The sequence below is a fragment of the Humibacillus xanthopallidus genome, assembly GCF_006717145.1.
GTDB lineage: Bacteria > Actinomycetota > Actinomycetes > Actinomycetales > Dermatophilaceae > Humibacillus > Humibacillus xanthopallidus.
Map to the genome: position 1 here is coordinate 1,491,740 of NZ_VFQF01000002.1, position 104,497 is coordinate 1,596,236.

88 protein-coding genes, 1 tRNA gene and 1 pseudogene are annotated in these 104,497 nt (G+C 72.3%); 56 read left to right on the forward strand and 34 right to left on the reverse strand.

The annotated features are described in order from the left end of the window. Nucleotides 1-75: 75 nt before the first annotated feature. From FHX52_RS17585 to FHX52_RS17595, 3 genes are all read left to right on the forward strand, one after another. Nucleotides 76-1,122 carry an NAD(P)-dependent alcohol dehydrogenase gene (locus tag FHX52_RS17585; protein WP_141823563.1) on the forward strand — a complete coding sequence of 349 codons (1,047 nt, stop codon included), beginning with the start codon at nt 76-78 and terminating at the stop codon, nt 1,120-1,122. Nucleotides 1,123-1,196: 74 nt separating this feature from the next. Further along, on the forward strand, nt 1,197-1,919 hold the full coding sequence (locus FHX52_RS17590) for an HAD family hydrolase (protein ID WP_141823564.1): 723 nt from the start codon (nt 1,197-1,199) through the stop codon (nt 1,917-1,919). Beyond that, the gene (locus FHX52_RS17595) at nt 1,919-4,426 is read left to right on the forward strand and encodes a glycoside hydrolase family 65 protein (protein WP_141823782.1); all 2,508 of its coding nucleotides are present in this window, start codon (nt 1,919-1,921) and stop codon (nt 4,424-4,426) included. The genes FHX52_RS17590 and FHX52_RS17595 overlap by 1 nt, the downstream gene beginning before the upstream one ends. On the opposite strand, the gene FHX52_RS17600 is transcribed toward FHX52_RS17595, so the two are convergent. The 4 genes from FHX52_RS17600 to FHX52_RS17615 all read right to left on the reverse strand — a co-directional run bounded on the left by FHX52_RS17600 (nt 4,415) and on the right by FHX52_RS17615 (nt 9,350). Then, nucleotides 4,415-4,960 carry a pyridoxamine 5'-phosphate oxidase family protein gene (locus FHX52_RS17600; protein WP_141823565.1) on the reverse strand — a complete coding sequence of 182 codons (546 nt, stop codon included), beginning with the start codon at nt 4,958-4,960 and terminating at the stop codon, nt 4,415-4,417. The genes FHX52_RS17595 and FHX52_RS17600 overlap by 12 nt on opposite strands. A 49-nt stretch (nt 4,961-5,009) precedes the next feature. Next, the gene (gene glmS / locus FHX52_RS17605) at nt 5,010-6,830 is read right to left on the reverse strand and encodes a glutamine--fructose-6-phosphate transaminase (isomerizing) (protein WP_141823566.1); all 1,821 of its coding nucleotides are present in this window, start codon (nt 6,828-6,830) and stop codon (nt 5,010-5,012) included. Nucleotides 6,831-6,876: 46 nt separating this feature from the next. Next, nucleotides 6,877-7,137 (reverse strand): hypothetical protein, encoded by a 261-nt coding sequence (locus tag FHX52_RS17610; protein WP_141823567.1) that lies wholly within the window; start codon nt 7,135-7,137, stop codon nt 6,877-6,879. Between the two features lie 323 nt (nt 7,138-7,460). After that, a complete protein-coding gene (locus tag FHX52_RS17615) occupies nt 7,461-9,350 on the reverse strand; it encodes a DEAD/DEAH box helicase (RefSeq protein ID WP_141823568.1) in 1,890 nt (629 codons plus the stop codon). A 249-nt stretch (nt 9,351-9,599) separates the two neighbouring features. Here FHX52_RS17615 and FHX52_RS17620 point away from each other — a divergent pair, with 249 nt between their 5' ends. Next, a complete protein-coding gene (locus FHX52_RS17620; RefSeq protein ID WP_141823569.1) occupies nt 9,600-10,304 on the forward strand; it encodes a ferritin-like fold-containing protein in 705 nt (234 codons plus the stop codon). A 112-nt stretch (nt 10,305-10,416) separates the two neighbouring features. Here the strand turns inward: FHX52_RS17620 and FHX52_RS17625 are convergent, their stop codons facing one another. The 4 genes from FHX52_RS17625 to FHX52_RS17640 all read right to left on the reverse strand — a co-directional run bounded on the left by FHX52_RS17625 (nt 10,417) and on the right by FHX52_RS17640 (nt 12,240). Then, nucleotides 10,417-10,686 (reverse strand): GlsB/YeaQ/YmgE family stress response membrane protein, encoded by a 270-nt coding sequence (locus tag FHX52_RS17625; RefSeq protein ID WP_141823570.1) that lies wholly within the window; start codon nt 10,684-10,686, stop codon nt 10,417-10,419. A gap of 134 nt (nt 10,687-10,820) precedes the next feature. Continuing rightward, complete coding sequence (locus FHX52_RS17630; RefSeq protein WP_141823571.1) at nt 10,821-11,096, reverse strand: GlsB/YeaQ/YmgE family stress response membrane protein; 276 nt, start codon at nt 11,094-11,096, stop codon at nt 10,821-10,823. 203 nt (nt 11,097-11,299) lie between these two features. Further along, entirely contained in the window at nt 11,300-11,521 is a 222-nt protein-coding gene (locus tag FHX52_RS17635) for a DUF3107 domain-containing protein (protein WP_141823572.1), read from the reverse strand. Nucleotides 11,522-11,577: 56 nt separating this feature from the next. Continuing rightward, nucleotides 11,578-12,240: a TetR/AcrR family transcriptional regulator gene (locus FHX52_RS17640; protein ID WP_141823573.1), complete on the reverse strand. Its 663-nt coding sequence runs from the start codon at nt 12,238-12,240 to the stop codon at nt 11,578-11,580. A gap of 85 nt (nt 12,241-12,325) precedes the next feature. On the opposite strand from FHX52_RS17640, the gene moeB reads away from it, so the two are divergent. The 3 genes from moeB to FHX52_RS23965 all read left to right on the forward strand — a co-directional run bounded on the left by moeB (nt 12,326) and on the right by FHX52_RS23965 (nt 15,903). Then, nucleotides 12,326-13,504: a molybdopterin-synthase adenylyltransferase MoeB gene (moeB, locus tag FHX52_RS17645; protein ID WP_141823574.1), complete on the forward strand. Its 1,179-nt coding sequence runs from the start codon at nt 12,326-12,328 to the stop codon at nt 13,502-13,504. A gap of 66 nt (nt 13,505-13,570) precedes the next feature. After that, nucleotides 13,571-14,287 carry an MGMT family protein gene (locus FHX52_RS17650; RefSeq protein ID WP_141823575.1) on the forward strand — a complete coding sequence of 239 codons (717 nt, stop codon included), beginning with the start codon at nt 13,571-13,573 and terminating at the stop codon, nt 14,285-14,287. Nucleotides 14,288-14,451: 164 nt separating this feature from the next. Next, nucleotides 14,452-15,903, forward strand: coding sequence for a glycosyltransferase family protein (locus FHX52_RS23965; protein ID WP_185747346.1), 1,452 nt, complete (start codon nt 14,452-14,454; stop codon nt 15,901-15,903). A gap of 90 nt (nt 15,904-15,993) precedes the next feature. Here the strand turns inward: FHX52_RS23965 and FHX52_RS17660 are convergent, their stop codons facing one another. After that, entirely contained in the window at nt 15,994-17,769 is a 1,776-nt protein-coding gene (locus FHX52_RS17660; protein WP_141823576.1) for a glycosyltransferase family 61 protein, read from the reverse strand. After that, nucleotides 17,766-18,518 (reverse strand): class I SAM-dependent methyltransferase, encoded by a 753-nt coding sequence (locus FHX52_RS17665; RefSeq protein ID WP_141823577.1) that lies wholly within the window; start codon nt 18,516-18,518, stop codon nt 17,766-17,768. The genes FHX52_RS17660 and FHX52_RS17665 overlap by 4 nt, the downstream gene beginning before the upstream one ends. 173 nt (nt 18,519-18,691) lie before the next feature. Here FHX52_RS17665 and FHX52_RS17670 point away from each other — a divergent pair, with 173 nt between their 5' ends. The 4 genes from FHX52_RS17670 (at nt 18,692) to FHX52_RS17685 (ending at nt 28,341) form a co-directional block, all read left to right on the forward strand. Beyond that, nucleotides 18,692-19,120: a Fur family transcriptional regulator gene (locus FHX52_RS17670; protein WP_141823578.1), complete on the forward strand. Its 429-nt coding sequence runs from the start codon at nt 18,692-18,694 to the stop codon at nt 19,118-19,120. An 80-nt stretch (nt 19,121-19,200) separates the two neighbouring features. Next, nucleotides 19,201-21,384, forward strand: coding sequence for a catalase/peroxidase HPI (gene katG, locus FHX52_RS17675; protein WP_221630658.1), 2,184 nt, complete (start codon nt 19,201-19,203; stop codon nt 21,382-21,384). 226 nt (nt 21,385-21,610) lie between these two features. Then, nucleotides 21,611-24,868 (forward strand): ATP-dependent helicase, encoded by a 3,258-nt coding sequence (locus FHX52_RS17680; RefSeq protein ID WP_141823579.1) that lies wholly within the window; start codon nt 21,611-21,613, stop codon nt 24,866-24,868. Beyond that, complete coding sequence (locus FHX52_RS17685) at nt 24,865-28,341, forward strand: ATP-dependent helicase (RefSeq protein ID WP_141823580.1); 3,477 nt, start codon at nt 24,865-24,867, stop codon at nt 28,339-28,341. Before FHX52_RS17680 ends, FHX52_RS17685 begins: the two co-directional genes overlap by 4 nt. A 357-nt stretch (nt 28,342-28,698) precedes the next feature. Here the strand turns inward: FHX52_RS17685 and FHX52_RS17690 are convergent, their stop codons facing one another. After that, complete coding sequence (locus FHX52_RS17690) at nt 28,699-30,144, reverse strand: phosphotransferase (protein ID WP_141823581.1); 1,446 nt, start codon at nt 30,142-30,144, stop codon at nt 28,699-28,701. Between the two features lie 85 nt (nt 30,145-30,229). Here FHX52_RS17690 and nudC point away from each other — a divergent pair, with 85 nt between their 5' ends. Continuing rightward, on the forward strand, nt 30,230-31,249 hold the full coding sequence (gene nudC, locus FHX52_RS17695; protein ID WP_342777964.1) for an NAD(+) diphosphatase: 1,020 nt from the start codon (nt 30,230-30,232) through the stop codon (nt 31,247-31,249). A gap of 62 nt (nt 31,250-31,311) precedes the next feature. Here nudC and FHX52_RS17700 read toward each other — a convergent pair whose 3' ends face one another. Then, nucleotides 31,312-31,536, reverse strand: coding sequence for a mycoredoxin (locus FHX52_RS17700; protein WP_246070184.1), 225 nt, complete (start codon nt 31,534-31,536; stop codon nt 31,312-31,314). Nucleotides 31,537-31,700: 164 nt separating this feature from the next. On the opposite strand from FHX52_RS17700, the gene ppk2 reads away from it, so the two are divergent. From ppk2 to FHX52_RS17725, 6 genes are all read left to right on the forward strand, one after another. Then, nucleotides 31,701-32,540 (forward strand): polyphosphate kinase 2, encoded by an 840-nt coding sequence (ppk2, locus tag FHX52_RS17705; RefSeq protein ID WP_246070105.1) that lies wholly within the window; start codon nt 31,701-31,703, stop codon nt 32,538-32,540. Nucleotides 32,541-32,563: 23 nt separating this feature from the next. Beyond that, complete coding sequence (locus FHX52_RS17710) at nt 32,564-34,687, forward strand: ATP-dependent DNA helicase UvrD2 (RefSeq protein WP_281288031.1); 2,124 nt, start codon at nt 32,564-32,566, stop codon at nt 34,685-34,687. Nucleotides 34,688-34,827: 140 nt separating this feature from the next. Then, nucleotides 34,828-35,088, forward strand: a complete 261-nt coding sequence (locus tag FHX52_RS17715) for a hypothetical protein (protein WP_141823584.1) — start codon at nt 34,828-34,830, stop codon at nt 35,086-35,088. Nucleotides 35,089-35,362: 274 nt separating this feature from the next. Continuing rightward, nucleotides 35,363-35,650 (forward strand): WhiB family transcriptional regulator, encoded by a 288-nt coding sequence (locus tag FHX52_RS17720; RefSeq protein WP_141823585.1) that lies wholly within the window; start codon nt 35,363-35,365, stop codon nt 35,648-35,650. A 74-nt stretch (nt 35,651-35,724) separates the two neighbouring features. Continuing rightward, nucleotides 35,725-35,859, forward strand: a complete 135-nt coding sequence (locus FHX52_RS24595) for a hypothetical protein (RefSeq protein WP_281288021.1) — start codon at nt 35,725-35,727, stop codon at nt 35,857-35,859. 157 nt (nt 35,860-36,016) lie between these two features. After that, nucleotides 36,017-36,235, forward strand: a complete 219-nt coding sequence (locus FHX52_RS17725; protein WP_141823586.1) for a hypothetical protein — start codon at nt 36,017-36,019, stop codon at nt 36,233-36,235. Between the two features lie 154 nt (nt 36,236-36,389). Here FHX52_RS17725 and FHX52_RS17730 read toward each other — a convergent pair whose 3' ends face one another. From FHX52_RS17730 to FHX52_RS17740, 3 genes are all read right to left on the reverse strand, one after another. Then, nucleotides 36,390-37,727, reverse strand: a complete 1,338-nt coding sequence (locus FHX52_RS17730; protein WP_141823587.1) for an ABC1 kinase family protein — start codon at nt 37,725-37,727, stop codon at nt 36,390-36,392. Between the two features lie 38 nt (nt 37,728-37,765). Further along, entirely contained in the window at nt 37,766-38,842 is a 1,077-nt protein-coding gene (locus FHX52_RS17735) for a hypothetical protein (RefSeq protein ID WP_141823588.1), read from the reverse strand. A gap of 163 nt (nt 38,843-39,005) precedes the next feature. After that, nucleotides 39,006-39,167 (reverse strand): DUF5679 domain-containing protein, encoded by a 162-nt coding sequence (locus FHX52_RS17740; protein ID WP_141823589.1) that lies wholly within the window; start codon nt 39,165-39,167, stop codon nt 39,006-39,008. 181 nt (nt 39,168-39,348) lie between these two features. On the opposite strand from FHX52_RS17740, the gene FHX52_RS17745 reads away from it, so the two are divergent. Continuing rightward, entirely contained in the window at nt 39,349-39,900 is a 552-nt protein-coding gene (locus tag FHX52_RS17745) for a M48 metallopeptidase family protein (protein WP_141823590.1), read from the forward strand. Here the strand turns inward: FHX52_RS17745 and FHX52_RS17750 are convergent. Both FHX52_RS17750 and FHX52_RS17755 read right to left on the reverse strand, forming a co-directional pair. After that, the gene (locus FHX52_RS17750; RefSeq protein WP_141823591.1) at nt 39,887-40,450 is read right to left on the reverse strand and encodes an NUDIX hydrolase; all 564 of its coding nucleotides are present in this window, start codon (nt 40,448-40,450) and stop codon (nt 39,887-39,889) included. The two genes, FHX52_RS17745 and FHX52_RS17750, sit on opposite strands and share 14 nt — an antisense overlap. Then, nucleotides 40,447-42,288 carry a zinc-dependent metalloprotease gene (locus FHX52_RS17755; RefSeq protein ID WP_141823592.1) on the reverse strand — a complete coding sequence of 614 codons (1,842 nt, stop codon included), beginning with the start codon at nt 42,286-42,288 and terminating at the stop codon, nt 40,447-40,449. The genes FHX52_RS17750 and FHX52_RS17755 overlap by 4 nt, the downstream gene beginning before the upstream one ends. Before the next feature lie 145 nt (nt 42,289-42,433). Here FHX52_RS17755 and FHX52_RS17760 point away from each other — a divergent pair, with 145 nt between their 5' ends. Both FHX52_RS17760 and FHX52_RS17765 read left to right on the forward strand, forming a co-directional pair. Further along, entirely contained in the window at nt 42,434-42,886 is a 453-nt protein-coding gene (locus FHX52_RS17760) for a molybdenum cofactor biosynthesis protein MoaE (protein WP_141823593.1), read from the forward strand. Next, entirely contained in the window at nt 42,883-44,025 is a 1,143-nt protein-coding gene (locus FHX52_RS17765) for a YlbL family protein (RefSeq protein ID WP_246070107.1), read from the forward strand. The genes FHX52_RS17760 and FHX52_RS17765 overlap by 4 nt, the downstream gene beginning before the upstream one ends. A gap of 25 nt (nt 44,026-44,050) precedes the next feature. On the opposite strand, the gene FHX52_RS17770 is transcribed toward FHX52_RS17765, so the two are convergent. After that, entirely contained in the window at nt 44,051-44,590 is a 540-nt protein-coding gene (locus FHX52_RS17770; protein ID WP_185747369.1) for a PPA1309 family protein, read from the reverse strand. Nucleotides 44,591-44,780: 190 nt separating this feature from the next. On the opposite strand from FHX52_RS17770, the gene FHX52_RS17775 reads away from it, so the two are divergent. After that, nucleotides 44,781-47,828 (forward strand): UPF0182 family membrane protein, encoded by a 3,048-nt coding sequence (locus tag FHX52_RS17775; protein ID WP_141823595.1) that lies wholly within the window; start codon nt 44,781-44,783, stop codon nt 47,826-47,828. A gap of 141 nt (nt 47,829-47,969) precedes the next feature. Further along, nucleotides 47,970-48,046, forward strand: a tRNA-Met gene (locus FHX52_RS17780). 143 nt (nt 48,047-48,189) lie between these two features. Here FHX52_RS17780 and FHX52_RS17785 read toward each other — a convergent pair. Next, nucleotides 48,190-50,559 (reverse strand): molybdopterin-containing oxidoreductase family protein, encoded by a 2,370-nt coding sequence (locus tag FHX52_RS17785; protein ID WP_141823596.1) that lies wholly within the window; start codon nt 50,557-50,559, stop codon nt 48,190-48,192. 160 nt (nt 50,560-50,719) lie between these two features. Here FHX52_RS17785 and FHX52_RS17790 point away from each other — a divergent pair, with 160 nt between their 5' ends. Next, on the forward strand, nt 50,720-50,998 hold the full coding sequence (locus tag FHX52_RS17790) for a GlsB/YeaQ/YmgE family stress response membrane protein (protein WP_141823597.1): 279 nt from the start codon (nt 50,720-50,722) through the stop codon (nt 50,996-50,998). Nucleotides 50,999-51,064: 66 nt separating this feature from the next. On the opposite strand, the gene FHX52_RS17795 is transcribed toward FHX52_RS17790, so the two are convergent. After that, nucleotides 51,065-51,595, reverse strand: a complete 531-nt coding sequence (locus tag FHX52_RS17795) for a MarR family winged helix-turn-helix transcriptional regulator (protein WP_141823598.1) — start codon at nt 51,593-51,595, stop codon at nt 51,065-51,067. Between the two features lie 81 nt (nt 51,596-51,676). Here FHX52_RS17795 and FHX52_RS17800 point away from each other — a divergent pair, with 81 nt between their 5' ends. Then, nucleotides 51,677-51,865, forward strand: a complete 189-nt coding sequence (locus FHX52_RS17800) for a hypothetical protein (RefSeq protein ID WP_141823599.1) — start codon at nt 51,677-51,679, stop codon at nt 51,863-51,865. A gap of 8 nt (nt 51,866-51,873) precedes the next feature. On the opposite strand, the gene FHX52_RS17805 is transcribed toward FHX52_RS17800, so the two are convergent. Then, entirely contained in the window at nt 51,874-53,607 is a 1,734-nt protein-coding gene (locus tag FHX52_RS17805) for an aminotransferase class V-fold PLP-dependent enzyme (protein ID WP_141823600.1), read from the reverse strand. A 113-nt stretch (nt 53,608-53,720) separates the two neighbouring features. Between FHX52_RS17805 and FHX52_RS17810 the strand changes: the two genes are divergently transcribed. Together FHX52_RS17810 and FHX52_RS17815 are read left to right on the forward strand one after the other, a co-directional pair. Continuing rightward, on the forward strand, nt 53,721-55,022 hold the full coding sequence (locus FHX52_RS17810) for a M16 family metallopeptidase (protein WP_141823601.1): 1,302 nt from the start codon (nt 53,721-53,723) through the stop codon (nt 55,020-55,022). Next, nucleotides 55,019-56,416 carry a M16 family metallopeptidase gene (locus FHX52_RS17815; protein WP_141823602.1) on the forward strand — a complete coding sequence of 466 codons (1,398 nt, stop codon included), beginning with the start codon at nt 55,019-55,021 and terminating at the stop codon, nt 56,414-56,416. The genes FHX52_RS17810 and FHX52_RS17815 overlap by 4 nt, the downstream gene beginning before the upstream one ends. A gap of 323 nt (nt 56,417-56,739) precedes the next feature. Here the strand turns inward: FHX52_RS17815 and FHX52_RS17820 are convergent, their stop codons facing one another. From FHX52_RS17820 to FHX52_RS17840, 5 genes are read right to left on the reverse strand one after another with little or no spacing between them, the layout of a single operon-like run. Then, a complete protein-coding gene (locus FHX52_RS17820) occupies nt 56,740-57,282 on the reverse strand; it encodes a GNAT family N-acetyltransferase (RefSeq protein ID WP_246070109.1) in 543 nt (180 codons plus the stop codon). Further along, the gene (gene hisN / locus FHX52_RS17825; protein WP_141823603.1) at nt 57,279-58,064 is read right to left on the reverse strand and encodes a histidinol-phosphatase; all 786 of its coding nucleotides are present in this window, start codon (nt 58,062-58,064) and stop codon (nt 57,279-57,281) included. The genes FHX52_RS17820 and hisN overlap by 4 nt, the downstream gene beginning before the upstream one ends. Before the next feature lie 34 nt (nt 58,065-58,098). Further along, nucleotides 58,099-59,139 carry a ribosome small subunit-dependent GTPase A gene (rsgA, locus tag FHX52_RS17830; RefSeq protein WP_141823604.1) on the reverse strand — a complete coding sequence of 347 codons (1,041 nt, stop codon included), beginning with the start codon at nt 59,137-59,139 and terminating at the stop codon, nt 58,099-58,101. Further along, nucleotides 59,136-60,506: a 3-phosphoshikimate 1-carboxyvinyltransferase gene (gene aroA / locus FHX52_RS17835; RefSeq protein WP_141823605.1), complete on the reverse strand. Its 1,371-nt coding sequence runs from the start codon at nt 60,504-60,506 to the stop codon at nt 59,136-59,138. Before aroA ends, rsgA begins: the two co-directional genes overlap by 4 nt. Before the next feature lies 1 nt (nt 60,507). Next, a complete protein-coding gene (locus tag FHX52_RS17840) occupies nt 60,508-61,038 on the reverse strand; it encodes a DoxX family protein (protein ID WP_141823606.1) in 531 nt (176 codons plus the stop codon). Nucleotides 61,039-61,280: 242 nt separating this feature from the next. Here FHX52_RS17840 and FHX52_RS17845 point away from each other — a divergent pair, with 242 nt between their 5' ends. The 4 genes from FHX52_RS17845 to rsrA all read left to right on the forward strand — a co-directional run bounded on the left by FHX52_RS17845 (nt 61,281) and on the right by rsrA (nt 63,896). Continuing rightward, entirely contained in the window at nt 61,281-62,132 is an 852-nt protein-coding gene (locus tag FHX52_RS17845) for an SOS response-associated peptidase (protein WP_141823607.1), read from the forward strand. Next, complete coding sequence (locus tag FHX52_RS17850; RefSeq protein WP_141823608.1) at nt 62,129-62,767, forward strand: alpha/beta hydrolase family protein; 639 nt, start codon at nt 62,129-62,131, stop codon at nt 62,765-62,767. The genes FHX52_RS17845 and FHX52_RS17850 overlap by 4 nt, the downstream gene beginning before the upstream one ends. A gap of 125 nt (nt 62,768-62,892) precedes the next feature. Next, on the forward strand, nt 62,893-63,609 hold the full coding sequence (locus FHX52_RS17855; RefSeq protein WP_185747347.1) for a sigma-70 family RNA polymerase sigma factor: 717 nt from the start codon (nt 62,893-62,895) through the stop codon (nt 63,607-63,609). Continuing rightward, entirely contained in the window at nt 63,606-63,896 is a 291-nt protein-coding gene (rsrA, locus tag FHX52_RS17860; RefSeq protein WP_141823610.1) for a mycothiol system anti-sigma-R factor, read from the forward strand. Before FHX52_RS17855 ends, rsrA begins: the two co-directional genes overlap by 4 nt. A 146-nt stretch (nt 63,897-64,042) precedes the next feature. Here the strand turns inward: rsrA and FHX52_RS24775 are convergent, their stop codons facing one another. Beyond that, complete coding sequence (locus FHX52_RS24775; RefSeq protein ID WP_369791897.1) at nt 64,043-64,117, reverse strand: 50S ribosomal protein bL37; 75 nt, start codon at nt 64,115-64,117, stop codon at nt 64,043-64,045. A 443-nt stretch (nt 64,118-64,560) separates the two neighbouring features. Between FHX52_RS24775 and FHX52_RS17865 the strand changes: the two genes are divergently transcribed. The 3 genes from FHX52_RS17865 (at nt 64,561) to FHX52_RS17875 (ending at nt 68,609) form a co-directional block, all read left to right on the forward strand. Further along, nucleotides 64,561-65,898 (forward strand): HD-GYP domain-containing protein, encoded by a 1,338-nt coding sequence (locus tag FHX52_RS17865; RefSeq protein ID WP_141823611.1) that lies wholly within the window; start codon nt 64,561-64,563, stop codon nt 65,896-65,898. Then, entirely contained in the window at nt 65,895-67,196 is a 1,302-nt protein-coding gene (locus tag FHX52_RS17870) for an HD-GYP domain-containing protein (protein WP_141823612.1), read from the forward strand. Before FHX52_RS17865 ends, FHX52_RS17870 begins: the two co-directional genes overlap by 4 nt. Before the next feature lie 237 nt (nt 67,197-67,433). Then, nucleotides 67,434-68,609 (forward strand): NAD(P)-dependent malic enzyme, encoded by a 1,176-nt coding sequence (locus FHX52_RS17875; protein ID WP_141823613.1) that lies wholly within the window; start codon nt 67,434-67,436, stop codon nt 68,607-68,609. Nucleotides 68,610-68,650: 41 nt separating this feature from the next. Here FHX52_RS17875 and FHX52_RS17880 read toward each other — a convergent pair whose 3' ends face one another. From FHX52_RS17880 to FHX52_RS17890, 3 genes are read right to left on the reverse strand one after another with little or no spacing between them, the layout of a single operon-like run. Continuing rightward, the gene (locus FHX52_RS17880) at nt 68,651-69,274 is read right to left on the reverse strand and encodes a CbiQ family ECF transporter T component (protein ID WP_141823614.1); all 624 of its coding nucleotides are present in this window, start codon (nt 69,272-69,274) and stop codon (nt 68,651-68,653) included. After that, nucleotides 69,271-70,017 (reverse strand): energy-coupling factor ABC transporter ATP-binding protein, encoded by a 747-nt coding sequence (locus tag FHX52_RS17885; protein WP_141823615.1) that lies wholly within the window; start codon nt 70,015-70,017, stop codon nt 69,271-69,273. Before FHX52_RS17885 ends, FHX52_RS17880 begins: the two co-directional genes overlap by 4 nt. Continuing rightward, the gene (locus FHX52_RS17890; protein WP_141823616.1) at nt 70,017-70,754 is read right to left on the reverse strand and encodes a biotin transporter BioY; all 738 of its coding nucleotides are present in this window, start codon (nt 70,752-70,754) and stop codon (nt 70,017-70,019) included. Before FHX52_RS17890 ends, FHX52_RS17885 begins: the two co-directional genes overlap by 1 nt. A gap of 75 nt (nt 70,755-70,829) precedes the next feature. On the opposite strand from FHX52_RS17890, the gene FHX52_RS17895 reads away from it, so the two are divergent. Continuing rightward, a complete protein-coding gene (locus tag FHX52_RS17895; protein WP_141823617.1) occupies nt 70,830-71,801 on the forward strand; it encodes a zinc-binding dehydrogenase in 972 nt (323 codons plus the stop codon). Here FHX52_RS17895 and FHX52_RS17900 read toward each other — a convergent pair. Both FHX52_RS17900 and cofD read right to left on the reverse strand, forming a co-directional pair. After that, complete coding sequence (locus FHX52_RS17900; protein ID WP_141823618.1) at nt 71,788-72,858, reverse strand: coenzyme F420-0:L-glutamate ligase; 1,071 nt, start codon at nt 72,856-72,858, stop codon at nt 71,788-71,790. The two genes, FHX52_RS17895 and FHX52_RS17900, sit on opposite strands and share 14 nt — an antisense overlap. After that, entirely contained in the window at nt 72,855-73,874 is a 1,020-nt protein-coding gene (gene cofD, locus FHX52_RS17905; protein WP_141823619.1) for a 2-phospho-L-lactate transferase, read from the reverse strand. Before cofD ends, FHX52_RS17900 begins: the two co-directional genes overlap by 4 nt. 246 nt (nt 73,875-74,120) lie before the next feature. Here cofD and FHX52_RS17910 point away from each other — a divergent pair, with 246 nt between their 5' ends. The 3 genes from FHX52_RS17910 to FHX52_RS17920 are packed head-to-tail and all read left to right on the forward strand — an operon-like array spanning nt 74,121 to nt 79,190. After that, on the forward strand, nt 74,121-74,387 hold the full coding sequence (locus FHX52_RS17910) for a WhiB family transcriptional regulator (RefSeq protein ID WP_141823620.1): 267 nt from the start codon (nt 74,121-74,123) through the stop codon (nt 74,385-74,387). 46 nt (nt 74,388-74,433) lie between these two features. Next, on the forward strand, nt 74,434-77,709 hold the full coding sequence (locus tag FHX52_RS17915) for a glycosyltransferase family 2 protein (RefSeq protein ID WP_141823621.1): 3,276 nt from the start codon (nt 74,434-74,436) through the stop codon (nt 77,707-77,709). Further along, complete coding sequence (locus FHX52_RS17920) at nt 77,706-79,190, forward strand: DUF5719 family protein (RefSeq protein ID WP_141823622.1); 1,485 nt, start codon at nt 77,706-77,708, stop codon at nt 79,188-79,190. Before FHX52_RS17915 ends, FHX52_RS17920 begins: the two co-directional genes overlap by 4 nt. A gap of 4 nt (nt 79,191-79,194) precedes the next feature. On the opposite strand, the gene FHX52_RS17925 is transcribed toward FHX52_RS17920, so the two are convergent. Further along, nucleotides 79,195-79,530, reverse strand: coding sequence for a metallopeptidase family protein (locus tag FHX52_RS17925; RefSeq protein WP_311769394.1), 336 nt, complete (start codon nt 79,528-79,530; stop codon nt 79,195-79,197). 179 nt (nt 79,531-79,709) lie between these two features. Between FHX52_RS17925 and FHX52_RS17930 the strand changes: the two genes are divergently transcribed. From FHX52_RS17930 to FHX52_RS18005, 16 genes are all read left to right on the forward strand, one after another. Then, nucleotides 79,710-80,144 (forward strand): DUF3499 domain-containing protein, encoded by a 435-nt coding sequence (locus FHX52_RS17930; RefSeq protein WP_246070111.1) that lies wholly within the window; start codon nt 79,710-79,712, stop codon nt 80,142-80,144. A gap of 38 nt (nt 80,145-80,182) precedes the next feature. Beyond that, a complete protein-coding gene (locus tag FHX52_RS17935; RefSeq protein ID WP_246070113.1) occupies nt 80,183-81,655 on the forward strand; it encodes a phosphomannomutase/phosphoglucomutase in 1,473 nt (490 codons plus the stop codon). Next, entirely contained in the window at nt 81,652-81,861 is a 210-nt protein-coding gene (locus tag FHX52_RS17940; RefSeq protein WP_141823626.1) for a Trm112 family protein, read from the forward strand. Before FHX52_RS17935 ends, FHX52_RS17940 begins: the two co-directional genes overlap by 4 nt. A 12-nt stretch (nt 81,862-81,873) precedes the next feature. After that, nucleotides 81,874-83,013: an SIS domain-containing protein gene (locus tag FHX52_RS17945; protein ID WP_141823627.1), complete on the forward strand. Its 1,140-nt coding sequence runs from the start codon at nt 81,874-81,876 to the stop codon at nt 83,011-83,013. A gap of 49 nt (nt 83,014-83,062) precedes the next feature. Beyond that, nucleotides 83,063-84,517 carry a mycothione reductase gene (locus FHX52_RS17950; RefSeq protein ID WP_141823628.1) on the forward strand — a complete coding sequence of 485 codons (1,455 nt, stop codon included), beginning with the start codon at nt 83,063-83,065 and terminating at the stop codon, nt 84,515-84,517. Between the two features lie 31 nt (nt 84,518-84,548). Then, on the forward strand, nt 84,549-85,490 hold the full coding sequence (locus FHX52_RS17955) for a DUF808 domain-containing protein (protein ID WP_141823629.1): 942 nt from the start codon (nt 84,549-84,551) through the stop codon (nt 85,488-85,490). 427 nt (nt 85,491-85,917) lie between these two features. Continuing rightward, nucleotides 85,918-86,862 (forward strand): hypothetical protein, encoded by a 945-nt coding sequence (locus FHX52_RS17960; protein WP_141823630.1) that lies wholly within the window; start codon nt 85,918-85,920, stop codon nt 86,860-86,862. A 390-nt stretch (nt 86,863-87,252) separates the two neighbouring features. Next, nucleotides 87,253-88,689, forward strand: coding sequence for an adenosylhomocysteinase (ahcY, locus tag FHX52_RS17965; protein WP_141823631.1), 1,437 nt, complete (start codon nt 87,253-87,255; stop codon nt 88,687-88,689). Between the two features lie 206 nt (nt 88,690-88,895). Then, nucleotides 88,896-89,453, forward strand: a complete 558-nt coding sequence (locus tag FHX52_RS17970) for an RAD23 family protein (protein ID WP_246070115.1) — start codon at nt 88,896-88,898, stop codon at nt 89,451-89,453. Between the two features lie 127 nt (nt 89,454-89,580). Further along, on the forward strand, nt 89,581-90,258 hold the full coding sequence (mtrA, locus tag FHX52_RS17975) for an MtrAB system response regulator MtrA (protein WP_141823632.1): 678 nt from the start codon (nt 89,581-89,583) through the stop codon (nt 90,256-90,258). A 1-nt stretch (nt 90,259) separates the two neighbouring features. Next, nucleotides 90,260-92,089: an MtrAB system histidine kinase MtrB gene (gene mtrB / locus FHX52_RS17980; RefSeq protein ID WP_246070122.1), complete on the forward strand. Its 1,830-nt coding sequence runs from the start codon at nt 90,260-90,262 to the stop codon at nt 92,087-92,089. Then, nucleotides 92,086-93,906, forward strand: coding sequence for an LpqB family beta-propeller domain-containing protein (locus FHX52_RS17985; RefSeq protein ID WP_141823633.1), 1,821 nt, complete (start codon nt 92,086-92,088; stop codon nt 93,904-93,906). Before mtrB ends, FHX52_RS17985 begins: the two co-directional genes overlap by 4 nt. Before the next feature lie 260 nt (nt 93,907-94,166). Further along, nucleotides 94,167-94,874, forward strand: coding sequence for a ComF family protein (locus FHX52_RS17990; protein WP_141818837.1), 708 nt, complete (start codon nt 94,167-94,169; stop codon nt 94,872-94,874). A gap of 254 nt (nt 94,875-95,128) precedes the next feature. Further along, on the forward strand, nt 95,129-95,818 hold the full coding sequence (gene hpf, locus FHX52_RS17995; protein ID WP_246069534.1) for a ribosome hibernation-promoting factor, HPF/YfiA family: 690 nt from the start codon (nt 95,129-95,131) through the stop codon (nt 95,816-95,818). Nucleotides 95,819-95,909: 91 nt separating this feature from the next. Then, nucleotides 95,910-96,596 (forward strand): response regulator, encoded by a 687-nt coding sequence (locus FHX52_RS18000; protein ID WP_141818835.1) that lies wholly within the window; start codon nt 95,910-95,912, stop codon nt 96,594-96,596. A 17-nt stretch (nt 96,597-96,613) separates the two neighbouring features. Further along, the gene (locus tag FHX52_RS18005) at nt 96,614-97,819 is read left to right on the forward strand and encodes a winged helix-turn-helix domain-containing protein (RefSeq protein WP_221630379.1); all 1,206 of its coding nucleotides are present in this window, start codon (nt 96,614-96,616) and stop codon (nt 97,817-97,819) included. A 91-nt stretch (nt 97,820-97,910) separates the two neighbouring features. Here the strand turns inward: FHX52_RS18005 and FHX52_RS18010 are convergent, their stop codons facing one another. Then, nucleotides 97,911-101,411 carry a DUF11 domain-containing protein gene (locus FHX52_RS18010; RefSeq protein ID WP_141818839.1) on the reverse strand — a complete coding sequence of 1,167 codons (3,501 nt, stop codon included), beginning with the start codon at nt 101,409-101,411 and terminating at the stop codon, nt 97,911-97,913. 27 nt (nt 101,412-101,438) lie between these two features. On the opposite strand from FHX52_RS18010, the gene FHX52_RS23970 reads away from it, so the two are divergent. Next, nucleotides 101,439-101,609, forward strand: coding sequence for a hypothetical protein (locus FHX52_RS23970; RefSeq protein ID WP_185747013.1), 171 nt, complete (start codon nt 101,439-101,441; stop codon nt 101,607-101,609). Nucleotides 101,610-101,866: 257 nt separating this feature from the next. Continuing rightward, a pseudogene (gene secA, locus FHX52_RS18015) lies at nt 101,867-104,497 on the forward strand (preprotein translocase subunit SecA); the annotation flags it as partial.

The following is a 104,497-nucleotide window of genomic DNA, read 5'->3' on the forward strand; positions in this document are numbered from 1 at the left end:
ACCTGAGAGTGCCTGCACGACACCGGCACGACACGCAAACCACTGCGGCACGACCCCCTGCCTGAAGGAGACCCCGTGATCACCACGCCTGCCCTCGTCGCCCCGAGCGCCGGAGCCCGCTTCGAGGCCCGCACCGTCGAGCACCGCGACCTGCGCGACGACGACGTGCTCATCGACATCAAGTTCGCCGGCATCTGCCACAGCGACATCCACCAGGTCCGTGAGGAGTGGGGGAGCGCCACCTTCCCGATGGTCCCCGGCCACGAGATCGCCGGCATCGTCTCGGCCGTCGGCGACGGCGTGACGAGGTACAAGGTCGGCGACCGCGTCGGCGTCGGCTGCATGGTCGACTCGTGCGGCGAGTGCGAGTTCTGCAAGGACGGCGAGGAGCAGTTCTGCGCCAAGGGCGCCGTCATGACCTACAACGGCAAGGGCTACGACGGCGAGCCGACCAAGGGTGGCTACGCCCAGCAGGTCGTCGTCTCGGAGCGCTTCGCGGTCGGCATCCCCGACGGCATCGAGCTCGACGTCGCGGCGCCGCTGCTCTGCGCGGGCATCACGGTGTGGTCGCCCCTCAAGCGCTGGGGCGCGGGGCCTGGCAAGAAGGTCGCCGTCATCGGCTTCGGCGGGCTCGGCCACATGGCCGTCAAGCTCGCCTCCGCGCTCGGTGCCGAGGTCAGCGTGCTCTCGCGCACCGACGCGAAGAAGGACGACGGCACCGCTCTCGGCGCGACGCACTACTACGCCACCGGCGAGGAGGGCGTGCTCGCCGGCCTCAAGGGCACGTTCGACATCATCATCAACACCGTGAGCGCCGACCTGCCGATGCAGACCTACATCGGTCTGCTGCGTCCGCTCGGTGTCATCGCCAACGTCGGACTCCCTTCTGGCAACTACGATTTCGCCCCCGGCGTCGTCATCGGGCGCAGCCGCGTCGTGGCCGGCTCCAACATCGGCGGCATCCCCGCGACCGCCGAGATGCTCGAGTTCTGTGCGGCCCACGGCATCGGCGCGACCATCGAGACCATCTCGGCCGACGAGGTCGACGCGGCCTACGACCGTGTCGTCGCAGGCGACGTGCGCTACCGCTTCGTCATCGACACGAGCACCATCGCCGTCTGAGGGCCGTATGCCGTCCGCCCGCCAAGGGTGGACGGCGTGCCACGCGCAGGTGCTCGGGGCCCTAGGCTCGCCCTGTGCAGTGGGATGACTACGACGCGGCCCTCTTCGACCTCGACGGGGTGCTGACACCGACGGCCGAGGTGCACATGCGCGCCTGGGACCGGATGTTCAACGAGTTCCTCGCCGAACGGCCGGCCGGTGAGTCCGTCGCGCCCTACACGGCCGCCGACTACTTCGCCCACGTCGACGGCAAACCCCGTTTCGACGGGGTGCGCACGTTCCTCGCCTCTCGCGGCATCGAGCTGCCCGAGGGGTCGACGGACGACGCTCCCGACGCCGAGACCGTCGGCGGGCTCGGCAACCGCAAGAACGCCGTGTTCGCCGCGATCCTCCACGACGAGGGCGTCGAGCCCTATCCGGCGTCGGTGCGGCTGCTCGACCACCTCGCGGCCAGGGGCACGGCCGTGGCCGTCGTCTCCTCGTCACGCAACGCGCCCGTCGTGCTCGAAGCCGCCGGCCTCGCCGACCGCTTCGAGGTCGTCGTCGACGGGGAGGTCGCGGCCCGCGAGGGCCTCGAGGGCAAGCCGTCGCCCGCCACCTACCTGCACGCCGCGGGGCTGCTCGGGGTCACGGCCACACGCAGCGTCGTCCTCGAGGACGCGCTCTCCGGTGTCGCCTCGGGCCGCGCCGGAGACTTCGGGCTCGTCGTCGGAGTTGACCGCGGGGCCGGGCGCGAGGCCCTGCTCGGCGGTGGGGCCGACGTCGTCGTCGCCGAGCTCGACGAGCTCATCCCATGATGCGCCACGAGCTGCAGGGCAGCCCGGACCCCATCGACCGCACCCGCTTCCCCGTCGACGAGTGGGCCTGGACCGAGAAGTGGTACTCCACCGAGGACCTCGGGCTCACCGAGACCGTCTTCGCCGTCGGCAACGGCTACCTCGGCATGCGCGGCAACGTCGAGGAGGGCCGCGACGTCCACGCGCACGGCACCTTCATCAACGGCTTCCACGAGACGTGGCAGATCCGCCATGCCGAGGAGGCCTTCGGCTTCGCCCAGACCGGGCAGACGATCGTCAACGCCCCCGACGTCAAGACCATCAAGGTCTACGTCGACGACGAGCCGCTCATGCTCTCTCTCGCCGACCTGCAGGACTACGAGCGCACCCTCGACTTCCGCGACGGGGTGCTGCGGCGCAGCCTCGTCTGGCGCACCCCTTCGGGCAAGCGGGTGCTCATCGAGTCGACCCGCATGGTCTCCTTCGAGCAGCGCCACCTCGCGATCATGACCTTCGACGTGACGCTGCTCGACGCCGATGCCCCTGTCGCGATCTCCTCGCAGATCCTCAACCGGCAGGACGGCACCGACGACTACCACGTGTCGACCTCAGCCCGGGGCTTCGACCCCCGCAAGGCCTCGCGGCTGGTTGAGCGCGTGCTCGACCCGCAGAGCCACTGGGCGAGCGACCGCCGCACCGTCCTCAGCTATCGCTGCGTCAACTCCGGCATGACCCTCGCCGTCGGCGTCGACCACGAGATCTCGACCGACTGCGACTTCGAGGAGCTGAGCCACGCCGAAGACGACCTCGGCAAGAAGATCTACCGGGTCAAGGGCCGCAAGGGCCACGCGATCCGTCTCACGAAGGTCGCGGCATACCACACGTCGCGCGGCGTGCCCACGCGCGAGCTCGTCGACCGCGCCCGACGCACCCTCGACCGCGTGCGTGACAGCGGCATCGCGGAGTGCTTCGACGAGCAGCGGCGCTGGCTCGACCGCTTCTGGGCCGACTCCGACGTGCAGGTCGAGGGTCACCCGGCGATCCAGCAGGCGGTGCGCTGGAACCTCTTCCAGCTCGCACAGGCCTCGGGCCGCATCGAGCAGGTCGGCATCCCCGCCAAGGGCGTCAGCGGCTCGGGCTACGAGGGCCACTACTTCTGGGACACCGAGACCTACGTCCTGCCCTTCCTCAGCTACACGTCGCCGTCCGTCGCCCGCGGTGCGCTCCGCTTCCGCTACCTCATGCTGCCGGCGGCCCGCCGCCGCGCGGCCGAGCTGTCCAACACCGGCGCGCTCTACCCGTGGCGCACGATCAACGGCGAGGAGGCCTCGGCCTACTACGCGGCCGGCACGGCGCAGTACCACATCAACGCCGACATCTCCTTCGCCCTCTGCAAGTACGTGCAGGCCTCCGGTGACGACGACTTCATGATGCGCGAGGGCATCGACATCCTCGTCGAGACGGCCCGGATGTGGAGCGACCTCGGCTTCTGGCTGGGGCGGGGGGAGTCGCGGCGCTTCCACCTGCACGGTGTCACCGGGCCCGACGAGTACACGACGGTCGTCAACAACAACCTCTTCACCAACGTCATGGCGAGCGACAACCTCCGCCAGGCGGCGCGCTGGGCCCGGCGGCTCGCGCACGAGTTCCCCGAGGCCTACGAGCGCCTCGCGGCCCGCCTCGACCTCGACGACGACGAGATCGACGACTGGGCGGACTGCTCCGAGGGGATGTACATCCCCTACGACGTGGGGCTGCAGGTGCACCCGCAGGACCAGCACTTCCTCGAGCGGGAGGTGTGGGACCTCGCGGCGACACCCAGCTCGAAGCGACCGCTGCTCCTGCACTACCACCCGCTGGTGATCTACCGCTTCCAGGTGCTCAAGCAGGCCGACGTGGTCGCGGCCCTCTTCCTCCAGGGCCAGATGTTCTCGCGCGAGCAGAAGCGCGCCGACTTCGAGTACTACGACCCGCTGACGACGGGTGACTCGACGCTGTCGTCAGTCGTGCAGTCGATCGTCGCGGCCGAGGTGGGCTATCGCGACCTCGCCATCGAGTACTTCCACTCCGGCCTCTACGTCGACCTCGCGGACCTTCACGGCAACGCCGCCGACGGGGTCCACGTCGCCTCGACGGGCGGCGTCTGGAACGCCCTCGTCTACGGCTTCGGCGGCATGCGTGACCACAACGGCACCCTGACCTTCGACCCGCGGCTGCCGGCCGGCTGGCCACGGCTGACCTTCCGGCTCCAGGTGCGCGGGAGCCGGCTGCTCGTCGAGGTCGAGAACCAGCGCATCACCTTCACGCTGCGTGACGGGGAGGCGACCGAGGTCTCGGTGCGGGGGCAGCAGGTGACGGTCTCGGAGCAGGGGCCGACCGTCGTCGAGCTCGACGACCAGGGCCCGGTCATCCTCGGGAGGCTCGGCAGCCTGCCGCTCGTCGGCTCGAGCAACGAGCACGAGATGGTCTACACCGCGGGCGTGCCCGACCCCGACCGCGAGCGCCGTCGACGCAGCTCACGCGCCTAGCGCCGGCAGCCCGTCGATCGACGTCGCGTTCTTCTGCTCACGGTAGGTCTCGAGCGCTGCCTCACCACGGTTGGTGGCCCAGGACGTCAGCAGGTCGCGGTCACCCTCGTGCGACATGAGGGGCACGGCATACCCGCAGGAGTCCGAGACCCGGTCGACATCGACGACGACGACGCCACGCGCACCGGGGTGGTCAGCGAACCGCCCTCTGAGAGAGTCGAACTCATCCTCGCCGAGAGCGACGTAGCGACCGTGGCCGTGCAGTCTCACGATGTTGGGCGGGCCCTCGAAGGCACAGAACATCAGGGTGATGCGGCCGTTCTCGCGCAGGTGCGCCACCGTCTCGGCGCCGCTGCCGGTGAGGTCGAGATAGGCGACGGTGAGCTCGTCGAGCACGACGAAGGTGCCGTCGAGGCCCTTGGGGGAGAGGTTGACCCTGCCGTCTGCGCCCAGCGGCGCCGTGGCGACGAAGAAGACGTGCTGCTTCTCGATGAACGCCCGCAGGCGGTCCGTGATCGACTCGTGCAGCTTCATGACTAGCTCCTCACCCGGTGCACCGGCACCTCGCGCTCAGGGCCTGAGCTCACTCGACGGTGACCGACTTCGCCAGATTACGAGGCTTGTCGATGTCGAGACCCAGGGCAACCGCTGCGTGATACGCGAGCAGCTGCATCGGGATCATGAGCAGGATCGGGTCGAGCTCGACCTCGTTGCGGGGCACGTCGACGCGCCGGTCGTCGAGCGGACCGAGGTCGACGCCGGGGTGCGAGATCGCCACGACGCGGCCGCCGCGGGCGAGCACCTGCTCCGCCGCCGCGAGGTTGCGATCCGTGAGCTCGTCGTCGGGGATGACGGCGACGGTGGGGCGCGACTCCTCGATGAGGGCGAGCGGCCCGTGCTTGAGCTCGCTCGTCTGGTAGGCCTCGGCGTGCCGGTAGGAGATCTCCTTGAACTTCTGGGCCCCCTCGCGCGCGACAGGATAGCCGCGGACCCGCCCGATGAAGAAGAGGCTCTCGGCGGCGGAGAGCTCCGTGGCGAGCCCCGCGATGCGCTCCTCGTCGGCGAGCACTGCCGCGATGTCGGCGGGCATCCGTTCGAGACCCGCGATGATGCGCTGGCCGTCGGCGACCGACAGGTCGCGCACCCGGCCGAGCAGCAGGGCGAGCAGTGCGAACCCGACACCCATGTGGGTCAACGCCTTGGTCGAGGCGACCGCGATCTCCGGCCCGGCGTGGAGGTAGATGCCGCCGTCGCACTCTCGGGCGATCGTCGAGCCCACGACGTTGACGAGGCCGACGACCTGCCCGCCCTTGCGCTTGATCTCGCGGACGGCGAACGCCGTGTCAGCGGTCTCGCCCGACTGGCTCACGGCGACGTAGAGGGTGTCGGGCTCGATGATCGGGTTGCGGTAGCGGAACTCCGACGCCGCCTCGGCGTGGGCCGGGATGCGGACGAGCTCCTCGATCATGAGCGCGCCGAGCTCGCCGACGTAGTAGGCCGAGCCGCACCCGAGGATCTTGACGCGGCGGAAGGCGCGCAGCTCGCGGGGCGAGAGGTTGAGCCCGTCGAGGCGGGCCGTGCCGAAGCGGGTGTCGAGGCGGCCGCGCAGCATGCGCGCGACGGTCTCAGGCTGCTCGGCGATCTCCTTGGCCATGAAGTGGCCGTGGGCGCCGATCTCGACATCGTCGGCGGAGACCTCGATCTCGGTCGGCACGCGGCCGGTGTCGTGGCTGTCGCGGGTGAAGGTGCGGTAGTCCTTGGCGGTGACGACGGCCAGCTCGCCGTCGTCGAGGTGCACGACCGACGAGGTGTGGCGCACGAGGGCCGAGACGTCGGAGGCGACGAACATCTCGCGGTCGCCCACCCCGATGATGAGCGGCGAGCCGTTGCGCGCCACGACGACGCGGTCCGGCTGTTCGGCGTCGAGGACGGCGACGGCATACGTCCCGACGACCTGCTCGAGGGCGTCGATGACACGGTCCTCGAGCGCACCGGCACCCGAGCGGGCGACGAGGTGCGCGAGCACCTCGGTATCGGTGTCGGAGCTGAACGTCACGCCCTCGGCGCCCAGCCGGGCACGCAGTGCGCCGGCGTTGTCGATGATGCCGTTGTGCACGACGCTGATGCGTCCGTCCTCGCTCGAGTGCGGGTGGGCGTTGGCCTCCGTCGCGGGCCCGTGGGTCGCCCACCGGGTGTGACCGATGCCCACCGTGCCGGCGAGGCGCTTCGGCAGGGCGGCCTCGAGCTCGCGCACGCGGCCGACCCGGCGCACGACGGTCGCGCCGGAGCTGCCCAGCACGGCGATGCCGGCCGAGTCGTAGCCGCGGTACTCCAGCCGGGTGAGGCCCTCGATGAGGATGGGCGCTGCTGGCTGGCGTCCGACGTAGCCGACGATTCCGCACATGGGTGGTGTCTCCTGGAGGTCGTGAGGTGGGCGGGGCGGGGCTCGCTCAGCCGTAGATGATGCGGCGCAGCTGGCGCTCGGTCAGGTCGGGGGCGGCGACGAGGCGCTGGCTCAGCTCCGCCGCGATGGTCCGGTAGATCTCGGGGTTGCGGGTGCCGTGCAGCTGCAGGGCGGCGTGCCGACGGCGCACGAAGTCGTTGACGGGCTCGTCGTAGTGCGCCAGCACGTCACCGATGACACGGGCGGCCTCCGCCTCGCTCAGACCGGTGGAGCCGGCGACACGGGCGACGAGGTCACGGTCGGGCACTCCATGAGGATGCACCACCTGTCCCGGTGCTGCCAAGAATCTGCCCGATTCCGGGCAGAACTGAGCCATTGCCATAGTCCGTGCGGACAACTCACTGAGTCGAGTGGCCTCGTTGTCACAGGCGTCTCAGCACGGAACGGGGCGGGTGGGGTGGCGGGGTCACTCGAGTTGGGGGGATGGGGCAGGTGGGGTTGCGGGGCCACTCGAGGTGGGGGGTGATGGGGCGGGTGGGGTTGCGGGGCCACTCGAGTTAGGGGGGTGGACATGCGTGTGGCCACCTCCCGCAGGAGGTGGCCACACGTCGAAGCGGGGGAGCGGTCAGCTCACTCCGCGGTGGCCGGGGCCGGGGCGTTCTCGCCGCGGCCGGAGCCACCGCGCCGACGACGGCGAGGGGGACGCGAGCCGCCGGAGGCGGACGAGCCGTCCGTGCCACCGTCCGCGCCACCGCTGGAGGCGGAGGGCGCGGAGCCGTTCTGCTGCGAGGCGTCGCTTGGTGTGACGTCCCCTCCCTCGGCGCCTGCGGCCTCGGCGCCGGCCACCGCGGCACCGCTGCCGCGGGTGCGGCGACGGTTGCGGTTGCGCCGGGGGCGGCTCTCGCCGCCGGTCGACTCGCCATCGGCGGCCGGGCTGGTCGCATCGGCCGTGCCGTTTGCGCCGGAGGCGGTCTCGCGCGACCCGGCGTCATCGCGACGCCCATTGCCACGCCCGCCGGTGCGCGACCCGCCACGGCCACCGTCACGGGACTCGTTCGAGCTGCGGCCACCCGCCTTGCCGTGGCGCTTGCCGGTCTCGCCGAGGTCCTCGATCTCCTCGGCGCCCAAGCCGGCGAGGGTCTGCTGCGATCGCCGCAGCCGCCCCTTGGCGTCGGTCGGGATGTCGAGGTCGCTGTAGAGGTGGTCGGAGCTCGAGTAGGTCTCCTGCGGGTCGGGGATGCCGAGGTCGAGCGTCTTGTTGATGAGCGCCCACCGGTGCAGGTCGTCCCAGTCGACGAAGGTGACGGCGACACCGGTGTTGCCCGCGCGGGCGGTGCGGCCGATGCGGTGCAGGTAGGTCTTCTCGTCCTCGGGGCACTGGAAGTTGACGACGTGGGTGACGTTGTCGACGTCGATGCCGCGGGCCGCGACGTCGGTGGCCACGAGGATGTCGACCTTGCCGTTGCGGAAGGCGCGCAGGGCCTGCTCGCGGGCTCCCTGGCCGAGGTCGCCGTGGATGGCGGCGGCGGCGAAGCCGCGCTCGACGAGCTCGTCGGCGACCTTGGCCGCCGTGCGCTTGGTGCGGCTGAAGATGATCGTGAGGCCGCGGCCGTTGGCCTGGAGCATGCGCGAGAGCATCTCGACCTTGTCCATCGCGTGCGCGCGGTAGACGAACTGCTCGACAGCCTTGACCGTGTGGGCGTTCTCGTTCTCGTCGCCCATCGCACGGATGTGCGTCGGCTGGCTCATGTAGCGGCGGGCCAGGGCCACGATCGCACCCGGCATGGTCGCGGAGAAGAGCATCGTCTGGCGCGAGGCGGGCGTGAGCGACATCAGCGTCTCGACGTCGGGCAGGAAGCCGAGGTCGAGCATCTCGTCGGCCTCGTCGAGCACGACGGTGCGGGCCTGCGAGAGGTCGAGGTGGCCCTGCTTGGCGAGGTCGATGAGGCGGCCGGGCGTGCCGACGACGACCTCGACGCCCGTCCTGAGGGCCTCGATCTGCGGCTCGTAGGCGCGGCCACCGTAGACGGTGAGGACGCGCACACCACGGCGACGGCCGGCGCGCTCGAGGTCGCCGGCGACCTGCACGGCGAGCTCACGCGTCGGCGCCACGGCGAGAGCCTGCGGCTTGCCGGGGCGGGCGAGGGCGGCATACCCCTCGTCGGCGGGGGTGAGGACGCGGTTGAGGATCGGCACGCCGAAGCCGAGCGTCTTGCCGGTGCCGGTCTTGGCCTGGCCGATGATGTCGTGGCCGGCGAGCGCGACGGGCAGGGTCATCGCCTGGATGGGGAAGGGGTGGACGATCCCGTGCTCGGCGAGGGACTCGACGATGTCGGGGTGCACGTCGAAGTCGGCGAAGGTGAGCTCGGGGGCGACCGGCTCCTCAGCAGCGGGGGCGAGCGGCTCGGCCGACTCGGTGGGGGCCTCGGGAGCCGTGTCCGCGACCGTCTCGGCGACGGTGGGCTCGGGCGCGTCCGTGGCGACCCCCGCGTCGGCGGGGGTCTCGTGGGGCTGGGTCATGGGCATCTCTCGATCGGCACGAGCACCCCGGGGAGCGGGAGCTCAGTGGCGCGTGACGGGCCGATCGGAGCGTGTCATGGACGGTGGGTGGCACTCGCATCCGTGCGGGCTCCACCGGTGCGCGGTGAGTCGTTCGCTCCTCGCGAGCACCATCTGGGCAAACCTTCGGGCCGACCGGGCACCGAGCTGTCCGGATCATCCTACCGGCACGTAGGCGCCAGGCCCGCCATCGTTCACTAGATTGGGCGCATGACCAGCGCTGATGCCTCCGCCGAGCCCCTCTCGCCCGACTCGGAGCCCGGCTACCTGGCCGCGGTCACCGACCTGCTCGGAGCGCTCGCCTACGGCGAGCTCTGCGCCTTCTCGCAGCTGGCCAAGGATGCCGAGCTCGCCCCGACCCTGCGCCACAAGTCGGCCATCGCGCAGCTCGCCGCGCACGAGCTGCGCAACTTCACGGTGCTGAGCGAGCGGCTCGCATCGCTCGGCGTCGAGCCGGAGACGGCGATGGAGCCCTTCGTACCGGCCGTCGACGGCTTCCATGAGCGCACGGCGCCGTCCGACTGGCTCGAGGGCATGGTCAAGGCCTATGTCGGCGAGGGCATCGCGCAGGACTTCTACCGCGAGGTCTCCACCTACGTCGACGCCGACACACGGGCGCTGGTGCTCCACGTGCTCGAGGACGACAGCCAGGCTGACTTCGCGGTGGCGGCGGTGCGCGAGGCCATCGCCGAGGACAGCCGGCTCGCCGGCCGGCTCGCGCTCTGGGGGCGGCGTCTTGTCGGCGAGGCGATCACGCAGGCCCAGCGTGTGGGTGTCGAGCGCGACGCGCTCGCGAGCATCCTCGTCGGCGCCCCGGGGCGCGCCGGCGCCGACCTCGCCGAGCTGGGGCGCATGTTCGCCCGGCTCACCGACGAGCACACGCGGCGGATGGAGCGGCTCGGCCTGTCGGCCTGATGGGCGGTCGGCGGGGGTGATCCGCAGCCGCTGGACATGACGGAAGGGCCCGGCCGTGGTGGCCGAGCCCTTCGTCACGTCCAGCGGCGTATGCCGCGTGGCGGGGTCCGCGTCAGACGGACTTGCTGGTGATGCGGCCGTAGGCCACGATGCCGAGCGCGGCGAGGATCGCACCGACGATCCAGTACCACCAGGCGATGCCGCCACCGCTGTTGTTGTAGCCGAAGATCGCTCCGAGGAGCAGCGTCGCGACGAGCGAGGCGACGATGCCGATGACGATCGTCATGAGGATCGAGATGTTCTGCTTGCCGGGGAGGATGAGACGGCCCAGGGCGCCGATGATGAGACCGGCGATGATCGCTCCGATAATCGTGCCAATCATGTCTTTGCTCCTTCTGGCCCCCCGTGCGGGGCGACCTCTTGGTCCGCGCCGGGAGCGCGGACGACAGTTGCACTGTCCCACCATTGAGGCGGGTGTGGTGGGTGTGACTCGCAGAATTTGCGCGACAGTGACCCTCAGCGGGTGGGGTGGCTCGCGCCCCTCACCCGGCCGTAGCCCAGGATCAGGGCCGCCGCGACGACGACCCCGATGGCTCCGGAGACCCAGTCGACGGAGGAGGCGGTGCGGTCACCGCTGATCGAGTAGTAGATCAAGGTCCCGACGAGCGACCCGGCGGCGCCGAGCACGATCGTCATGAGGACGCTGATGGACTGCCTGCCCGGAAGCAGCAGGCGCGCGAGCCCACCGACGACGGCGCCGGCGAGGACCGCGAACACCACGGTCCACAGCATGTCGGCTCCCTCCGACGGCCCGATCGTGGTCGGACTGACGACGGACCGACGCGAGCCGGCCCCTGACGAGAAGGTCGTACCCGGATCGGGGCGAACGCCCACGCTGCGATGCGCATCCGTGACCGGAGCGTGTGTGCCGGCCCGGCGCCGGACACAGCCCATGCCCCCGGAAGGGGCGGGTGCGCCCGGCTCGGCCGACGTGGTCAGGAGGCGCCGAAGCCGACTCCCGCCCGGCGCTCCGCGCCGGTGGTCACGTAACCGATGGACGCGGACGGCACGATGATGCGCCCGCCCTTGTCGTCGACGAGCTCGAGCACGTCGGAGTCCAGGGCGGCCTTGACCGCGGCGACGATCTCGTCGGTCGACTGCGTGGTCTCGAAGGCGATCTCGCGCGCCACGTTCTGCACGCCGATGCGGATATCCACGTCATACCTGCTTTCTCACACGTCGTCGGGCGCGCGATCGGCGCCCTGTCGTCACCTTAACCAGCGGTGGTGCCGACGGATTCCTTGGGCTTGTCGGTGCCCGACCGCACGGACGGGAAGGCGCCGAACCCACGGCGGATCAGGGCGGCGGTGACGCGCACGGCGGTGTCCTCGGAGAGGGTGGCCTCGTGGGTGAGCCAGTGGCGTGCGGCGGTCTGCGCCATGCCGACGAAGGCGACCCCGACGAGCACCGCCTCCTCCTGCTCCATCGAGGTCTCGCTCGTGATGATCTCGGCCATGGCCTCCGCACACGTGAGGTCGATCTGGTCGAGGCGCTTGCGCACCTCGGGCTCGTTGGCGAGGTCGGACTCGAAGATGAGGCGGAAGGCCGCGCCCTCCTGCCCGACGAAGTCGAAGTAGGCCCGGGTCATCGTGTTGATGCGCGCCTTGTTGTCCTCGAGCGCGAGCGCGTCGCGCACGAGCTGCTCGAGCTCGCCGGTGTGCTGGTCGATGAGCGCGAGGTAGAGCTCGAGCTTGCCGGGGAAGTGCTGGTAGAGCACCGGCTTCGAGACACCCGCCCGCGCCGCGATGTCGTCCATGGCGGCCGAGTGGTAGCCGTTCTCGACGAAGACGCCGAGAGCCGCGTCGAGCAGCTGGGCGCGTCGCTCCGATCGGGGGAGCCGCTGGCCGCGAACGGCGGCGGTGGTGTCGTCAGGCATCCGGGTCCTCGAGAGCGATCGTGCCGCGGCGCCCCTCGCGGGACGACGATGTCATTGTCACCATACCGAGCAGTACGGTGATCGCATGTCGACGGATCCGCTGGTCAAGACGGGTCGCCCGCTCAGCCGGCCCGAGCTGACGCGCTACGCGCGACACGTGCTCCTGCCCGACGTGGGCCGGGACGGGCAGGAGCGACTTGCCGCGGCTCGGGTGCTCGTCGTCGGCGCCGGGGGGCTGGGCTCGCCGGCTCTGCTCTATCTCGCGGCCGCCGGTGTCGGCACCATCGGGGTCGTCGACGCCGACGTCGTCGACCTCACCAACCTCCACCGGCAGGTGATCCACTCCGACGCCGACATCGGCCGGCCAAAGACCGAGTCTGCCGAGGCGGCCGTGCACCGGGTCAACCCGCACGTCACGGTCGAGCGCCACGACCTCGCCCTCGACTCGAGCAACGCGCTCGAGATCATCGCGGGCTACGACCTCGTGGTCGACGGCACCGACAACTTCCCGACGCGCTACCTCGTCAACGACGCGTGCGTCATGCTCGGCAAGCCGCACGTCTGGGGGTCGATCCTGCGCTTCGACGGCCAGGTCTCGGTGTGGTGGGCGGGCCACGGGCCCTGCTACCGCTGCGTCTTCCCGGAGCCGCCTCCGCCCGGGTCGGTGCCGAGCTGTGCGGAGGGCGGCGTGCTCGGCGTGCTCTGCGCGTCGATCGGCTCCGTGCAGTCGACCGAGGCGGTCAAGCTGCTCCTCGGCATCGGCGAGCCGCTCACAGGCCGGCTGCTCATCCACGACGCGCTGCGCCAGAGCTGGGACACCCTGACCGTCCGAGCCGACCCCGACTGCCCCGTGTGCGGCACGAACCCGACCGTCACAGAGCTCATCGACTACGTCGAGTTCTGCGGGGTGCCCGGGGCCGCCGCGCCCGACGAGGGCGACCTGCCGACCGTGACGGTGCACGAGATGGCCGACGAGCTCGCCTCGAGCGCCCCACCGCTGCTCGTCGACGTGCGCGGCACGGAGGAGCGAGCTATCGCGAGCATCCCGGGCGCGGTCGCGATCCATCTCGACAGCTTCCGGTCTGGTGAGGCGTTTGACGAGCTGCCCTCTGACAGAAGGGTGCTCATCCACTGCAAGGTCGGCGCACGCTCCGCCGAGGCGACGAGACTAGCCCTGCGCGCGGGGTTCACCGACGTCGCGAACGTCGAGGGCGGCATACTCGCCTATCTGCGTGAGATCGACCCGACGCAGCCGGAGTACTGAACGAGCCCATCCGTCCCGCTGGGGTCCCCTCCTCCCCAGCCGCCCACCAGAGGAGCGCGCCCCCCCATGTCCGTCGAGGACCACGCTGCCCGGGTGCTCGACCTCGTGGCCCGCATCCCGTCCGGCCGCGTGCTCGCCTACGGCGACATCGCCCAGCGCCTCGGTGGGATGGGTCCGCGCACCGTGGGCACGGTGATGAGCCGCTACGGCTCCGACGTGCCCTGGTGGCGCGTCATCCGCTCCGACGGGCGCCCGCCCCAGGGGCTGGAGTCCGAGGCTCTCGAGCACTGGCGCGCCGAGGGCACGCCGATGGTCGGGGGTCTCGTCGAGGGTGGCCGGGCCGACATGGCTCGCGCCCGGTGGGAGGACGCCCCCGCGTCGGCTCCCGCCGGCCCGCGGGGGGCGCTGCACCACATCGAGATCTGGGTCGAGGACATCGAGGCGGCAGGGCGCGAGTGGGGCTGGCTGCTCGAGCGTCTCGGCTACCGCCTCGGTGACGACTGGGGCCACGGTCGGGCCTGGGAGCTCGGGTCGCTCTACGTCGTCGTCGAGTCGGGTCCTGACGTCGCGGGCGGACGCCACGAGCGCAAGCGCCCCGGCGTCAATCACCTTGCCTTCCATGGGGGCTCGCGCGACGACGTCGACGCCGTGGTCGCTGAGTGCGCGAGTGGTGGCTGGACGCTGATGTTCGCCGACACGCATCCGTATGCCGGTGGGCCGGACCACTACGCCGCCTACCTCGAGAGCGGGGAGGGCTTCGAGGTCGAGCTCGTGGCGGGCTGACGCGAAGCCCTTCCCTCGGCCCCTGGGTGGCCCTTGCCGCGACCGTCCTGCGACCTCTCTGCGACCCTGCTGCGACCTTGTCGCGTCCCGCCACGGCGGCCTCGCGCTGGCGCTAGGGTGACGCAAGCCTCCTCCAGCGCGCCTCGACAAGGATGACGAAAGCGATGACCCGTCGGATCACCGTGTGGACCCCCGTCACGGACGACACCGTGGCGCCTGCGACTGCCCTGCTGCGCCACCTCGACGCGCAGACGTTGCCGGTGCAGGAGTGGGAGCTCGTGCTCGCCGCCCCGCCCGGGCCGGTCGTCTCCGACCTCGAGCGGGTGGCGGCTCACCGGCCGAACGTGCGGGTTGTCGTGCTGGAGGCCGACGAGGCGCCGGAAGGCGCGGCCGATCCCATGCAGGCCGAGGGTGAGTGGGTGCTCGTGCTCGCGCCCGACGACCGGTTGGAGCGCACGGCGCTGAGCCAGCTCGCCCAGCTCGGGTCGGAGGCAGGCGACCACGATGTCCTCACCGTCCGGGCGCAGACCGCTCCCAGGGGCGCGGCCGACCGGGCTGTCGTCCTCACGCGCCGGGACGGGTCGCGTGACTCGGGGGTCGGGGAGCGGTCCGCCGAGGTGGTCGCCGCCGAGCCACTGCGACGGCGGGTGGCCCCGTCGGCGTCGGACCCGGCGCACGTGCTCTCCGACGTCACTGCCGACGTGCACTGGGTCGACGGCGCGCTCGAGCTCCACGGCCGGGCTCCGCTGCACGCCGCGGGCGCGGCCGGTGCCGACCTCGTGCTCGTCGGCCGGCGCACCGGGGTCGTGCTCGCCCGCCCTGTCGACGCCTTCACCGTCTCCGGTGACGACGAGGACACCGAGCCCGGCCTGCTCTGGAGCGCCAGCGTGCCCGTCGACGCCCACGACATCGACGACGAGCTCGAGGTCTGGCTGGAGGTCTCGTCGTCCGACACCGACGACGAGGAGGGCGAGAGCTCCCGGACAGAGGAGCGGAAACCCCTCGTCGGCAGGGTGGCGGCGGCCGAGGACGACCTGGACGCGCCCGCCGTCATCCAGGGCCGGCTGGTCTCCGTGCGCTCCGACGGGGAAGGTGTCGTCGTCGACCTCGGTGCGACGGGACGCTCCCTGCTCGGCCGTCTCGACCCCCGCCAGGCAACGGTCGTCGAGGACGCGACGGGGTCGCTGCTCACGGTCGAGGTGCCACAGCTGGAGCACCGCAGCACCGGCCACGTCGACGGGGCTCTCGTCCTCGACGGGGTGCCGCTGCCCGCTCGCCTCGTCCTCGACGAGAACCCCCGGGTCGAGTGCCGGCTCGCAGGGTCGCCGGGTCGAGCGACCCTGGAGTGGAGCTTCGGGCCGGGTCCGGCCGCGCCTACGGGCTGCGACGTGGTGACCTCTGCCACCGGCGAGTTCGTCGTGTCGGCGCCGCGGCCCGAGACACCGGCACGCCCTCTGACCGTGAGGCGGCCCAAGGCGCCGGCGCGGCCGCAGGCGACCGGGCCGGTGGCGGCGCTGCGGCGCCGGCTCCCCAAGGGCGTCGACCCTGTCGTGGCGAAGCTGTCGACGATGCCGTCGCTGCGGGGCGCCTACCGGCGGGCCACCGGCCTGCGGTGACGCGGCGGGCGGTGCTGGTCATGCGGTGACTCAACGAGCCCGGATGACCGGTCCCCCCCGTGAACCGGAGCCAGCGGCCCGGGTAAGCGGTCAGCCCTCGAGCGCCTCGAGAATCTCGTCCTCGAAACGGTCGAGCTCGAAGGTGAAGCCGGAGTGGAAGGCCTCGTTGGTCCAACCGCCCTTGGGGTGCTGGACGTCGCTCGGCGACCAGAAGTAGTGCAGGTCGAGACCGATGACGGAGCCGATGAGGTACTCGTTGTTGGCGGTGTTGGCGTTGCCGGACAGCAGCACGCAGCGCGCGCCGGGGGCGAACATCAGGCTGAACATGCCACTGCCGCCGAAGCCGGCGATGCGGTGCGCCTGGCGGAACATGCTGATCTGGTCGCCGAAGGAGTGGTCCTCGGGGTAGACGACGGTGTAGCCCTCGCGGGCGAACCACTCCTCGACCTCCGGCAGGTTGTGGCACGTGCGCCACCCACCCGGACGCCGCGAGACGAAGATGCGCTCCGGCGTCTCGAGGTGCGGGGTGTGCAGCCGTCGCCCGATCTCCGCGTAGAGCGCCCCCAGCGCGAGGTCGGCGTAGTGGGGCATGGCGAAGCCCGGCGTCACGGCATACAGCACCTCAGGGCGCACGGCCGCGTTGAAGGGGATGTAGGCCGCCTCGTCAGGGGGGATGCCGAGGGCGTCGAGCAGCTGACGCTGGTAGCCGGGCGACTCGGTCTGGCCCTCGCGGACGCTGATGAGCGGCCGCACGGAGGGGTCGAGCCGGCGGGCCTCGGTCCACCCGTGGTAGCGCGAGATCACCTCGGTCATGACGTGGCCGTAGTGCCCGGGGTACTCGGTGTCGAGGTAGAAGTAGCTGCCCGGGAGGTCGCTCGGCGTGGGGTCCCACCGGGAGATCAGCCGGTCGAGCCCGGCGTTGCCGTCGACCATCGTGTGGTGCTTGAGGCGCTGGCCGAGGTGGTGGCGGAAGGTCTCGGGCAGGTAGAAGTCGCCCATGATGATGCGCTGGCGGGGGAGCACGACCGGCGCGTTGTATCGGCGCAGCACCTGCGCGGGCACGTCGACGACGCCCGGGCCGTGGACCGGCCCCTTGCCGTGGACGGTGACCGACGCCCTGCTCTCGTACGAGTAGGCCGGCCGGGTCTCGACGACCGCGCCCCAGTCGTCCCTGTGACGACGCGTGAGGATCTCGGCGGCGCGCGCATCGCGCAGCTTGAAGAGGTGGCGGTTGCGCTTGCAGACGTAGGCGGCATCGCCGGAAAGCACGATGGCAGAGGCGGATTCGCGCAGCTCGGCGTCGGCGACGTTGAGCGGGGGAGCGGGCGCGTCGTCATCGCCGTCAGTAGTGGCGCCAGCCGCGCCGCCAGCGGCTGTTCCGTCGAGCCGGGCCAACAGCTCGAGCACCGTCTCACCGGGCACGTCGTGCAGGGCAGGGTCGTCGACGTCGGCGAGGCGGTCGACGACGTACCACCCGCCCGGCTCGAGGAGGAGGAACATCTCGCGGAAGCACGCGAGCTTCTGACCCTTGCGGCCGCTGCCCGACTCGACGATGACCTGCGGGCGCGGCAGTCCCGCGACGTGGTGCACGCGGTCCCAGACGGCAGTGCACACCTGCAGCCGCACGTTCGCGGGCAGCTCGGCCGTGGTCGCGGGATCATCGGCTGCCACCGGCAGGACGTGGACCGTCACCTCCGGCAGCTCGCGCGCGAGCTCGGTGGCGATCTCGGCGGTGTCATGACCCAGGACGAGCACGATGTCGTGCACCGCGAGCGGGGCGGCCCCGGCGTCGTCCGGGCCGGAGGATTCGCGGGGTGGGGCGCCGGCCGCGACGAGGTCGAGCACGGTGCGCACGACGGGGTTCATCGGGCCGCTCCCACGAAGGCGGGGCCCGCGCAGGCGAGCACGGAATCGCGCACCTGGCTCCACCAGGTCGCGTCGTCGCTGTCACGGTCGGCCAGCGCTGTGAGCAGCCCGGACCCGAGGAGCCGGTCCGCGGGCACGGCGTCGATGCGGTCGAGCACGTCGTCCGGCACGAGCTGCGGGTCGGGCCGGCGGTACTCCGCGAGGATGGCGTCGTAGGCGTCGGCGAGGACAGTGCTCGTGGGGTCGAGGCCGGCGAGCAGGAGCATGCCGTGCGGCTCGGTGTCGACGGGAAGCACCAGCAGGTCCGGCCGGTAGCGCCGCAGCACCTCGGTGAGCCGGAAGGCGTCGCCCGTCCCCGCGGGCGTGTCCTGCGCGCGGGCGGCGTCGTCGACGGTCCGCGGCAGGACGTGGTGCACGACGATGACCGACCGCGGGGCGGCATACCGCTCGAGGTTGACGACGTCACGCAGGGCGAACTCGAACAGGGGGGCCGAGTCGACGAAGCCCAGGTCGACCGGCAGGCCGCGGGTGCGGTCGGTGACCGGCTGCGTGGCGAAGAAGTCGTCGCTCGTCGAGCGGACCAGGCAGACGTCGCCGTCGACCTCGCGGGTGAGCGCGAAGTGGGGGTCGATGCCGATCGCCCGGCCGCGCGCCAGGGCGAGGCTGTCGCCCTCCCCGACCCCGATCTCGACATAGGTCGTCGGTGCGAGCCGCTCGTGCAGCACCTGCAGGACCTCGAGGTACCACACCGCGCTGAGCCCTCCGTCGTACCGGGTCCCGGGCCTGTCCCGGCGTGCGCGCCAGCATAGTGTCGCTGCCACCTCGCAGGTGCACGTTCGCAGGACGGCGCGCGGTGCGAGCCGGAGCAGCACGTCTCACATTGAGACTTGATTCGCTCCAGATTACGGGCCAGACTCGGGTCGTGGTCGAGACGGACATCGAGGTGGCGCTGCGCCGCTCGGGGCTGCGCGTGACGCGCCCCCGCGTCGCCGTGCTGACGGTGCTCGGCGACCACCCGCACACCGACACCGACACGATCATCCGCCGTGTCCGTGAGGTCGCCGGAGACGTGTCGCACCAGGCCGTCTACGACGTCCTGCGAGCCCTGACCGACGCCGGTCTCGTGCGCCGCATCCAGCCCACCGGCTCCGTCGCGCGCTACGAGGTGCGCGTCGGAGACAACCACCACCACGTCGTATGCCGTTCGTGCGGTGTCATCGCCGACGTGGACTGTGCGGTCGGCGAGGCTCCGTGCCTCGACGCCTCCGACCGCCACGGCTTCCTGATCGACCAGGCCGAGGTGACGTACTGGGGACTCTGTCCGCCGTGCGCCACCGAGGCCGCCTCCTGAGATGCCCACCCCGAAAGAGAAGGATCGTCCCCGTGTCTGAGCAGCAGCACACCGCCAAGCCTGACGCCGAAGTCGGCGAGATGAACGAGCCGGAGGCCGCCACGTGCCCTGTCGCCCACGACCGGGCGACCCGTCCGGGGGGCACGAGCAACGACGAGTGGTGGCCGAACCGGCTCAACCTCAAGGTGCTCGCCAAGAACCCCGCCGTCGCGAACCCGCTCGGTGACGACTTCGACTACGCCGCGGCCTTCAACAGCCTCGACCTCGCCGCGGTCAAGTCCGACATAGCGGCCCTGCTCACCGACTCGCAGGACTGGTGGCCCGCCGACTTCGGCCACTACGGCCCCTTCATGATCCGCATGGCGTGGCACTCCGCCGGCACCTACCGCGTGCAGGACGGCCGCGGCGGCGCCGGTGCCGGCCAGCAGCGCTTCGCCCCGCTCAACTCGTGGCCCGACAACGGCAACCTCGACAAGGCCCGCCGCCTGCTCTGGCCGGTCAAGAAGAAGTACGGCCAGAAGCTGTCGTGGGCCGACCTGCTCGTCCTCACCGGAAACGTCGCCCTCGAGACGATGGGCTTCAAGACGTTCGGCTTCGGCGGCGGTCGCGACGACGTCTGGGAGCCGGACGACGACGTGTACTGGGGCTCGGAGGCCGAGTGGCTCGGCGACGAGCGCTACACCGGCGATCGCGACCTCGAGAACCCGCTCGCCGCGGTCCAGATGGGCCTCATCTACGTCAACCCGGAGGGCCCCAACGGCAACCCGGACCCGATCGCCGCTGCCCGCGACATCCGCGAGACCTTCGCGCGCATGGCGATGAACGACGAGGAGACCGTCGCCCTCATCGCCGGAGGCCACACCTTCGGCAAGACCCACGGCGCGGCCGACCCGCTGGTCAACGTCGGTCCCGAGCCGGAGGCCGCCCCGCTCGAGGCCCAGGGCCTCGGCTGGATCAACACGTACGGCACCGGCAAGGGCAAGGACGCCATCACCTCCGGCCTCGAGGTCACCTGGACCCCGACGCCGACCCAGTGGGGCCAGGGCTTCTTCGACATGCTCTTCGGCTACGAGTGGGAGCTCTCCGCGAGCCCCGCCGGGGCGAACCAGTGGGTCGCCAAGGACGCCGAGGCGATCATCCCGGCGCCCGACGAGGGCGGCCCGAAGCGCCTGCCGACGATGCTCACGACCGACCTCTCGCTGCGCCTCGACCCGGCCTACGAGCAGATCTCGCGCCGGTTCCACGAGAACCCCGAGGAGTTCGCCGACGCCTTCGCCCGCGCGTGGTTCAAGCTGACCCACCGCGACATGGGTCCGGTCGAGCGCTACCTCGGCCCCGAGGTGCCGCAGGAGGAGCTGCTCTGGCAGGACCCGCTGCCCGCCGCCTCCGACGAGCCGGTCAGCGCTGACGACGTCGCCGCCCTCAAGCAGGCCATCGCCGACTCCGACCTGACGACGACCCAGCTCGTCAAGGCGGCGTGGGCGTCGGCCTCGACCTTCCGCAGCAGCGACAAGCGCGGCGGCGCCAACGGCGCTCGCGTGCGCCTCGCCCCGCAGAACGGCTGGGACGTCAACGACCCGGCCGAGCTCGCGACCGTCCTGCGGGCCCTCGAGGGCATCCAGTCCGACTTCAACGGCCGCGGCGGAGCCGCCGTGTCGCTCGCCGACCTCATCGTCCTAGGCGGCAACGTCGCGGTCGAGCGGGCCGCTGCCGCAGGCGGGGTCACCGTCGAGGTGCCCTTCCGCGCCGGCCGTGTCGACGCCTCGCAGGAGCAGACCGACGTCGAGTCGTTCGGCTACCTCGAGCCGAAGCACGACGGCTTCCGCAACTACCTCGGCAAGCCGGGTCGCGTGCCCGCCGAGTACCTCCTCGTCGACCGCGCCAACCTGCTCGGCCTCTCGGCCCCGCAGATGACGGTCCTCGTCGGCGGCCTGCGCGTGCTCGGCGCCAACACCGGAGGCTCGACCACCGGCGTCCTCACCGACCGTCCGGGCACGCTGACGAACGACTTCTTCGTCAACCTGCTCGAGCTCGGCACGACGTGGACCCCGACCAGCGAGGCCGCCGACGAGTTCACGGCCACCAACGCCGCGGGCGAGCGGACCTGGACCGGCAGCCGGGTCGACCTGCTCTTCGGCTCGAACTCCGAGCTGCGCGCCCTCGCCGAGGTGTACGCGAGCGACGACGCCAAGGAGAAGTTCGTCCGCGACTTCGTCGCCGCCTGGTCGCAGGTCATGGAGGCCGACCGCTTCGACGTCAGGTGACCGCCTGACGCAGGTGGGGCCCGGGATGGCGTATGCCGTCCCGGGCCCTTCGCGTTCCCGCGCCGTTCGGGGGTCGCCGCCTCCCCGCCCCCCAGGGCCCGAGCGAGGTGCTCGCGAGGGGGCACACGGCATACCGCGTCGGCGGCGCGCCGGCACTGCCGAGGAGTGGACGGCACACCGCGCCGGCGGGCGCGCGGGTGTCGGTGGGGCGTGATGGAATCCTCCGGTGGTCATCCTTCGTCGCGCTCCTGCCGCCGCTGCGGCGCAGGTGCGGCTCGACGAGCGGCAGCAGGCCGTGCTCGACTCGCGGGCCCGGGTGCTGCGGGTGCTCGGTGGCCCGGGCAGCGGCAAGTCGACCCTCGCCGTCGAGCTCGTCGTCGACGCTGTCCAGCGGCAGGGCCTGCGCGCCGACGCGTGCCTCGTGATCACCTCGAGCCGGAGCGCAGCGGCCGAGCTGCGCCAGCAGGTCACCGCGCGTCTCGGCGGCACCTCCACCGAGTCGCTGGCGCGCACGTGGCAGGCCTTCGGATTCGGGGTGCTGCGCGCCGAGGCGGCCCTGGGTGGCGAGCCGCCGCCCCGGCTGCTCAACGGGCCCGAGCAGGACGTCATCCTGCGTGACCTACTCGCCGGCCACGCGTCGGGTGAGGTGCCCGGGCCGCAGTGGCCCGACGGCCTCGGCGAGGCGCTGCGCACCCGGGGCTTCCGCAACGAGCTGCGCGACCTGCTCATGCGCACGGTCGAGCACGGGCTCGGTCCTGACGACCTCGCGCGCCTCGGCGCCGAGCACGACCGCCCCGAGTGGGTCGCTGCCGCGCAGGTGCTGCGCGAGTACGACCAGGTCACCTCCTTCAGCCGGCACGGTTCCTACGACCCTGCGTGGGTGCTCACGGCCGCGGCCGAGCTGCTCGACGACGATCCCGGGGCCCTCGACCGGCTGCACGAGCGCATCGGTCTCGTCGTCGTCGACGAGGCCCAGGAGCTGACGTCTGCAGCCGCCCGGCTGCTGCGCGTCGTGGCCCGCAGCGGCCCACGCATCGTCCTGCTCGGCGACCCCGACGTCGCGGTCCAGACGTTCCGTGGAGCCGACCCGCGGTTCCTCGCGAGCGGCTGGACCGACCTGGGCGAGGTGACCCGCAGCCCCTACGCACTGGGCGACGAGCCCACCCTGCTCGACTTCATCGAGCCCGACGTCCCGGTCGGCCGGTCGACCCACCGGGGGAGCGAGACGGTGGTGCTCGACCGCAGCCACCGCCTCGGCCCCGCGCTCACCGCGGTCGCCGACCGGGTCTCGCGGCGCATCGGTGCGCTCGGCGGCGGTGAGCAGCGGCGCATGGCGCCCGTCGTGGCGGCGCCCGGACGCGGCACGGTCGAGGTCGCCCTCCTGCGCTCCGCGGCCCAGGAGACCGCCCACGTCGCGGCGCTGCTGAGGCGCGCCCACCTCGTCGAGGGCGTGCCGTGGACCGACATGGCCGTCGTCGTGCGTGGCTCGGCGCGCGCCGATGCGATGCGCCGTCTTCTCGGACAGTCCGGTGTGCCGGTGCAGGCCGGCAGCGCGGAGACGCCGGTGCGTGACGAGAGCGCGGTGCGCCCACTGCTCCACCTCCTCGAGGAGAGCCTGGGCGTCGCCCGCGCGGAGCACCGTGGCGAGCAGCACGTCATCGACCCTGCCCGCGCCGCAGACCTCGTGCTCTCACCGATCGGCGGGTCCGACACGGTGGGCCTGCGTCGGCTGCGGAGGATGCTGCGCCATGACGAGCTCGCTTCTGGCGGAGGGCGATCGAGCGACGAGCTGCTCGCCGAGCTGCTCCTGGGCGCCCCGCGAGCGGCCCTGCTCGGGCCTGCTGCCCGCCCGGCCGCACGGGTGGCGTCGGCGCTCGCGGCGGGGGTCGCCGCGGCTCGCCTCGGTGACGACGAGCGCTGGGCCGCCGGGGTCGACGCCGAGTCCGTGCTCTGGGCGATCTGGCAGGGCGCGGGCGTCGCCGAGGGGTGGCGACGGGCCGCTCTCGCGGGTGGCGGGGCGGGGGAGCGGGCCGACCGCGACCTCGATGCCGTGCTCGCCCTCTTCGATGCTGCCGGCGCCTTCGTCGACCGGCTGCCGACGGCCGGGCCCGACACGTTCCTCGAGCACATCCAGGGCCAGGACGTGCCCGGAGACACCCTCCTCGTCGGTGGGCAGTCAGGGGGGCGGGTCTCGCTCGTCACGCCGCAGACCGCGGCCGGACGGCAGTGGCGCATCGTCGTCGTCGCCGGGGTGCAGGAAGGGGTGTGGCCCGACCTGCGCCTGCGCGGCTCGGTGCTCGGCTCCGAAGACCTCGTCGACGTCGTCGCGCAGCGGCCTCCCGGCTTCCGTGCCGCGCAGGCCGCGGTCCGCTACGACGAGACGCGCCTCTTCCTCGTCGCCGTCACGAGGGCCACCGAGCGCCTGCTCGTCACGGCCGTCGGCAACGAGGACGAGCAGCCGTCGGTCTACCTCGACCTCGTCGACCCGCCGGCGCAGACCCGCCTCGCCGACGAGGTGCGCCCGCACAGCGACGTCGCGCGCACGATGACCCTGCCCGGTCTCGTCGGCGAGCTGCGGCGCGAGGTCACGAGCCCCGACCCGGGGGTGGCCGAGCCCGCCCTCGCCCTGCTCGCGGCCGCCGCGCGCGAGGGCGTGCGCGGAGCCGACCCGGCGACCTGGTGGGCCCTGCGCGACGTGACGACCGACCACCCGGTGCGTGCGGCCGACGAGCCCGTGCCGGTGTCGCCGTCCAAGGTGACCTACTTCAACGAGTGCGGCCTTCGCTGGTTCCTCACGGCCGTCGGCGGCGAGGGGGTGCAGCTCGGGGCGGCCTCGGTCGGCACGTTCGTCCACGACATCGTCGCCGAGCAGCCCGACGCCACCCGCGAGCAGCTCGACGCCGAGGTCGAGGCGCGATGGGGCCGCCTCGGGCTGGCACCCGGCTGGGTCACCGACCGCACCCGTCTCGAGGCTCACGACATGGTGGCCCGCTTCATCAGCTACCGCGACGCCGCCGAGAAGGAGCGCGAGCGGGTCGGGGTCGAGGTCGACTTCCGGGTGCGCGTCGGCCGGGCCGTGGTCGGCGGGCGCGTCGACCGCATCGAGCGCGACCGCGACGGGGGGCTGCGCATCGTCGACCTCAAGACGGGCACGAGCAAGCCGACGAGGGCCGACCTCGCCGGGCACGGTCAGCTCGGCACCTACCAGGTGGCCGTCGAGGAGGGCGGTTTCCCGGAGCTCGGCGAGCGCAGCGCGGGCGCGGCCCTCGTCTTCATCGGCAAGGGCGGGCTCTCTGGGCTCCAGCCCGCCGTCATGTCCCAGGAGCCGCTGACGAGCGCGGCCGACCCCTCGTGGGCCCGGTCGCTCGTCGAGGCCACGGCCGACGGGATGGGCGCGGCCACCTTCACGGCCTCTCAGGGCACGTGCCGCACCTGCCCGGTGCGCTCGTCCTGCCCGGTCCAGCCCGAGGGCGACGCGCTGTGACCGAGACCCTCGACCGCGCGCCCACCTCGGTGCACCACTCCGCCCGCGACATCGCCGCAGCCCTGGAGCTGCCACCCCCGACGCCGGAGCAGACCGCGGTCATCGAGGCGGGGCCGGGCCCGCTGCTCGTCGTCGCCGGCGCCGGCTCGGGCAAGACCGAGACGATGGCTGCCCGGGTGGTGTGGCTCGTCGCCAACGAGCTGGTGACGCCCGACCAGGTGCTCGGCCTCACCTTCACCCGCAAGGCGGCGGCCGAGCTGTCCGCCCGCATCGGCAAGCGTCTACGCGGCCTCGAGCGGGCCGGCCTCTGGACGCCCCCGGCCGACGACGGCACTGGCGCCGAGGTGCTCGGCGGCACGCCGACCGTCTCCACCTACCACTCGTATGCCGGCCGGCTCGTGCGAGAGCACGCCCTCCGGGTCGGCATCGAGCCGGAGTTCCGCGTCCTCACCGAGGCGGGCGCGTGGCAGCTGGCGGCCGAGGCGGTGTCGCGATGGGACGGGCCGATGGGCGGCATGTCACGCTCCGAGGGCAACATCATCGACGCGGTGATGTCGCTCGCGGGCGAGATGGCCGAGCACGTGCGCACTCCGGCCGAGGTCATGGCGCACCTCGACGACGTGCTCGCCCGGCTCCAGGCGCTGCCCGACGGTGACGGCCGCGGCAGCCTCGGCCCGGCCAGTGAGGTGCTCGCGGTGCTTCGCGAGCGCCGCCTCGTGCTGCCGATCGTCGACGCCTTCCTCGAGCTCAAGCGTTCGCGCGAGTCGCTCGACTTCGCCGACCAGATCGCCCTCGCGGCACGGCTCGCGTCGTCGATCCCGCAGGTCGGGGCGATCGAGCGCGACCGTTTCACCGCCGTCCTGCTCGACGAGTTCCAGGACACCTCCGAGGCCCAGCTGACCCTGCTGCGCAGCCTCTTCCACGACCCGGCTGTCGCGCTGACGGCCGTCGGCGACCCGAACCAGTCGATCTACGGCTGGCGGGGGGCGAGTGCGACGACCCTGCTGCGCTTCCCGACCGAGTTCGCCGGACGAGTCGGACCCGCCGACGTGCTGCCGCTCTCGACGAGCTGGCGCAACGACGAGCTCATCCTCGCCGCCGCCAACGTGACGGCGGGCCCGCTGGCGACGGCGCACGTGCAGCCGCTGGCGGCCCGACCCGGAGCCGGCCCCGGCACGGTCACCATCGACCGGCTCGAGTCCGCGGAGGCCGAGGCCGCGCACGTGGCCGCCTGGGTCGCCGCGCGCTGGCGCTCGCCGAGCGGCCGCCGCACCGGTCGGTCGGCGGCGGTGCTCTGCCGGCGCAGGTCGTCCTTCCCGCTCGTCATCGAGGCCCTGCGTGCTGAGAACCTGCCCGTCGAGGTCGTCGGGCTCGGCGGCCTGCTCGTGACGCCCGAGGTCAGCGACCTCGTCGCGGCGCTCTGGGTCGTGCAGGACCCCACCCGAGGCGACCAGCTCATGCGCCTCCTCGCCGGACCTGTCGTGCGCCTCGGTGCCGCCGACCTCGCCGGCCTCTGGGCATGGGCCCGCGACCTGCACGGTCGGCCGCCGCGCGCTGCCGACTCCCCCGGAGCGGCAGGAGAGGGCGAGAACGCCTCTGGCACAGGGGTTCTCGTGACCGGGGATGTTCCGACGGTGGAGCTCCCGACGGAGGAGCGCGGCGACATCGCACCCAGCGGTGCGGCAGAGCCTGACAGCGAGCGGTCCGACGACGACCGCCGGGGGAGCGACCTCGCCTCCGACAGCGCCGACACCGCGACCCTCGTCGAGGCGCTCGACGAGCTGCCGCGGCCCGGCTGGGTGGCCCGCGACGGCGCCCGCCTCAGCGCCGAGGGCCTCCGGCGGCTGCACGCCCTCGCCGAGGTGGTGCGGCGGCTGCGGCGGCTCACCGCGCTGCCGCTCGTCGACCTCGTCGCCGAGGCGGAGGTGGCGCTCGGTCTCGACATCGAGGTGCTGGCGCGCCACGAGCACACCGCCTCGACGGCCCGGGTGCACCTCGACGCGTTCGCCGACGTCGCCGCCCGCTACGCCACGAGCGCCGACCGGCCGACCCTGAGCGGCTTCCTCGCCTGGCTCGAGGCGGCACGCGAGCAGGAGCGCGGCCTCGACGCCGGCCACACCGAGTCCGACGCCGATGCCGTCCAGGTCCTCACGGTGCACGCGTCGAAGGGGCTCGAGTGGGACGTCGTGGCGATCCCCGCGCTCGTCGAGGGCGCCTTCCCCGACCACGCCTCCACGTCCGTGTCGCCCGTCGACGGCGCCCAGCCGATCGAGTATGCCTGCTCGGGCACGCCCAAGGAGAAGGGCTGGCTCGTCGGGCTCGACTCGCTGCCCTACGACCTGCGCGGTGACCGCGACGGCCTCCCACACCTCGACTGGCGAGGCGTCGCCGACCGCAAGCAGCTCGGGGCTGCCGTCGAGCAGTTCGCGCTCGAGGGTGGGCGGCACGCCGTGGCCGAGGAGCGCCGGCTCGCCTACGTCGCCGTGACCCGGGCGCGGGAGGACGTGCTGCTCACCACCCACGTGTGGGGCGCCACGAAGAAGACGCTGTCGGTGCCGAGTCGCTTCCTCCTCGAGATCCGCGACGCCCTTGGCGATGCCGCGACCCAGCAGGTGTGGCACCCGGCGCCCGAACCCGTCGAGGACTCCAAGGGCCGCGCCGTCGCGCCCACCAACCCCCACCTCGTCGACCCGGTGTCGGCGCCGTGGCCGCACGACCCCATGGCGCACCGTCGGGCCGCCCTCGTCGGGGTTGCCGACCGCCTCGCCGAGGCGGTGCGCTCGGGCGAACTGCCGCCCGCCGGCGACCCGCGCCTCGACGACCTCCGCCTCCTGCTCGCCGAGCAGGCCGCGCGCCGGTCACGCGGCGAGCCCGTCGTCGACGTGCCACGCCATCTGTCGGCCTCTGCTGTCGTGTCGCTCGCGCGCGACGCGGAGGCCTTCGCGATGCACCTGCGCCGACCGATGCCGAGCGCACCCGCCGTCGCCGCGCGGCAGGGCACGGCGTTCCACGCGTGGATCGAGGAGCACTACTCGCGAGCTGCGATGGTCGACCTGCTCGACCTGCCCGGGAGTGCCGACGAGGGCGCCTCCGACGACACCGACCTCGAGGTCATGAAGGAGCGCTTCCTCGCGAGCGAGTGGGCCGACCGGATCCCCGAGGAGATCGAGCTCTCGATCGAGACGGTCATCGACGCCATCGCGGTGCGCGGCCGGGTCGACGCCGTCTTCGCCCGCGACGACGGCGGCTGGACCGTCGTCGACTGGAAGACGGGGGCTCGACCGACGGGCCGCGACGCGAGGGTGCGGGCCCTGCAGCTCGGCGCCTACGCCGTCGCCTTCGCCCGGCTCCGGGGCGTCGACCCCGCGCTCGTCGACGCGGCGTTCTACTACGCCGCCGAGGGCGTCACCGTGCGTCCTGACCTGCCGGGAGAGGCCGAGCTGGTCGACCTGCTCCGCACCCTGCCCGACTAGACCGCCTCCGCACCCCGTCGAGTGGCCGCGTCGTCACACGAGCGAGTGGCCCTACTGCGTCGAGTGTCCGCGTCGCCACACCACAGAGATGGGTCGGTCGTCGGCGAACGGTGGCGTGTGGGACCAAGTGGCCCTACTGCGTCGAGTGGCCGCGTCGTCACACGAGCGAGTGGCCCTGCTGCGTCGAGTGGCCGCGTCGTCACACCACAGAGATGGGTCGGTCGTCGGCGAACGGTGGCGTGTGGGACCAGGTGGCCACTCGAGCTGTGGGGCGGGTGAGGTCGCGGGGCCACTCGAGCTGTGGGGCGGGTGAGGTCGCGCGGCCACTCGAGGTGGGGGGAGAGGGACGTGCCGGCGTCAACTGCGCGCGTCGTGAGCGGGGTGGTCGGGACGGTGCTCGACGGGGACGAACTCCGACGCGCCCTCGTGCAGGTCGAGCAGACCGTCGTCCTCCTCGGGCAAGGCCTCGACCTCGTCGATCTCGAAGGTCGACGTGCTGTCGCCCGACGCGACGAAGGGCACCGCCGAGGAGTCGGCGGGCGACCCGGGCGGGGTCTGACGGGCCATCTGGCCTCTGGCCTGTCCAGGCGCCTCGGTCCAGGCCCCGGCGCCACCGCGTCCGGCACCGTCCACCGCGTCGCCCGCGTCGCCCGCGTCGCCCGCGTCGCCCGCGTCGCCCGCGTCGCCGAGCAGACCGGTCATGGCGACGGCTTGGGTCTCGGCCAGCATCGGGAAGGGATGGTGGGGCGCGGTGGCGTCCCACTCGGGCGCGGGTGGCGCCTCCGGGTCGTCCGGGTCGAGCGCGCTGGCCAGCGCGGCCTTCTCGCCGGCGCGGCGGGACCGCTCGCTGCGGGCCGCATCCTCACGGGCGTGCCGCTCGTCGTCCTGCTCGATGCGGTCGGCGAGCTCGCGCAGGCGCTCGGCCGTGCGCTCCACGAGGGCGAGGTCGCCGCTCGAGAGCGCCCGCAGCAGGGTGCGCAGGGGCGTCATCTCCGCCGCCAGCCGTGCCCTGGCGACGAGGGCTCCGTCGGGTCGCTCGACGCGCGACCGGGCATAGCTCTCGAGCACCGAGTCGAGCGTGTCGGGCCCGGCCCGGGCCACGAGGTCGGCGAAGTCGTCGGCCGGGTCACCGACCCGCGACTCCTCCCACGCGAGCACCCCGCGCACGTGGCCGCTGCCGGCGTCCTGCTCGTCGTCGAAGGACGCGAGCACGTTGGCGCCGGTGAAGGCGCCGTGCACCGGGCTCGGTGCGAAGCGCCACAGCGACACGTCCTCGAGCATCCGCTCCCAGCGCGTCAGCAGGTCGGTGGGCACGTGGCCGGTCGCTGCCGCCCGGTCGAGCTCGGAGAGCTGGCGCCGGCGGTGGGCCTCCGCGTCGTAGGTCGGCCGCCCAGCCTCTTCGAAGAGCAGGAGCTCGACGTTGTGGATGTGGGCGAGCGTGCGCCCCACCGCCTCGGCAAGCGGCCCCGGAGGGATGGCGGAGAAGTCGAGCGGTCGCCCCGGCACCCGCAGGTAGACGGCGGCACGGCCCTCTGCGACGGGCGCGTGGCCGCGCACCATCGGCATCGCGACATCGAGCCGGCGCCCGAGCAACGTCGAGAGCGCCGCGACGTCGTCGAGCATGGCCCCGGCAGCCGGGGTGAGCGGTGCCTTGACGACCCAGCGGCGGTCCTGGCTGTCCTGCACGTAGGCGACCTCGAAGAGATCGCCGGGCACGACCCGAACCCCCTCGACCGAGACCGGGTCGAGCCCCGGCACGGCGGAGCTCGCCAGCGCGGCGAGGACGAGCGGGCTGCGACTCACACGTCCACGGTATGCCGCGGGGCGGGCCGAGCGTGGGAGGCGAGCCCTCGTCGGGGCGGGGCGCCCGGCACCTAAGGTGGGGAGAGTGTCCCTGACGCCTCCCCGCACCCACACGAGACGTGACCCGCAGGACGACCGGCTGCGCGACCTCGCCCTGGCACGCGGTGGCCTCGACCGCGTCGCGCACGAGCGGACCCACCCCACGGTCGTCGATGACCTGCTCGGCGATCCCGCGACCAGAGTCGTCGAGCTGCGCGGTGAGCACCTGCGCGTCCGGTCCGGCGGCGGTGGCGACCTCGCCCTCCACTTCCGGGCGCCGGTCGAGGCCGACCGGGCGGGGCTGGGGCTGCATCTGGGCCGCGGACCGGACGGCACGGCATACCTCGGCGTCGTGTCGTCGGAGCCCGCGCCCGAGAACGCCCCCGAGCCGGCATCGGCGGCCGGCGCCGACGGGCCGGGCGAGGCCGAGACGTGGCTGACCCTGCGACAGGCGGGTGAGGCGCTCGGCGCCCGCGACGCCGGGCTCTTCACGACGGCGCTCGCCCTGTCCAACTGGCACGCGACGCACCGGCACTGCCCGCGCTGCGGCGCCGAGACCGAACCGACCCAGGCGGGCTGGGTGCGCCGGTGCGTGCGCGACGGCAGCGAGCACTACCCCCGCACCGACCCCGCGGTCATCATGTCGGTCATCGACCCCGACTACCGACTGCTGCTCGGGCGCGGCGCGCACTGGCCGGAGGGGCGCTTCTCGGTGCTCGCGGGCTTCGTCGAGCCGGGGGAGTCGTTCGAGGACGCGGTCGCCCGTGAGGTCGCGGAGGAGGTCGGCATCCGCATCGACGACGCCCGCTACCTCGGCAACCAGCCGTGGCCCTTCCCCTCCTCGCTCATGGTCGGCTACGCCGCGACGACGACGGAGACCGAGCTGCGCATCGACCCCGCCGAGATCGCAGAGGCTCGGTGGGTGACGCGCGAGGAGTACCGAGCTCTGTTGTCCAGCAACGAGATCCGCACACCGAGTGGCATCTCGATCGCCAAGCGCATCATCGAGCACTGGCTCGGTGCGACCGTCGAGTCGGTCGCTGGGCCGTCCGTGGTCGACCGTTGACGCGTCGGGCCCGGACCCCGCTGACCCCGCGGACCCCGCTGACCCCGGAGTAGCCGGGCGCGTCAGGCGCTCAGGCGAGCCCGCACCTCGGCGAGGGAGGGGTTCGTCGCCGCCGACCCGTCGGGGAAGAGGACAGTGGGCACCGTCCGGTTGCCGTCGTTGACTCTCTCGACGAAGTCGACGTGCTCGGGGTTCGCCTCGATGTCGATCTCGGTGAAGGGCACGCCCTCCCGGTCGAGCTGCGACCTGAGCCGGCGGCAGTAGCCGCACCACGACGTCGTGAACATCGTGACCGAGCCCGCGTCAGGCGTGAGGTCCGGGGCCGGGGGCGCCTCGGGGGTCGCGTCGGCGGTCACATCGGGCGTCGCGTGGGACATGCAGTTCCTCGGGTCTGTGGACGAAGGTGGACGGGTCTCGTCGCAGGGTCGGCTCTCGATGCAAGGATGAGCCCATGGCCCGCCACCGTGCAAAGCGACCCAAGAAGATGGACCTCGAGGTCTACAACGTCGAGGTGCGACGGCTGCAGGCCGACCTCGTGTCCTTCCAGGAGTGGGTGCGGGCGACCGGCCAACGCGTGGTCGTCGTCTTCGAGGGGCGCGACGCGGCCGGCAAGGGCTCGGCGATCAAGCGCATCACCGAGTACCTCAGCCCCCGCGTCGCTCGCATCGCGGCGCTCCCGGCGCCCACCGACCGCGAGAAGACCGAGTGGTACTTCCAGCGCTACATCGCCCACCTGCCGGCTGCCGGCGAGATGGTCCTCTTCGACCGGTCCTGGTACAACCGCGCCGGCGTCGAGCGGGTCATGGGCTTCTGCACCGACGAGCAGTACTCCCTCTTCCTCGAGCAGGCTCCGCTCTTCGAGAAGATGCTCGTCGACGACGGGGTCATCCTGCGCAAGTACTGGTTCAGCGTCTCCGACGTCGAGCAGGAGCGGCGCTTCCGCTCCCGGGCCAAGGACCCCATGCGCCAGTGGAAGCTCTCGCCGATGGACCTCGAGTCGATCACCCGCTGGGAGGACTACTCGGAGGCCAAGGACATCATGATGGACGCCACGAGCACCGACTGGGCGCCGTGGCACGTCGTCGAGTCGGAGGACAAGCGGCGTTCGCGGGTCAACGTCATGAACCACCTGCTGACCTCCATCCCGCACGAGCCGATGGAGGCCGAGGTGCCGCCCATCCCCGACCGCCCGGCCCCGCGTGGCTACGAGCGCCCCCCGCAGGACGGCCAGAACTACGTGCACGACCACGCCGCCGACGTCATGCGACTCGCCAAGGGTGATCCGTCCTGAGCGCAGTCCCCACGGCCGACGACATCCTGGCCGGTCTCGACCCCGAGCAGCGTGAGGTCGCGCTCGCGCCGCCCGGGCCGCTCTGCATCCTGGCTGGCGCCGGCACCGGCAAGACGCGGGCCATCACGCACCGCATCGCGTATGCCGTCCACTCCGGTGCGCAGCAGCCGCAACGGGTGCTCGCCCTCACCTTCACCGCCCGCGCCGCCGGCGAGATGCGCACGCGGCTGCGCGGGCTCGGTGTCCAGGGCGTGCAGGCGCGCACCTTCCACGCGGCCGCGCTGCGCCAGCTGCACTACTTCTGGCCCCAGGCGATCGGCGGGGCCGCCCCCGAGGTGATGAGCCACAAGGCCGCCGCCGTCGCCGAGGCCGCGAGCCGCCTGCGGATGCAGTTCGACCGCACGGCGATCCGTGACCTCGCCGCCGAGATCGAGTGGGCCAAGGTCAACGTCCTCACGCCGCAGTCGTATGCCGCCCGCGCCCGCACCGCGCGCCGCGAGCCCCCTGGCGTCGACCTCACGGCGATGGCGCGACTCTTCGAGGCCTACGAGGAGGTGAAGCAGCGGCGCGGCGTCATCGACTTCGAGGACGTGCTCCTGCTCACGGTCGGCATCCTCGACGAGCGCGAGGACATCGCGCGGGCGGTCCGGGGCCAGTACCGCCAGTTCGTCGTCGACGAGTACCAGGACGTCAACGACCTCCAACAGCGCCTCCTCGAGCTCTGGCTCGGCGAGCGCACCGACCTGTGCGTCGTCGGCGACCCGGCCCAGACCATCTACTCCTTCACCGGTGCCAGCCCGCGCCACCTCGTCGGCTTCCCCCAGCGCTTCCCGGGAGCGCACGTCGTGCGGCTCGTGCGCAACTACCGCTCCTCGCCCCAGATCGTCGCCCTCGCCAACACCATCGTGGCCTCGGGCACCCAGGCCGCTCGTGACGGCGCGGTGCGGCTGCTCGCGCAGGGTGAGCCGGGTCCCGAGCCGGTGCTCGAGTCGCACCCCGACGACCCGTCCGAGGCGGCGGCCGTGGCTGCCCGGATCCGGCAGCTCGTCGACGAGGGCACGCCGCCGTCGGAGATCGCCATCCTCTTCCGCACGAACGCCCAGTCGGAGGTTCACGAGAACGCCCTGAGTGACGCAGGGGTGCCCTACCTCGTGCGCGGCGGTGACCGATTCTTCGCCCGCAAGGAGGTGCGCGACGCGATCCTGCTGCTGCGCGGCGCCGCCCGTAGCGACGACGGCACCAAACCGCTCGGCGAGCTCGCCCGCGACGTCATCACCGGCGCAGGGTGGAGCCACGACCCGCCGGCCGGTGGAGGCGCGACCCGTGAACGCTGGGAGTCGCTGACGGCGCTCGCCACCCTCGCCGACGACCTGGAGACAGCCGCGCCCGAGGCGCGGCTGTCCGAGCTCGTCGCCGAGCTCGACCGACGTGCGTCCGAGCAGCACGCGCCGGCCGTGCAGGGGGTGACCCTGGCGAGCCTGCACGCCGCCAAGGGCCTCGAGTGGGACGTCGTCTTCCTCGTCGGCGCGTCCGACGGCCTCATCCCGATCTCCATGGCCGAGGGCCCGGAGGCGGTCGAGGAGGAGCGGCGGCTCCTCTACGTCGGCCTCACCAGGGCCCGCCGCCGGCTCCACCTCTCGTGGTCCGGGGCGCGCACGCCAGGGGCCCGCTCGACGCGTCGGGTCTCGCGCTTCCTCGCGCCTGCCGCCGGCATCCTCGGGCAGGGCGCACGCCCGGAGCAGGCGCCGCGATTCGGCGGTGGACGCAGGAGCGGGCCGAAGGTGGCCCGCATCGCGCACTGCCGGGGGTGCGGTGCCGAGCTCGTCACTGCGGCGCAGCGCAAGACGGGTCGCTGTGACACCTGCCCGCCGACCTATGACGAGGCGACGTTCGAGCGGCTGCGCGCGTGGCGGCTCGCCGTGGCCCGCGAGGCCAGCGTGCCGGCCTTCGTCGTCTTCACCGACGCGACGCTTACCGCGATCGCCGAGTCGGAGCCGGCGGACCAGGGTGCACTGTCGATGATCAGCGGTGTCGGCGCGCGCAAGCTCGAGCAGTACGGCGCCGACGTCCTCGCCATCCTCCAGGGGGCCGACCCTGAAGAGCTTCTCGAGAAGGCTTGTGCCGCAAGGGAATCCAGCGATTCTTGACGTTCGCTGAAAAAAGCTCGGAAAAGTTCGTTAATTCAGTTGTTCGCTCGCGAGGGCCCCGCGTACCCTTGACGGAGTCAAGCCCAGTGGCTCAGGTGGCCAGCTGGGGAACGCGAGAAGAAGTGAGGAGGGCCGGTCTGATGGACAACACCACGATGACGATGAACGCAGTGACCTGCGTGCTTTCCGTGCGTCCGCGTGTCGCCGGCCCGGTTCGCCTTGCCGCCGCGTTCCTCATGGACCAGGGGACCACCCTGCCCGTCGCCGCCCTCACGGGTGACCGTGTCGTCGGCTTTGGCGCCCTTGTCAAGGGACAGGTCTCTGTCGATGTCCGCGCCATCGCCCCGACGTACAAGACCCCCGATGTCGTTCGCTCCCGCTCCGGGAGGCCACCGGTCTGACCCAGACCGAGCCTCACCTCCCAGGCCGCGAACCCGACATCACGGGTCCGCGGCCTTTCTGTTGTCTCCGGACACCTGCCGCTCAACGAAGACCGACCAGCAGCACCGCCACCAGTGCACCTACCGGTGCCAGACAGATCAGGGACAAGACATGACTCCTCGCATGCCGAGCAGCAGGACCGAGACCCGCACCTCCGGTGCCGGGCTTCGGACCAAGCCAGGAACGAGTGAACAGGCGGCCCCCGTGACGGGGACCCCGGAGATGGAGGTGACCATGCCACTCAGCGAGATGCTCGATCTCGGGACGGAGGCGCAGCAGCTCGGCGAGACCATCCCGTGTCGCGACTACGACGCGGAGCTCTGGTTCGCCGAGCGACCGGAGGACGTGGAGTTCGCCAAGACGCTCTGCGGTCTCTGCCCCGCGCGGCTCCAGTGCCTCGCCGGCGCCCTCGAGCGCCAGGAGCCCTGGGGCGTCTGGGGAGGTCAGCTCCTCGTCCAGGGCGCAGTCGTCGCCCGCAAGCGGCCGCGCGGCCGCCCCCGCAAGCACCCTGTGGCCGCCTGAGCCTGCGTGACCACGCATGGTCCAGACCCCACCGGCCCCCGACACCAACCCATTCCGAAGATCAGGAGATCGTCATGAACCAGCTCGAGATGCTGGCTCGCGACCGGATCAACGAGCGCAGTCAGCGCCAGGAACGCCGCGGCATCCGTCGCAGCGCCCGGCTGATCGCCCAGGAGATCCGCGCCAGTCGACGCCACGACCAGAAGTGAGGGACCGCCCCGAGAGGGTCCCAGCAGGACAATCGAATCGAGTGAGCAAGCCGCGGGTGACGCGCACGTCACCCGCGGTTTTGCGTGTCCGGGCGGCTCTGCACCCCATGCCGCACGTCGGCGCATAATCGATGGCGTGGGCAACGAAGAACGAACTGTGAGCGACCTCCGGCCAGACGGCGAGCAGTCTGCCGCGGCGGGCGCACCGCTCGTCTGCGCGACCTGCGGACGCCGTCCCGAGTCTGGAGAGGCGGCCACGGCCCGACTCACGTGGAGTCGCGTCACGAGCGGCGCCGCCGCCGCGTGGACGTGCGACCGGTGCAGCCGCGAGCACCTGCGCTCCATCGAGGGCAAGCTCGACCCCGACTGGTGGTGAGCCCTCCAGCCGCTTCCTGGGGGTGAGCCCTCGAGCCGCCGCCGACGGGGGTCGCTGACCCAGAGGTGTGTGCGCGGGCGAGCCGCACACGCACGGACTGTGCGCACACGGCATACCGGGTGTGGCTGACCTCGAGGAGTGCGCCTGACGGGGCTCAGCCCGCGCCGCGCTGCCCGATCGGGGGCAGGTCGGCACCGGGCAGGAGCGCGTCGACGATCTCGCGTCCGCGCACCGTACCCCCGAGCTGGCAGAGCACCCCGATGCTCCCGCCCCAGACCCGGTGGATGAGGAGGTACTCCGGGGGCAGGTTGAGCTTGTAGCCGACGGCGTAGTTGGGCTGTCGCGGGTCGTTGATGTGGGCGAAGACGCCGCGCAGCCAGTCACGACTGAAGGTGAACTCGTCCTCACGGAAGGGAGCCATGAACGGTTCGAGGTAGTCGAGGAGGCGCTGCGGGTCGAGGTCGATGCCCGAGCGCACGAAGCCCAGCTCGCGCAGACCGTCGAGCACCTCCTGGGCGCTGCCCTCGAGGCCCGTGGTGAGCAGCGGACCGATCTCTGCGGGCATGCCGTCGGGCAGCCGGTTGACTGCGCCGAAGTCGATGATGCCCAGCCGGTTGTCGGGGGTCATGCGGAAGTTGCCGGGGTGGGGGTCGGCGTGCAGCAGGCCGGCCTCGGCAGGGCCCGCCAGCAGGAACTCGAGGTAGAGCTGCGAGGCGTCGTCGCGTTCCTCAGGGGTGCCGTCGGAGATGATCTGCGAGAGCGGCTTGCCCTCGAGCCACTCCGAGACGATGACGTGCTCGGCGTGCGCCACGACGGCCGGGATGGCGAAGTCCTCGTCGTCGGTGAAGGCGTCGGCGAAGGTCGCCTGCGACCGCGCCTCGAGGCGGTAGTCGAGCTCCTCGGCCATGCGGTCGCGCAGCTCGTCGAGGATCGGACCGATGTCGAGCCCCGGCACCCACCCCGCGGCCACCTTGGCGACCCGCGAGATCTGGCGCAGGTCGCCCATGAGGGCCGCGCCGGCGCCGGGGTACTGGATCTTGACGGCGACGTCGCGCCCGTCGGCCCACACACCGCGGTGCACCTGGCCGATCGACGCCGAGGCGACCGGCTGGTCGTCGAAGGAGCGGAACTTGCTGCGCCAGCGGACGCCGAAGTCGGCTCGGAGCACCTCGTGCACCGAGCTCGTCGGCATCGGCGGTGCGCTGTCCTGCAGCTTGGTGAGGGTCGCCCGGTAGGGGACCGCGATCTCCTCCGGGAAGGCTGCCTCGAAGATCGAGAGCGCCTGCCCGAACTTCATCGCGCCACCCTTGAGCTCACCGAGCACCTGGAAGAGCTGCTGCGCGGTGCGGGCCTGGAGCTCGGCGGCGACGACCTCGGCCGGCTTGCCGCCGATCCGCTTGCCGAATCCGAGCGCGGTGCGACCGGCGAACCCGAGCGGCACGCTGGCCAGCTTGGCGCTGCGCACCACGGCCTTGCGGGGCAGATCGGTCACGGCACCTCCTCGGTCGACGTACGGGGCCACCTGCGAGCCTACGTTCTGCCGGGCTCCCGCGCTGAGGCGGTGCCACCCGGCGTGGGACCGCCGCCCTGCAGCCGCGACGTCCGGTGCCGGCAGCGGGGATGGGGCGGCCACCGTCGGTGGTCGATGCGCGGCCAGGGCAGGGTCACCTCGACGGCGACGCCGGGCGGGGGAGGGTCACCCGCGAGCGAGCGGGCCACGAGGGCGGCCACGGTGCCTGCGACGAGCTGCGACAGCCCCGGTTCGCCGGCACGCGGCGGGTCCGCGGCCGGGCGCGGCTCCACCTGTGGCGCGACCGAGTCCACAGGCACGGTGGCCACCTGGGCCATGACCGTCGGCCAGGCAGCGTCGCGGTCGCTGCGGTGCAGGTCGAGGCACCAGAGGCACGGTGCAGCGGGCGTGCCGTCGACGAGCGGGCCAACGACGGCGCGCGACCCGGTCGTGACGACGGGCAGGTGCGGCACCCCGCGCCGGAGCCAGAGGTCTCCGCGGCGCGGGTCGAGGGCGATGTCGGCGACGAGGACGACGGCTGCGGGCTGCGCCGACCCCGAGCCGCCGGCACCAACCGCACCCATGACACCGACGTCACCCGTGACACGCAGGGCATCCATCACACCGTCGGAGTCCACGGGGCCGGGTGCGGCGGCAGCACCGGTCTCGAGAAGGCGCGTCAGGTCAGAGGCCAGGGAGCCGTCACCCTCGACGAGCACGTGCGACCCGGTGCGAGCCGCCGGGCTTGCCGCCGCCGCTGAGTGAACGGAGTGAACGGAGCGGACGGAGCGGTCCGAGCCGTCGGAGCGGTCGGGGTGCGGAGTCGCCACGGGTTCGAGCAGCCCCAGCCGCCCGACGAGGTCGAGCAGGACGCGCCACCGGCGCCTGGAGACCCCGCTGGCCCTCGCGACGAGGTCGAGAGCGTCGGGCGGCATCGTGCCGTCGAGACGGCCGAGCAGGCGGGCCTCGTCGGGCGTCACACCGGTCACGATCGGGCCGCCCTCGAGCACCCCGAACTGCACCTCGCCGGGGCGCCTCGTGATGGGGCGCAGCCAGAGGGGGATGGCGGCATACGGGCCGGGGTGGGCGGTGTTCATCGGACCTCCGAGGGGAGCGGCGTGCAGCCGCGGCGGCTCAGGGCCTCAGCGTCGCAGGCGGATCCGTCCCGACCGCGCCGTCGTCCACAGGAATGCAGCAGGGGCGGGACCATGGTGGTCCCGCCCCTGCTCACACGGCGTCAGCGACGCCGTCACGACCTGTTCAGGCCTTGCCCAGGATGCGGTTGAGGTTCGTGCCGCACACGGGGCACACGCCCTTGGCCATCCGGCGGCCGTTGTCAGAAACGACAACCTTGCCCTCGGCCTCGCGCTTCTCCTTGCACTTGACGCAGTAGAACTCGCCCTTGTAGGTCTCGTCAGCCATTGGTGTGTCTCCTTGTTGCTGGCGCCCATCCGACGGGCGCCTCGGCTCGCACAACCCTAGAGCACGCTGAGCACGAAATCATGCTCCCGCCCCGCTTGGCGTGCCCGGGGATGATGCGGTAGAACGCGCGGGCGCGGTCAGGGTCCCCGCCGCTGTCGGTGCTCGGGCTTACCCTGCCCTCATGGCGACGGCGCGGCGCGAGGTGGTGCAGACGGTGGTCGACGGGGTCACCGTCGAGGTCCGCCGCAGTGCCAAGCGTCGCCGCACGGTCTCCGCCTACCGCCAGGAGGGGCAGCTCGTCGTCCTCGTGCCCGCCCGCATGAGCGCCGCTGAGGAGGGGGAGTGGGTGCGCACCATGGTCGCGCGCGTCGCCGCCTCCGAGCGGCGCAAGCAGCGCAGCGACGGCGACCTCGAGCGGCGCGCGCTCGAGCTCTCCCGCGAGCACCTTGGTGGAAGAGCCGTCCCCTCGAGCGTGCGCTGGGTGTCCAACCAGAGCAGCCGCTGGGGGTCGTGCACGCCCGCCGAGGGCACGATCAGGCTCTCCGACAAGCTTCAGGGCATGCCGACGTGGGTCGTCGACTACGTCCTGCTCCACGAGCTCGCGCACCTGCTCCAGCCGGGTCACGGCCCGCAGTTCTGGCGGCTCATCGAGGGCTACCCCCGCCTCGAGCGGGCCAGGGGCTACCTCCACGGCGTCTCGGCGAGCGCCGGCCTCGGTCTCAGCGACGATTGAGGCGACGGGCCCCCTCGATGAGCGGCACGAGGTCTGCCGGGGCTCCGTCGGGCAGCCGGTCGGCCGGCCACCAGCGCACGTCGAGCGACTCCTCGCTCACCGAGTGCCCAGCGGCGGCCGGAGCGATGGCTGCGTAGCGCACGTCGAGGTGCTCGCGGCACCGACCGAACGACGCGGCGAGGGCGTGCCGGCTGAGGTCGACGATGTCGGGCAGCACGACGAGCGAGTCGATGCCCGACTCCTCCACCGCCTCACGCGCAGCGCCCGCCCGCATCGTGGCGTCCTGCTCCTCGAAGTGCCCACCGAACTGGAGCCACAGCCGCGCCTTGGGATGGTGCGTGAGGAGCACGTGCTCGCCGCTCTCGTCGAGCACGATGACGCTGCCCGTGAGGTGCGCCGGCGGGCCCGACCGCGCCATCGCGTCGGGATGCTCCTCGAGGTGGCACAGGTAGTCGCGCCGAAGCTGCTCCTGCTCCCCGCTCGGCGCCGCCCACTCCGTCAGCCGGCCGACGGCGTCCTCGCGGAGCGAGAGGTATGCCGCAGCGGTCACTCGCGCTCGCCGGTGGACGGGCCGTCGGCGCCGGGGGTCTCGTCGTCCGGTCCGTGCGTGTCTCCGCCGGTGCCGCCCGAGCCGCCTCCGGCCTCACGGGCGCGGTCGGCCTCCTCGAGGATTCCGCGCAGCACCGCGTCGAGGTCGCTGGCCTGAGATCCTTCGATCCCTTCGACGCCCGCTGCCTCCGAGCCGGCGATCGACCCGGCCGCAGCGCCGGACCCGCCCGTGGCCCGCTGGACGTAGCCGATGGGGTCGTCGAGGTCGGCAGCCGTCGGCGCGAGGTCGGGGTGGGCCCAGCGGCTGTCGCGCAGGTCGGCGCCACCGGCGTTCTCCAGCGCGGCCCAGAGGTTGGCCGCGTCACGCAGCCGGCGCGGGCTGAGGTCGAGCCCCACGAGGCCGGCGAAGGTCTTCTGCGCGGCCCCGCCGACCCGCCGACGACGGATCGTCTCGGCCAGGGCCGCGGACTGGGGCAGGTGCGAGGCGGTGGCGCGGTCGCTCACGTGGTCGACCCAGCCCTCCGCGAGGGCGAGCAGGGTCTCGAGGCGGGCGAGGGCCGCCTGCTGCGCCGGCGTCGGGTGCGGGCGGAAGAGGTTGCCCTGGAGGGCGCCGCGCAGGGCCTCGGGGTCGGAGGCGTCGATCGTCGTGAGGGCCGACTCGATGGCCTCGGTGTCGATGGTGATGTTGCGGGCGTAGTCGTCCACCGCCGAGAGCAGCTGGGGCCCGAGCCACGGCACCTCGGAGAAGAGGCGCACACGAGCCGCCTCGCGCACCGCGAGGTAGAGCCGCACCTGGGGCAGGTCGATCTCGAGCGACTCCGCCAGGGCGGCGACGTTGCCCGGCAGGAGCGCCACGAGGCCCGGCTCGGTGAGGGGCAGCCCGACCTCGGTGCCGCCGACGACCTCGGTCGCGAGCGTGCCGACGGCCTGGCCGAGCTGGGCCGAGAACATCTGCCGGCTGAGGTTGCCGAGCATCGGGGCCCACTGCTCCACCATGGCGCGCGGGTCGAATCCCTCGGGCATGCCGGGGGGCAGGGCCTCGCCGAAGGCCTCAGGACCGAGCTCGCCCATCTGCTTGCGCAGCGCGTCCGACGTCGCCGCCGTGACACCGTCGCTCACCGGCTCGATGAGCTCGAACCAGCGCGGCATCGTCGCCTCGACCCACTCGGCCCGCGAGAGGCCGGTCGCGCGCCAGGCCGGGGCGGCAAGGGTGGTCTGCTCGTCGAGCCAGAGGGTGGCGACGGCGACGGCGTCGGCGACGGCCCGCGCCGCGGCCGGGTCGTGCACGTCGTTGCCCTCGCTCGCGAGCACGTGCTTGCGCGCGACGTCCGTCGCGAGGTCGCGCGAGCCCGTCGGGGTCTGCTGTGCCTGCATGAAGGTGCCCAGCTGGGCGCGCATCGCGGCCTGCGTGGCGGGGTCCGTCGGGTCGACGCCCATGCTGCGCATCACCTCGGCGAGCTCCGGGTTGTTCGCCGCCTCGCCGAGCACCTGCTCGAGCATCGCACCGAGGTCACCGCCGCCGAAGCCGCCGGGCCCACCGGCGCCACCGAAACCGCCGAAGCCACCCGGCCCACCGAGCCCTGAGAGGCCGGCGAAGGGGTCGGTCCCGCTGTCGCGGCTGCCGCCACGCAGCGGCAATCCGAATGGGGAGTCCATGGGGTTGCGGCGCGTGACGTCCTCACCGGACCCGAGTCCTGAGTCGTCGCCCGCGCTGTCGCTGGTGCTGTCGCCCGTGCCTGTGCTGGCGCCGTCACCGGCACCGCTGCCGACCTCGTTGCCGGTCTCGTCCTCGGGGCGCTGCTCGCCCTCGTTGCCGTCGGGTCCGCGGTCGTCCGCCATGTCAGCTCATCCCCACTCACCAGGTGTCGTCGTCCTACCACCAAGACAACCACGGATCCGGCCCGTTGGTTCCCGCGTCCGCGTGGGGTGAGCGTGACCGGAGCGTGACGTCACCGCACAGCGGTTGCTGGGTCCGCGGCATACGATGCTCGTCGTGACCGTCGCCCTGGCCGAGATCCGCGAGACACCCCTGTCGGTCGACGAGGTGCTCGCGAGCGTCACCCACCCGCAGGCCGGCGGCACGTGCCTCTTCGTCGGCACGGTGCGCGACCACGACGGACACGGCGACGGGCCGGACGACGGCAACCGCGGCGTCAGCCACCTCGACTACTCCGCGCACCCGCAGGCGGGCGACGTCGCCCGCGCGCTGGCCGACCGGCTCGCGGCGGAGGGCCGCGTCGTGCGCATCGCGGTCGTGCACCGTGTCGGCCACCTCGAGGTCGGCGACCTCGCCGTCGTCTGCGGGGTGAGTGCCGCCCACCGAGCCGAGGCCTTCGAGGTGTGCCGGGCGCTCATCGACGAGTTCAAGGCGACCGTGCCGATCTGGAAGCACCAGCAGTTCGCCGACGGCGGCGACGAGTGGGTGGGCCTGCCGTGAAGACGATCAAGCGGGTGCCCGCCGCGGGCACCGACGAGCAGGCGTATGCCGCGTGGGACGACTCCGCCGACGGTTCGACCGGTCGCGGCCGGCTCACCCGCGGCAACAAGATCACGCTGGGCCTCTTCTTCGCCTTCCTCGTGCTCATGGTGGCGGGCTCCCTCGTCAAGCTGCCGTATGCCGTGATGAGTCCGGGCCCCACCGTCAACACCCTGGGCGACAGTCCCGGCACGACGAAGCCGATCATCACCGTCTCCGGCCTGCCGACGTATCCCACCGACGGCGCCCTGAAGTTCACGACGGTGCGCGTCGAGGGCGGGCCGGGCTACCCGGTCGACGTGTGGGACGTCCTGCAGGCCTGGGTCGACCCCTCGCGCGACGTCTTCCCCGTCGACGAGATCTTCGACCCGCAGGTGTCGCAGGAGCAGGTCGCCGAGGAGAACGCCGTCCAGATGGAGGGCTCGCAGGAGGAGGCGACGGCCGTCGCGCTGCGGGGTCTCGGCAAGGACGTGCCCACCCACGTCTCGGTCGCGGGCCTGGCCCCGACCTCCAAGGCGAAGGGGCTGCTCCAGGCCAAGGACCGCTTCGTCAAGGTCGGGGGGACCGACATCACGACGGCCGAGAGCGTGCGCGCGGCCCTCCAGCAGGTCAAGCCGGGCGAGAAGGTCGCCGTCACGGTCGAGCGCGACGGCAAGGACGTCACCGTCGAGGTCCCGACGATCAAGGGCCAGGGCGGCCGCACCGCGCTCGGGGTCATCCTCGGCCTGACCCACGACTTCCCGGCGAAGGTGACGATCGACGCCGGCTCGGTCGGGGGACCCTCGGCGGGCCTGATGTTCGCGCTCGGCATCTACGACAAGCTGACGCCCGGCGCTCTCACCGGCAACCACCAGGTGGCGGGCACGGGCACCATCGACGACGGCGGCAACGTCGGCCCGATCGGGGGCATCAAGCAGAAGCTCGCCGGGGCGCGCGCCGGTGGGGCGGAGTTCTTCCTCGCCCCCGCCGACAACTGCAACGAGGTGGTCGGCAACATCCCGGACGGCCTCGAGGTCTTCAAGGTCAGCACCTTCGACGAGGGGCGCACCGCCGTCGAGGCGATCGCCAAGGGCCGCACCGGGTCGCTGCCCCGCTGCTGACGGGGGAGCCGCCGGGGTTGCCGGGTCAGTCCTCGAAGGTCGCCTGCAGGGCCGCCACGAGCCCTGGCGCGATGTCGCGGCCGGTGGCCACGGCGTCGTCCGAGTCGTGCGCGCGCTGGCGCAGGAGGCAGATCGAGGTGCCGTCGCGCAGCACGGCGACGAGGAGGCGCACGTCCTGACGATCGGGGTGGGCGGCGAGGTGGTCGACCGCCGCCTCCGGGCGCTCCGGCAGGTCGCGCTCGGCGTCCGGGGGCACGACCATGCGCTCGATCGCGAAGGCGCACCCGTCGACCTCCGGCGGCCACGCGAGGCGCCCGAGGAGCGTCTCGAGCGAGCTCGTCGCAGGCAGGCCCTCCTGCTCGATGGCGCTGAGGGCCCCCTCGGCCAGGTCGGAGGTGCCCATCTGCTCGCGCAGGTGCGGCTCGCGGGCCAGCAGGTCGGCGGTGCGCACGAGCGCGAAGAGCCGCGGTGGCTGGTCCCAGCCGCCGGCGGCGACGTGGCGCTCGGCGTCGAGGGCGGCGATGGCGAGGGGGTCGGCGACCGGCTGGACGTTCACGGCACCCATGCTGCCGTATGCCGCCCGGCCGGGCCCCACGGCATACTCCCGCTCGTGCGTGGGCAGTCGTTGGTCAGTCGTCGGTCAGTCGTTGGTCACGGTGCGGCATCGGCCCGCTCGGACACATAAGGAGCCGGGTTATGGTTGGCGCCAGGCGGCCCGGCCGCCCCCTCAGCCCGGCGACCACAAGGCACTCCACGTGAGCGACAGCAACTTCGGCCCCCCACCGAGCAACTTCAACGACGACGACGGCAACGGTCCTCCGCGACGGGGCGACACCGCCATGCTGCCGCCCGCGCGCAAGCCGCTCGTCACGGCGCTCGTCGTCGCCGGTGTCCTCGTCGTCCTGCTCGGCATCGCGGCGCAGTTCTGGACCGAGGTGCTCTGGTACCAGTCGGTCAGCTTCTCCGGCGTCTTCAGCACGCAGATCATCACCAAGGTCCTGCTCGGCGTCATCGGCGGCCTGCTGACGGCCGCCGTCGTCTGGTCGAGCATCCACATCGCCTACCGCAACCGGCCGATCTACGCGCCGTCGCCCGACACCCAGGCGATGGAGCACTACCGCGAGCTCGTCGAGCCGATGCGTCGCACCGCGACGATCGCCGCTCCGCTCGCAATCGGGCTCTTCGCCGGACTGTCCGCAGCGACCCAGTGGGACACCTTCCTGCTCTGGCGCAACAGCCAGCCCTTCGGCCAGACCGACCCGGAGTTCGGCCTCGACATCGGCTTCTTCGTTTTCGACCTGCCGTGGATCAACTTCGTCGTCGCCTTCCTCACGATGATCCTCGTCATCGGCTTCATCACCGCGGCCTTCACGCACTACCTCTACGGCGGCATCGTCGCGGGTCAGAAGATGCGCTCGACCCAGGCGGCCAGGGTGCACCTGTCGGTCATCGCAGCCGTGCTCGTGCTCGTGCGCGCCGTGGCGTTCTGGATCGACCGCTACAACCTCGCGACGGCACAGTCGACGCGCATGACCGGTATCCAGTACACCGAGGCGCACGCCGTCATCCCGACGAAGGGCATCCTCGCGATCGCGGCCGTCATGTGCGCCGGCATGTTCATCGCGACGATCTGGACCCGCTCGTGGCGGCTGCCGCTCGTCGGTGTCGCGGTGCTCGCCGTCATCGTCGTGGCCGTCGGCGGCATCTACCCGGCCCTCGTGCAGTCGCTCAAGGTCGGCCCGTCGGAGAAGTCGCTCGAGGTCCCCTACATCCAGCGCAACATCGACGCGACCCGGGCGGCCTACGGCTTCAACCAGATCAAGGTCGACTCCTACGACACCAACACCGTCGCGGCGCCCGGTCAGCTGCGCGGCGACGCGGCGACGGTGCCCGGCATCCGGCTCATCGACCCCAACGTCGTGAGCCCCACCTTCAAGCAGCTCGAGGCGAGCAAGGGCTACTACCAGTTCGCCGACGTGCTCGACGTCGACCGCTACACGATCGACGGCGTGCCCACCGACACCGTCATCGCCGCCCGCGAGCTCGACCTCGGCGGCGTGCCGGACGGGCAGCGCAACTGGCTCAACGACCACACCGTCTACACCCACGGCTACGGCGTCGTCGCGGCCAAGGGCAACACCCGTGAGGACGACGGCCGCCCGAGCTTCTTCGAGTCGCAGATCGGCACCGAGGGCAAGCTCGGCAAGTACGAGCCGCGCATCTACTTCGGCGAGCAGTCGCCGGAGTACTCCATCGTCGGCGGCGACAAGAAGGAGTTCGACTACCCGGACCCCGAGGGCACCGGGCAGATCACCTACACCTACCAGGGCACCGGTGGCGTCGAGCTCGACGCGGTCAAGCGGATGGCCTACGCGATCAAGTACCGCGAGATCAACTTCCTGCTCTCCGACGCCGTCACCAACGACTCGCGCATCCTCGACCACCGCACGCCCCGCGACCGCGTCCAGCGGGTCGCTCCCTGGCTGACGCTCGACGGCAACGCCTACCCGGCGGTCGTCGACGGCCGCGTGCTGTGGATCCTCGACGGCTACACGACCTCGGCCAACTACCCCTACTCCGAGACCACGACGCTCGACCAGGCGACTGAAGACTCGGTCACGAGCGTGCGCCAGTCGGTGCGGGCCGTGCAGGCCGGCAAGGTCAACTACGTGCGCAACTCGGTCAAGGCCACGGTCGACGCCTACGACGGCACCGTGACGCTCTACCAGTGGGACGAGTCCGACCCCGTGCTCAAGGCCTGGATGTCGATCTTCCCCGACAGCGTCAAGCCGCTCGCCGACATCCCGGGCTCGCTCATGAAGCACCTGCGCTACCCGGAGGACCTCTTCAAGGTGCAGCGCCAGCTGCTCCAGAAGTACCACGACACCGACGCGGCCTCCTTCTACGGCGGCCAGAACTTCTGGCGGGTGCCGGACGACCCGACGCAGCAGGGCGTCGACCTGCTCCAGCCGCCCTACTACCTGTCGCTCGCCATGCCCGGCCAGGACGAGCCGGCGTTCTCGCTGACCTCGACGTTCATGCCTGTCGGTGACCGCAACGTGCTGACCGGCTTCCTCGCCGTCAACGGCGACGCCGGTAGCGAGACGGGCAAGAAGGCAGCCGGCTACGGCACGATCCGGCTGCTCGAGACGACAGGTGGCACGGTCAACGGCCCGGGCCAGGTCTACAACGACATGCGTAGCTCGGCGGTGTCGTCGAAGGATCCCGAGCTGCCCACGACCTTGGCGCAGTACATCGGCACGACGTCCAACAACGGCAACGTCGTCATCTTCGGCAACCAGCTGACCCTGCCGGTCGGCGGTGGGCTGCTCTACGTCCAGCCGATCTACTCGCAGGCACGTTCGTCCTCGGGCACCTACCCGCGCCTCGTCGCGGTGGCCGTGGCCTTCGGCAACAAGATCGCGTGGGCCGGCTCGCTCGACGGGGCGCTCAACGACCTCTTCGGCGGCTCGTCGGGTGCATCTGCCGGTGACACGGGAACCAACACGCCCGCGACGCCGACACCGGGGTCGACGGGCTCGACGGGCTCCGGCGGCACCCCGACGACCTCGCCGACGCCGACGGGCACCTCGACCGCCACACCGGCGCCGGGGGCCACCCCGAACGCTGCGGCGCTCGCTCAGGCGCTCAAGGACGCTGAGGCCGCGTATGCCGAGGGCGAGGCCGCGCTGAAGCGTGGCGACTTCTCGGCCTACGGTGCCGCGCAGACAAAGCTCAAGGATGCCCTCAAGCGCGCGGTCGACGCCTCGCCGCAGGGCACCGCGACGACGAAGGCGCCCTGACCCGAGCCGGGAGATCCCGTTGTGGCGGTGCATGGATCATGCACCGCCACAACGGGATCCGTGCGTTCGGAGGTGTGTGCGGGCGTTGCGTCACCCCGATTTGGTGTCTGCGTCGGATTCGCGTAACGTTGCTCTTGCCGACGCGGGGTGGAGCAGCTCGGTAGCTCGCCGGGCTCATAACCCGGAGGTCGCAGGTTCAAATCCTGCCCCCGCTACCAATCGCAAGGCAACGACGAAGGGCCCCGGAGAGATCCGGGGCCCTTCGTCGTTCGTGCCCACGGTCGTGCAGGTGGCGCAGACGTGCACGATGGTGCGGGTGACCGCCCGACAGCCACTCGGGGCTGTCGGGGCGGCAGGGGCGTCAGAGCCGTGCGACCTCGCACAACGACGAACGCAGCGGCGAGCTGCCGCTGACCGGGTCGCTCGGGGTCTGACGGAGCACGAGGTTGAGGTTGACGCCGTCCTGCTCGTAGGGATCCGACGACGGCAGCCCCAGCTCGTCGCACCCCTGTGACCAGCCGTGCTGGGCGCACACGACGCCCGGCGCGATGCTCGAGTTGAGCTTCGCGCGGGCGCGCACGGCGCCGTGGGGCGTGCTGATGCGCACCCAGTCGCTCGTGGTGATGCCGCGAGCCTGCGCCGCGTCGGGGTGCAGCTCGACCTGCGGGTCGGGCGCGGCGCGCCGCAGCTCGGCGACCTGGCGGTGCTGCGACTCGCAGAACCGCAGGGACTTTGCACAGGTCAGAACCAGGGGGTAGTCCCTGACGAGGTCGGGCCGCGAGCGGGGGCCGAGGGCCGGTTCGGTGAAGCTGGGCAGTGCGGGCTCGCCGTGCTCGACCAGCTCCATGGACCAGATCTCGACGAGCCCGGTCGGTGTGCGGAAGCCCCGTTCCTCGTACTTGCGGTGGCGCGTGGGCAGGTCGAGGGCGATGCCGCGCGGTTGCTCCCGCAGCGCCTCGAGAGTGATTCCGCTAGGGGCGAGCTGGTGGCGCCAAGCGGCGTCGATGTCACCGTCCCAGAAGTGCTCACCGAGGCCGAGGCGCTGGGCGAGGGCGAACACGATCTGGAGGTCGGAGCGCGCCTCGCCACGCGGGGGAGCGGCGGGACGACGGAGCTGAACGTGGGACTGCGCCTGCTGGCTGACCTCGAACCCGACGCGCAGCGCCTCCGTCTCGAACGGGCTCGCGACGGGCAGGACGATGTCGGCGAGCGCCGCAGTGGGGCTCATGAAGAGGTCCGCGTGGACGAAGAAGTCCAACGACGACAAGGCATCTCGCACCCGAGCGCTGTCTCCGTGCGCCATGACGAGGTTGGCGCCGAAGTTGACGAGGGCGCGGGCGCGGTAGGGCTCGTGGTCGAGCGCCGCGGTGCAGAGGTCCTCGCCGGTGACGAACTCGAAGCGGGCCGGCCCCAGGGGGCGTCCCTGCACGCCGATGGTGCGGGCTCGCTGCGCGTCGCTCAGCAGGCCGGCGCCGTCGACCGGGTTCGTCGGCACCGGGGTGAAGAGCACGTTGCCCCCGACGGCGTCGAGGCACCCGGTGAGCGCGTAGAGGACGTTGACGGCACGGATCATCTGGGTCGTGTTGCTGTGCTGCTCTAGGCCGCTCCAGCTGTAGTAGGCGACCGGGCGCGACTCCCACAGGGTGCGTGCGGTGTCGACGAGCACCTGGGCCGAGACCCCAGTCACGGACTCGGCCGCCTCCGGCGTGAGGTTCTCGCAGTGCCGTCGCAGGAGCTCGAGAACCGGGCTGCAGGTCACCGGGCCGTTCGTGGTGGCGACCTCGGCAGTGCCGGAGACGGCACATCGTGACACCGAGCTGGCGTATGCCGGTGTGGCCGGGTCGACGGCGACGGGCCGCGCGTCCGGCTCGTCCCACGCCACGTAGCCCGTGCGCGCGGAGGCGCCGGGCAGCTCGTCCGCGCGAAGCAGGCGTCCGGTGTCGAGCCGCACGAGGAGCGGTGCGTTGGTCCAGCGGCGCACGAAGTCCTCGTCGTACCAACCGTTCTCGATCATCACGTGGATCAGCCCGAGTGCGAGGGCGGCATCGGTGCCCGGTCTGACCTGGAGCCAGTGGTCGGCCCTGCCGGCCAGCCCGGTGCGGCGGGGGTCGACCACGACGAGGCGGGCGCCCCGGTTCACCGCGTCGACCGTCGCGGTGGCGTGCACGAGCCGCGACACCGACGGGTTGTAGCCCCAGAAGAGGATGCAGCCGGCGTTGTCGAGGTCGGGCATGAACGCGCCCGGCACCGGCGCGCCGAAGGTGTAGGTCGACGCGAGGAAGCGGCCCCAGCCGCACAGCTCCATCGAGTTGGTGAAGTTCGGGCTGCCGAAGGCACGGCGCAGCCGCGTGATCCAGTCCGCGGAGTCGCTGATCGCGGAGGTCGACGGCGACGCCGAGCCGAACACCACCGCCTCGGGACCGCTCTCGTCCGCGATGGTGCGCAGGTGCTCGGCGATGGTGTCCAGCGCCTCGTCCCAGCTGATCTGCACCCACTCCGTGCTCGCGGAGCCCTTGGGGGTCGTGCGGCGCAGGGGGTGGAGCAGGCGGTCCGGGTGCTCGAGCACCTGTGGCGCGGCCTTGCCCTTGACGCACACGGCCCGGCCGGTCGGGTGATCCGGGTCAGGCCCGAGGGCGATGAGCCGGCCGTCCCGGACGGTGGCCGTCGCGCCGCACCGCGACACGCACATGGCGCAGAAGGTCGCCAACTGGTCGGCGTTCGCACCGGGCATGGCGCCCTCCCGCGGAGAGGAGCTGGGTCGTTGCCGAGCCATTCTAGGGACCATCCCCGAGAACTCGGCTTCTCCGATTCCGCACCGGCGCCGGGGTGGTGGTGGGCAGGATGGGCCATGGGCGAGAACGGTCCTCGTCCAACGAGACCCGGGAGCACCCATGGACTGGAGTATCGGCAACATCCTGTGGATGGTCATCGGTGGCGCGATCATCGGTGTCCTCGCCCGCATGTTCCTCCCCGGCAAGCAGGCCATCCCCTTCTGGCTGACGATCCTCGCCGGCATCGTCGGCATGCTCGTGGGGGACTGGCTGGCCGGACTCTTCGGCGTCGAGAAGACGGCCGGCATCGACTGGATCAGGCACGGGCTGCAGCTGCTCGTCGGCATGATCGCCGTGGGTGCCGTCGCCTCGATCAGGGGCCGGCGCGCCGCCCCCTGAGGGTCGCCGTCAGCGCTCAGCAGGTGACGGGCGTCGAGGCGGCACGCGCGCCGCCTCAGTCCCCGCTCAAGCGCGCTCCGCGGCGGCCCGCGACGCCGCGATGACGCGGGTGAGGGACGCGTGCAGCTCCTGGAGCTCCCCGACCGCCATGCCCAGGCGCTCGATGATCTGAGGTGGCACGAGGAGGGCCTCGGCGCGCAGGGCGGCTCCGCGCGGGGTAAGGCTGACCAGCAGAGCGCGGTCGTCGTGCGGGTGTCGCTCGCGCACGACGAGACCGGCCGCCTCGAGACGCTTGACGAGCGGTGACACCGTCGCGGGCTCGAGGCTCAGCAGCTCGCCGATCTCTTTGAGGGCGAGAGGAGCCCGCTCCCAGAGGGCGAGCATCACGAGGTACTGCGGGTGGGTGAGGCCGAGCGGCTCGAGGACGGGCCGGTAGAGGCCGATGACGTTGCGTGCGGCCACGGCGAGGGCGAAGCAGACCTGCTGGTCGAGGCGCAGCAGGTCGTCCGGGGTGTGCCCGACGCGGCCCTCGGGGTCGCTGACCGACCCGGCGGCTCCGGACGGTCCGGTGGGTGCGGCCTGGCTCGGCTGGCTCATCGCGGTGGTCTCCTCGTTCAGCTCGACCATATAGTATGTGCACTAATCATCTGTGCACTAACGATATCCGAGGTGTTCGACATGACCCGATCCTCTCGCGGCGAGGGCCTTTCCCTGGCCTACCGGTTCGGCTACCGCTTGCGGCTCGCGGCCCTCACGCTGCTCGGCCCCGCGGAACTCGAGGAGCACAACGACCCCAAGGCGCGCCTGCGCCGTGAGCGGGAGCGGAAGGTGGCGGCCGCAGCGGCGCGCCGGGACGCTCGGGCCTGACGCCCGGGTCAGACTGCGGGGCTCGTGCCCTGCGCCGTCACGAGGCTCGTTGCGGGCAGGTCGAACCACCTCAGGTGGTCGAAATCGGCGTTGACGTGTCCCTCGGGGCAGGCCGGCGGGGTGGCTGCCGCGAGGATCCGTCGGCCCTCGGACAGGTGCTCGGCGAGCACCTCCTCACCTGCGCGGTCGTTCTGCTTCGGGTAGGTGAGACGCCCGTCCTCGAAGCCGACCTGACGCAGCCGCAGCGGAGGCTCGACCGGCCCGTCGTGGTGGCGCCAGAGGCCGCTGCGGGCATCGAAGTCGTAGTCGCCGAGGAGGCGCCAGCCTTCGCGCGCGACGAGGCGCACCGCCTCGATGACGTAGTCGGCCACTGTGTCGGAGATGAAGTAGTTGAAGTTGACCCGCACCCAGCCGGGCTTGATGCCTTCGCAGCCACGGCCGATCTCGCGCTCGAACTCCTGCGATCGCTCGAGGTCGATTCCGAGAAGGGTGTGGCCGTAGGGGCCGGCGCACGAGCATCCGCCCCGGGCCTGGATGCCGAAGAGGTCGTTGAGCACGGCGACGACGAAGTTGTGGTGGAGGTGGCGCCCGCCCGCGGAGCGCACGGTGAAGGACACGATCGAGAGCCGTTCGGCCGACAGGTTGCCGAGGATCTCGATGGCCGGCTCCTGCTGCCACGCCTCGACGGCGCGGCGGAGGAAGACCGCCTCACGGGCGCGGATCGTCGGTGTCCCGACGGCCTGCTTGAGCTTGAACACGAGCCCCGCACGGATCGCCTCGATGATGGCGGGCGTGCCGCCCTCCTCGCGGTGGGCGGGATCGGTGAGGTAGTCGTGCGCCGTGGGGTTGACGAAGGCCACCGTGCCGCCGCCGGGCACGTCGGGCACGCGGTTGTCGAACAGCTCGCGTCGGGCGACGAGCACACCGGGCGTGCTCGGGCCCCCGATGAACTTGTGGGGGCTGAGGAAGACGGCGTCCTTGTAGGCGGTCGGGTCGGCGACGCCGCGACCACCCGTGCCGTACATCTCGATGTCGACGTAGGGAGCGGCGGCGGCGAAGTCCCAGAAGGCGAGGGCGCCGTGCTCGTGCAGCAGCGACGAGATGGCATCGGTGTCGGTCACGATGCCGGTGACGTTGCTTGCAGCAGAGAAGGATCCGATGACGAGGGGCCGAGCGGTGTACTCCTGCAGGCGTGCTCGCAACACGTCACGGTCGATGTGGCCGTCGAGGTCCTGCGGGATGACGACGACGTCGGCCACGCACTCACGCCACATCACTTCGTTGGAGTGGTGCTCGTACGGGCCGATGAAGATGACGGGGCGCTGGTCAGCGGGGACGAGACTGCTTGCGTGCCAACGGTCCTCGAAGCTGGACGGGACCCTGAGGCCGAGGATGCCGACGAGCTTGTCGATCGCCCCGGTGCATCCCGACCCGGCGAAGATGACGACGGTCTCGTCGTCGCCGCCCACGGCCTCGCGGATCTCGCGCCGGGCATCCTCGCGCAGCCGGGTGGTCTGCAGGCCGGTGCCGGAGCTCTCGGTGTGCGTGTTGGCGTAGCGGGGGAGCACCTCGTCGCGGATGAAGTCCTCGATGAAGCCGAGCGCCCGCCCGGAGGCGGTGTAGTCGGCATATGTCACGCGGCGCGGGCCGTAGGGGCCCTGCATGACCTGGTCGTCACCGATGACACTGGTGCGGATGAGCGTGAGGAGGTCGTCGGAGGAGGAGGGGTCCGTCGCGGTCATGGCCCAAAGCATACCTGCTGTGATGCTAACCGAGCAGACCATAACGTAGCGTTACTCGTCACGCTCAGCGCGGTGGCCGGACGAGACCGGGAGCCGTCGCATAGGGTCGGTCCGTGACTGCGATCTCCTATCCCCTCGTCGAGCGGACGCTCGCCAACGGGCTGCGCGTCATCGTCTCGGAGGACCACGCGGCACCCAACGTCGCGGTCAACCTCTGGGTCGGTGTCGGCTCCCGACACGAGAGCCCCGGCCGTACCGGCTTCGCCCACCTCTTCGAGCACCTGATGTTCCAGGGCAGCCGCAACGTCAAGTCGGGCGAGCACTTCTCGGCGCTCATGGACGAGGGGGCGCGCCTGAACGCGACGACGTGGTTCGACCGCACGAACTACTTCGAGACCGTCCCGACAGGCGCCCTCGAGCTCGCCCTCTGGCTCGAGGCCGACCGGCACGGGCACCTGCTCGACGCCGTGACGCAGGAGAACCTCGACAACCAGCGTGACGTCGTCAAGGAGGAGAAGCGCCAGCGCTACGACAACGTGCCCTACGGCACGGCCCTCATCGACATCTACGCGACGGCCTTCCCGGAGGACCACCCCTACCACCACCCGACGATCGGCTCGATGGAGGACCTCGACGCGGCGACGCTCGACGACGTCCACGCCTTCTTCCGTGCTCACTACGCCCCCAACAACACCGTGCTCACGCTCGTCGGCGACATCACGCCCGACGAGGGCTTCGCCGCGGCCGAGAAGTACTTCGGCCCACTGGCGGCCATCCCCCTCGAGAGCCGGCCGCGGCACGCCCAGCTCCCTCCGATCGACGGCCCAGTGCGGGTCGACCGCGTCGGCGACGTGCCCAATGACCGCCTCTATGTGGCCTTCCGGCTGCCCGTCGACACCACGCCGGACTACCTCGCCTGCCAGGTCGCCGTCGACGTGCTCGGTGGGCTGGCGAGCAGCCGCCTCATGCGCCGTCTCGTGCGCACCGACGAGACCGCCGTCGCCGTCGGGGGCTGGACCATGGGCCTCGTCGACGGCGTGGGTCTCGGAGCCTTCACCGTCGACGTCTCGGCGGGCGCCGACGCCGACGAGGTGGAGCAGGCGCTCTGCGAGGAGATCACGCGCTTCATCGCCGAGGGGCCCGACGAGGCCGAGCTCGAGTCCGTCATCGCCGACACCGAGCGCTCGTGGCTGAGCGCCCTGGCGAGCATCGAGGAGCGGGCCGACCACATCAGCCATCACGCGCTGCTGACGGGCGACCCGGACTACGTCAACACCTTCGTCGACCGGTTGCGACAGGTGAGCGCCGACGACGCGCGGGCCGCCGCGGCAGTGTGGCTCGATCCCGGGTCGCGAGCGGTCGTGCGCTACCTCTCCGACTCCAGTGGTCGCGGCGAGGAGGGGGAGGCGGCATGACCGAGCTCGCCCGCCCCGTCGTCGCCCCCCCTGCCCCATGGGACTTCCCCCTGGCGGCGACGCACGACCTACCCAACGGCCTCCGGCTGCTCACCTACGACGTGCCGGGGCAGTACGTCCTCTCGCTGCGCCTCGGACTGCCGATCTCGCTGCGCGACGAGCCTGACGACCGTGAGGGCGTCGCGACGATCATGGCGCGCTCGCTCGACGAGGGCACGGAGCGCTGGTCGGCCGAGGAGTTCGCCCGGCTGCTCGAGCGCAAGGGCGTCAGCTTCGGTGCGGGGATGGGCGACTCAGGCCTCTCGCTCGACCTCGACGTCGTCAAGGGCAACCTCGAGCCGGCTCTCGACCTGCTCCGACAGATCCTCACGGAGCCCGCCTTCCCGCAGACCGAGGTCGCACGCCAGGTGCGCACCCGGCTCGCCGAGATCGACCAGGAACGTGCGGTTCCGGCCGCCCGGGCGGGTCTGGAGTTCGTCCGCACGTTCTACGCGCCCGACGACCGGTCGTCCCGGCCGACGGGCGGGTCGCGCGGCACCGTCGCGCAGATCACGCGCGACGACGTCGTGCGGTTCCACGCCGAGCACGTCGTGGCCGCAGGCGTGACGATGGTCGTGGCCGGCGACCTCGAGGGCCTCGACGTGCCGGCCCTCGTCGACGCTTCCCTCGGCGGCTGGGGGAGCGGCGACCGTGAGCGCGACCGACACCTCGACCGCCCTGCGACGCTCGCCACCGACCGCTCCCGCATCGTGCTCGTCCACCGCGCCGGCTCCGTGCAGACCGAGCTCGTGGTCGGTGCGCCGGGACCGGACCGCTCGGTCGAGGGTGGCTGGGCTCCATATCCGGTGCTCGGCTTCGTGCTCGGTGGGTCGCCCACCGCACGGGTCGACGCCGTGCTGCGCGAGGACAAGGGCTACACCTACGGCATCCGCTCGAGCTTCCGCCCCCGCAGGGCTGGTGGCCTCTTCCTCACGTCCGGATCGGTGCGCTCGGACTCGACCACCGAGTCGCTGCGCCTGCTCGTCGAGATCCTCGGCAGCGGGTCGGATGGCTTCTCCGAGAAGGAGATCCGCTCGGGCGTCGACTTCATCAGCAAGACGGCGCCGGGCCGCTACGCAACGGCCGACGCCATTGCCGACGAGGCCGTCAGCATGGCGCTCGACGGGCGCACGACGGAGTTCGTGACGAGCAACCTGCGCGACCTGCGCACCGTCGACGCACCCCGCGTCGACGCGGCATACGCCAGGTTTGCCGAGCGGGCCGGCATCGGTGTCGGCCCGCGAGCGGGCGCCGGGTGGACCATCGCGATGGTCGGTGATGCCGACGCTCACCTCGACACCATCTCGGCGCTGGACCTCGGCGAGGTCACGGTCGTGCGCGACGACCACTCCTGACCGCCGCTCACCTCGACACCCCCGGGTTCGAGGTGATCTTGCGCCGCACGTGGGTGCCGGCATCACCTCGATCCGCGGGGGTATGCCGCTGGGTGGAGGTGATCTCGCGCCTCACGTGTGCCGGCATCACCTCGAACCGCGGGGGTATGCCGCCGGGTGGAGGTGATCTCGCGCCCCACGTGGGTGCCGGCATCACCTCGAACCGCGGGGGTATGCCGCTGGGTGGAGGTGATCTTGCGCCTCACGTGGGTGCCGGCATCACCTTGATCCAGGGGTTGGGGGTGGGGCGGCGGGTTGGGACCAGCAGGGCTTGGGGCTGTGGGTCAGAGGGGGCGCTCGAGGACGTAGTCGTCCTCGTAGGCGCCACCGACGAGGAAGCGCTTCGTGCCCACCCGGCCGAAGCCGCTCTTGGCATAGAAGCGCTGGGCTCGCTCGTTCTGCTGGTTGACGCCGAGCCACGCCCCGGCGGCACCGACCGACGCCGCCCACTCGAGCGAGGCCGCCATCAGCGCTGCGGCCGCGCCGGTGCCGTGCGCCTCGGGCAGGACGTAGATCTTGCTCAGCTCGACCGTGGGCCGCAGCGTCAGCGCGGCACGCACGTCGGCGTCGTGGGGCTCGCCGCGCACGAGCATCGCATAGCCCAGCGGTATGCCGTCGCGCTCGGCGAGCAGGACGCGACGGTCCGCGTCGGCGAGGTAGTCGTCGAAGCGGGCGGGGGAGAGCACGTCGGCGATGAACGCGTCGACCCGTTCGCGGCTCATGCCCGGCGGGCAGGCGAGGCCGAACGTCGCAGCCGCCACCTCGGCGAGCTCCGGCACGTCGTCGGGCCCCGCGACCCTGACCGTCACGCTCGTGGTCGTGCTCACGGCAGCCCGATCCGCGAGAGCACCTCGTCGTGGAGCAGCCCGTTCGTCGCGAGCGCGTTGCCGCTCCAGCACCCGTCACGACCGTCGAGGCCGGTGAACCGCCCGCCCGCCTCCTGCACGATGGTCACGAGCGCCGCCATGTCGTGCACGGCCAGCTCGGGCTCCGCGGCGATGTCGACCGCCCCCTCGGCGACGAGCATGTAGGACCAGAAGTCGCCGTAGGCGCGGCTGCGCCAGCAGTCGTCCATGAGCTCGAGGACCTGGGCGCCACGACCTCGCTCGCGCCACCCACCGAGGGAGGAGTAGGACATCGACGCGTCGGCGAGGGTGCTGACCTGTGACACCGAGATGCGCTTCGCCGACGACAGGGACCGCCCCGACCACGCCCCAGACCCCTGCGCGGCCCACCAACGGCGCTGCAGGGCGGGAGCGGCCACGAGGCCGAGCACGGGCACCTCGTCGACGACGAGCCCGATGAGCGTGGCCCACACCGGCACGCCACGCACGAAGTTCTTCGTGCCGTCGATGGGGTCGACGATCCAGCGCCGGGAGCCGTGGCCGGTCGTGTCGAACTCCTCACCCTGCACGACATCGCGCGGGCGGGTTCGCTTGAGCTGCAGGCGGATCAGCTCCTCGGCCGCCCGGTCCGCGTCGGTGACGGGGGTGAGGTCCGGCTTGCTCTCGACGACGAGGTCGTCAGCCCGGAAGCGGGCGGTCGTCACGCGCTCGACGGCATCCGCGAGCACGTGGGCCAGACGCAGGTCGTCGTCGTAGAAGGTCACCGGGTCAACCTATCGCCGCGGGCGGCGCCAGATCTCAGTAGTGGTCGTCCGTGCTCGACCGGCTGCTGAGCAGGCGGCGCAGCGACTCGAGGCGGCTCTTGCCGGAAGGCCCGGCATGGCCCTCCTCCACCCACGCGTCGAGGGCGCACTCCTCCTCGTCGTGGGTACAGCCGCGCGGGCAGTTGTCGGTGCCGGCGGCGAGGTCGGGGAAGTGGTCGATGATGTGGTCGACGTCGATGTGGGCCAGGCCGAACGACCGGATGCCCGGGGTGTCGATGACCCAGCCGTCGACGTCCCCGGGTAGGCGCAGCGCGACGGCGTTGGTCGACGTGTGCCGTCCGCGGCCGGTCGTGTCGTTGACGACGCCGGTGGCCCGGGCCGCCCCGGGCACGAGGGCGTTGACGAGCGTGCTCTTGCCCACCCCGGAGTGCCCGACGAGCACCGAGACCCGGCCGGCGAGACGCTCGCGGAGCTCCTCGACCCCGCTGATCTCGCCGTCACGCCTCGAGGTGACGACGTGCTCGACCTCGAGCGGCGTGTAGCTCGACAGGAAGGGCGCCGGGTCGACGAGGTCGGCCTTGGTCAGGGCGAGGAGCGGCACGAGGTCTGCGTCGTACGCCGCCACGAGGCAGCGGTCGACCATCCGCGGTCGCGGCTCCGGGTCGGCCAGGGCGGTGACGATGACGAGCTGGTCGGCGTTGGCCACGATGATGCGTTCGAACGGGTCGGTGTCGTCGGCCGTGCGGCGCAGCACCGAGCGGCGCTCCTCGATGCGCACGATGCGAGCGAGGGCGTCGGGCCCGCCTGCGAGGTCGCCGACGAGGGCCACGTCGTCACCGACGACGACCCGGGTGCGGCCGATCTCGCGGGCCTTCATCGCCGTGACGACGCGCTCGGGCTCCTTCTTGCCGAGAGCACCCTTCGGGATGAGACACGTGTAGCGGCCTCGGTCGACCCCGATGACCATCGCGACGACCGCGTCGGCGTGGGCCGGGCGTTCCTTGGTGCGGGGCCTCGATCCCTTGCGGCTCGGGCGGACCCGGATGTCGCCCTCGTCGAGGTCCCGCCAGCTCATCGCGGCAGCACCACCGCTGATGAGCCCTCGAGCATGTCCTGCCACAGCCCCACGAAGTCGGGCAGGGTCTTGGCGGTGGTCGCGACGTCCTCGACGACGACACCGGGCACCCGCAGGCCGAGCACCGCACCAGCGGTGGCCATGCGGTGGTCGTGGTACGTGCGGAACCGACCGCCGTGCAAGCGTGCCGGCCTGATCCGTAGCCCGTCCTCGGTCTCGAGGACGGAGCCACCCAGCCCACTGAGCTCGGTGGTCAGTGCTGCGAGGCGGTCGGTCTCGTGTCCGCGGATGTGGGCGACGCCGCGGATCCACGAGGGCGTCGACGCGAGGGCCGCGAGGGCCGCCACCGTGGGCGTCAGCTCGGCCGCGTCGTGCAGGTCGATGTCGATGCCGACGAGCTCACCGCTGCCGGTCACCGTGAGGCCCGTCCGGTCGAGCCGCACGTCGGCACCCATGGAGTCGAGGATCTCGCGGAGCAGGTCGCCGGCCTGGGTCGTGTGCTGTGGCCACCCCGGCACGCGCACGGTGCCACCGGCCACGAGCGCCGCGGCGACGAAGGGGCCGGCGTTGGAGAGATCCGGCTCCACCGAGACGTCGAGGGCGTTGATCTCGGACGGCTCGACGCGCCACGTGTTCGGCTCGCTGTCGTCGACGATCGCGCCGGCGTCGCGGAGCGTCTCGACGGTCATGAGGATGTGCGGCTCGCTCGGCACGGGCTTGCCGTCGTGGTGCACCGTGACGCCCTCGTCGTAGCGCGCCCCGGCGAGGAGCAGCGCGGAGATGAACTGCGAGGACGCCGAGGCGTCCATCGTCACGGAGCCGCCGCGCACCCGCCCGCGACCGCGCACCGTCACGGGGAGGTGGCCCGCCCCGTCGTCGTCGAGGTCGGCTCCGAGAGTGCGCAGGGCGTCGATGACCGGGCCCATGGGCCGCACCCGGGCCTGCGGGTCGCCGTCGAGCACGACAGGCCCGTCGGCGAGCGCCGCGACCGCGGGGAGGAAGCGCATGACGGTGCCCGCGAGACCGCAGTCGATGCGGGTGTCGCCGCCGAGCACCTCCGGTGGCGTCACGACCCAGTCGTCGACGGCACCGGGCACGGGTTCGCCCTCCGGAGGGACGTCGTCGATGCGCACCCCCAGACCGCGGAGGGCCTTCGCCATGAGGAGCGTGTCGCGCGAGCGCAGCGGTGCCCGCAGGCGGGAGCGGTCGGAGGCGAGCGCAGCGAGGACGAGGTAGCGGTTCGTCAGGGACTTGCTGCCCGGCAGGGCAACGGTGGCGTCGAGGGGGCCGGAGGCGACGGGGGCGACCCAGTCGCCCGGCTCGTCCGGCTCGCCGGGGCGGGGGGCGGGGGGTGCGGCTGGACTCAACTCAGCTCACGACGTCCTTGGCCTGATGGGCGATGAGCCGAGCCTCGCGCGACGCGGCGCGCTTGACGTGCCGGGCCTCCCGGCGCGTCACCTTGCCGGCGTGCTGGGCCCGCCACACGAGACCGGGGCGGCCCTCCGTGTCGACGGCCGCGAGGAGCAGGCCGCCGAGCAGCCCGACGTTCTTGAAGAAGAGGCTGCGCGACGGCTCCTTGAGGGTGGGGTCGGTCTCGTCCCAGAAGGCGTGGTCGATCGCCGTCGTCGGGATGATCGACGCGGCCAGCACCGTCGAGGCCAGCCGCGGCATGCGACCCGTGGCGAGCAGGATGCCGCCGCCGAGGAGGGCCGCACCGTTGACGCGGACGAAGAGGTCGGGGTCCTTCGCGGCCGACTGGGCTCCGGGCACCTGGTCGGGCACCTTGCCGAGCAGCTGAGCGGCCTGCTGGCTGCGCAGGCCGGGGTGGCGCAGCGCGTCGATGCCTGCGGCGACGAACACCGAGGCGAGCAGGGGACGGGCGAGACGGCGGACGATCATGGGACTTCCTCCTGGATCAGTGGGGCCTACGTTATCGACATACCCGGGGCCATGGCCGTCGCGCCCGTCATCCGGGGTCGTCTCCCTCGCACTCGACGCACCCGCGGCCCGAAAGCGTGGGACGGCGCGGCCACTCGAGATGGTGCGGGTGGGACGGCGCGGCCACTCGAGATGAGGCGCGTGGGATTGCGCGGCCACTCGAGATGGCTGGGGGTGGACGGCGGCGGCATACGCTGGCAGCCATGTGCGGGAGGTATGCCGCGAGCGCGCGGCCCGACGAGCTCATCGAGGCCTTCGACGTCGCCGAGGACCACACCGGCGAGCCGGCGCGCAGCATCCTCAAGAACCCGCAGAGCCCAGCGGCAGGCGAGCCCGACTGGAACATGGCGCCCTCCAAGCAGGCTCCCGTCGTGCTGACCCGGCGCCCCCGTGCCGACGGCCGTGACGACGAGGGCGCCGAGCCTGAGCCCGCGCGGCAGCTGCGGCTGCTGACGTGGGGTCTCGTGCCGGCGTGGTCGAAGGACGTCAAGATGGGCCTGCGCATGGTCAACGCCCGTGCCGAGTCGGTGCTCGGGAAGGGGGCCTTCGCCAAGGCTGCCCTCTCGCGGCGCTGCATCGTCCCGGCGGAGGGCTGGTACGAGTGGCAGGTCTCGCCGACGGCGGTCGACGCCAAGGGCAAGCCGCGCAAGCAGCCGTTCTTCATCCACCGCGCCGACGGCGCGCCCGTGGCGTTCGCCGGGCTCTACGAGTTCTGGCGCGACCGCGAGGTCCCCGAGGGTGAGCCAGACGCCTGGCTGACGACCTTCACGATCATCACGACGGCGGCCGACCCGGGCATGGACCGCATCCACGACCGCCAGCCGCTCGTGCTCGAGCCCGACCAGTGGGAGCACTGGCTCGACCCCGACGAGAAGGACCCCGGCTACGTCCAGGGCGTCCTCGACTTCGCCCGGCCCGGCCGGTTCGAGGCCTACCCGATCGGCCGGGCGGTCGGTGCGACCCGCAACAACGGGCCGCACCTGCTCGACCCCGCGCCGGTCGAGGAGCTCGAGGGCGTCGTCGACCCGATGACCGGCGAGGTGATCGGGTCGTGAGCGCTCCCCGCGAGACCGTCCGCGAGGTCATGACCCCGCAGGGCCCCGCCCGCGCCCACGTATGCCGTCCGGCCCGTGCCGCAGGCACCGTCGTGCTCGGGCACGGGGCCGGGGGAGGGCTCGGCGCACTCGACCTCGCCGTCGCCCGGGAGGTCCTCGTGGACCGGGGCTGGGCCGTCGTCGTGGTCGAGCAGCCGTGGCTCGTCGCCGGACGCAAGGTCGCCGGACGCCCGCCGACGCTCGACGAGGCCTGGGTGCCGGTCGTGCGGGCGCTGATCACCGGGCGGGGCACGCTGCCCCGCCCGCTCGTCGTCGGGGGCCGCAGCGCGGGGGCTCGCGTCGCGTGCCGCACGGCCGCCGAGCTCGAGGCCGACGCCGGCCTGCTCCTCAGCTTCCCGTTGCACCCACCCGGTCAGCCCGACAAGCTGCGCGCCCACGAGCTCGCGCTCGCGCCCGACCCGTCGTGGGTCGTGCAGGGCACGAAGGACAGCTTCGGCACCCCGGCCGAGGTCGCGGCATACCTGCCTGCGGGAGCGACGCTGCTCGAGGTGCCGGGTGCGCACTCCTTCCCCCGTGGCTCCCGCGCCGCCCTCGTGGAGGCGCTCGCCCGAGTGGCGGGAATGCTGCCCGCGTAGGGGTCGTTGCACCCCACATGGTCACGTGTCCCCCGAGCGCCCCCGAGCGCGCCAACCCCGCTGAGGCGCTCGCCGCTGCAGCGGCGCCGAAGGGCCCCCAGCCAGCCGGACTAGGCTGGGGGGCAATGGCCAAGGACAAGACCTCAGACCCCACCACAGCCGTGCGGGTGGCATCGAGCACGCCCGACGACTCCGCTGTCGACCTCGCGACCGAGACTGACGTCGAGCGCCGCGCCCGCTTCGAGCGGGAGGCGATGCCGCTGCTCGACCAGCTCTACAGCGCGGCCCTGCGCACGACCCGCAACCCGAGCGATGCCGAGGACCTCGTCCAGGAGACGTTCGCCAAGGCGTATGCCGCGTTCCACCAGTACCGCCCGGGCACCAACCTCAAGGCGTGGATGTATCGCATCCTCACCAACACCTACATCAACAGCTACCGCAAGAAGCAGCGCCAGCCGCTCGAGGCCGACTCGTCGGACATCGAGGACTACCAGCTGGCGCGTGCCGAGTCGCACACGAGCGCGGGCCTGCGATCGGCCGAGGCCGAGGCGCTCGACCACCTGCCCGACAGCGACGTCAAGCGGGCGCTGCAGCAGATCCCCGAGGAGTTCCGCCTCGCCGTCTACTTCGCCGACGTCGAGGGCTACTCCTACAAGGAGATCGCCGAGATCATGGAGACCCCCATCGGCACGGTGATGAGTCGGCTGCACCGCGGCCGGCGCCAGCTTCGTGAGCTGCTCGCCGACTACGCCTCGCAGCGCGGCTTCGTGGCGGCGGGCGCGGCGGGTGGCACGAGCGCCGGCAGTGGCACGGCCACAGGCACGGAAGGACAGCGGTCATGATCGACGAGACGGGCGAGGGCGTGCAGCGCAGCGCGCCGGGCACCGACTGCTCGGAGGCCCTCCTGCGGGTCTACGAGTACCTCGACGGAGAGCTCGGCCCCGACGAGTGCGCCAAGATCCAGGCGCACCTCGACGAGTGCGGTCCGTGCCTCAAGGAGTACGACCTCGACACGACCCTCAAGGCGCTCGTCAAGCGCTCCTGCGAGTGCGAGCAGGCACCTGACGCCCTGCGCATGACGATCATGTCGCGCATCTCGATGACCGTCATCCAGGTCGAGGGCTTCTGACAATCGAAAGAGCAGTTCGTCGCCGCTGTGCGCCCCCGCGCGGCCCCATGAAAGGGCGACGAACTGCTCTTTCGATTGACCGATACGACCCAGACACGACGAAGGCCCGCCCCGTTTCCGGGGGCGGGCCTTTGAGTGTCAGGAGCTCACGCGTTGGGCTTGCGGCCGTGGTTGGCGGCGTTGCCCTTGCGCGAGCGGCGCTTGCGGGCGCGCTTGCTCATCGTCGGCTCTTTTCGTCGGGTGGTGCGGTCAAAGGCCCATCGTCCCACACCGCACCGCTCACGCCGAATCGCGGGGAGAACCTTAAAATCTTGGTATAGATCTGGCCCCTGAGGCGGTGGCTGCTCCAATCGAGCCCCCGGGTTTGGCAGGCTGAGGCCCTAGACCCCCCACTTGCGTCCGTGCTGCGAGCGGCACGGAGCAACTCTGTGCCTGTAGCCGGGACGCAAGACGTCAGAAGGAGAACCCCCATGTTCAGCGCCCTGCTGTCGGCCCTCGGAGATGGCGGCTTCACCACCAGCGTGCTCGTCTACCTCGCGAACACGTGGTCGTGGGGCAGCTGAGTCCTTCCCTCACGCCGCTCGCCGGACACCGCGGTCCCGTGCAGCCCCGAGCCTTCGCTCGGGACTTGCGGGACCGTGGCATGTGCGCGCTTCAATAGCCTGTGACCACCCGCCCCGAGCAGCCGGCGCCCTCACGCTGGCTGCCCGTCTACATCGCCGGGGTGGTCGGGGCCGCCGTGCTCCTCGGGGTCCTGTCGTGGACGTGGGGCCGCCGTCCGGACCTCGCCCCGCTGCTGCTCCTCGCCGCGATGGGCGTGCTCAGCTTCCAACTGCGCGAGCCGACGGTCACCTCGCGCATCGGCTTCTCGTTCCTGTCGATCATCCTCCTCGCGTCGGGCGCGATCCTCGGCCCGTTCGGTGCGTGGTGCGTGGGCCTCGTCTCGCCCGTCATCGACCGCGACCGCAAGGTGCACTGGTTCCAGCGGCTCTTCAACGCCGCGATGATGGCGATCATCGGGGTGGCCGGTGGGTGGGCCTACGCGCTGTCGCACGGGTCCGAGAACCTCGCGGGGCTCTCCGGGCTGCCGAGCATCGCGACCGAGCTCGGCCTGCCGCTGCTCATCGCCGACATCGTGCAGTGCCTGACGAACGCCCTGCTCCTCGCCGGGGTCATCCACCTCTACCAGGGCGTGCCGTTCCTCGTCTTCCTGCGGCGCGTCCTCGTCAGCTCCGGTGTCGCCTACGTCGGCTACGGAGCCATCGGCTTCCTCTTCGTCATCGTCTGGTTCCCGGCCGGGCTCGGTCCGTTCAGTGCCGTGCTCATCCTCGCGCCGCTGCTCGCGGCGAGGTGGGCCTTCATCCAGTTCGGCGACGAGCTGCGGTCGCACGAGCGGACCGTCGACACCCTGGTCACCGCGCTCGCCACCAAGGAGCCGGCCGCGGCTGACCGCAGCCTCAGGGTCGCCCGTCTCGCCGAGTGGGTCGCCGAGGAGATGGGCCTCGGCCCGAGCCAGATCGGCACGGTCCGCTACGCCGCCATGCTGCACGAGATCGGCCACCTCGGGGTGCCCACCCGCCTGCTGCGACGACCCCGCGCCTCGCTCACCGCCTCGGAGCGCCGCGTCGTCGACCGCCACTGCGTCCTCGGGGCCCGGATGATCGAGGGCATCGACTTCCTCGAGCCGGCGCGGTCGGGCATCCGCCACCAGGGCGAGCGCTTCGACGGGCGTGGCACGCCGGACGGCCTCGTCGGGCCGGCGATCCCCGTCGTCGCCCGCGTGCTCGCCGTCGTCGTGGCGACCGATGACCTCACCGCGCAGCGCGGCCCGGGGGCGGGGGCGCCCACAGGACACGGAGCGCACGCCGCGCACGGCGGCGTCGTGGACGAGCTGTCGCGCGATCCCGGCCGGTTCGACCCCGCCGTGCTGCTCGCCCTGCGCGCAGCGCTCGACAAGCACGGGCTCGCAGCGGCCACGGTCGGCGCGGCGGACCGCGCATGAGCCGCGCCACCAGAGCCGAGTCCGTCGCCCTCGCCGTGGGGGTCGCCACGGTCCTGCTCAGCGTGCTCGCCGCCTACCAGGCCGGCAACTTCCCGGGTTGGGGAGCGGGCCTGGCCCTGCTGCTCGTCTTCGGCGTCACCATCGCCGTGGGGGAGTGGTTCCAGATCTCGGCTCCGGGCCTTCGCAGCTCGGCCCCGCTCGCCACGGCGAGCGCCTTCGGCCTGTGCTTCACCGTCGAGGTCCCCGACGGGGGCTACATCGCCTACGCGGCAGCCGTCGTCATCGCCGTCGCGTCCGTGGCGACCGCGATCGGTGTCGGTGCGCGGCTCGCGGCCCGACACACCGTGAGCTTCGTCGACGTCAGCGGGCGTCTGGCTGCCGTCGTCGTCGTGGCGCTGCTCTATCGCAACGTGCACCTCGGGCAGGGCAGCGGTGCCGCCATCGTCGACCACGACCGCCCCGAGTGGCAGAACGCCGTCACGATGCTCGCGATCGCAGCGGTCGGTCTGCTCGCCGACGTCGCCCTCACATCGGCCCTGCGGGCTCTCGCGGCTGGAGGGGGCCTGCGCCGCATCGTCGTCGAGGAGCTCGTGTCGTCGGTGACCCTCTCGTCGCCGGTGGCCGTCACCGGCGTGCTCATCGCCCTCGCGGCGCCGACCCTCGGCATCGCCGCCCTGCCACTCTTCCTCGTGCCGCTCGTGCTCACCCTCTTCGCCTTCCGGCGCTATGTCAGCATCCGCGCGACCTACCTGCAGAGCATCCGCACGCTGTCGCGGCTCACCGACGCCGCCGGCTACACACCGGCGGGGCACTCCGAGCGCGTCGCCGCGCTCGCGCTCCGCGTCGGGCGCGAGCTCGCCCTGCCGGAGCGCGAGCTGCTCGACCTCGAGTACGCCGCGCTGCTGCACGACATCGGGCAGGTCGCGCTCGTCGAGCCCATCCCCGGCGGCGCCACGGTGCTCGCGGCCCCGGCCGACCAGCGGCGCATCGAGGCCGACACGGTGGCGATCGTCCGCGAGACCGGGGTCCTCGAGGGGGTGGCGCGCATCCTCGAGCACCAGACGACGCCCTACCGCCAGGTGCGCGAGCTCGGCGAGGAGATCCCGCTGACGAGCCGCATCATCAAGGTCGTCAACGCCTACGAGGACCTCAACCGCGGAGCCCGCGGGAGCCGCTCGCGTGATGCGGCACTCGAGCGGATCTACCTCGGACTCGGCTACGAGTACGACCCGCGCGTCGTCGACGCTCTGCTGCGGGTGCTCGACGTCGCGCCGCACCACACCGACGCCGCCACCTGAGGCCCGCTTCGGCCGCCGTGCCGGAGGCGCCGTCCCCGAGCCCGCGCTCGCCGTCGCCTCGGTGCTGAGACGCCGGTCACACGGTATGCCGTTGAGCCGGGCGGGTGCCCCGTGCGACGATGACGGCTCGGGCAACCCCCGTTACGCGAGAACGACCCTGCAGGCATGACCCCGGCATGGTTCCACCCAGTCAGGGCCTGCCTGCCCTTCCCGTCACGCGAACGAGGTGTTCCAGCCATGAGTGCGTTGCCCACCCATCAGCTCTTCGATCCCAACGACCCGGTCTTCGTCGTCCACGAGGGCGGCAAGCTCGCCGTCCACGCCACGTCCGAGCTGCGCGATGCAGCCGACCTCTCCCTGCTCTACACCCCGGGCGTCGCCGACGTCTCCCGCGCCATCGCCGTCGACCCGACGCTGGCCGACGTCTACACGAGCCGGCGCAACACCGTGGCCGTCGTCAGTGACGGCACGGCAGTCCTCGGCCTCGGAGCCGTCGGCCCGCTCGCCGCGATGCCGGTCATGGAGGGCAAGGCCGTCCTCTTCAAGCACTTCGCCGACGTCGACGCCGTTCCGGTCTGCATGGAGACCGGCACCGTCGACGAGATCGTCGATGCCGTGGCCCGCATCGCGCCGACCTACGGCGGCATCAACCTCGAGGACATCTCGGCGCCGCGGTGCTTCGAGATCGAGCGCCGGCTCAAGGAGCGGCTCGACATCCCCGTCTTCCACGACGACCAGCACGGCACGGCGATCGTCGCCCTCGCGGCACTCCTCGGCGCCGTCAGGGTCGTCGAGAAGACGCTGGGCGAGCTCACCGTCGTCGTCGCCGGCGCCGGAGCCGCCGGCGTGGCCGTGACGCGGATCCTGCTCGCAGCCGGGGTGGGCGAGGTCATCGTCACCGACTCCCGCGGCGTCCTCGGCCCCGACCGCGTGGGCGAGGAGGGGCTGCCGTCGCACAAGGTCGACCTGCTGCGCGACACGAACCGCAGCGGCGTCAACGGCGCGATCGGCGACGCCCTCGAAGGTGCCGACGTGCTCATCGGGGTCTCCGGCGGCACCGTCGTCGAACGCGACCTCATGCGGATGGCGCCGCGGGCGATCATCTTCGCCCTCGCCAACCCCGACCCCGAGGTGCACCCGACCGTCGCGCGCCGCTTCGCCGAGGTGGTCGCGACCGGACGCTCCGACTTCCCGAACCAGATCAACAACGTGCTGGCCTTCCCCGGGATCTTCCGCGGCGCCCTCGACTCCGGGGCCCGTGCGATCACCGAGGAGATGAAGCTCGCGGCCGCCCACGCCATCGCGGGCCTCGTCGGGCACCCGACCGCCGAGCGGATCGTGCCGAGCGTCTTCGACGAGCGGGTCGCCCCCGCTGTCGCCGACGCGGTGGCGCGGCTCGCGGCGCGACGGTGACGGGACGCTGAGCTCGACAGGGCGGGCCTGGTCGACGGGGATCAGGCCCGCTCTGCCGGATCGGTGAGCCCGCGCGCCGCCAGCGCCTCTCCCGTCGCGCGCCCGTAGGCGACGACCTGCACGACGGTCGGCACGACGAGGGCCCGCGGGTCGCGCTCGAGGCCTCGCGCTCGGGCGGACTCGCGCACGACGGCGAAGGCGCCGGCGACCCACGGCACCGACCGCAGCACGACCGCCAGGGTCAGGGCGACGACCTCGGGGTCGACCCAGCGTGACGCAGGGCGGGCACCTCGCACGACCGCGTCGAGCATCGTCGTCACCGGTGTCGTCGCGGTGAGCAGGCCCGCCGCGACGAACGCGGTGGCGATGCCGAGGACGACGCGAACGGCATACGCCGGCCCGACGGCCCACCACTGGAAGGCGCCGAGCACCACGAGCACCGGCGCGAGGGAGCGGAGCGAGCGGAGCAGCCGTGACAGCGGCACACCGGCCGTGACGGCGATGAGGAGTAGCGCGGCGAGGACCGCTGCGAGCGGCACTGCCGAGTGCACCCACCAGGGCAGCAGCCCGACGGCGATGACGCCGATCAGCTTGGCCCCGAAGGGCGCCCGGTGCAGCCACGAGTCGCCGACGACGTGCGCGGAGAAGAGGCCGGGCTCCCTCACGAGGTCGCCACCGACCGCCGGTAGTGCGCGACAGCGGTGTCCGGCGAGCCGTCGAAGACGACCCGGCCGCCCTCGATCACGAGGGTGCGGTCGGCCTCGCACGCCAGGTCGAGGTCGTGCGTGGCCGTCACGACCGTCTGCGGCAGCGTGGCGACGAGGCGGCGCAGCGCCACGGTGTTGCGCAGGTCGAGCAGCGTCGTCGGCTCGTCGAGCACGAGGAGGCGCGGCTCCGTGGCGAGCACGACGGCGATCGCCATGAGCTGGCGCTCGCCGCCCGACAGCTCGTAGACGGAACGGTCCGCGAGCTCGGTGAGACCGAAGCGGGCGAGCACCGCCTCGGCGGCGGCTCGACGCTCGGACCGCGAGCGGTGCACCCGGCGCAGCGAGAGCTCCACGTCCTCGCGCCCGGTCGGCATGACGAGCTGCGAGATCGGGTCGGTGAAGGCGAAGGCCACCCGGCGGCGCACGTCGCTGCCGCGGCTCGCGGTGTCGAGGCCGTCGACCCGCACCGACCCCGACGTCGGCACGACCAGCCCGTTGAGCAGGCGCAGGAGGGTCGACTTGCCCGAGCCGTTGGCGCCGATGACGGTGACCCGCGGCTCGCGCAGCACGAGGTCGATGGGGCCGAGCAGGGTCCGCCGGCCCGCCCCCGTCTCGAACGGCACCGTGACCGTCGCCGCCGTGAGCACCACCTCCGGTCGGTCGGGCACCCCCGCCCCGGCGGTATGCGGCTCGGCGGGCATCAGGGTCGCGCGACCCTCCGCACGAGCACGTCGGGGAAGGCCCGGTGCACCGCCGCGGCAGCGACGGCGGCCACGAGGCCCTTGACGACGTCACCGGGCAGGAAGGGCAGGTCGGCGGCGAGGGCGGCCTCGAAGGACAGCTTCGCGTTGATCATGAGGCCTGCGATGCCGAGCGGGTGCACGACGAGCAGGGTCGTGAGCAGCGTCGCGACGAAGAAGAGCGGCGCCCACCAGGTCCGGCGCGCCCGGCGCAGCACCGCGCGGCTCGCGAGGCCGAGCACGAGGGCCGCGAAGACGAACGAGACGAGGTAACCGGCCGTGGGGCCGGCGAGGACCTGCAGGCCGGACTGCCCGCGGCTGAAGACCGGCAGGCCGACGAAGCCGAGGAGCAGGTAGAGCAGCACCGCGGCGGTCGCCCGACCCGGGCCGAGCACGAGACCGGTGAGCATGACGGCGAGGGTCTGCAGCGTGATCGGCACGCCGAGCGGCCCGACGGGGATCCCCGGCACGACGGCGGCGGCGACGAGCAGAGCCGTGAAGACCGCGACGAGACCCACCGACTGCGCGTCGAGTCCGCGGCTGCGTCCTGCCGGCTCCGCGACGGGCGGGGGCGCGGGGGCCGTGGTGGATGCGGCGGCCGTGGCCGGGGCGGCGGCATTCGCGCCGGGAGCGTCGTCGACGTGGGACCCGACGTGTGTCGCGACGTGCGCGTCGGGGGCGGGGCTGGGGTCATTCACGCCATGGACCCTATCGGGCGCCCCCTACCCTGCCCGGCTCTGCCCCGGAGGACGCCGGGTCACTATGGTGCTGGAATGCTCGCTGCCTACGCCGCCGCCCAGTCCGCCTCCGACCCGCTCTCGGGTCTCGTCGTCGGAGAGCGCCCCGACCCGCAGGCGCGGCCCGGCTGGACGGTCGTGCGGCTGCGGGCGGCCGCCCTCAACCACCACGACGTCTGGTCGCTGCGTGGCGTGGGTCTGCCCGCCGACCGGCTGCCCATGGTGCTCGGCTGCGACGGCGCGGGTGTCGACGAGGCCGGCAACGAGGTCATCGTGCACGCCGTCGTCCCCTCCGACGGCTGGCGGGGCGACGAGACCCTCGACCCCCGACGGACCCTGCTGTCCGAGCTGCACGACGGCACGCTCGCCGAGCAGGTCGCCGTGCCCGCGACCAACGTCGTGCCCAAGCCTGGGTCGATGTCGTGGGAGACCGCGGCGTGCCTCTCGACGGCGTGGCTCACGGCATACCGGATGCTCTTCACGAACTCCGGGGTCCAGCCGGGCGGGACCGTGCTCGTGCAGGGCGCCGGCGGCGGCGTCGCGACGGCGCTCATCCAGCTCGGGCAGGCAGCCGGCTACCGCATGTGGGCGACGTCGCGCGACGAGGCGAAGGGCGCCCGCGCGCTCGACATCGGGGCCGACCGGGTCTTCGCCTCGGGGGAGCGGCTGCCCGACCGTGTCGACGCGGTCATGGAGACCGTCGGTGCCGCGACGTGGTCGCACTCGGTCAACTCGCTGCGCCCGGGCGGCACGATCGTCATCTCCGGGGCCACGTCGGGCGATGCACCCGCCAAGGCCGAGCTGACGAAGATCTTCTTCAAGCAGCTGCGCGTCGTGGGCTCGACGATGGGCACTCAGCAGGAGCTCGCCCAGCTCGCCCGTCTCGTCGTGCAGGCCGGCATCGAGCCGGTCATCGACTCCGTCCGACCGCTCTCCGAGGCGCGCGACGGCTTCGCGAGGATGGTCGACGGCGACGTCTTCGGCAAGGTCGTCTTCACGGTCGGCTGAGCACGTCGGCGCCGCGCACGCGCACGACGACCGAGCACCCGTCGGCCGCGGGCGCGAGCGGGTCCCCCTCGAGCCCGTCGCACGAGAGGGCGGCCTGCAGCCGAGCGACGAGCCGACCCAGCGCGTAGGGGCCGTCGGCGCCCAGCGTGACGGAGTCGTCGCCGACGTCGGCCGTGGCGTCGTCGTCGTCTGCGAGGGCGAGCCGCACGGCTCTGGAGACCGCTCCGGTGCGCGTGTCGGGGCCGGCAGGCGGGATGCCGACACGGGCCGCGAGCGGGCTGCCCGCGGTGACGCCGAGGGCCGCCCGCACGGCCTCCACCCTGCCGAGGGCGAACCAGTCCTCGGGTCCGGTGCGCACGAGGCCCCGGGCGCCGTCGCGGTCGACCTCGGCGGCTTCGTCGAGGACGACGTCGGCGAGCCCGCGCACCACCGCGACCGGCACCCCGAGCACCTTGCCCTTGACGAGGTCGGCCGCAGCCGCGATCTCGTCGGCGAGGGCGCGGGCCGTGACCGAGAGGTCCCTCCCGTCGGCGTCGACGGCGCCGCGCAGGTCGTCGAGGACGCGCAGGCCGTGCGCGCCGAGCGCGAAGTCGACCTGGCCGGCCCGCCAGGGCCTCCCCGCGGTGTCGCTGAGCACGACCCCGAGACGCACGCCGTGCCGCCTCGTCAGCTCCCCGTGGAGCGTCCGGCACACGCCGTCGGGGTCGTGGGGGAGGAGCAGCCAGCCGCCGCGCTCGCCCGTGTTGCTGCCGTCGACACCGGCCGCAGCCATGACAGGGCCGGCCTTCGCCGTGACGATGCGGGTCAGCCGCCCGCCGGAGAGGCGCTCGGCGACGACGCCGTCGCTCTCGGCGGCGACGACGCGCTCCTTGTCGGGGTCGTCGGTGACGAGGCCGAGGGCCTTGCTCGCCACCTTGCTCGAGACGACGACAACGTCGCCGTCGGCGAGGGTGAGGCCTGAGGCGCGCAGCCCCCCGTCGACGAGGTCCGCCAGGTCGTCGCCCAGACACACCTCCGGTATGCCGTGCAGCGGGGTGATCGTGACGGCGCCGCTCACGCGGTGACCCGGCTCGCCCGGTCCTCGCGCAGGCGCAGCCCGAGGTCGAGGGCGGCGCCGGCGAGGTCGGCGGCGGCGTCGACCGAGCTCATGAGCAGGGGACGGTGCTCGACCTCGACGCGAGGGCGGGCGGACTGACGGCCGGCCGGCATCGGGTCCTGCTCGTCGACGAGCCAGCCGTCGAGGAAGTCCTCGTAGAGACCGGCGACGCCGGCGCTCGTCTCCTCGACGCCGATGGCGCGCAGGCAGGCGTCGGCATGGCCCCGGACGGGCCGCCCCCCGACGAGGGGAGACACGCCGACGACGGGTGCGCGGGTGCCGCGCAGGGCGTCGCGCACCCCGGGCACGCCGAGGATGATGCCGATCGACACGACGGGGTTGCTCGGCGGTAGCAGCACGACGTCGGCCTCACGGATGGCGTCGAGCACGCCCGGGCCCGCGGTCGCCTGGTCGAGGCCGGCGACGACGAAGCGCTCGACCGGGAGCGCCGCCTGGTGGCGCACCCACCACTCCTGGAAGTGGATGGCCCGCTGCTCGCCGTCCTCCTCGACGACGACGTGCGTCTCGACCGGGGTGTCGGTCATCGGCAGGAGCGTGACGCCGAGGTCGGGCAGTCCCCAGCGGGCGGAGAGCCGCGAGACCACCTGGCTGAGCGGCATACCGCGGCCGAGGAGCTGGGAGCGGTAGACGTGGGTCGCAAAGTCCTTGTCTCCCAAGGTGAACCACTGCGGGTTGGCCCCGAGCTCTGCGAGTTCTGTTGCGAGAGAGTGGGTCTCGTCGACGCGTCCCCAGCCCTGCCCTTCGTGGACCCCGCCACCGAGGGTGTAGAGGATCGTGTCGATGTCGGGGCAGACCCGCAGGCCGAAGAGGGTGATGTCGTCACCGGTGTTGCCGATGACGGTGATCCGGGTAGGTGCGTCGCTGGAAGCGGTCGCAGGGTGGTGCTCGAGGTGGCGGAGCAGTCCGCGGAGGAAGCGGGCGCCGCCCACACCTCCGGCCAGGGCGGTGATGCGCATGTGCCGATCCTCTCAGTCCGCCCGCGCCCTCACGTCGTCAGGTCGACCGGAAGTGGGCGAATATCACTTTCGGGCTTGACGTGAGGCGTATGACACGCATGTAATTTCATTGTTGTATTCGTCGGGGTCGGTTCCGTGGTGGTGCAGGTCGACGCAGGTGGTCGACCGGCTCGCAGTCGGGGGAACGGTGCCGGGGGATGCAGCAAGTGCTGACACACATGGAGAAGTCAGGGTCGAGGAGGGGTCATGCACGAGCTGTTTGCAGTCATACCGGACACGGGTGCGGAGGAGGGTGAGCTCTCCTGGCAGGAGCGTTCGCTCTGCGCGCAGACCGATCCCGAGGCGTTCTTCCCCGAGAAGGGCGGTTCCACCCGAGAGGCCAAGAAGGTCTGCGTCGGATGCGAGGTGCGGGCTGAGTGCCTCGAGTACGCCCTCGCGAACGACGAGAGGTTCGGCATCTGGGGCGGGCTGTCCGAGCGGGAGCGCCGCAAGCTGAAGAAGCGCGCCGTCTGAGCGTGTCGTCCCCCGGACCGCCGCGGTCCGGGGCGATGGTAGACCCGTGCCCGACGAGCTCACCCAGGTCATGACCACCCCCGCAGGCGCGGGGGCGGCAGCGACGTCCGTCCTCCCCTCCACCGGACGTCCAGCTGCCGCCACGGTCGACCTTGTGCTCGTCGTCCGCGACGGCTCGTCCTGGCTGCCCCAGTGCCTCGATGCGATTGCGGCACAGCAGGTCTCGCCGTCGCGCATCGTGCTGGTCGACGTCGCGAGCAGCGACACCTCGGTGGCGATCGCGCGGGCGCACCAGGGAGTGCGGCGCGTCGCGCCGCCCCTCGAGGTCGTCCGCCTCGACGAGCCGGTGCCCCTGGGCACGGCCGTCGCGCGTGGCATCGAGGCCCTCCCGCTCGTGGGCGACGCGTCCGACGCCTGGGTGTGGGTGCTGCACGAGGGTGCGGCCGCCACCCCGTCGACGCTGGCGCGGCTGCTCACCGCCGGCCTCGCCTCGCGGTCGGTCGGCATCGCCGGCCCCAAGGTCGTCGCCTGGGACGACACCCGCCGGCTCGTCGAGCTCGGCATCCAGGTCACCCACACCGGTCGCCGCCTCGGGGCGCCCGCCGTCGGAGAGGCCGACCAGGGGCAGTACGACGGTCGAGAGGACGTCCTCGCCGTCCCCACCGACGGCATGCTCGTGCGCCGCTCGGTCTGGAACGACGTCGGCGGCTTCGACCGGTCCTTCCTCGAGCACGGCGGCGCGCTCGACTTGGGGTGGCGCACCCAGCTCGCCGGCCACCGTGTCGTCGTCGTGCCCACTGCCGTCGTCCGCGACGCGGGCACACGCGTGAGCTCGGCCGACGGTCATGACGACACGCCCTGGGTGTCCGATGGGCCCTCCACCCGGGCGGACGGCCGCGAGCGGGCCGCGCGCGCGGAGCGGCGCGCCATGCGGCAGGTCGCGCTGGCCCGCTGCTCCCCGCTCGCCGCCCCCTTCCTCGCCGTCTGGGTCGCCCTGTCGGCCGTGCTGCTCGCCGTGACGCTCCTGCTCGCCAAACGCCCGCGCCTCGCGTGGCGCGAGCTCGCCGACGTCACCGCCCTGCTGCACCCCGTCGCGATCACGGGCGCGCGCTGGAGGGGCCGGCGGTCGCGGCGACTCGGGCGTGGCGACCTCGCCACCCTCTTCGTGCCGGCCGGGGCCTCCGTGCGCACGGCCGTCGACCGCATCCAGGACTCGGTGCTGCCCGACCGGCACCCCGAGCTGCGCGAGGCAGCCCCCACGACCGAGACCGGCCCCGCGACCGACGAGTCCGAGGCCCTCGGAGCCCTCCCCGCGTCGCTCGGGCGGCGCGTCCTCACCCACCCCGGCGTGCTGGCCGTGACGGCCGTGCTCGTGGCCACCGCCATCGCCTGGCGGGGAGCGCTGCGGGCGGGCGCCCTCTCGCCCTCACATACCGGCCTCGCCGGCGGCGAGCTGCGACCCGTGACGACCGACGCCGCCGGCCTCTGGCACGCCTTCCGCGACGCCTGGCACGGCGCCGGGCTCGGCACCGGCGTCGACTCCGGGCCCCACCTCGCCGTGCTCGCCGGCCTGACCTGGCTCGCCGAGCGGCTCCCCGCCCTCGACGGCAGCAGGTCGAGCGCCGGGGTCACCGTCGCCTGGCTGATCGTGCTCGCTCCCGCGCTCTCGGCGTGGACGGCATACCTCGCGGGTCGTGTCGTCACGACCTCGCGGGTGGCGCGCGGCATCGTCGCGCTCGCCTGGGGCACGAGCGCCGTCATCACGACGGCGACCGCCGACGGCCGGCTGACCCTCGCGGTCGGACACGTCCTGCTGCCCCTCGTGCTCGCCGGCCTCACGCTCGCCGCCCGGCGCGATGGCACGTGGACCGCCACGTTCGCCACCGCGCTCGGCGCCGCGGTGCTCGGGGCGTTCGTGCCGCCCCTGCTCGTCGTCGTCCTCGTCGCCGCCCTCGTCCTGCTCCTCGTCGGCCCCGGCATGGTGCGTGGCCGCGCGGTCGTCCTGCTCGTCGTGCCGGTCGGCCTGCTCGGCCCGTGGGTGACCCGCTTCGCCGACGACTGGCGCCTCGTGCTCTCGGGCCCCGGTCTCGTCGCCACGGCCGACGGCCACGGCAGCTGGCCGCTGCTGCTCACGCACCCGGGCGCCGTCACGCCGGCCGTGTGGCTGCTCGCGCCCGTCGTCGCCCTCGGGGTGGCGGGGTATGCCGTCCGGTCCCGAAGCGCCGCAGGGGCCCTCGGGCTCGTGGCGGGCGCCTGCCTGTCGCTCGTCGGGCTCGCGGCCGCGTTCGCGTCCGGGCGGGTCGTGCTCGGCTCCGCCGAGACCGGGATCGGCGTCTCGGAGCCGGCCCACCTGTGGGCGGGCGTGGGTCTCGAGCTCTGCCTCGCGGGCCTGCTCGTCGGAGTCCTCGCGGGCAGCGAGCCGGTGCTCGCCGCGTTGCGCGGTCCCCGCCGGCGCTGGTCCTTCGCCGCGAGCGTCACCGTCGTCGCGGTCCTGCTCGCGGCTGTCGTCTCGGGCGCCGCGCTCTGGGCCGTGCGCGGCGCTGGGTCGACGTTGACCGTCGGTCAGGCGACGCTCCCAGCCGTCGCGGTGGAGCAGGGCTCGGGCCCGTTGGCCAACCGCCTCCTGCTGCTGCGCCCGTCCCCGGAGGTCGTCGACTTCGTGCTGGCCGGGCAGGAGCCCGGCGAGCTGCTCCGTGACCTCGACCGTGAGCCCGACGCCGACGACGCCCCCCTCGTGGCGGCCGTCGCCGAGCTCGTCGGCGGTCAGGGCGCCGACTCCCTCGACGCGTCGTCGCTCGCGCGGCTCGGCATCGGCTTCGTGCAGGTGTCCGAGCGCAGCGACTCGACGCTGACCCGTCGCCTCGACTCCGCAGAGGGCCTGAGCCGCCTGGGCTCGAGCTCACGGGGCATCCTCTGGAAGGTGCGTCCCCTCACCGTGGCCGCCGACGGAGAGGCCGCGACCGCGCCGTCGCGGGCCCGGCTCGTCGACGCCGCCGGGGCCCAGCTCGCCGTCGTGCCCACGCGCGGCCCCCACGCCGCCATCGAGACGGAGCTGCCGCGTGGCAGCGACGGGCGCCGCCTCGTCGTGGCCGAGCCGGCCCAGTGGGCCGACCACGCCGTCGTGACGCTCGACGGCCAGCAGCTCACGCCCGTGTCGGGCACCGACCAGCCGACGTATGCCGTGCCCTCCGCAGGCGGCGACCTGACCGTCGACCTCGCCGCGGCCGACCCGTGGTGGCGGCTCGCGCAGGCCACCCTGCTCGCCCTCGTCGTCTTCATGGCCATCCCCTTCGGCAACCGTCGGTCGAGGAGGCGCTCGTGAGCCGGGTCGGGCGCGCCGCCCGCGTCGGGGCCCTCGTCGTCGTGGCTGCCGGCATCGCCGTCGGCGCCGCGAAGGTGCCGGGCACGGTCGAGCTCGCGCCGGCCAAGGGCCAGGCGGGGCTACCTCAGGTCTCGAACGTCCTCGTCGGCGAGGCCGCCCTCGTCTGCCCGGGCCAGCAACGCCTCGGCGCGACCGGTCTGCGCAACGTCTCCGGCGATGTGCGGGTCGCGGCGTCGCCGGCGTCCGCCCCCACCCTTCGCGCTGCGGGGGTCACCCCTCCGAGCGGGGCCGGACAGGTCGACCTCGAGGGCGGGACGAGTGGGGCGGTGCTCGCGACCGGCGCGACGATCGACGGCCTCGTGGGTGCGGCCGCGACCGGCCCTGTCGTCGGCCCGGTCATCGCCCGCGCCACCGGTGCGCTCGCGCCCGGGCTCGTGGCCACCCAGGTCTGGCGGCGCACGGGTGACGACGACCGCGGTCTCGTCGTGACCCCGTGCGGCCTGCCCGCTGCCGACGCGTGGCTCCTCGGCGGTGGAGCCGGTGCCTCGCGCACCGAGCGCCTCGTCGTGAGCAACCCCGGGGCGAACGCCGTGACCGTGGCCTTCGACGTCTTCGGCCGCTCCGGGCCGGTGGCGACGGCTGAGGGGCGCAGCGTCTCGGTGCCTCCGCGCGACCGCGTCGTCGTCTCGCTCGATGCCCTCGCACCCGACGAGGTCGCGCCCGCGGTGCACGTCCTCGCGACCGGCGGTGTCGTCTCCGCGGTCCTCTCCGACCAGTGGATCGAGGGAGCCACGCCGCGCGGCATCGACGACTCGGTGCCGGCCGCGCCGCCGGCCACCACGCAGGTGGTGGCGGGCCTCGACGTCACGAGCACGACCTCCCTGCGCCTCGTCAACCCCGGCACCACGGGCGAGGCTCTCGTCCAGGTCACGGTGCTGACTCAGCAGGGCCCGAGCCAGCCGGCCGAGCTGCGGGCGGTCAGGGTGCCGCCCGGTGCCACCACCGACGTGCCGCTGGCCCTCGCTCCCGGCGCCTACGGCCTGCGGATCAGCTCGGACCGACCCGTGGCCGCGGCAGCCTGGACCGAGCGTCGGGCCGCGGCGGCAGACCGCATGGGCGACTTCGCCTGGCTTCCGGCGACGCCCCCGGTGCGCGACCTTGCCGGAGCCGTGCTGCCCTCCCTCGACGGCGCGACGAAGCGGCTGCTCCTCTCGGCAGGAGCCCAGGGCGGCCAGGTCGAGGTCCAGATCGCAACGGGCACCGAGCGCCGCACCCAACCGGTCGCGGTCAAGCCCGACTCGACCGCCGTCGTCGACCTCGGCCGCGCGGACCGGGTGTGGGTCGCAACCCGCGGGGGCGACGTGCGCGCGGCGGTCTCGGTCGTCGCTGCCGACGCCGGCGTGCCACAGGTCGCCGCAGTGCCCCTGGTGTCGGCTCCCGTCACCGCCGTCTCGGTGCCGGTGCGCCAGGTCGGCAGCTGAGCGCCTACTCCCCGAAGCCGGGGTCGAGCTCCTCGGGCGAGACCCCGAGCAGCCCGGCGACCTGCTCGGTGACGATGTCGGCGACGAGGGCCGCCACGTCGCGCCGGTCGCTGACGCGGGTCTCGACGGGCCGGCGATAGACGACGATGCGAGCGGGCCGGGCGCCGGTCGCGGGGAAGAGCCGACCGAGGGGCACCTCCCGGTGGTCCCAGGGGGCCGGTCCGCGGGGAACGTCCTCGACCGCGAACTCCACTGCGGGGAAAGCGCGCCCGCAGGTGGCCTCTAGGCGGGCCGCGGCGTCGAGCACGTAGTCGTCGAAGGCGTCGCGCCGGCTCCTCATGGTCGGCACCGGAGGCCAGGCGAGAGGCCCCCGGTGGCCCCTGCCGTGCCGGTCACGGCGCCGGCTCGCGGGCGCGGGACGCGGGATGCTCGTGCTCACCCGTTCACTCTAGGCTTCCGGCGGACGGTGACCGGCGTGGTGTCTGCATGTCGTCACCGGGCACGACTAGAGTCCCCCGCGTGGGTCTCACACGAGGGTGTTCCAAGACGGGGTGCAACCGCCCGGCCGTCGCGACTCTGACCTACGCGTACTCCGACCGCGCCGTCGTGCTCGGTCCGCTCGCGACCTACGCCGAGCCGCACACCTACGACCTGTGTCGTGAGCACGCCGAGCGCATGACGGCTCCTCGGGGCTGGGAGGTCGTGCGCGTCGGCGGCGACTACTCCGAGCCCGCGCTCGCCCCCGACGACCTGCTCGCGCTCGCCGACGCCGTCCGTGAGGCGGGTCGCCCGCGCGCCGCGCGGCCCCCGAGCGCGACCTCCGGCCCTCGCGATGCCGGCGCCGCCAGGGGTGACGGTCGGGGTGACGCACGTGGTCAGGCCCGGGCCGAGGCGGAGTCCGGGGCGGTCGAGGCCGGTCGGCGCGGCCACCTGCGCATCCTGCGCGACTCCTGACGTCCGCGGCTCCGGCTGCGACGGCTAGGGTGGCGCCCGTGCCCACCCTTGCAGAGTTCGTCAAGGCCTATGACGTCCGCGGCATCGTGCCCGACCAGCTGTCGCCGCGGGTCGCGGAGGCGATCGGTGCCGCCTTCGCCGAGGTCGTCGCCATCCCCGACGGCAGCCGCGGCATCGTCATCGGCCACGACATGCGCCCGAGCTCGCCCGAGCTGTCCGCGGCCTTCGCCGCCGGGGTGACCTCGCGCGGCGTCGATGTCGTCCTCATCGGGCTGTGCTCGACCGACGGCCTCTACTACGCCAGCGGGGCCCTCGGACTCCCGGGAGCGATGTTCACGGCCAGCCACAACCCGGCGCGCTACAACGGCATCAAGCTCTGCCGCTCTGGCGCCAGGCCGGTCGGCCAGGACTCAGGCCTCGCCGAGATCCGCGACCTCGCGCAGTGGATGCTCGACGGGGGCACGGGCCTGGCGGCGCCGGTGGGCGGCCCCGGCAGCGTCGAGTCGCGCGACCTGCTCGCCGACTACGCCGCCTTCCTGCGCGGGCTCGTCGACCTGTCGGCCATCCGCCCGCTCAAGGTCGTCGTCGACGCCGGCAACGGCATGGGCGGCCACACCGTGCCAGCCGTCCTCGGCACAGCCGCAGGCCTGCCCGAGCTCCCGCTCGAGGTGGTCCCGCTCTACTTCGAGCTCGACGGCACCTTCCCGAACCACGAGGCCAACCCGCTCGACCCGGCCAACCTCGTCGACCTCCAGGCAGCAGTGGTCGAGCACGGTGCCGACATCGGGCTCGCCTTCGACGGCGACGCCGACCGGTGCTTCGTCGTCGACGCAGACGGCGCCCCCGTGTCGCCGAGCGCCATCACCGGGCTCGTCGCCACCCGCGAGATCGCCCGGGCCCGCGCCGGAGGCGACGACGACGTGGCGGTCGTCCACAACGTCATCTCGAGCGCGGCGGTGGCAGAGATCGTGAGTGAGGCCGGCGCCCGGCCGGTGCGCACGCGCGTCGGCCACTCCTTCATCAAGGCCGAGATGGCACGCCATGGCGCCGTCTTCGGCGGGGAGCACTCGGCGCACTACTACTTCCGCGACTTCTGGTTCGCCGACACGGGCATGCTCGCGGCCCTCCACGTGCTCGCGGCCCTCGGGGAGCAGGAGCGCCCCCTCTCGCAGGTCTGCGACCGCTTCGAGCGCTACGTCGCCTCGGGCGAGATCAACTCCACGGTGAGCGACCAGCAGGGCGTCATCGAGCAGATCCACGCCTGGGCGAGCGTGCACGGCGCTCGCACCGACGAGCTCGACGGGCTCACCATCGCCTGCCCGGAGGGCGCCGCCCCGATGTGGTGGTTCAACGTCCGCGCCTCGAACACCGAGCCGCTGCTCCGGCTCAACGTCGAGGCGGCCGACCGTGAGACGATGGAGCGGCTTCGCGACGAGCTGCTCGCCCTCATCCGGGCCGACCGCGACCCGGTCCCGACCACAGACCGCCCCGACGGAGGAGAAGCACCGTGAGCCAGACCCCCACCACCATCGAGCCGTGGCTGCGCGAGATCCTGCGCTGCCCGCAGTGCAAGGGTGAGCTCACCGACGTGAGGGGCACCGAGGGCGCCGAGGGTGCCGAGGTCACCGAGCTCCAGTGCCCGGCCTGCGGGCTCGGCTACCCGATCGAGTCGGGCGTGCCCGTCCTGCTCGTCGACCTGGCTCGTCGGCTCGGCTGAGCCGCGGCACCGGTGTTCGACGAGGCCCGGCTCGACGACGAGGACGCGATCGCCGCGCTCGACCACAGCCTCACCCTCCGTGCACTGGCCGGTGCCGGCGCGCAGGTGCGCATCGCCCTGCGTGCGGCCGAGGAGGCCGGTCTCGAGCGGCTGCGTGACATCGAGCCTCGCGGTGTCGTCGTGGCTGCCGCGGGCGGCTCCGCAGCGGTCGCCGACATCTTCGTCGCCGCGGCCCGTCCCGGCGCGGCTCTGCCCGTGCAGTCCTGCACCTCGGGCCCCCTGCCCGGCTGGGTGGGCGCCCTCGACCTCGTCATCGCCGTGTCGCAGTCCGGCCGTGCGGCTGGCGCCCTCTCCATGGCTGCCGAGGCCGCACGCCGCGGTGCCTTCCTCGTCACGATCGGTGCCGCCGACTCCCCGCTCGCCGAGGTGAGCGCCCGGGCCAGGGGAGTGCACGTGCCGATCGCCGTGCCCGACACGTCCTCGCGCACGTCAGTCTGGGCCCAGACGACTCCCGCGCTGCTCGCTGCGGACGCCATCGGGCTGTCCTCCGTCGGGCGCGCGAGCCTGCTGACCGTCGCCGACGTCCTCGACGACTGCGCCACGGCCTGCCGGCCGTCCTCTGAGTCCTTCGTCAACCCGGCCAAGGTGCTCGCGACCGAGGTCGCCGAGTCGACGCCGATCGTGCTGGGGGAGGGCCCCTTCGGCTCCGTCACCGCACGCCGGGCCGCGTCGATGTTCGGCCGCACGGGGCGGGTGCCCGTGGCCTTCGGAGCCCTGCCCGACGGCGCGAGCCAGATCGTCGCCTGCTTCGACGGGCCGCTCGCCGGGGGCGAGGGCCGCCGGGGCGACACCGACGACATCTTCGCCGACCCGTTCCTCGACGGGCCGACCCGCCCACCCCTGCGCCTCATCATGCTGCGCGACACCTCCGAGGGAGCCGACCGCCACCTCACGGACACGGTGGTCTCCGTCGCCGAGGACGCCGGGGTGCGGGTCTCGCTCGTCGAGGCCCCAGCGACCGACCCGGTGCTGCGCCTTGCGCACCACGTCGCCCTCACCGACTTCGCCGCCACCTACCTCGCCCTCGGCCAGGGCTACGACCCGTCTACCTCGCCGCACGTGCGGCTCCTGCGCGGCGCCCGAGAGCTCTGACCGGCCCACCGCGCGTCGGGTCGCATCGCGCGGACCGTAGGCTGCGGGAGTGAGCGATCAGACCGGAGACCCCGACCACTCAGGGCAGTCTGCGCCGTCCGGGCAGTCCCGGCAGTCTGCGCAGACCGAGCACTTCGACCTCGCCATCATCGGCACCGGCTCGGGCAACTCGCTCGTCACGCCCGACTTCGAGGGCAAGCGGGTTGCCGTCATCGAGGGCGGCACCTTCGGCGGCACCTGCCTCAACGTCGGCTGCATCCCGACCAAGATGTTCGTGTATGCCGCAGAGGTGGCCTCGAGCGCGCGCGACGCAGCCCGCTTCGGCGTCGACGCCACCGTCCACGGGGTGCGCTGGGCTGACGTGCGAGACCGGATCTTCCAGCGGATCGACCCGATCGCCGAGGGTGGCAAGCGCTACCGCATCGAGGGGCCGGGCACGACCGCCTTCCTCGGCCACGCACGCTTCACCGGCGACCGCAGCCTCACAGTCGAGCTCACCGACGGGGGAGAGCGCACGCTGACGGCCGACCAGGTCGTCATCGCGGCGGGAGCCCACCCCGTGGTGCCGGACGTCGTGCGCGAGTCGGGCGTGCCGTTCCACACCTCCGACACGATCATGCGCATCGACGCCCTGCCCGAGCACCTCGTCATCATCGGCGGCGGCTACATCGGGGTCGAGATGGCCCACGTCTTCGCCTCCTTCGGGGTGCGTGTCAGCATCGTCGCCCGCGGGCCACTGCTCGTGCGACACCTCGACGAGGAGATCGCCCGCCGCTTCACCGCGCTTGCCCGGGATCAGTGGGACGTACGCACCGGCACCACGGTCACCGCCGTCGAGCGAGGAGGTTCCGGCGTCCGCCTCCACCTCGAGGACGAGACGGGCAGCTCCGTGCTCGAGGGAGACCTCCTGCTCGTCGCGACGGGCCGCGAGCCCAACACCGCTGACCTCGGGGCCACGGCGGGCGGCATACGGCTGCACGACGACGGCAGGGTCGTGGTCGACGAGGTCGGTCGCACGAGCGCACCAGGCGTCTGGGCGCTCGGCGACGTGAGCTCACCGCACCAGCTCAAGCACGTCGCGAACGCCGAGGCGAGAGCCATCGCGCACAACCTCGTGCACCCGGACGACCTGCGGCCCCTGCCGACCGAGCCCGTGCCGGCCGGCATCTTCAGCCACCCCCAGGTCGCCACGGTCGGCCTGACCGAGGAGGAGTGCGTGGAGCGCGGGCTCGCCCACGTCAGCTTCGTGCAGTCCTACGGCGACACGGCATACGGCTGGGCGATGGAGGACACGACGAGCGTCTGCAAGCTCATCGCCGACCCGGCGACGGGGCTGCTCCTCGGTGCCCACCTCATGGGGCCGCACGCGACGACCCTCATCCAGCCGCTCGTGCAGGCGATGAGCTTCGGGCAGACGGTGCACGACGTGGCGGGCGGGCAGTACTGGATCCACCCCGCGCTCGCGGAGGTCGTCGAGAACGCCCTCCTCGGCCTCGCTGTCTGAGAGCCGGCTGGAAGGGCCCTAGGCTGTCCGCATGGCTGGAGGACTCGTAGCGCTGCTCGACGACGTGGCTGCCCTCGTGAAGCTCGCCGCGGCGTCGGTCGACGACGTCGGCGCGGCTGCCGCCAGGGCGAGCGTCAAGGCGACCGGCGTCGTCGTCGACGACACCGCTGTGACGCCCCGCTACGTGCAGGGGCTGAAGCCGGAGCGCGAGCTGCCGATCATCAAGCGGATCGCCCTCGGCTCGCTGCGCAACAAGCTGCTCATCATCCTGCCCGTCATCATGCTGCTCAGCCAGTTCCTGCCGTGGCTGCTCACGCCGATCCTCATGGTCGGCGGCGCGTACCTCGCCTACGAGGGCGCCGAGAAGGTCTGGGAGATCGTGTCCGGGCACCGCGAGGCGCAGGAGGAGGCCGGCGTCGTCGACGAGGACGCCGTCGTCTCCGGCGCCGTGCGCACCGACTTCATCCTCTCGGCCGAGATCATGGTCATCGCCCTCAACGAGGTCGACACCGAGCCGTTCGTCTCGCGCCTCATCATCCTCGTCATCGTCGCGCTGCTCATTACCGCGCTCGTCTACGGAGTCGTCGGGCTCATCGTCAAGATGGACGATGTCGGGCTCAGCCTCGCGCAGCGCGAGTCCGGCACCGCGCAGAAGGTCGGGCGCGGGCTCGTGCGGGGCATGCCCAAGCTGCTCTCGGTGCTGTCGACCGTCGGCATCGCCGCCATGCTCTGGGTCGGTGGCCACATCCTGCTCGTCGGCATCGACGAGCTCGGCTGGCACGCGCTCTACGACGTCGTGCACCACCTCGAGGAGAGCGTGGCCGGGGTCGCCGGCATCGGCGGCCTGCTCGCCTGGCTCGTCAACACCCTCGCGTCGGCGCTGCTCGGACTCGTCGTCGGAGCGGTCATCGTCGCCGTCCTGCACGTCATCCCGAAGCGCAAGAAGCACGACGAGCCGGCCGCCTCGCACTGACGGCCGCGCACTGTCGCTCCAGGCGCACACCTTGAGGTCGCCGACATCCGGTATGCCGTGTGCACCTGACCGCGACAGGTGCCGTCTGCCCGGGGTCCCTCCAGTGTGGGCTGGGTCCTCCCGCCTTCGGTCCAGACGCGCACCTTGAGGTCGCCGACATCCGGTATGCCGTGTGCACCTGACCGCGACAGGTGCCGCCGCCCCGGGGTCCCTCCAGTGTGGGCTGGGTCCGCCCCCCTCGGACCAGCCGCACACCTTGAGGTCGCCGACACCCGGTATGCCGTGTGCACCTGACCGCGACAGATGCCGCCGGCCGTGGGCCCGACCGGCTCTCGGCTTGTCCACACCTGCCCGCTGACGGCTCGGTGTCATCCACAGCTTGTCGCTGCCTCGCGTCCGGAGGCATCGGAGCAGGCAGCCTCGGCGCATGGACCTCGTGCCGTACTGCCCCGACGACATCGTCGACGCCGCGACCTTGCTCGGCCGTGGGCTCTCGTCCCATGACATCGAGCGGCTCTGTCGGAGCGGCCGGCTGCACCGACTCGTGCGCGGATGGTTCGCCACTCGGGAGCCGAAGGGCGCCGTCGACAGGCACCTCCTGAGCACGCGTGCCATGCTCCGTCACTTCGACGGTCGAGCGGCATCGAGCCACCACTCGCGTCTGCTGACGGCCGGCATCCCAGTCTGGCGGGCCGACCTCTCCGTCGTGCACCTCACTCGGGTCGCCGACCGCGGCTCCCGCTCGCGCAACGGATACCGCCTGCACCCCGCCGTCGCAGGGATGCCCCATCGCGCGACGCCCCTCGGCCTCGGGGTGTCGATCGCGGGAGCCATCGTGCAGACGGGCCTGCTCAACGGCCCCATGGACGCGCTCATCGCGGCGGACGCAGCGCTCCACGGGGGGCTCGTCACCGTGCCGGAGATCGACCACGCCCTGCAGCTCCACGCGGGTCGCACTGGTGTCGGCCCGGTGCGGGCCGCACTGGCGCATGCCGATGGCCGGCACGAGTCGCCGGGGGAGACCCGCCTCGGTGGGGTCCTTCGCGACCTCCGGATCCCCGCGACGCCACAGGTCTGGATCCAGACGAGGCAGGGCCCCAAACGGGTCGACGCCCTGCTCGACGACCACCCCGTGGTGCTCGAGTTCGACGGTGCCGTCAAGTACCTCTCGCCGCTCGACCTGCAACGCGTCGCGGGCCGAGGCGATGCGCCGGTGGAGAACCCGCTGTTCGTCGAGAAGGTCCGCGAGGACGCGATTCGCGACGAGGCGTACGAGGTCGTGCGGGTGGTCTGGACCCAGCTCGGCGATCCGGACGGCATCCACCGCCGGATCGACGCGGCGGTCGTCAGAGCCGCACGCCGTGCATCCTGACGACCGTCACGTCCGGCATCGCGGCTGCGGGCGCAGGGCATGCTCACGTGTGGGACAGCGGCGCACGGCATACCGCGGGTGGGTGGCCTGGAGGTGTGCGTCTGGGTTTCGGGTGGGTCGCGGCTGCGGGGCGCAGGGCGTGCACACGTGTGGGACAGCGGCGCACGGCATACCGCGGGTGGGTGGCCTGGAGGTGTGCGTCTGGGTTTCGGGTGGGTCGCGGCTGGCGAGCCGGGCAGCCTGCGACCCCGCAAGCCTCGACGCTCCGGTCGAGGGGCGGGCGGGTCGCCGCTAGACTGGGGGACTGCCGGCGTGGGTGATGACCCGCCACGAGGAGCCCAGATGGGCGCGCCGGGTCTGCAGACCGACAATCAACGGAAGAGATTCTCCATGTCCTTTGACTACAAGGTTGCCGACCTGAGCCTCGCCGAGGCCGGCCGTCACCAGCTCCGACTCGCCGAGCACGAGATGCCCGGCCTGATGTCCATCCGCGAGGAGTACGCCGCCTCGCAGCCGCTCAAGGGCGCCCGCATCGCCGGCTCGCTCCACATGACGGTCCAGACGGCCGTGCTCATCGAGACGCTCACCGCGCTCGGCGCCGAGGTCCGCTGGGCCTCGTGCAACATCTACTCGACGCAGGACGAGGCCGCCGCCGCTGTCGTCGTCGGCCCGAAGGGCTCGCCCGACGACCTGCAGGGCGTCCCCGTCTTCGCCTGGAAGGGCGAGACCCTCCCGGAGTACTGGTGGTGCACCGACCAGATCCTCACCTGGCCCGGCGGCGAGGGCCCGAACATGATCCTCGACGACGGTGGCGACGCCACGATGCTCGTCCACAAGGGCCTCGAGTGGGAGAAGGCGGGCCAGGTCCCGACCACGACCGAGGAGGACTCCGAGGAGTTCGGCGTCTTCAAGGAGCTCGTGCGCCAGACGATGGCGACCGACCCGCAGAAGTGGACGACCGTCGCCGCCGGCATCAAGGGCGTCACCGAGGAGACCACGACCGGCGTCCACCGCCTCTACCAGCTGGCCGAGGCCGGCGAGCTGCTCTTCCCCGCCATCAACGTCAACGACGCGGTGACCAAGAGCAAGTTCGACAACACGTACGGCTGCCGCCACTCGCTCATCGACGGCCTCAACCGCGCCACCGACGTCCTCATCGGCGGCAAGGTCGCCGTCGTCGCGGGCTACGGCGACGTGGGCAAGGGCTGCGCCGAGTCGCTGCGCGGCCAGGGCGCTCGCGTCATCGTCACCGAGATCGACCCGATCTGCGCGCTGCAGGCCGCGATGGAGGGCTTCCAGGTCGCCCGCCTCGAGGACGTCGTCGACTCCGCCGACATCTTCATCACGACGACCGGCTGCTACGACGTCATCACGGCCGAGCACATGACGCAGATGAAGAACAAGGCCATCGTCGCCAACATCGGCCACTTCGACAACGAGATCGACATGGCCGGGCTCGCCCGCGTCCCCGGCATCCAGAAGACCGAGATCAAGCCGCAGGTCCACGAGTGGACCTTCACCTCGGGCAGCTCGATCATCGTGCTCTCCGAGGGTCGCCTGATGAACCTCGGCAACGCCACCGGGCACCCGAGCTTCGTCATGAGCAACAGCTTCAGCAACCAGACGATCGCCCAGATCGAGCTCTTCACGAAGACCGGCGAGTACGACAAGCAGGTCTACACCCTGCCGAAGCACCTCGACGAGAAGGTCGCCCGCCTGCACCTCGACGCCCTCGGCGTCCGGCTCACCGAGCTGACCAAGGGCCAGGCCGAGTACCTCGGCGTCGACGTCGCCGGCCCGTACAAGCCGGACCACTACCGCTACTGAGACAGGGCGCACCGCCGCGCCCGGCACCGACCGGGCCGGCCCGGCGCTCCGCCAGCACGACGACGACGTATGCCGTCCGCCTCGCACGGTGGGCGGCATACGTCGTCGTGGGGCCCGTTCGCGCCCTGTGGCAGCCGGTCGCACCAGATCGCGCAGGGCCGCATGGGACGATGGCCCTCTCACCGACAGGCAAGGCAGGGACCCTCATGAAGAAGCTCACGACCGCCGCGTTCGCCCTCGTCCTCGCGGGCTCGCTCACGGCGTGCGCCAAGACCGCCGACACGCCGGCACCCGCGCCGAGCACGACGTCGTCGACGCCGACCGTCGCCGCGACGACGCCGAGCGACACGATGTCGTCGGGCGCGACGTCCGACGACACGACGCCGAGCGGGTCGGCGACGACGGGCACGGCCGCACCCGTCACGGTCGACCAGACGACGCCGGAGGCGGCGATGACCTCGTGGCTCGGCGCGATGGTGGCCGGCGAGGGGCAGACCGTCTGCAACCTCATGGCGACCGGCGGCAAGACCATCTCGAGCATCCCGGGAGCCGCCGAGTCGTGCGGCTCGACGATCACGCCGATGCTCTCGCAGATCAAGCAGCTCGGCGCGGTGTTCAACGGCCTCAAGATCTCCGGTGCGACCGTCAAGGGCAACACCGCGACCTTCGAGAGCGTCACGACGACGCCGGCCCTCGCCGCCGACGTCGTCTCCAACTTCAAGGCCGTCAAGATCGACGGCAAGTGGTACGTCTCGCAGGGCTGAGCCGCCCCGCGCGGTCGACCGGGCCCGGCCGGCATTCCCTCGTGAACAAGGCCGGACGGCATACCTGTGTGAAGATGTGGTCAGGAACGGGGCGCGCAGGTGGTGCGGCTCCGGGGAGGAGTGTGCCGTGAAGGGTCGGGTTCTGGTCGTCGACGACGACCTCGCCCTCGCCGAGATGCTGGGGATCGTGCTGCGCAACGAGGGCCTCGAGGTCACCCACGTGGCTGACGGCTCCGAGGCGGTCGGTGTGTTCCGTGAGTCGCGCCCCGACCTCGTGCTCCTCGACGTCATGCTCCCCGGGCTCGACGGCATGGAGGTGTGCCGTCGCATCCGTGCGGAGAGTGGCGTGCCCATCGTCATGCTCACGGCTCGCACCGACACGGTCGACGTCGTCGTGGGGCTCGAGTCGGGCGCGGACGACTACGTCGTCAAGCCGTTCAAGCCGCAGGAGCTCATCGCCCGCGTGCGCGCGCGGCTGCGCCGTGGCGACGAGCCGGCCCCCGAGAAGCTGACGATCGGCGACCTCGAGATCGACGTCGCGGGCCACTCCGTCAAGCGTGACGGGGCGGCGCTCTCGCTGACGCCGCTGGAGTTCGACCTGCTCGTCGCGCTCGCCCGCAAGCCCTGGCAGGTCTTCACCCGCGAGGTGCTGCTCGAGCAGGTCTGGGGCTACCGGCACGCCGGCGACACCCGCCTCGTCAACGTCCACGTGCAGCGACTGCGCTCCAAGATCGAGCACGACCCCGAGCACCCCGAGATCGTCGTGACGGTGCGTGGCGTCGGCTACAAGGCAGGCACGTCCTGAGATGACCGGGCCGACCGGCGCCGGACGACTCGGGGGCCTGGTCTCCCGGGTCGGCACCGCCTTGCGCCGGCTCTGGCGTCGCACCCTGCACCTGTGGCGGTCCTCGCTCGGCTTCCGGGTCGTCGTCGTGACGATGCTGCTCGGCGTGCTCGTGCTGACGGCGGTCGGCACCTACCTCTACGGCACGATCGCGCAGGGCCTCGTCGACAGCCGGCAGCGCATCGCGGCCGAGGACAGCCTGCGTGATGCCACCGACGCCCAGAAGCGCTTCGACTCGACCGACCAGACCGACACCCAGGCCAAGCTCACGCAGTTCGCGACGACGCTCATCAACACCTACCGGCGCGATGCCGGCAACGAGCCGCGCTACGTCGTGCTGACGCGTTTCGAGGAGAACACCTCGCCGGTCATCGTCGGCCCGCTCGAGAGCGGCAGCGTCGGAGCCCGGTTCATCCCCGAGGACCTGCGCACGCAGGTGGCGGCCCAGCCCGACCGTCAGCACCTGCAGGTGACGACGATCGAGGAGGGCGGCGACACCATCTCGGCGGTCATCGTCGGCCAGCGCATCGACACCGGCGTGGCGGGTGACTACGGCCTCTACTTCATCTACCCGATGCACCGTGAGCGGGAGATCATCAGCTTCATCGGGCAGACCTTCCTGCTCGGCGGGGCGGCCCTCATCCTGCTCGTCTGTGCCATCGCCTTCGTCGTGACCCGTCTCGTCGCCGACCCGGTGCGCCGCGCCGCGATCACCGCCGAGCGCCTCGCCGCGGGCAACCTCGACGAGCGCATGCAGGCGAAGGGCGAGGACGACCTCGCCCGGCTGGGCATGTCGTTCAACGGCATGGCTGCCTCCATCCAGCAGCAGATCGGCCAGCTCGAGAACCTCTCGCGCGTGCAGCAGCGCTTCGTGTCCGACGTCTCGCACGAGCTGCGCACACCACTCACGACCATTCGCATGGCCGGTGACCTCATCCACGACTCGCGCACGAGCTTCGAGCCGACCGTGGCGCGCTCGGCCGAGCTGCTCCACCACGAGCTCGACCGATTCGAGTCGCTGCTCACCGACCTGCTCGAGATCTCGCGGTTCGACGCCGGCGCTGCGGTGCTCGAGATCGAGGCGAGCGACCTGCGGGCCTCCGTCGACCGGGCCGTCGACGCCCACCGCACCCTCGCGGCACGCAAGGGCACCCAGCTCGTCATCAACCAGCCCGACGAGCCGGTCATCGCCGAGATGGACTCACGGCGCATCGAACGCGTGCTGCGCAACCTCGTCTCCAACGCGATCGAGCACGGCGAGGGACTGCCCATCGAGGTGACGATCGGCAGCAACGACTCGGCGGTCGCGGTGACGGTGCGCGACCACGGCGTCGGGCTCAAACCGGGCGAGGCTGCCCTCGTATTCACGCGCTTCTGGCGGGCGGACCCGGCGCGGGCGCGCACCACCGGCGGCACCGGCCTCGGTCTGGCGATCGCGCTCGAGGACGCCCGCCTGCACGCGGGTCGCCTCGAGGCCTGGGGAGCGCTGGGGGAGGGCTCGTGCTTCCGGCTCACCCTGCCCCGCAAGGCCGATGCGACGATCACGAGCTCGCCGCTGCCGCTCAGCCCGCTCGCCGCCGAAGCCGCAGAGGCGGCCGTCGCCGCTGAGGCGGAGGCTGCCGAGGCGGCCCAGGCGCAGGTGGCCGAGGCTGCCCGAGGAGCAGGTGGTGACCCCGCCGGCGCGGCTGGTGCTCTCGGCGTGCTCGGGTCCGGCGACAGCGCCCGGGCAGCAGGTTTCGCCGACGACGACACCCTTCGCCTGCGGCGCATCGTGCCGGAGCGCACCCCGTGAAGCGCCGGATCGTGGCTGCGGCGGCGCTCGCCGTCACGCTCGTCCTGTCCGCCTGTGGCGGCCTGCCCGAGTCCGGGCCGGTCATCGAGGGTCGAGCGCTCGGTGAGGCGATCAACGAGCCCGTGCGCGTCGCCGCGACCGGCCCCCGTGACGGCGCGAGCCAGGAGGAGATCGTCCGTGGCTTCCTGCGCGCCGGCGAGGACAGCGACGAGACCCGCCAGACCGGCAAGCTCTTCCTCGCCCCCCAGTCGGTCGACCTCTGGCGGTGGTCGACGCAGGACGTCATCGTCTACGACGGCGACCTCACGGTGCGCAAGGTCGACGAGGAGACGGTGCGGGTCTCGACGACCGAGGTGGCCCGGCTCGGCCCCGACGGCCGCTACGTCGAGATGCCCGCGGGCACCAAGGCGACATTGACCCTCGGCATGCGCAAGGTCGGCGGCGAGTGGCGCATCGACCTGCCCCCCGACGGTTTCGGCCTCTGGCTCGACTCCGACCAGTTCGACCGCACCTTCACGCCGCGGATGGTCTACTTCGTCACGCCGAGCGGACGCGACCTCGTGCCGGACTTCCGCTGGTTCCCCAACGGCTCGCGGCTCGCCACCACGCTGGCGCGCGCCCAGCTCGGCCAGGTGCCCGACTACCTCGAGAACGCCGTCGGCACTGGTGTTCCGAGCAACACCCGGCTCGCCGTCAACGCGGTCCCTGTCGTCGCGGGTCGCGCCCAGGTCAGCCTCAGCACCGAGGCGCTCTCCGCCGACCCCGACGACCGCACCGCCATGTGGGCGCAGCTGACCGCCACCCTGTCGCAGGTGTCGACGGTGTCGTCGGTCTCGCTCGCCGTCAACGACACTCCTCTGGAGCTGCCGAGCGGCGTCTCCTCGGCAGGCTCCGCGGCCGAGCTCGGCTATGACACGGTGCCCAACCGGACGTTCGACACCGCGCTGCTGCGCCAGGGCGACGAGCTGAGCCGCATCGATCCGCGCTTCCTGCCCGACACCTCGGTCGGCACCCGTCGGGCCGACACGAAGCCGCAGGACGGCGACATCGCCCGCATCCCCGACACCTGGACCCGTCTGGCCCTGTCCGCCGACGGCAAGCAGATCGCCGCGGTGAGCACCGGGCGTCAGCGGCTCTCGCTCTGGCAGGCCAACGCCCCCATGGTGGAGGTGCCGACCTTCGCCGGCTCGCTGATCCGTCCGACCTACGACGAGGCCGGCTACCTCTGGGTGGGTGGCACCGACGTCAAGGGCCAGGACCACGTCTACGTCCTCGACCCCCGCTCGGCTCCGCAGAGTGCCACCCCGACCGTCCTCAAGGCGCCGTGGCTCAAGGATCGACGCGTCGTCTCGCTCGCGGTGGCGGGTGACGGTGTGCGCCTGCTCATCATCACGACCAACGAGCAGGGCACCGACGCCCAGCTCGGCGTCAGCGGCATCCAGCGACTGCCCAACGGCCAGCCCGTCGGCCTCGCAGCCCCGCTGCGCCAGGCCCAGCCGCTGTCGTCGCTCACCGACGTCGTGTGGCTCGACACGACGAGGTCGACGTATGCCGTCCTCGGCCGTCTCGGTGCCGCCGAGCCGGTTCGGCCCTGGGTGGGCACGGTCGGCATGGGCCTCGACGGCATGCGCAGCCACGGCCGCACGACGGCCGAGTCGAGCCGGACCGCACCCGTGCCCGGCGCCGCGACCATCACGACCGTCGGCGGCCCACGGGGGATCGTCATCACGTCGGACGACGGCTGGGCCTGGACCCGGGCGGGGTCCGCATGGCGGCAGGTCGTGCGGGCCACCGACGTCCTCGTCCCTGCCCGCTGACTGCTCCCTCACCACCTGGGCGGCCGGCCGGGCCCCGGTGTCGTGACCGGGGGCGACACACCGAGCAACCGTCAACCCGGCGCGGCATACCTCGTGGTGTTGACGACTGCTCGGTGTGTCGCAGGGGAGGGGACGAGGGCGCGAGCCGACCGTCGTGGCTCGTCCACACCTCCCGGATGGGGCAGCGGCTCGGGCTGTCGTCGTCCACAGCGGAATCCACATAGGGGCGGGGACCTCGGTCCGAATGGTCGACTCCGGGGATGCTCCAGCCCCTCGCCTCTCGACTCGTCGACCTCGTGCTGCCCACCGAGTGCGCCGCGTGCCACCGCCCCGGCACCCGGTGGTGCGCGCGCTGCGACCTCGCCTTGCAGCGGCTCGAGCTCGGACCGGACCCGGTGCCCGTGCGTCCTCGGCCGCTGCCGCCGTCGATGCCCCCGACCCACGCCGTCGTGGCCTACGCCGACCCGGTGAGGGCAGCCGTGTCGGCGTGGAAGGACGCGGATCGCCGCGACCTCGTGGCCGTGCTCGGACCCCTGCTCGACCGCTCTGTCCAGGCGGCCCTCGACGCGGCCGGCTGGGGCGAGCGGCCGGTCGTCGTCGTGCCGGCGCCCTCGTCGGCGGGGGCGCAGCGGCGTCGCGGTGACGCGCCTCTGCTCGACCTCGCCACCTGGGTCGGGCGGCAGCCGAGACATTCCCGGCTGCGCGTGGTCCCGGCGCTGCGTCAGGTGCGGCGGGTCGCAGACCAGTCCGGACTCAACATCGCCGAACGACGCCGCAACCTCGCCGGCGCCATGGCGGTCAACCCCATGTGGCACAACGTGATTCGCGACCGATATGTCATGGTCGTCGACGATGTCGTCACCACGGGCGCCACCCTCGCCGAGGCCGCTCGGGCGCTGCGCCGAGCCGGCGCCGTGCAGGTCGTCGGCGCGTCGCTCGCGGCCACGCAGCGTCACGAGAAGGTGTGACCCATGAGTCCGCTGTGATGGTGCAGTCCGGGCGTCACAACGCTTCACATGGTCGTCTCGGGCCAAGTAGGGTCGAGTCAAGGCCCCGTCCTGAAGGGCTCGGCAGCCCGATCGACGGGCGTGCTCGAGGTCAGGACGCACGGAGCGGGAGAGGGGTGGTGCCGATCGAACGGCGGGCCTGACCTCGCTGAGGCCGGCCCGGTCAACACGTCGCCACATGCGCGCGAAGAAGTCGCGCGCGACAAGGAGGAACCGTGGAGATCGTCGTCACTGGACGCCATGTCCAGATCCCCGACCGATTCCGTGAGCTGCTGGAGGAGCGACTGGCCAAGGTGCCGGCGCTGGCTCCCAAGGTCCATCGCATCGACGTCGTCGTCACCCACGAGCGGGTTGCTCGCGGATCCGAGAAGGTGGAGATCACCTGTCACGCCAAGGGGCCCGTCATCCGGGCCGAGGCGTGCATGGACGACAAGTTCGCCGCGCTCGACGCGGCCGTCGACAAGCTCATGGAACGACTGAGGCGGGTGCACGACAAGCAACGTGTGAGTCGCGGCCGGCGCCAGCCGGAGTCGGTGGCCCGGGCCACCGCCCGCATCGACGCTGCGACCAACGGTGCAGCCCCTGTGACGACGGCGACGCCCGAGGCTGAGGTCGACGACCTCGACCGCTTCGGAGCCCTGGGCAACTCCCCGATCGAGGTCCGCGAGAAGGTCCACACGGCGGCGCCGATGTCGCTCGAGGACGCGGTCAACCAGATGGAGCTCGTCGGGCACGACTTCTTCCTGTTCCACGACGCCGACACCGACCGCCCGAGCGTCGTCTACCGGCGCAGGGGCTGGAGCTACGGCGTCCTGCACCTCGAGACCGACTCTGCATCCGGAGCCGACTCCCGACACACCCCGTCCCCTGTCGAGGCTGTCGGGAGTGTCGCCGCCACGGGCTGACCCCCTGCGGCCGGTGCGGCGAGGCGTCGGGGCGTCACCGGGAATGCCCGGTCGACGCCCCGCCGTCGCCACCGCCTGACAGGATGACGACGTGAACGTCACCGCAGAGGTCATCCGGGTGCTCATCGTCGACGACCACGCCCTCTACCGGCGGGGCCTGCTCACCGTGCTCGAGGTGGAGGACGGCATCGAGGTGGTGGGCGAGGCGGCCGACGGCATCGAGGCGGTCGACCAGGCTGAGGAGACGCTGCCCGACGTCATCGTCATGGACGTCAGCATGCCGAAGCGCGGCGGCATCGACGCCTGCCGCGTCATCAAGCAGCGCGTGCCGTCGGCGCGCATCCTCATGCTGACGAGCTCGGACGACGAGGCCAACCTCTTCGAGGCGGTGCGGGCCGGCGCCAACGGCTACCTCCTCAAGGACGTTCCGCCGGAGGAGGTCGCGGCCGGCATCCGCGGTGTGCACCAGGGCCAGTCGCTGCTCTCCCCGATGATGGCCTCCAAGCTGCTCCTGGAGTTCGCTCAGATCAGCCAGCGTGACACCCTGCCCGCGCCGACTCCCGGTCTCGAGCTGCCGCGGCTCACCGAGCGCGAGCTCGGCATCTTGCGGCTCGTGGCCCGCGGCCGGCTCAACCGCGAGATCGCCGCCGAGCTCTACATCTCCGAGAACACCGTGCGCAACCACATCCGCAACATCCTCGACAAGCTGCAGATGCACTCGCGCATGGAGGCGGCGATGTATGCCGTCCGGCAGCGGCTCATCGACCCCGGCGAGTGAGGGGAGTGGCCCCTCCCGTGACGACGAGGTCGCTCACTCGCGCCCAGGCCCGGCGCGTGGCCATCGCCGCCCAGGGCTTCCTCGACCCCCGTCCGGCTCCCTTCGCGGCGACGGCGCGCCAGGTCCAGCGCGTCATCGACCGTGTCCAGGTCGTGCAGATCGACAGCGTCAACGTGCTGACCCGCAGCCACTATCTCCCGTTCTTCTCGCGGCTCGGTCCCTACGACACCGCTCTGCTCGACCGCGCGCGCGACCGGGCGCCCCGGCGCCTCGTCGAGTACTGGGCCCACGAGGCCAGCCTCATCCCGCCGTCGACCTGGCCGTTGCTCGACTTCAGGATGCGGGCCGCCGCCGAGAAGGCATGGGGCGGCATGCGCCGCATCCTCGAGGAGCGCCCTGACTACGTCGACCTCGTGTGCGCAGAGGTCGAGGTTCGGGGGCCGATGACCGCTCGCGAGGTCGAGGCGGCCCTCGAGCACGACCAGCCGCGCCGCACCGACCACTGGGGCTGGAACTGGTCCGACGTCAAACAGGCGCTCGAGTACCTCTTCTGGGCCGGACGCATCAGCTCGGCCGGGCGCACCGCCCAGTTCGAGCGGCGGTATGCCGCCCTGCCGGCCACCGCGCCCCCGCCGCTGCGTGAGGCGTGGACCCAGCGGCCGGGCGCCGAGGCCGACCCCGAGCGGCACGTCGAGCTGGTGCGGATCGCGGCGCGTGCGCACGGCGTCGGCACCGAGCTCTGCCTCGCCGACTACTTCCGCATCAGGCGCGAGGACGCCCGGCCGGCGATCGCCCGACTCGTCGCCGACGGCGAGCTCGTCCCGGTCTCCGTCCCCGGGTGGAAGCCGGCCTGGCTGCACGCCGAGGCACGGTTGCCCCGGCGTGCGCACGCCGAGGCGCTGCTCAGCCCCTTCGACTCGCTCGTCTGGCAACGCGACCGGATCCTCGCGCTCTGGGACTTCCACTACCGCATCGAGATCTACACCCCGGTCGAGAAGCGCGTACACGGCTACTACGTCCTGCCCTTCCTCTTCGGAGAGGACCTCGTCGCCCGCTGCGACCTCAAGGCCGATCGCGCGGCCGGGGTGCTCCGGTGCCACCGCATCACCTGGGAGGCAGGGGCACCCCCGGCGGCCCGGGCCGCCCTGGTCACGAACCTCGAGTCGATGGCGTCCTGGCTCGGCCTGGGGCGGGTCGACCTCCCTGGCCTGACTGACGGCTGACCCCGTCGCCGGTGACGCACTGCAGGTGCCCCGCTCGGCGGGACACCTGCAGTGGTCGGTCCGGCGCGAGCAGCACCGGACGGTTCTCGGGCTACTTGCCGATCTTCACCGTGCGCGTGATCGAGTTGTTCGCCGGGGCGTCGTCGAGAGTGGCCGAGGCGACCGTCGCAGACGTCGTCACGACTCCCTTGTTGCCCTTGACGAGCAGGTGGACGTTGAACGACCACGTACCACCCGCCGCGAGCGACGTCGGCCGCGGGCACGTCAGCGTCTGGCCGGCCTTGGTGCAGCCGGCCGTGTCGAAGACGTAGACGGCCGCCTTGATGTCGGGCAGGGCGATCGTGACCGTCGGCGCGGCGGCGTCGGACGGTCCGACGTTCGTCACCGTTGCCGTGTAGACGATCGTCGCGGACGGCTTGTAGACGTCCTTGTCGCTCGTCAGTGCCATGCGGAGGTCGGCCTTCGTGTTCACCAACGTCGTCGCCGACGCGGTGTCATTGCTCGATACCGGGTCGTTCGTGGAGGAGTCGACCGTAGCCGAGTCGCTGATCGAACCGGCCGGCGTCGCCGGCTTGACGAGCGTCTGGATGACGACCGTCGTCGGTCCGGCCCCCGGCAGGATCGTGCCGAGGAGGCACTCGACCTGGTGCTCCGGCGGGTCGATCGGAATGGTCACGTGCACGCACGTGCCCGAACCCGACGTGACCGCGACCGACGTGAAGTCGACCGCGCCCGGCAGGACGTCGACGAGGCTGACGTCCTTGGCCGTCGACGGACCGTTGTTGCGTACCGTCAGCGTGTAGGTCAGCGGACGCCCGGCCAGCACGGGGTCAGGACTGTCCACCATCGTGACACTGAGGTCTGCCGACGCTGCGACCGTGGTGCTGACCGTGGCGGAGTTGTTTCCCGTGTCCGGATCAGCGGTGGTCGACGAGACGACGGCGTCGTTGTGCATCGAGCCCGTGAAGCCGGGATCGATGGTGGCGACGACCGTCATGGTGGGGGACGCGCCTGAGGCGACGTTGCCGAAGGAGCAGGTCGTCGGCTGTGACGAGTTACCCGGCACACCGGCGGTGCACGACCCGGTGGAGGCGGTGACGGAGACGACCGTGACGGCAGCGGGCAGCACGTCGCGCACGACGACGCCGGTCGCCGTCGACGGACCGGCGTTGGAGACGGTGCTCGTCCACGTGATCTGCCCACCGGCGGTGGCCGTCGCCGGCGCCGTCTTGACGATGCTCACTTCCGCTGCCCCGACGACGTGCAGCGTGTCACTCGCCGAGTTGTTGGAGGGGTTCGGGTCGATCGTCCCGGACGAGACCTTCGCGGTGTCGGCGAGGTCCTGGGGTTCGTTCGACCGCTCGCTGATCTCGATGGTGATGGACGTGTTGGCGCCGAGGTCGCCCAAGGCGCAGGTCGCCGTAGCGTTGCCCGACTGTGTGCCTGCGGGGGCGGTGCAGCCAGTGGACGACGTCGCGACGGTGAAGCCGGTGGTCGACTGGATGTCGTCCCTCAGCGTGACGGCCCGGGCGATCGCCGGCCCTGAGTTGGTGACCGTGATCGAGCAGGGATTGAGCACACCGGCCGGTGCGTCTCCGTTCGGGAGGCAGTTCTTCGTCACCGACAGGTCGGCTCGGCCCGTCGCCGCCGAGAAGGCGTCGAGGACGCCGGCTCCGAAGGCGTTGTCCGTGCCGGGGGTGCCACGATCGGTCGCGTTGGCCGTCATGACGGCGGTGAGCGCCGAGGGCGTCAGCGATCCGGGGCCGCCCGAAGCGTCGAGGACGAGGGCTGCGACACCGGCAGAGGACGGCGTTGCCGCCGAGGTGCCGAAGAAGCGACAGTCGCCCTGGGTCGCCGCCGGGCACGAGCCCGCCCCGAAGCCGCCGGCGCCACTGACCGACACGCCGTCGGCCGCGGCATACGTCGGCGCGATGGCCGTGCGGCCGCCGCCCCCGAGGACGCTCTGGTTCGCGCCGGGCGCGGCCGACGCGGGGCACGGGTAGGACGCCGAGCACACCGTCGTGCTCACGAGTGAGACGGGCCCCTGCCCGCTGTAGCCCTCGAGGGGCGTCGTCGTGGGGTTCTGGTCGGCGCCGCCGTTCACGGCGCCTGCCGACGTGGCGAAGTCGGTGTAGTTGCTGTCGGGGTTGAGCGAGCCTCCGCTGCCCGTGGCGTCGATCGCGCCGGCACCGCGCCAGCGCAGGTCGAGCGTCGGGGTGCCCTTGGCGCCGCTGTTGCCGCTGTTGTTGACGGCGAGCTTGACCGTGACGGGGCTCGCGCCGCCGTTGGTCCAGGACGCCTGCTCGATCGTGTCGCCGGAGCCGCCACCCTGGGCGGCGGTGCTCGTGGCGAGGCAGCTGGTCGCTGCCGCGTTGAGGATGTAGAGGTCGAGGTTGGTGAATCCGCCCGCGCCGGCGGTCGGGAAGATCGCGCGCGGCTCGCTCCACTGCAGCGTCGCCCCGATCGTCGCGCCGGGGTTCACGCTGACGTCGAACGTCGTGTCGGCCCCGTTGAAGGCGACCGTGTTCGTCGGTGCGACCACGCAGCCCGTAGGCGCCTGGTTGTCAGGACCATTGCCCGTGCCCGTCGCAACGACACGCGGTGCGTGCGTCGAGTTGAGGTTGCCCGAGGACGAGCTGACCCACACGCCCGCGGCGCCGAGGATCTCGCCGTTCGTGGCGGCGAGGCCCTTCTGGAAGGCGGGCTCGGCATCGAACGGGATGTCCTCGGTGACGATGTCGGCGCCGGCCGTCACGAGGTCGTTCTGGGCCGACACGTGGGCGGCGACCCCGCCGCCGGTGCCGTGGAAGAGGAGTCCGGCGCCGGGAGCCATGTCGTGGACGATCTCGAGCATGGCCGTTCCCTCGTCGCCGCTGCCGGCATCGAGCACGTTGACGCCGGCAGGCAGGTCTCCGAGGGACTGGGCAGCGGCGATCGCGCTGACACCGTCGGAGATGACGCCGACGTCGACGCCCCCACCATCGATGCCGATCGCCTGTGCGTCGTCGGCCCGATGCAGGGGGACACCCTCGCTGAGGAAGCTGCCCGCGTCGGCGGGGAGGATCTCCGTCGGTCGGATGGCGGCCACCCAGCCGAGCGCCGCGACCGCGTCGACGCGGTCATACGGCACGAGGGTTCGGAGCACCCCGGCATTGGGCAGCGCCTTGAGCTTTGCGGGCTTGACCCACTGGTCCGAGGCGTTGAGCACGCTCACGCCGAGCCGACGAAGGTCGGCCCGCTCCTTGCCGGTGAGCGTGCCGAGGGCGTGGATCTCGAGGTCGAGCGCACCGGCCCCGTCGACGCGCAGTAGCAGGTCGCTCACCGACTTCTGCTTGGCCGGGGTGAGCCGGTGCCCACCGCCGGTGGCCGCGCGCACCTCTGCCGCTCGCTGGTTCACGAGGGAAGGGACCTTGGAGGTCTTCGCCGCGGACGTGGCCGTTGCGACACCCGATGCCGCGGTGGTGGCAGCGGTCAGGGGGATCGCTGAGGAGCTGGAGGGCAGGGCCACGGCGACCGCGGCACCCGAGTTGATGAGCGCCACCACACCGGCGGCAATGGTGAGGCGCCCGAGGGGGCTGCGGGTCAGGGACATCTCGAACCTCCTGACGGAGGGGGTGAGATGACGGCTGCGCGGCAGGACGTTGAACGGTCCGAGCAGGTGCGGGCGCTGGTGCGGGCGCAGGTGCTGGGGCCGACGATGGCAATCATGGCGACTGATCTCCGCTCGTTCGGCTGGATCCCCGAGACTTTTCAGGTTATTCCCGGGGTGGCCCGCCCACCGGCGAAATGACCGGATCGGGGCACACCGATGCTCACCCGGTCGGGGACGCGGACGCAGGCGTGGCCACGGACCCGGGCGGACGGCATACGGCCTGGTCGCTGGTGCGGAACCAGGGGAGCAGCTGGTGCGGAACCAGCGGAGGAGACGGTGCGTTGGTCGTTCCGTCAGGTGGACGGATAGCCTAGGCGGGTCCCGTGACCCATCGCGGGCGATGGAGCCCACCCACCGGGCGGGTCCACACGTTGAGTCGGGAGTGAGATCACCAGATGGCCGTCATCGAGAAGCTGCTTCGTGCCGGCGAAGGTCGGACCCTGAAGAGGCTCCAGGGCATCGCCAAGCAGGTCAACGCCCTCGAGGCCGACTTCGAGAAGCTCACGGACGAGGAGCTGCGCGACGAGACCAAGGGCTTCCGCGAGCGCCTCGACAACGGCGAGACCCTCGACATGCTCCTGCCCGAGGCCTTCGCCGCCGTGCGCGAGGCGAGCAAGCGCACCCTCGGCAAGCGGCACTTCGACGTGCAGATCATGGGTGGAGCGGCCCTGCACATGGGCAACGTCGCCGAGATGAAGACCGGTGAGGGCAAGACCCTCGTCGCGACGCTCCCGAGCTACCTCAACGCCCTGACCGGCAAGGGCGTCCACGTCATCACCGTCAACGACTTCCTCGCCGAGTACCAGTCCGAGCTCATGGGCCGCGTCCACCGCGCCCTCGGCATGGAGACCGGGTGCATCCTCGCGTCGATGACGCCCGAGCAGCGCCGGGCGGAGTACGCCAAGGACATCACCTACGGCACGAACAACGAGTTCGGCTTCGACTACCTGCGCGACAACATGGCCTGGGACCCGGCCGAGCTCGTGCAGCGCGGCCACCACTTCTGCATCGTCGACGAGGTCGACTCCATCCTCATCGACGAGGCCCGCACGCCGCTCATCATCTCCGGCCCGGCCGACCTCGCCACCAAGTGGTACGTCGAGTTCGCCCGGATCGTGCAGCGCCTGCACCGCGGTGAGGACGGCCGCGGCGACTACGAGGTCGACGAGAAGAAGCGCACCGTCGGCGTGCTCGAGTCGGGCATCGCCAAGGTCGAGGACCTGCTCGGCATCGACAAACCTCTACGACACCGTCAACACCCCTCTCATCGGCTACCTCAACAACGCCATCAAGGCCAAGGAGCTGTTCAAGAAGGACAAGGACTACGTCGTCATGAACGGCGAGATCCTCATCGTCGACGAGCACACCGGCCGTATGCTGCCCGGCCGGCGCTACAACGAGGGCATGCACCAGGCCATCGAGGCGAAGGAGGGCGTCGAGATCAAGAACGAGAACCAGACGCTCGCCACGATCACCCTGCAGAACTACTTCCGCATGTACGACAAGCTCTCGGGCATGACCGGCACGGCCCAGACCGAGGCCGCCGAGCTCAACTCGATCTACAAGCTCGGTGTCATCCCGATCCCGACGAACCGACCGATGATCCGCAAGGACCAGGCCGACCTCGTCTACCGCACCGAGGTGGCGAAGTACAACGCCGTCGTCGACGACATCGCCGAGCGTCACGCCGAGGGCCAGCCGGTGCTCGTCGGCCACGGTGTCGGTCGAGAAGAGCGAGTACCTCTCGCAGCAGCTGAAGAAGCGGGGGATCCGCCACGAGGTCCTCAACGCGAAGCAGCACGAGCGCGAGGCGACGATCGTCGCCGACGCCGGACGCAAGGGCGCCGTCACCGTCGCGACAAACATGGCCGGTCGAGGCACCGACATCATGCTCGGCGGCAACTCCGAGTTCCGAGCCGTCGCCGAGCTCAAGCGCCGCGGCCTCGACCCGCACGAGACGCCGGAGGAGTACGAAGCAGCCTGGGACGAGGCCCTGGCCAAGGCCGAGGCGGAGGTGGCCGCGGAGCACGAGCAGGTCACCGCGCTCGGCGGCCTCTACGTCCTCGGCACCGAGCGCCACGAGTCGCGCCGCATCGACAACCAGCTCCGTGGCCGCTCCGGCCGCCAGGGAGACCCGGGTGAGTCGCGGTTCTACCTCTCGCTCAACGACGACCTCATGCGCCTGTTCAAAACGCCGCCCTCGTCGACCGCTTCATGACGACGGCCGGCAATGGAGGACGACGTGCCGATCGAGAGCAAGATGGTCACGAACTCGATCCAGAAGGCGCAGGGGTCGGTCGAGGCGCAGAACTACGAGATCCGCAAGAACGTCCTCAAGTACGACGACGTCATGAACCGCCAGCGTCAGGTCATCTACGGGAGCGTCGGGCGGTGCTCGAGGGGGAGGACCTCCACGAGCAGCTGCGGATGTTCGTCAACGACGTCGTCGGGTCCTACGTCGACGCGGCAACGGCCGAGGGCTTCGCCGCTGACTGGGACCTCGAGCGGCTCTGGGAGGCCCTGCGCCAGGTCTACCCCGTCGGCATCACGATCGAGCAGGTGGAGGACCCTCGCCGGCGGACGCCAAGGCCATCTCGGCCGCCGTGCTCCGCGAGCAGTTGATGTCCGACGCCACCACGCCTACGACCAGCGCGAGGAGGCCCTCGGCTCCGACACGATGCGCGAGGTCGAGCGCCGCGTCGTCCTCTCCGTGCTCGACCGCAAGTGGCGCGAGCACCTCTACGAGATGGACTACCTCCAGGAGGGCATCGGCCTGCGACGCGATGGCGCAAAGCGGAACGCCGCTCATCGAGTACCAGCGCGAGGGGTTCCAGCTCTTCGAGGCGATGATGGAGGCCATCAAGGGAGGAGTCGTCAGCCACCTGTTCTCCGTCGAGGTGCAGGTCGCGCAGCCGGCCGCGCCCGCCGTGGGCGCGGCGCCGATGTCCGTCGGCGACTCGTCGGCGGCCTCGCCGCCGCGGCGCCGGCGACAGTGCGGTCGCCTCCGGCGCGGACCACACGGGCGC

Bases quoted from the DNA above. Each gene is read 5' to 3' on its own strand.
- FHX52_RS17595 (WP_141823782.1), top strand. From the start codon at position 1,919: ATGCGCCACGAGCTGCAGGGCAGCCCGGACCCCATCGACCGCACCCGC.
- FHX52_RS17600 (WP_141823565.1), bottom strand. From the start codon at position 4,960: ATGAAGCTGCACGAGTCGATCACGGACCGCCTGCGGGCGTTCATCGAG.
- glmS (WP_141823566.1), bottom strand. From the start codon at position 6,830: ATGTGCGGAATCGTCGGCTACGTCGGACGCCAGCCAGCAGCGCCCATC.
- FHX52_RS17615 (WP_141823568.1), bottom strand. From the start codon at position 9,350: ATGACCCAGCCCCACGAGACCCCCGCCGACGCGGGGGTCGCCACGGAC.
- FHX52_RS17620 (WP_141823569.1), top strand. From the start codon at position 9,600: ATGACCAGCGCTGATGCCTCCGCCGAGCCCCTCTCGCCCGACTCGGAG.
- FHX52_RS17625 (WP_141823570.1), bottom strand. From the start codon at position 10,686: ATGATTGGCACGATTATCGGAGCGATCATCGCCGGTCTCATCATCGGC.
- FHX52_RS17630 (WP_141823571.1), bottom strand. From the start codon at position 11,096: ATGCTGTGGACCGTGGTGTTCGCGGTCCTCGCCGGCGCCGTCGTCGGT.
- FHX52_RS17640 (WP_141823573.1), bottom strand. From the start codon at position 12,240: ATGCCTGACGACACCACCGCCGCCGTTCGCGGCCAGCGGCTCCCCCGA.
- moeB (WP_141823574.1), top strand. From the start codon at position 12,326: ATGTCGACGGATCCGCTGGTCAAGACGGGTCGCCCGCTCAGCCGGCCC.
- FHX52_RS17650 (WP_141823575.1), top strand. From the start codon at position 13,571: ATGTCCGTCGAGGACCACGCTGCCCGGGTGCTCGACCTCGTGGCCCGC.
- FHX52_RS23965 (WP_185747346.1), top strand. From the start codon at position 14,452: ATGACCCGTCGGATCACCGTGTGGACCCCCGTCACGGACGACACCGTG.
- FHX52_RS17660 (WP_141823576.1), bottom strand. From the start codon at position 17,769: ATGAACCCCGTCGTGCGCACCGTGCTCGACCTCGTCGCGGCCGGCGCC.
- katG (WP_221630658.1), top strand. From the start codon at position 19,201: ATGAACGAGCCGGAGGCCGCCACGTGCCCTGTCGCCCACGACCGGGCG.
- FHX52_RS17700 (WP_246070184.1), bottom strand. From the start codon at position 31,536: ATGTTCACGACGTCGTGGTGCGGCTACTGCCGCCGGCTCAGGTCGCAG.
- ppk2 (WP_246070105.1), top strand. From the start codon at position 31,701: ATGGCCCGCCACCGTGCAAAGCGACCCAAGAAGATGGACCTCGAGGTC.
- FHX52_RS17715 (WP_141823584.1), top strand. From the start codon at position 34,828: ATGGACAACACCACGATGACGATGAACGCAGTGACCTGCGTGCTTTCC.
- FHX52_RS17720 (WP_141823585.1), top strand. From the start codon at position 35,363: ATGCCACTCAGCGAGATGCTCGATCTCGGGACGGAGGCGCAGCAGCTC.
- FHX52_RS24595 (WP_281288021.1), top strand. From the start codon at position 35,725: ATGAACCAGCTCGAGATGCTGGCTCGCGACCGGATCAACGAGCGCAGT.
- FHX52_RS17735 (WP_141823588.1), bottom strand. From the start codon at position 38,842: ATGAACACCGCCCACCCCGGCCCGTATGCCGCCATCCCCCTCTGGCTG.
- FHX52_RS17740 (WP_141823589.1), bottom strand. From the start codon at position 39,167: ATGGCTGACGAGACCTACAAGGGCGAGTTCTACTGCGTCAAGTGCAAG.
- FHX52_RS17745 (WP_141823590.1), top strand. From the start codon at position 39,349: ATGGCGACGGCGCGGCGCGAGGTGGTGCAGACGGTGGTCGACGGGGTC.
- FHX52_RS17755 (WP_141823592.1), bottom strand. From the start codon at position 42,288: ATGGCGGACGACCGCGGACCCGACGGCAACGAGGGCGAGCAGCGCCCC.
- FHX52_RS17760 (WP_141823593.1), top strand. From the start codon at position 42,434: ATGCTCGTCGTGACCGTCGCCCTGGCCGAGATCCGCGAGACACCCCTG.
- FHX52_RS17770 (WP_185747369.1), bottom strand. From the start codon at position 44,590: ATGGGTGCCGTGAACGTCCAGCCGGTCGCCGACCCCCTCGCCATCGCC.
- FHX52_RS17785 (WP_141823596.1), bottom strand. From the start codon at position 50,559: ATGCCCGGTGCGAACGCCGACCAGTTGGCGACCTTCTGCGCCATGTGC.
- FHX52_RS17790 (WP_141823597.1), top strand. From the start codon at position 50,720: ATGGACTGGAGTATCGGCAACATCCTGTGGATGGTCATCGGTGGCGCG.
- FHX52_RS17795 (WP_141823598.1), bottom strand. From the start codon at position 51,595: ATGAGCCAGCCGAGCCAGGCCGCACCCACCGGACCGTCCGGAGCCGCC.
- FHX52_RS17800 (WP_141823599.1), top strand. From the start codon at position 51,677: ATGACCCGATCCTCTCGCGGCGAGGGCCTTTCCCTGGCCTACCGGTTC.
- FHX52_RS17805 (WP_141823600.1), bottom strand. From the start codon at position 53,607: ATGACCGCGACGGACCCCTCCTCCTCCGACGACCTCCTCACGCTCATC.
- FHX52_RS17815 (WP_141823602.1), top strand. From the start codon at position 55,019: ATGACCGAGCTCGCCCGCCCCGTCGTCGCCCCCCCTGCCCCATGGGAC.
- rsgA (WP_141823604.1), bottom strand. From the start codon at position 59,139: ATGAGCTGGCGGGACCTCGACGAGGGCGACATCCGGGTCCGCCCGAGC.
- FHX52_RS17840 (WP_141823606.1), bottom strand. From the start codon at position 61,038: ATGATCGTCCGCCGTCTCGCCCGTCCCCTGCTCGCCTCGGTGTTCGTC.
- FHX52_RS17845 (WP_141823607.1), top strand. From the start codon at position 61,281: ATGTGCGGGAGGTATGCCGCGAGCGCGCGGCCCGACGAGCTCATCGAG.
- FHX52_RS17855 (WP_185747347.1), top strand. From the start codon at position 62,893: ATGGCCAAGGACAAGACCTCAGACCCCACCACAGCCGTGCGGGTGGCA.
- rsrA (WP_141823610.1), top strand. From the start codon at position 63,606: ATGATCGACGAGACGGGCGAGGGCGTGCAGCGCAGCGCGCCGGGCACC.
- FHX52_RS17870 (WP_141823612.1), top strand. From the start codon at position 65,895: ATGAGCCGCGCCACCAGAGCCGAGTCCGTCGCCCTCGCCGTGGGGGTC.
- FHX52_RS17875 (WP_141823613.1), top strand. From the start codon at position 67,434: ATGAGTGCGTTGCCCACCCATCAGCTCTTCGATCCCAACGACCCGGTC.
- FHX52_RS17885 (WP_141823615.1), bottom strand. From the start codon at position 70,017: ATGCCCGCCGAGCCGCATACCGCCGGGGCGGGGGTGCCCGACCGACCG.
- FHX52_RS17895 (WP_141823617.1), top strand. From the start codon at position 70,830: ATGCTCGCTGCCTACGCCGCCGCCCAGTCCGCCTCCGACCCGCTCTCG.
- cofD (WP_141823619.1), bottom strand. From the start codon at position 73,874: ATGCGCATCACCGCCCTGGCCGGAGGTGTGGGCGGCGCCCGCTTCCTC.
- FHX52_RS17910 (WP_141823620.1), top strand. From the start codon at position 74,121: ATGCACGAGCTGTTTGCAGTCATACCGGACACGGGTGCGGAGGAGGGT.
- FHX52_RS17925 (WP_311769394.1), bottom strand. From the start codon at position 79,530: ATGAGGAGCCGGCGCGACGCCTTCGACGACTACGTGCTCGACGCCGCG.
- FHX52_RS17955 (WP_141823629.1), top strand. From the start codon at position 84,549: ATGGCTGGAGGACTCGTAGCGCTGCTCGACGACGTGGCTGCCCTCGTG.
- FHX52_RS17960 (WP_141823630.1), top strand. From the start codon at position 85,918: ATGGACCTCGTGCCGTACTGCCCCGACGACATCGTCGACGCCGCGACC.
- ahcY (WP_141823631.1), top strand. From the start codon at position 87,253: ATGTCCTTTGACTACAAGGTTGCCGACCTGAGCCTCGCCGAGGCCGGC.
- FHX52_RS17970 (WP_246070115.1), top strand. From the start codon at position 88,896: ATGAAGAAGCTCACGACCGCCGCGTTCGCCCTCGTCCTCGCGGGCTCG.
- mtrB (WP_246070122.1), top strand. From the start codon at position 90,260: ATGACCGGGCCGACCGGCGCCGGACGACTCGGGGGCCTGGTCTCCCGG.
- FHX52_RS17990 (WP_141818837.1), top strand. From the start codon at position 94,167: ATGCTCCAGCCCCTCGCCTCTCGACTCGTCGACCTCGTGCTGCCCACC.
- FHX52_RS18010 (WP_141818839.1), bottom strand. From the start codon at position 101,411: ATGTCCCTGACCCGCAGCCCCCTCGGGCGCCTCACCATTGCCGCCGGT.
- FHX52_RS23970 (WP_185747013.1), top strand. From the start codon at position 101,439: ATGACGGCTGCGCGGCAGGACGTTGAACGGTCCGAGCAGGTGCGGGCG.